Source organism: Thalassiella azotivora, from assembly GCF_054781695.1.
On sequence record NZ_BAAGTX010000001.1, the window covers coordinates 114,713 to 228,383 of the forward strand.

Annotated in this window: 106 protein-coding genes and 1 tRNA gene (2 of these 107 cut by a window edge); 38 read left to right on the plus strand and 69 right to left on the minus strand. The window is 75.0% G+C overall.

Annotation, left to right across the window (positions count from 1 at the left end):
- Nucleotides 1–231, plus strand: the 3' portion of a protein-coding gene (gene gcvP, locus ACYVQV_RS00495; RefSeq protein WP_461021293.1) for an aminomethyl-transferring glycine dehydrogenase. It extends 2,661 nt beyond the left edge of the window; 231 of the gene's 2,892 nt are visible here — the last part of the coding sequence; the start codon falls outside the window, past its left edge; its stop codon occupies nt 229–231.
- Nucleotides 232–279: 48 nt separating this feature from the next.
- On the opposite strand, the gene ACYVQV_RS00500 is transcribed toward gcvP, so the two are convergent.
- On the minus strand, nt 280–1,056 hold the full coding sequence (locus ACYVQV_RS00500) for an anti-sigma factor (RefSeq protein ID WP_461021294.1): 777 nt from the start codon (nt 1,054–1,056) through the stop codon (nt 280–282).
- Complete coding sequence (sigK, locus tag ACYVQV_RS00505; protein ID WP_461021496.1) at nt 1,053–1,589, minus strand: ECF RNA polymerase sigma factor SigK; 537 nt, start codon at nt 1,587–1,589, stop codon at nt 1,053–1,055. The genes ACYVQV_RS00500 and sigK overlap by 4 nt, the downstream gene beginning before the upstream one ends.
- Nucleotides 1,590–1,836: 247 nt before the next feature.
- Between sigK and ACYVQV_RS00510 the strand changes: the two genes are divergently transcribed.
- On the plus strand, nt 1,837–2,811 hold the full coding sequence (locus tag ACYVQV_RS00510) for a siderophore-interacting protein (protein WP_461021295.1): 975 nt from the start codon (nt 1,837–1,839) through the stop codon (nt 2,809–2,811).
- Nucleotides 2,812–2,839: 28 nt separating this feature from the next.
- Here ACYVQV_RS00510 and ACYVQV_RS00515 read toward each other — a convergent pair whose 3' ends face one another.
- The 5 genes from ACYVQV_RS00515 to ACYVQV_RS00535 all read right to left on the minus strand — a co-directional run bounded on the left by ACYVQV_RS00515 (nt 2,840) and on the right by ACYVQV_RS00535 (nt 9,394).
- Nucleotides 2,840–3,832: a cold-shock protein gene (locus ACYVQV_RS00515; RefSeq protein ID WP_461021296.1), complete on the minus strand. Its 993-nt coding sequence runs from the start codon at nt 3,830–3,832 to the stop codon at nt 2,840–2,842.
- A 133-nt stretch (nt 3,833–3,965) separates the two neighbouring features.
- A complete protein-coding gene (locus ACYVQV_RS00520; protein WP_461021297.1) occupies nt 3,966–4,253 on the minus strand; it encodes a hypothetical protein in 288 nt (95 codons plus the stop codon).
- Between the two features lie 82 nt (nt 4,254–4,335).
- The gene (locus tag ACYVQV_RS00525) at nt 4,336–4,815 is read right to left on the minus strand and encodes a phosphatase domain-containing protein (protein ID WP_461021497.1); all 480 of its coding nucleotides are present in this window, start codon (nt 4,813–4,815) and stop codon (nt 4,336–4,338) included.
- A gap of 74 nt (nt 4,816–4,889) precedes the next feature.
- The gene (locus ACYVQV_RS00530; RefSeq protein ID WP_461021298.1) at nt 4,890–8,153 is read right to left on the minus strand and encodes an AAA family ATPase; all 3,264 of its coding nucleotides are present in this window, start codon (nt 8,151–8,153) and stop codon (nt 4,890–4,892) included.
- A complete protein-coding gene (locus ACYVQV_RS00535) occupies nt 8,150–9,394 on the minus strand; it encodes an exonuclease SbcCD subunit D (RefSeq protein ID WP_461021299.1) in 1,245 nt (414 codons plus the stop codon). Before ACYVQV_RS00535 ends, ACYVQV_RS00530 begins: the two co-directional genes overlap by 4 nt.
- A 167-nt stretch (nt 9,395–9,561) precedes the next feature.
- Between ACYVQV_RS00535 and ACYVQV_RS00540 the strand changes: the two genes are divergently transcribed.
- The 3 genes from ACYVQV_RS00540 to ACYVQV_RS00550 all read left to right on the plus strand — a co-directional run bounded on the left by ACYVQV_RS00540 (nt 9,562) and on the right by ACYVQV_RS00550 (nt 15,407).
- Nucleotides 9,562–11,043 carry a glutamate--cysteine ligase gene (locus ACYVQV_RS00540; RefSeq protein WP_461021300.1) on the plus strand — a complete coding sequence of 494 codons (1,482 nt, stop codon included), beginning with the start codon at nt 9,562–9,564 and terminating at the stop codon, nt 11,041–11,043.
- Between the two features lie 90 nt (nt 11,044–11,133).
- Nucleotides 11,134–14,547 carry a pyruvate carboxylase gene (locus tag ACYVQV_RS00545; RefSeq protein WP_461021301.1) on the plus strand — a complete coding sequence of 1,138 codons (3,414 nt, stop codon included), beginning with the start codon at nt 11,134–11,136 and terminating at the stop codon, nt 14,545–14,547.
- 35 nt (nt 14,548–14,582) lie between these two features.
- On the plus strand, nt 14,583–15,407 hold the full coding sequence (locus tag ACYVQV_RS00550) for a carbon-nitrogen hydrolase family protein (RefSeq protein ID WP_461021302.1): 825 nt from the start codon (nt 14,583–14,585) through the stop codon (nt 15,405–15,407).
- A 106-nt stretch (nt 15,408–15,513) separates the two neighbouring features.
- Here ACYVQV_RS00550 and ACYVQV_RS00555 read toward each other — a convergent pair whose 3' ends face one another.
- The gene (locus tag ACYVQV_RS00555; protein ID WP_461021303.1) at nt 15,514–17,169 is read right to left on the minus strand and encodes a substrate-binding domain-containing protein; all 1,656 of its coding nucleotides are present in this window, start codon (nt 17,167–17,169) and stop codon (nt 15,514–15,516) included.
- Nucleotides 17,170–17,360: 191 nt separating this feature from the next.
- Nucleotides 17,361–17,999 (minus strand): histidine phosphatase family protein, encoded by a 639-nt coding sequence (locus ACYVQV_RS00560; RefSeq protein WP_461021304.1) that lies wholly within the window; start codon nt 17,997–17,999, stop codon nt 17,361–17,363.
- 76 nt (nt 18,000–18,075) lie between these two features.
- On the opposite strand from ACYVQV_RS00560, the gene ACYVQV_RS00565 reads away from it, so the two are divergent.
- Nucleotides 18,076–18,429 carry a hypothetical protein gene (locus ACYVQV_RS00565; RefSeq protein WP_461021305.1) on the plus strand — a complete coding sequence of 118 codons (354 nt, stop codon included), beginning with the start codon at nt 18,076–18,078 and terminating at the stop codon, nt 18,427–18,429.
- Nucleotides 18,426–18,869, plus strand: a complete 444-nt coding sequence (locus tag ACYVQV_RS00570; RefSeq protein ID WP_461021306.1) for a hypothetical protein — start codon at nt 18,426–18,428, stop codon at nt 18,867–18,869. The genes ACYVQV_RS00565 and ACYVQV_RS00570 overlap by 4 nt, the downstream gene beginning before the upstream one ends.
- Here the strand turns inward: ACYVQV_RS00570 and ACYVQV_RS00575 are convergent.
- Both ACYVQV_RS00575 and ACYVQV_RS00580 read right to left on the minus strand, forming a co-directional pair.
- Complete coding sequence (locus ACYVQV_RS00575) at nt 18,850–19,398, minus strand: hypothetical protein (RefSeq protein WP_461021307.1); 549 nt, start codon at nt 19,396–19,398, stop codon at nt 18,850–18,852. The genes ACYVQV_RS00570 and ACYVQV_RS00575 overlap by 20 nt on opposite strands.
- A gap of 108 nt (nt 19,399–19,506) precedes the next feature.
- Nucleotides 19,507–20,127 (minus strand): helix-turn-helix domain-containing protein, encoded by a 621-nt coding sequence (locus ACYVQV_RS00580; RefSeq protein ID WP_461021308.1) that lies wholly within the window; start codon nt 20,125–20,127, stop codon nt 19,507–19,509.
- Nucleotides 20,128–20,235: 108 nt separating this feature from the next.
- Here ACYVQV_RS00580 and ACYVQV_RS00585 point away from each other — a divergent pair, with 108 nt between their 5' ends.
- The 4 genes from ACYVQV_RS00585 to ACYVQV_RS00600 all read left to right on the plus strand — a co-directional run bounded on the left by ACYVQV_RS00585 (nt 20,236) and on the right by ACYVQV_RS00600 (nt 22,855).
- On the plus strand, nt 20,236–21,378 hold the full coding sequence (locus tag ACYVQV_RS00585) for a glutamate--cysteine ligase (RefSeq protein WP_461021309.1): 1,143 nt from the start codon (nt 20,236–20,238) through the stop codon (nt 21,376–21,378).
- Nucleotides 21,379–21,385: 7 nt separating this feature from the next.
- Nucleotides 21,386–21,715 (plus strand): hypothetical protein, encoded by a 330-nt coding sequence (locus ACYVQV_RS00590; RefSeq protein WP_461021310.1) that lies wholly within the window; start codon nt 21,386–21,388, stop codon nt 21,713–21,715.
- Nucleotides 21,716–21,749: 34 nt separating this feature from the next.
- Nucleotides 21,750–22,553, plus strand: a complete 804-nt coding sequence (locus tag ACYVQV_RS00595) for an alpha/beta fold hydrolase (protein ID WP_461021311.1) — start codon at nt 21,750–21,752, stop codon at nt 22,551–22,553.
- A gap of 173 nt (nt 22,554–22,726) precedes the next feature.
- A complete protein-coding gene (locus ACYVQV_RS00600; protein WP_461021312.1) occupies nt 22,727–22,855 on the plus strand; it encodes a hypothetical protein in 129 nt (42 codons plus the stop codon).
- A gap of 13 nt (nt 22,856–22,868) precedes the next feature.
- Here the strand turns inward: ACYVQV_RS00600 and ACYVQV_RS00605 are convergent, their stop codons facing one another.
- The gene (locus tag ACYVQV_RS00605; RefSeq protein ID WP_461021313.1) at nt 22,869–23,666 is read right to left on the minus strand and encodes an endonuclease/exonuclease/phosphatase family protein; all 798 of its coding nucleotides are present in this window, start codon (nt 23,664–23,666) and stop codon (nt 22,869–22,871) included.
- 53 nt (nt 23,667–23,719) lie between these two features.
- Nucleotides 23,720–24,286 (minus strand): hypothetical protein, encoded by a 567-nt coding sequence (locus ACYVQV_RS00610; RefSeq protein WP_461021314.1) that lies wholly within the window; start codon nt 24,284–24,286, stop codon nt 23,720–23,722.
- A gap of 580 nt (nt 24,287–24,866) precedes the next feature.
- On the opposite strand from ACYVQV_RS00610, the gene ACYVQV_RS00615 reads away from it, so the two are divergent.
- Nucleotides 24,867–25,955, plus strand: coding sequence for a tyrosine-type recombinase/integrase (locus ACYVQV_RS00615; RefSeq protein ID WP_461021315.1), 1,089 nt, complete (start codon nt 24,867–24,869; stop codon nt 25,953–25,955).
- A gap of 118 nt (nt 25,956–26,073) precedes the next feature.
- The gene (locus ACYVQV_RS00620) at nt 26,074–26,634 is read left to right on the plus strand and encodes a DinB family protein (protein ID WP_461021316.1); all 561 of its coding nucleotides are present in this window, start codon (nt 26,074–26,076) and stop codon (nt 26,632–26,634) included.
- Nucleotides 26,635–26,649: 15 nt separating this feature from the next.
- Here the strand turns inward: ACYVQV_RS00620 and ACYVQV_RS00625 are convergent, their stop codons facing one another.
- Entirely contained in the window at nt 26,650–27,672 is a 1,023-nt protein-coding gene (locus tag ACYVQV_RS00625; RefSeq protein WP_461021498.1) for a cation transporter, read from the minus strand.
- Between the two features lie 86 nt (nt 27,673–27,758).
- Nucleotides 27,759–28,268, minus strand: coding sequence for a transporter substrate-binding domain-containing protein (locus tag ACYVQV_RS00630; RefSeq protein ID WP_461021317.1), 510 nt, complete (start codon nt 28,266–28,268; stop codon nt 27,759–27,761).
- Between the two features lie 113 nt (nt 28,269–28,381).
- On the opposite strand from ACYVQV_RS00630, the gene ACYVQV_RS00635 reads away from it, so the two are divergent.
- Nucleotides 28,382–30,211, plus strand: coding sequence for an AMP-dependent synthetase/ligase (locus ACYVQV_RS00635; RefSeq protein ID WP_461021318.1), 1,830 nt, complete (start codon nt 28,382–28,384; stop codon nt 30,209–30,211).
- A 22-nt stretch (nt 30,212–30,233) separates the two neighbouring features.
- Here ACYVQV_RS00635 and ACYVQV_RS00640 read toward each other — a convergent pair whose 3' ends face one another.
- Nucleotides 30,234–31,205: an aldo/keto reductase gene (locus ACYVQV_RS00640; protein ID WP_461021319.1), complete on the minus strand. Its 972-nt coding sequence runs from the start codon at nt 31,203–31,205 to the stop codon at nt 30,234–30,236.
- A 171-nt stretch (nt 31,206–31,376) separates the two neighbouring features.
- Between ACYVQV_RS00640 and ACYVQV_RS00645 the strand changes: the two genes are divergently transcribed.
- From ACYVQV_RS00645 to ACYVQV_RS00660, 4 genes are all read left to right on the plus strand, one after another.
- A complete protein-coding gene (locus tag ACYVQV_RS00645; RefSeq protein ID WP_461021320.1) occupies nt 31,377–32,687 on the plus strand; it encodes a D-alanyl-D-alanine carboxypeptidase family protein in 1,311 nt (436 codons plus the stop codon).
- Complete coding sequence (locus ACYVQV_RS00650) at nt 32,684–33,538, plus strand: glycerophosphodiester phosphodiesterase (RefSeq protein WP_461021321.1); 855 nt, start codon at nt 32,684–32,686, stop codon at nt 33,536–33,538. Before ACYVQV_RS00645 ends, ACYVQV_RS00650 begins: the two co-directional genes overlap by 4 nt.
- 7 nt (nt 33,539–33,545) lie before the next feature.
- On the plus strand, nt 33,546–34,931 hold the full coding sequence (locus ACYVQV_RS00655; RefSeq protein ID WP_461021322.1) for an MFS transporter: 1,386 nt from the start codon (nt 33,546–33,548) through the stop codon (nt 34,929–34,931).
- Nucleotides 34,932–35,155: 224 nt separating this feature from the next.
- Entirely contained in the window at nt 35,156–35,509 is a 354-nt protein-coding gene (locus tag ACYVQV_RS00660; RefSeq protein ID WP_461021323.1) for an RNA polymerase-binding protein RbpA, read from the plus strand.
- Between the two features lie 96 nt (nt 35,510–35,605).
- Here ACYVQV_RS00660 and ACYVQV_RS00665 read toward each other — a convergent pair whose 3' ends face one another.
- The 6 genes from ACYVQV_RS00665 to kamD form a co-directional block, all read right to left on the minus strand.
- Nucleotides 35,606–36,151 (minus strand): FxsA family protein, encoded by a 546-nt coding sequence (locus ACYVQV_RS00665; RefSeq protein ID WP_461021324.1) that lies wholly within the window; start codon nt 36,149–36,151, stop codon nt 35,606–35,608.
- Complete coding sequence (locus tag ACYVQV_RS00670) at nt 36,148–36,960, minus strand: polyprenol monophosphomannose synthase (RefSeq protein ID WP_461021325.1); 813 nt, start codon at nt 36,958–36,960, stop codon at nt 36,148–36,150. The genes ACYVQV_RS00665 and ACYVQV_RS00670 overlap by 4 nt, the downstream gene beginning before the upstream one ends.
- The gene (lnt, locus tag ACYVQV_RS00675) at nt 36,957–38,528 is read right to left on the minus strand and encodes an apolipoprotein N-acyltransferase (protein WP_461021326.1); all 1,572 of its coding nucleotides are present in this window, start codon (nt 38,526–38,528) and stop codon (nt 36,957–36,959) included. Before lnt ends, ACYVQV_RS00670 begins: the two co-directional genes overlap by 4 nt.
- 440 nt (nt 38,529–38,968) lie before the next feature.
- Nucleotides 38,969–39,379, minus strand: a complete 411-nt coding sequence (gene kal, locus ACYVQV_RS00680) for a 3-aminobutyryl-CoA ammonia lyase (protein ID WP_461021327.1) — start codon at nt 39,377–39,379, stop codon at nt 38,969–38,971.
- Nucleotides 39,376–40,215 carry a lysine 5,6-aminomutase subunit beta gene (gene kamE, locus ACYVQV_RS00685; protein WP_461021328.1) on the minus strand — a complete coding sequence of 280 codons (840 nt, stop codon included), beginning with the start codon at nt 40,213–40,215 and terminating at the stop codon, nt 39,376–39,378. Before kamE ends, kal begins: the two co-directional genes overlap by 4 nt.
- A complete protein-coding gene (kamD, locus tag ACYVQV_RS00690) occupies nt 40,212–41,810 on the minus strand; it encodes a lysine 5,6-aminomutase subunit alpha (protein WP_461021329.1) in 1,599 nt (532 codons plus the stop codon). Before kamD ends, kamE begins: the two co-directional genes overlap by 4 nt.
- Nucleotides 41,811–42,087: 277 nt before the next feature.
- Here kamD and ACYVQV_RS00695 point away from each other — a divergent pair, with 277 nt between their 5' ends.
- Nucleotides 42,088–42,756, plus strand: a complete 669-nt coding sequence (locus ACYVQV_RS00695; RefSeq protein WP_461021330.1) for a lysophospholipid acyltransferase family protein — start codon at nt 42,088–42,090, stop codon at nt 42,754–42,756.
- Between the two features lie 78 nt (nt 42,757–42,834).
- Here ACYVQV_RS00695 and ACYVQV_RS00700 read toward each other — a convergent pair whose 3' ends face one another.
- Nucleotides 42,835–44,490: an amidohydrolase gene (locus tag ACYVQV_RS00700; protein ID WP_461021331.1), complete on the minus strand. Its 1,656-nt coding sequence runs from the start codon at nt 44,488–44,490 to the stop codon at nt 42,835–42,837.
- A gap of 183 nt (nt 44,491–44,673) precedes the next feature.
- On the opposite strand from ACYVQV_RS00700, the gene ACYVQV_RS00705 reads away from it, so the two are divergent.
- Nucleotides 44,674–45,756 (plus strand): GGDEF domain-containing protein, encoded by a 1,083-nt coding sequence (locus tag ACYVQV_RS00705; RefSeq protein ID WP_461021332.1) that lies wholly within the window; start codon nt 44,674–44,676, stop codon nt 45,754–45,756.
- An 84-nt stretch (nt 45,757–45,840) separates the two neighbouring features.
- Here ACYVQV_RS00705 and kdd read toward each other — a convergent pair whose 3' ends face one another.
- Nucleotides 45,841–46,905, minus strand: a complete 1,065-nt coding sequence (gene kdd / locus ACYVQV_RS00710) for an L-erythro-3,5-diaminohexanoate dehydrogenase (protein WP_461021333.1) — start codon at nt 46,903–46,905, stop codon at nt 45,841–45,843.
- A 74-nt stretch (nt 46,906–46,979) separates the two neighbouring features.
- Here kdd and ACYVQV_RS00715 point away from each other — a divergent pair, with 74 nt between their 5' ends.
- Complete coding sequence (locus ACYVQV_RS00715) at nt 46,980–48,479, plus strand: KamA family radical SAM protein (RefSeq protein ID WP_461021334.1); 1,500 nt, start codon at nt 46,980–46,982, stop codon at nt 48,477–48,479.
- Nucleotides 48,480–48,585: 106 nt separating this feature from the next.
- Here the strand turns inward: ACYVQV_RS00715 and ACYVQV_RS00720 are convergent, their stop codons facing one another.
- Complete coding sequence (locus ACYVQV_RS00720; protein WP_461021335.1) at nt 48,586–49,026, minus strand: Lrp/AsnC family transcriptional regulator; 441 nt, start codon at nt 49,024–49,026, stop codon at nt 48,586–48,588.
- A gap of 33 nt (nt 49,027–49,059) precedes the next feature.
- Here ACYVQV_RS00720 and ACYVQV_RS00725 point away from each other — a divergent pair, with 33 nt between their 5' ends.
- Complete coding sequence (locus ACYVQV_RS00725; RefSeq protein ID WP_461021336.1) at nt 49,060–50,064, plus strand: 5'-3' exonuclease; 1,005 nt, start codon at nt 49,060–49,062, stop codon at nt 50,062–50,064.
- Between the two features lie 9 nt (nt 50,065–50,073).
- Here the strand turns inward: ACYVQV_RS00725 and ACYVQV_RS00730 are convergent, their stop codons facing one another.
- The 7 genes from ACYVQV_RS00730 to ACYVQV_RS00760 form a co-directional block, all read right to left on the minus strand.
- Nucleotides 50,074–50,523 (minus strand): VOC family protein, encoded by a 450-nt coding sequence (locus ACYVQV_RS00730; protein ID WP_461021337.1) that lies wholly within the window; start codon nt 50,521–50,523, stop codon nt 50,074–50,076.
- Nucleotides 50,524–50,661: 138 nt separating this feature from the next.
- A complete protein-coding gene (locus tag ACYVQV_RS00735; protein WP_461021338.1) occupies nt 50,662–51,498 on the minus strand; it encodes a helix-turn-helix domain-containing protein in 837 nt (278 codons plus the stop codon).
- A 73-nt stretch (nt 51,499–51,571) separates the two neighbouring features.
- Entirely contained in the window at nt 51,572–53,794 is a 2,223-nt protein-coding gene (locus tag ACYVQV_RS00740; protein WP_461021339.1) for a molybdopterin cofactor-binding domain-containing protein, read from the minus strand.
- Entirely contained in the window at nt 53,791–54,288 is a 498-nt protein-coding gene (locus ACYVQV_RS00745) for a (2Fe-2S)-binding protein (protein ID WP_461021340.1), read from the minus strand. The genes ACYVQV_RS00740 and ACYVQV_RS00745 overlap by 4 nt, the downstream gene beginning before the upstream one ends.
- Complete coding sequence (locus tag ACYVQV_RS00750) at nt 54,279–55,160, minus strand: FAD binding domain-containing protein (RefSeq protein WP_461021341.1); 882 nt, start codon at nt 55,158–55,160, stop codon at nt 54,279–54,281. The genes ACYVQV_RS00745 and ACYVQV_RS00750 overlap by 10 nt, the downstream gene beginning before the upstream one ends.
- A gap of 82 nt (nt 55,161–55,242) precedes the next feature.
- A complete protein-coding gene (locus ACYVQV_RS00755) occupies nt 55,243–58,152 on the minus strand; it encodes a DEAD/DEAH box helicase (RefSeq protein ID WP_461021342.1) in 2,910 nt (969 codons plus the stop codon).
- Nucleotides 58,153–58,222: 70 nt separating this feature from the next.
- Nucleotides 58,223–58,516, minus strand: a complete 294-nt coding sequence (locus ACYVQV_RS00760; protein WP_461021343.1) for a hypothetical protein — start codon at nt 58,514–58,516, stop codon at nt 58,223–58,225.
- A gap of 279 nt (nt 58,517–58,795) precedes the next feature.
- On the opposite strand from ACYVQV_RS00760, the gene ACYVQV_RS00765 reads away from it, so the two are divergent.
- Nucleotides 58,796–60,001: an ATP-binding protein gene (locus tag ACYVQV_RS00765; protein WP_461021344.1), complete on the plus strand. Its 1,206-nt coding sequence runs from the start codon at nt 58,796–58,798 to the stop codon at nt 59,999–60,001.
- On the opposite strand, the gene ACYVQV_RS00770 is transcribed toward ACYVQV_RS00765, so the two are convergent.
- The 7 genes from ACYVQV_RS00770 to ACYVQV_RS00800 all read right to left on the minus strand — a co-directional run bounded on the left by ACYVQV_RS00770 (nt 59,911) and on the right by ACYVQV_RS00800 (nt 65,077).
- A complete protein-coding gene (locus tag ACYVQV_RS00770; RefSeq protein WP_461021345.1) occupies nt 59,911–60,906 on the minus strand; it encodes a diacylglycerol kinase family protein in 996 nt (331 codons plus the stop codon). The genes ACYVQV_RS00765 and ACYVQV_RS00770 overlap by 91 nt on opposite strands.
- Nucleotides 60,907–61,009: 103 nt before the next feature.
- The gene (gene tatC, locus ACYVQV_RS00775; RefSeq protein ID WP_461021346.1) at nt 61,010–61,822 is read right to left on the minus strand and encodes a twin-arginine translocase subunit TatC; all 813 of its coding nucleotides are present in this window, start codon (nt 61,820–61,822) and stop codon (nt 61,010–61,012) included.
- A 29-nt stretch (nt 61,823–61,851) separates the two neighbouring features.
- Entirely contained in the window at nt 61,852–62,154 is a 303-nt protein-coding gene (gene tatA, locus ACYVQV_RS00780) for a Sec-independent protein translocase subunit TatA (protein WP_461021347.1), read from the minus strand.
- Between the two features lie 2 nt (nt 62,155–62,156).
- Nucleotides 62,157–62,444: a hypothetical protein gene (locus ACYVQV_RS00785; RefSeq protein ID WP_461021348.1), complete on the minus strand. Its 288-nt coding sequence runs from the start codon at nt 62,442–62,444 to the stop codon at nt 62,157–62,159.
- A gap of 122 nt (nt 62,445–62,566) precedes the next feature.
- Entirely contained in the window at nt 62,567–62,914 is a 348-nt protein-coding gene (locus ACYVQV_RS00790) for a hypothetical protein (protein ID WP_461021349.1), read from the minus strand.
- A gap of 166 nt (nt 62,915–63,080) precedes the next feature.
- The gene (locus ACYVQV_RS00795) at nt 63,081–64,097 is read right to left on the minus strand and encodes a helix-turn-helix transcriptional regulator (RefSeq protein WP_461021350.1); all 1,017 of its coding nucleotides are present in this window, start codon (nt 64,095–64,097) and stop codon (nt 63,081–63,083) included.
- The gene (locus ACYVQV_RS00800) at nt 64,094–65,077 is read right to left on the minus strand and encodes a helix-turn-helix transcriptional regulator (protein WP_461021351.1); all 984 of its coding nucleotides are present in this window, start codon (nt 65,075–65,077) and stop codon (nt 64,094–64,096) included. The genes ACYVQV_RS00795 and ACYVQV_RS00800 overlap by 4 nt, the downstream gene beginning before the upstream one ends.
- 151 nt (nt 65,078–65,228) lie before the next feature.
- Between ACYVQV_RS00800 and ACYVQV_RS00805 the strand changes: the two genes are divergently transcribed.
- Nucleotides 65,229–66,383 carry a DUF3866 family protein gene (locus tag ACYVQV_RS00805; protein ID WP_461021499.1) on the plus strand — a complete coding sequence of 385 codons (1,155 nt, stop codon included), beginning with the start codon at nt 65,229–65,231 and terminating at the stop codon, nt 66,381–66,383.
- Nucleotides 66,384–66,437: 54 nt separating this feature from the next.
- Here the strand turns inward: ACYVQV_RS00805 and ACYVQV_RS00810 are convergent, their stop codons facing one another.
- From ACYVQV_RS00810 to ACYVQV_RS00855, 10 genes are all read right to left on the minus strand, one after another.
- On the minus strand, nt 66,438–66,827 hold the full coding sequence (locus ACYVQV_RS00810; RefSeq protein WP_461021352.1) for an FKBP-type peptidyl-prolyl cis-trans isomerase: 390 nt from the start codon (nt 66,825–66,827) through the stop codon (nt 66,438–66,440).
- A gap of 79 nt (nt 66,828–66,906) precedes the next feature.
- Entirely contained in the window at nt 66,907–67,854 is a 948-nt protein-coding gene (locus ACYVQV_RS00815; RefSeq protein WP_461021353.1) for an FKBP-type peptidyl-prolyl cis-trans isomerase, read from the minus strand.
- A gap of 162 nt (nt 67,855–68,016) precedes the next feature.
- A complete protein-coding gene (gene pafA / locus ACYVQV_RS00820; RefSeq protein WP_461021354.1) occupies nt 68,017–69,378 on the minus strand; it encodes a Pup--protein ligase in 1,362 nt (453 codons plus the stop codon).
- A gap of 108 nt (nt 69,379–69,486) precedes the next feature.
- The gene (prcA, locus tag ACYVQV_RS00825; protein WP_461021355.1) at nt 69,487–70,356 is read right to left on the minus strand and encodes a proteasome subunit alpha; all 870 of its coding nucleotides are present in this window, start codon (nt 70,354–70,356) and stop codon (nt 69,487–69,489) included.
- Nucleotides 70,353–71,240, minus strand: coding sequence for a proteasome subunit beta (prcB, locus tag ACYVQV_RS00830; protein WP_461021356.1), 888 nt, complete (start codon nt 71,238–71,240; stop codon nt 70,353–70,355). The genes prcA and prcB overlap by 4 nt, the downstream gene beginning before the upstream one ends.
- A 30-nt stretch (nt 71,241–71,270) precedes the next feature.
- A complete protein-coding gene (locus ACYVQV_RS00835) occupies nt 71,271–71,468 on the minus strand; it encodes a ubiquitin-like protein Pup (RefSeq protein ID WP_461021357.1) in 198 nt (65 codons plus the stop codon).
- Nucleotides 71,469–71,554: 86 nt separating this feature from the next.
- Nucleotides 71,555–73,099 carry a depupylase/deamidase Dop gene (gene dop, locus ACYVQV_RS00840; RefSeq protein WP_461021358.1) on the minus strand — a complete coding sequence of 515 codons (1,545 nt, stop codon included), beginning with the start codon at nt 73,097–73,099 and terminating at the stop codon, nt 71,555–71,557.
- A gap of 143 nt (nt 73,100–73,242) precedes the next feature.
- Nucleotides 73,243–74,964 carry a proteasome ATPase gene (gene arc, locus ACYVQV_RS00845; protein ID WP_461021359.1) on the minus strand — a complete coding sequence of 574 codons (1,722 nt, stop codon included), beginning with the start codon at nt 74,962–74,964 and terminating at the stop codon, nt 73,243–73,245.
- Nucleotides 74,965–75,178: 214 nt separating this feature from the next.
- Nucleotides 75,179–76,339 (minus strand): tRNA (adenine-N1)-methyltransferase, encoded by a 1,161-nt coding sequence (locus tag ACYVQV_RS00850; RefSeq protein WP_461021500.1) that lies wholly within the window; start codon nt 76,337–76,339, stop codon nt 75,179–75,181.
- Between the two features lie 78 nt (nt 76,340–76,417).
- On the minus strand, nt 76,418–77,569 hold the full coding sequence (locus ACYVQV_RS00855) for a site-2 protease family protein (RefSeq protein ID WP_461021360.1): 1,152 nt from the start codon (nt 77,567–77,569) through the stop codon (nt 76,418–76,420).
- A 108-nt stretch (nt 77,570–77,677) separates the two neighbouring features.
- On the opposite strand from ACYVQV_RS00855, the gene ACYVQV_RS00860 reads away from it, so the two are divergent.
- The 3 genes from ACYVQV_RS00860 to ACYVQV_RS00870 all read left to right on the plus strand — a co-directional run bounded on the left by ACYVQV_RS00860 (nt 77,678) and on the right by ACYVQV_RS00870 (nt 82,218).
- Nucleotides 77,678–78,601, plus strand: coding sequence for a RecB family exonuclease (locus ACYVQV_RS00860; protein WP_461021361.1), 924 nt, complete (start codon nt 77,678–77,680; stop codon nt 78,599–78,601).
- Between the two features lie 204 nt (nt 78,602–78,805).
- A complete protein-coding gene (locus tag ACYVQV_RS00865) occupies nt 78,806–79,690 on the plus strand; it encodes an ABC transporter ATP-binding protein (protein WP_461021362.1) in 885 nt (294 codons plus the stop codon).
- Complete coding sequence (locus ACYVQV_RS00870) at nt 79,690–82,218, plus strand: ABC transporter permease (RefSeq protein WP_461021363.1); 2,529 nt, start codon at nt 79,690–79,692, stop codon at nt 82,216–82,218. The genes ACYVQV_RS00865 and ACYVQV_RS00870 overlap by 1 nt, the downstream gene beginning before the upstream one ends.
- A gap of 69 nt (nt 82,219–82,287) precedes the next feature.
- Here the strand turns inward: ACYVQV_RS00870 and ACYVQV_RS00875 are convergent, their stop codons facing one another.
- The 7 genes from ACYVQV_RS00875 to metH all read right to left on the minus strand — a co-directional run bounded on the left by ACYVQV_RS00875 (nt 82,288) and on the right by metH (nt 92,826).
- Nucleotides 82,288–83,442 carry an ABC transporter ATP-binding protein gene (locus tag ACYVQV_RS00875; protein ID WP_461021364.1) on the minus strand — a complete coding sequence of 385 codons (1,155 nt, stop codon included), beginning with the start codon at nt 83,440–83,442 and terminating at the stop codon, nt 82,288–82,290.
- On the minus strand, nt 83,439–84,512 hold the full coding sequence (locus ACYVQV_RS00880) for an ABC transporter ATP-binding protein (protein WP_461021365.1): 1,074 nt from the start codon (nt 84,510–84,512) through the stop codon (nt 83,439–83,441). Before ACYVQV_RS00880 ends, ACYVQV_RS00875 begins: the two co-directional genes overlap by 4 nt.
- Before the next feature lie 4 nt (nt 84,513–84,516).
- Entirely contained in the window at nt 84,517–85,407 is an 891-nt protein-coding gene (locus ACYVQV_RS00885; RefSeq protein WP_461021501.1) for an ABC transporter permease, read from the minus strand.
- 80 nt (nt 85,408–85,487) lie between these two features.
- On the minus strand, nt 85,488–86,510 hold the full coding sequence (locus tag ACYVQV_RS00890; protein WP_461021366.1) for an ABC transporter permease: 1,023 nt from the start codon (nt 86,508–86,510) through the stop codon (nt 85,488–85,490).
- Between the two features lie 223 nt (nt 86,511–86,733).
- Nucleotides 86,734–88,413 (minus strand): ABC transporter substrate-binding protein, encoded by a 1,680-nt coding sequence (locus tag ACYVQV_RS00895; protein WP_461021367.1) that lies wholly within the window; start codon nt 88,411–88,413, stop codon nt 86,734–86,736.
- A gap of 175 nt (nt 88,414–88,588) precedes the next feature.
- A complete protein-coding gene (locus ACYVQV_RS00900) occupies nt 88,589–89,269 on the minus strand; it encodes an HAD family hydrolase (RefSeq protein ID WP_461021368.1) in 681 nt (226 codons plus the stop codon).
- Nucleotides 89,266–92,826 carry a methionine synthase gene (gene metH, locus ACYVQV_RS00905; protein ID WP_461021369.1) on the minus strand — a complete coding sequence of 1,187 codons (3,561 nt, stop codon included), beginning with the start codon at nt 92,824–92,826 and terminating at the stop codon, nt 89,266–89,268. The genes ACYVQV_RS00900 and metH overlap by 4 nt, the downstream gene beginning before the upstream one ends.
- Nucleotides 92,827–93,012: 186 nt before the next feature.
- Between metH and ACYVQV_RS00910 the strand changes: the two genes are divergently transcribed.
- The gene (locus ACYVQV_RS00910; protein ID WP_461021370.1) at nt 93,013–93,924 is read left to right on the plus strand and encodes a PAC2 family protein; all 912 of its coding nucleotides are present in this window, start codon (nt 93,013–93,015) and stop codon (nt 93,922–93,924) included.
- A 42-nt stretch (nt 93,925–93,966) separates the two neighbouring features.
- On the opposite strand, the gene mshC is transcribed toward ACYVQV_RS00910, so the two are convergent.
- The 6 genes from mshC to ACYVQV_RS00940 form a co-directional block, all read right to left on the minus strand.
- Entirely contained in the window at nt 93,967–95,217 is a 1,251-nt protein-coding gene (mshC, locus tag ACYVQV_RS00915; RefSeq protein ID WP_461021371.1) for a cysteine--1-D-myo-inosityl 2-amino-2-deoxy-alpha-D-glucopyranoside ligase, read from the minus strand.
- 46 nt (nt 95,218–95,263) lie between these two features.
- Entirely contained in the window at nt 95,264–96,124 is an 861-nt protein-coding gene (locus ACYVQV_RS00920; protein WP_461021372.1) for an SCO1664 family protein, read from the minus strand.
- A 155-nt stretch (nt 96,125–96,279) separates the two neighbouring features.
- On the minus strand, nt 96,280–96,861 hold the full coding sequence (locus tag ACYVQV_RS00925; protein WP_461021373.1) for a DUF3090 domain-containing protein: 582 nt from the start codon (nt 96,859–96,861) through the stop codon (nt 96,280–96,282).
- A gap of 9 nt (nt 96,862–96,870) precedes the next feature.
- Nucleotides 96,871–97,581, minus strand: a complete 711-nt coding sequence (locus tag ACYVQV_RS00930) for a histidine phosphatase family protein (protein ID WP_461021374.1) — start codon at nt 97,579–97,581, stop codon at nt 96,871–96,873.
- 46 nt (nt 97,582–97,627) lie between these two features.
- Nucleotides 97,628–98,461: an undecaprenyl-diphosphate phosphatase gene (locus ACYVQV_RS00935; RefSeq protein ID WP_461021375.1), complete on the minus strand. Its 834-nt coding sequence runs from the start codon at nt 98,459–98,461 to the stop codon at nt 97,628–97,630.
- Nucleotides 98,461–99,537, minus strand: a complete 1,077-nt coding sequence (locus tag ACYVQV_RS00940) for an LLM class F420-dependent oxidoreductase (RefSeq protein WP_461021376.1) — start codon at nt 99,535–99,537, stop codon at nt 98,461–98,463. The genes ACYVQV_RS00935 and ACYVQV_RS00940 overlap by 1 nt, the downstream gene beginning before the upstream one ends.
- A 220-nt stretch (nt 99,538–99,757) precedes the next feature.
- On the opposite strand from ACYVQV_RS00940, the gene ACYVQV_RS00945 reads away from it, so the two are divergent.
- A complete protein-coding gene (locus ACYVQV_RS00945; RefSeq protein WP_461021377.1) occupies nt 99,758–100,717 on the plus strand; it encodes an aldo/keto reductase in 960 nt (319 codons plus the stop codon).
- On the opposite strand, the gene ACYVQV_RS00950 is transcribed toward ACYVQV_RS00945, so the two are convergent.
- Entirely contained in the window at nt 100,669–101,160 is a 492-nt protein-coding gene (locus ACYVQV_RS00950; protein ID WP_461021378.1) for a DNA primase, read from the minus strand. The two genes, ACYVQV_RS00945 and ACYVQV_RS00950, sit on opposite strands and share 49 nt — an antisense overlap.
- A 52-nt stretch (nt 101,161–101,212) precedes the next feature.
- Between ACYVQV_RS00950 and ACYVQV_RS00955 the strand changes: the two genes are divergently transcribed.
- Nucleotides 101,213–101,407: a DUF5703 family protein gene (locus ACYVQV_RS00955; protein ID WP_461021379.1), complete on the plus strand. Its 195-nt coding sequence runs from the start codon at nt 101,213–101,215 to the stop codon at nt 101,405–101,407.
- A gap of 57 nt (nt 101,408–101,464) precedes the next feature.
- On the opposite strand, the gene ACYVQV_RS00960 is transcribed toward ACYVQV_RS00955, so the two are convergent.
- A complete protein-coding gene (locus tag ACYVQV_RS00960) occupies nt 101,465–102,799 on the minus strand; it encodes a M20/M25/M40 family metallo-hydrolase (RefSeq protein WP_461021380.1) in 1,335 nt (444 codons plus the stop codon).
- A 100-nt stretch (nt 102,800–102,899) separates the two neighbouring features.
- On the opposite strand from ACYVQV_RS00960, the gene ACYVQV_RS00965 reads away from it, so the two are divergent.
- Nucleotides 102,900–102,987 (plus strand) — tRNA-Leu (locus ACYVQV_RS00965).
- A gap of 139 nt (nt 102,988–103,126) precedes the next feature.
- On the opposite strand, the gene ACYVQV_RS00970 is transcribed toward ACYVQV_RS00965, so the two are convergent.
- Nucleotides 103,127–103,501: a hypothetical protein gene (locus tag ACYVQV_RS00970; protein WP_461021381.1), complete on the minus strand. Its 375-nt coding sequence runs from the start codon at nt 103,499–103,501 to the stop codon at nt 103,127–103,129.
- A gap of 325 nt (nt 103,502–103,826) precedes the next feature.
- On the opposite strand from ACYVQV_RS00970, the gene ACYVQV_RS00975 reads away from it, so the two are divergent.
- The 6 genes from ACYVQV_RS00975 (at nt 103,827) to ACYVQV_RS01000 (ending at nt 109,000) form a co-directional block, all read left to right on the plus strand.
- Nucleotides 103,827–104,765 carry a carbohydrate ABC transporter permease gene (locus ACYVQV_RS00975; protein ID WP_461021382.1) on the plus strand — a complete coding sequence of 313 codons (939 nt, stop codon included), beginning with the start codon at nt 103,827–103,829 and terminating at the stop codon, nt 104,763–104,765.
- Nucleotides 104,762–105,667 (plus strand): carbohydrate ABC transporter permease, encoded by a 906-nt coding sequence (locus ACYVQV_RS00980; RefSeq protein ID WP_461021383.1) that lies wholly within the window; start codon nt 104,762–104,764, stop codon nt 105,665–105,667. The genes ACYVQV_RS00975 and ACYVQV_RS00980 overlap by 4 nt, the downstream gene beginning before the upstream one ends.
- An 81-nt stretch (nt 105,668–105,748) precedes the next feature.
- The gene (locus ACYVQV_RS00985) at nt 105,749–107,122 is read left to right on the plus strand and encodes an ABC transporter substrate-binding protein (protein ID WP_461021384.1); all 1,374 of its coding nucleotides are present in this window, start codon (nt 105,749–105,751) and stop codon (nt 107,120–107,122) included.
- A 200-nt stretch (nt 107,123–107,322) separates the two neighbouring features.
- The gene (locus ACYVQV_RS00990; protein ID WP_461021385.1) at nt 107,323–107,862 is read left to right on the plus strand and encodes a YbhB/YbcL family Raf kinase inhibitor-like protein; all 540 of its coding nucleotides are present in this window, start codon (nt 107,323–107,325) and stop codon (nt 107,860–107,862) included.
- The gene (locus ACYVQV_RS00995) at nt 107,859–108,443 is read left to right on the plus strand and encodes a YbaK/EbsC family protein (protein WP_461021386.1); all 585 of its coding nucleotides are present in this window, start codon (nt 107,859–107,861) and stop codon (nt 108,441–108,443) included. The genes ACYVQV_RS00990 and ACYVQV_RS00995 overlap by 4 nt, the downstream gene beginning before the upstream one ends.
- 182 nt (nt 108,444–108,625) lie before the next feature.
- Entirely contained in the window at nt 108,626–109,000 is a 375-nt protein-coding gene (locus ACYVQV_RS01000) for a hypothetical protein (protein ID WP_461021387.1), read from the plus strand.
- Nucleotides 109,001–109,040: 40 nt separating this feature from the next.
- Here ACYVQV_RS01000 and ACYVQV_RS01005 read toward each other — a convergent pair whose 3' ends face one another.
- The 3 genes from ACYVQV_RS01005 to ACYVQV_RS01015 form a co-directional block, all read right to left on the minus strand.
- A complete protein-coding gene (locus tag ACYVQV_RS01005) occupies nt 109,041–109,895 on the minus strand; it encodes a TrmH family RNA methyltransferase (RefSeq protein WP_461021388.1) in 855 nt (284 codons plus the stop codon).
- Nucleotides 109,892–110,668: a sulfite exporter TauE/SafE family protein gene (locus ACYVQV_RS01010; RefSeq protein ID WP_461021389.1), complete on the minus strand. Its 777-nt coding sequence runs from the start codon at nt 110,666–110,668 to the stop codon at nt 109,892–109,894. The genes ACYVQV_RS01005 and ACYVQV_RS01010 overlap by 4 nt, the downstream gene beginning before the upstream one ends.
- 65 nt (nt 110,669–110,733) lie before the next feature.
- The gene (locus ACYVQV_RS01015; protein ID WP_461021390.1) at nt 110,734–111,519 is read right to left on the minus strand and encodes an ABC transporter ATP-binding protein; all 786 of its coding nucleotides are present in this window, start codon (nt 111,517–111,519) and stop codon (nt 110,734–110,736) included.
- Nucleotides 111,520–111,553: 34 nt separating this feature from the next.
- Here ACYVQV_RS01015 and ACYVQV_RS01020 point away from each other — a divergent pair, with 34 nt between their 5' ends.
- A complete protein-coding gene (locus ACYVQV_RS01020; RefSeq protein ID WP_461021391.1) occupies nt 111,554–112,495 on the plus strand; it encodes a hypothetical protein in 942 nt (313 codons plus the stop codon).
- Between the two features lie 72 nt (nt 112,496–112,567).
- Here the strand turns inward: ACYVQV_RS01020 and glgA are convergent, their stop codons facing one another.
- On the minus strand, nt 112,568–113,671 hold the 3' portion of the coding sequence (glgA, locus tag ACYVQV_RS01025) for a glycogen synthase (protein ID WP_461021392.1). Its footprint extends 117 nt past the window's final position; the window shows 1,104 of its 1,221 coding nt (coding positions 118–1,221); its start codon lies off the right edge, out of view; the stop codon is at nt 112,568–112,570.

Genomic DNA, 113,671 nt, shown 5'->3' on the forward strand with positions numbered 1-113,671 from the left:
GCCGCGGGGGAGTGGCCGGCGGACGACAACCCGCTCGTCAACGCCCCGCACACCGCCCGCTGCCTGACCGGCGACTGGGACCACCCGTACTCGCGCGAGGTCGCGGTCTACCCGGACGGCGTCGACACGGTCGGCAAGTACTGGCCGCCCGTCCGGCGGATCGACGGGGCGTACGGCGACCGGAACCTGATGTGCTCCTGCCCGCCGGTGGAGGACCTCGCCGAGGGGTGAGGGACGCCCCCGTCCGGGACCCATGGGCCCGGACGGGGGACCCGCGCGTCAGACCTGCGCCTGCATCACGGTCTGGCCACGGGGCACGACCGTGTCCGGGTCGGTCTCCACCGTGACGGCGACGTCGTCGCCGGGGCGGAACCCGTCCGCCTCCGCGACGTAGCGGCCACCGCCCGCGGGCGTCAGCGCCACCGAGGGCCGCGGACCGTCCTCGTCGACGAACCACAGCTTGTACACCGTCCCCGACGGCAGGTCCGGCAGGTCGGTGGCGACCAGCAGGAACCGTTGCCCGGCCACCACCATCGTCCCCTGCCCGGCGGTGGAGAACCGGGCCTGCGCCACCGCGTCCGGGCTGGCCATCGGCGCCGGCTCCTGCTCGACGAGGGCCTGAGCCTCCCGTGCGTCCTGCCGGTACCCCCACGCGGCGACGGACGTGGCGATGCAGGCGAGGAGCAGCACCGACGCCGCGAGCGCCAGCCACCGCACCGCCGGGTCGGTGGTGCGGGGGGTCGCCGGCGGGGCGAGCGGGGCCTGCCCGTCGGCGCCGTCGCGGTCGCCGCCGTCGCCGTCGCCGGACAAGCCGACAGCCGGGGGCAGCTGCCGCGTCCGGGACACCTCGGCGAGGACGGCGCGCCGCACGCGCGCCGGTGGGGTCCGGGGCGCTGCGGACCCGAGCCGGGCGGTCGTCTCGCGGAAGGACGCCACCTCCTCCCGGCAGGAGGGGCACGTCCCCAGGTGCGCCTCCACGCGCTCGCGTTCCGGCGCGTTGAGCGCGTCGAGCGCGTAGGCCGCCAGCAGTGACTGGGCGTCGTGGTCGCTGGTCACGCGCTGACTCCCATCTCGTCGCGCAGCCTGATCAGGCCGTCCCGCATCCTCGTCTTGACCGTCCCGAGCGGGACGCCGAGCAGCTCGGCGACCTCCCGGTGGGTGTAGCCGCCGTAGTAGGCCAGTGTGACCGCCTCGCGCTGGAGGTCGGTGAGCGAGGTCAGGGCCCGGCGGACCCGCTCGGCCTCCAACCGGTCCTCGACCGTCTCGGACACCTCGTCGTACTCGCGGCCGTGGTCACGTCGCCCGACCCGCTCCTCGCGCTGGCTGCGACTGGCGGCCGAGCGGACCCGGTCCACCGCCCGGCGGTGGGCGATGGTGAGGACCCACGCGCGCGCCGATCCGCGGTCCGGGTCGTACCTGGCGGCCGTGCGCCACACCTCGACGAGCACCTCCTGGGTGACCTCCTCGGACTGCGCGGCGTCCCGCAGCACCCGCAGGACCGTTCCGTGGACCGCTGCCGCGAGGTGGTCGTACAGGCCGGCGAACGCGTCCTCGTCTCCCCGGGCCGTGCGCCGCAGCAGGACGGCCAGGTCGTCGACGCCGTCGGCAGGGACGGTGCCCCGGGTGTCGTGGGCTCCGGTGTCGTGGGCTCCGGCGGCGGGCCGCTCCGGCGACGCGGGTCGGCGCCGTGGGCGCAGGAAGCTCACGTCCCCCACCCTGTCACCTCCCGGTCGACCCGTCCGCGCGGGCGCTGCGCGTCGGACGGTGTTCGGAGCGGGAGTCCGAGCGGATGGGTCCGGCCGACCGCCGGTTCAGGTAAGGGTAGGCTCACCTGCCATGAGCATCGCGCCCCAGGCCCTGGCCGCGGACACCGGCCCGTACGTGCAGGCCCGGGTCACGGTGCGCTCCGTGCGGCGGGTCAGTCCGTCGTTCGTCCGCGTGACGTTCGCCGGCGAGGACGTCGGCGGCCTGTGCTGCCCCGGGCCGGACCAGCGCATCAAGGTCGCCTTCCCGCTGGAGGGTCGCGACGACGTCGCCCTGCCGCCCGGCGGGGACTGGTACCGGTCCTACCGGCTGATGCGCGAGGACGAGCGCCCGCCGATCCGCACGTACACGATCCGCCACCTGCGGGCCGACGCGGGCGAGCTGGACGTCGACATGGTCCTGCACGGGGACAGCGGCCCCGCGTCGGCGTGGGCCGGCCGCGCCGCCGTCGGGGACCGCGTCGTCCTCGTGGCGCCGTCCGCCGCGTGGCGGGGGCCTACGGGCGGCTACGAGTGGCAGCTGCCGGCGGGCACCGCCCGCGTCCTCGTCGCCGGCGACGAGACCGCCCTGCCGGCGGTCTGCGCGATCCTCGAGCGGCTGCCCGGGGACGTCGAGGCGGACGTCGTGCTCGACGTCCCGCACGGCGCGGACCTCGACCTCGTCCCGCGCCGCCCCGGGGTGCGGGTGCACGGCACCGCGCGCAGCGAGGTGGCGCCGGGCCTCGGCACCGGGCCGGGCGCCGGCCTGGTCGACGTGGTGCGGGACCTCGCGCTGCCCGGCACCGCACCTGCTCCTGCCCCCTTCGCCGGCTCCGGAGGTGCCGCAGCCACCGGGGACGTGGCCGAACTCGAGGCGCAGCAGGCCGACGAGGAGACCGTCCTGTGGGATGCCGCCCACCCGGCCACCGGGGCCCCGCTGTACGCCTGGGTCGCCGGCGAGGCCTCCGCGGTGCGTGCCCTGCGCCGCCACCTCGTGGCCGAGCGCGGTGTGGACCGCAGCCTGGTCTCGTTCATGGGCTACTGGCGGCTCGGCCGCGCCGAGTGCTGACGGGTCGCCGCACGCTCCCGCTACCCGTTCACAGCCGCTCGACGCGGTCGGCCTGCGGTCCTCGATCGCTCTGCCGGACCTGGTACCGGACGCGGTCGCCCTGGTGCAGCGCGTCCGCTCCCCGCAGCACCGACACGTGCACGAACAGGTCGTCGCCACCCGCGTCCGGGCTGATGAAGCCGAAACCCCGCTCGGCGTCGTAGCGCGCGACGACGCCCTCTCCACCGCGCGCCGTACGACCGGCGACCCTCTGGCGCCCTGACCGGGCGCGGGTCGGGGGTGCCGCGGGCGCACCCCGGGGGGCCGATCCGCCCACGAGGCGCGCGTCGCGCGCCTGCGGCCCCTTCTCGCTCATCACGACGTCGTACGCCACCCGATCCCCCTCGCGCAGCGAATCGAGTCCACCGGCCAGCGCCCGCACGTGCACGAAGACGTCGGCCCCGCCGGACGTGGGGGTGATGAAGCCGAAGCCCTTGTCCTCGTCGTACCAGGACACCGTCCCGTCGGCACCGTCGGCACCGTCGGCACCGTCGGCGGCGCCTGCGCGCTGGGAGCACCCGCCAGGGCGGGCGGTGGCGGGGCCGGCCTCGACCCGCAGGGGCAGCAGGTGGTCTGCCTGCGGACCCTTCTCGCCGTCGACGACGAGGAAGGCGACCCGCTGCCCCTGCGAGACCACGCCGCCTCCGACGATGGCGGAGCTGTGCAGGAAGATCTCCGCCCCACCACCGTCCGGGCTGACGAAGCCGTACCCCTTGGCGGGCTCATACCACGCGACGGTGCCGAGCAGGCCCGCGAGGGCGTCGGCGGGCTGGTCACCGATGACCCGGACGCGGCGCGCCTGCGGGCCGCGGTCGTTCTCGCCGACGTCGAACGTGACCACCTGCCCCTCCCGCAAGAGCGTGGTGGGCTCGTCGCCGACGACCTCGGACGCGTGGACGAACAGGTCCTCGTCGTCCTGGTCGGGTGCGATGAAACCGAACCCCCGCTCGGCGTCGAACCAGCGGACAGTTCCCTGGGGCACGATGACTCCTCGTCGACAAGCAGCAGACAGGCCCAGTGTCCACCACCGGTGCGCTGACCAGCGGGGGGTGCCAGCGTGACCGCCGGTCGGTGCGCGAGTGCGGGACTCGTCGTCAGCCAGCCACTGCGTGCCGTCAGCGTCGCAGGGCCGTGCCGTGGTCGTCGGCCGCCACGGCGCGGCGGGGGAGCGCCACCCCCGCCAGGCACGCGACGGCGACGACCAGCGAGGCGAGACTCGTCGTCGCCCACCACTGCCACCGCTCCTGCGCACTGATGGCGTCCCTGCTGGCCGCGAGGTCCATGTCGACCGCGAACGCCGTCCAGATGCCGTACCAGTTGCCGGCTGCCAGCGCGCTGCCCGCCGCGAGGGCCAGGGCGCCGACGGCGACGACCGACAGCAGACGCTCCAGGCCCGGGTGCACGGCGCAGACCCTAGAGGGGCACCCCGCGTTCGCGACAGGGGGCTTTGCCCATGTCACACGGGGCGTCACGCGATCTGGTCGCTCAGGTCCGGCCGTCGCGCTCCTGGGCGCGGTGCAGTCGGGAGTCCCTCGGCTGCCACGTCGCCAGCACGACCTCGGCCACGACCGGCGGCCGGGCGGTGCGCACCGTCGCCACCACCTCGGGGTCGTCGTCCACGAGCACGTCGAGGACGTACCGGCGGCGCAACCTGCGCAGCTCCGCCAGCTTGACCACCCGGGCCGGACGGCGGTCGCCGTCGGGGCGCAGCAGCACCTCGCCGGCGGGCAGGTCGTGGCGCCGCAGCCAGTCGAGCGTGTCGGCCCGGGTCCGCTCCGGACGACCGGACAGGTAGACGACGACGCGACCCTCCTGCACCGCGGCCCGGGCCACCGCCACGCCCTCGGGGTGCGGTGGGTCGGCCGGCGCGGCCGCGAAGAACCCGTCCCAGTCCCGTGGTCTGCGGTCGAGGTGGTGCATCCGGTGCCGGGTGTCGGCGACGACGCCGTCCAGGTCCAGCACCACCGCCCGAGGGGCTCCCGGCGCTCCCCTCGGCTCGCCGTCGCCCGCACGGGCGTCGCGGGCGCCGGGACCACCGCTCACGCGACCTTCGCCCGCAGCCGCGAACCGGTCCGGGTGCGTACGACCTCCAGCCGGGCGGGGATCCGCTGCTGCAGCTCGTGGACGTGGCTGACGACGCCGACGGCCCGGCCCCCGTCCCGCAGCCCGTCCAGGACCGCCATGACCTCGTCGAGCGTCTCGGGGTCCAGGGACCCGAAGCCCTCGTCGACGAACAGCGTCTCGATCGCCGCCCCACCCGCTTCGGCCTGCACCACGTCGGCCAGACCCAGCGCCAGGGCCAGCGAGGCGAGGAAGGACTCGCCACCGGAGAGCGTGACCGTCTCGCGGGTGCGCCCGGTCCACCCGTCGACCACGGCCAGGCCGAGCCCGCCGCGCCGACCGCCCCGCTCGGCGGCGTCGGTGTGCACGAGCGCGTACCGACCACCCGACATCACCGCCAACCGCACCGTCGCCGCCCGGGCCACCTGCTCCAACCTGGCCGCCAGCACGTACGAGGACAGCCTCATCCGTCGCCCGTTGCCTCCGCCCGTCCCCGCAGCGCACCAGGCGAGGTCGGCGACCACCGCGTGCTCGTCGCGCAGCGGCCGGGCGCCCGCCTCGGCCGCCGCGAGCTGCTCGGCGAGGAGGTGGACTGAGGCCACCGCCTGGTCGGCCAGCGCCAACCGCCCGGCGGCGACCCGCGACCTGCGTGCGGCGGCGGCGCAGCGCTCGCCGGCGGCATCCAGGGCCTCGCGTACCGGGGCGCCGACGAGCCAGGCGTCGAGGTCGACGCACGACGCACCCACCCCCGCGTCGCCGTGCGAGACGTCGTCGGCGGGGCGGCTCGTCGCTCTCCGTCGACGCTCCGTCTCGGCCCGCGCGAGGTCGGGCTCCTGCAACCTGGCGCGGACGGCGGCGAGGTCCGCGGTCACCTCGTCGACCTCACGCTGCATCCGGTCCCGCACGTGCTCCTCGAGACTCGCCCCGGCGGCGTGGGCGGCGTCCCGGAACCCGGCGGCCCGGGCGGCCTCGTCCGCGCGGACCCGGCACCCCTCGGCACCCTGCACGGCCGCTGCCATCTCACGGCAGGCGGCACCCAGCCGGTCCAGGGCGGTGGCGAGCCCGGCGAGGTGCTCGCGGCGGTCCACCACGCGGGGCCACCCCCCTCGGGCAGCGGCGACGAGCACCTCGTCCCCCTCGAGGGCGGCCACCGCTCCGTCCCGCGCGGCACGCAGCCCGGTGACCCGCACCCGCAGGTCACCGAGCCGGCGCTCGAGGTCCGCCCGCCGGCGGGCGCACCCCTCCAGGTCGGCCCGCGCCGCGTCCATCCCGGCGACGGCGGCCTCCGACTCCGCAGCGGCGGCCTCTGCGCCGGCCACCCGATGCCCGGCCTCCGGGGCGGCCAGGCCCTCGCTGCGCGTGACCTGCACGGCCAGGTCCCGCTGCGCCGAGGCGAGCGCCTCCTCGGCACGTCGTCGCGCCGTCTCGGCGGACTCCGCCGCCGCCTGGGCCCGTCGCTCGGTCGTCTGGTCGACCCCGCCGCCGGCCGGGGACGCGGGCCGGGGGTGCTCCGCGGACCCGCACACCGGGCACGGCGCGCCGTCGACGAGCGCGGCGGCCAGCTCCGCCGACATCCCGGCGAGCCGGCGCTCGCGCAGGTCCAGCCACTCCTGGCGTCGGTCCTGCGCCTCGTCCACCGCGGCCCCCAGCCGAGTGCGGGCCTCCTCGACCCGCCCCGTCAGGTCGTGCGCCGCCACCGCCGCCTCGTGGACGGCACGGGCGCGCCGCAGGAGCTCCGCGTCGGACGCCGCCCTGGCAGCCACCGGCTCCAGCGCGAGCACGGCGCGACGTGCACGCTCCTGCTCGGCCTCGACGGCCGACAGTGCGGCTTCGACCTCGGCGAGCTCCGCGGCGGCGGCGTGGCAGCGTTCCTCGAGGTCGCGCACCGCAGCACGAGACGCCGGCAGCGTCTGCTCGCGCTCCTGCGCGGCGGCCGAGGCGCCACGGGCCTCACGCGCCGCCGTCGCCCCGCGCACCGCCTCCGCGGCGAGGCGGCGGGCGTCGGAAGCGGCACCGGCACCGGCACCGGCCGGACCCTCCGCGGCCGACACCAGCAGAGCCGCCACCTCATCGGCCACCTCATCGGCCACCTCATCGGCCAACGCATCGGCCACCGAGGCGACCGACCCATCGACCGGCCCGTCCACCGACTGCGCCTCGGGCGAGCAGCGGCGCACCGCCACGAGGGCCTCGCGGGTCGAACGCAGAGCGTTCTCGACCTCGGTGGCCGCCGCGTCCGCCGCACGCAGGTCGCCCGCGACGCCCGCCGCGCGGGCGGCGGCACGCAACCGGGCCAGCACGTCACCGCTCGAGGCGGCCCGGTGCTCGAGCTCCCGCCGGCGGTGGACGGTGTCGCCCAGCAGCCGAGCGAGGTCCCAGGACCCCTGCAGGCGCGCCAGCTCGTCCCGGGCGGCCTGCTCCTCGTCGCCGGCGGCGGCGTGCTCGTGCTGCGCCGCCCGGCGTGCGGCGTCCGCGGTCGCGAGGGCGCGGGCGGCGACCACCTCCGCGTCCTGAGCGCCGTCCGGGCCGCCGGGCGGTCCTCCGCCCGGGGCTCCGAGGCCACCGGCGTCCACGGCTCGCAGCGCCTCGTCGAGGCGGCTGAGCAGGCGGTCGCGTTCGGCGTCGTGCCGCTCGACGGCGGCCGCGAGGTCGCGACGGCGCCGCCCGAGCCAGTCCTCGAGGTCGCCGAACCGGTCGGTGCCGAACAGCCGCTCGAGCAGCGGCAGGCGCTCCTCCGCGGGAGCCCGCAGGAAGGCGGCGAAGTCGCCCTGCGGCAGCAGGACCACCTTGGTGAACTGCTCCAGACCCATCCCCAGCAGGTCGGTGAGCAGCTGAGCCGCCTCGTCGTTGCGGTGGGTGACGGGGCGCCACCCCCCGTCCACGTGCTCGCGGACGAGCGTGCGCGCCGGCTGCGTCGTCGTCCCCGCACCGCGCCTCTTCGGCCGCTCCCACGCGGGGGAGCGCGTCACCTCCAGGCGTCGCCCGCCGACCGTCAGGTCCACCACGACCTCCGGCGCCAGACCCTCTGGAGCGTGGTCGCTGCGCAGCCGGGTCGAGCCGGCGCGCGCCCCCGGGACCCGGCCGTACAGGGCGAAGCACACCGCGTCCAGGACGCTGGTCTTGCCGGCACCGGTCGGCCCGTGCAGCAGGAACAGCCCGTGGCCGCCCAGCGCGGCCAGGTCCACCTGCTGGCGGTCGGCGAACGGCCCGAACGCCTGCACCTGCAGGCCGTGAAGCCTCACGCCGCCCCCACCGCACGGTCCGCCGCGTCCCCGCGCCCCGACGCACCGGCTCGCCCGCCCGCGCGCCTGCCCGCGGCCACCTCCGGCCCGGCCGTCGGCGACTCCGCGTCCGCGGCCACCCGGACCGCCTCCAGCCCCTGGCGCAGCAGCGCCGCCTCGCGCTCGTCCGGTCCCTCACCGCGCACGTGCTCCAGGAACGAGCAGCACAGGCCGACGTCGTCCAGACCCCGCACCCGCTCGGCGTACCCGCCTGCGGCGTCGGCACCGCCCTGCGGCTCGAGCACCAGGGACAGCACGTGCGGGAACCTCGCACGCAGCCGCTCCATCGGCTCGGCCGGCCGCCGCGCGTCCGTCAGCGTCACCTGGCACCAGGAGCCCTCGTGCACCGCCAGGGCGGGGTCGCCCAACACCTCCTCGAGCGTGCCGCGCAACGCAGCGAGCGGGCGCGGGACCGGCGCCGGCACATGGTCGACGCGGGTGACCCCGCCCGCCTCCAGCTCCACGAGCCAGGAGCCCTTGCGGTGGTCGCGCTCCGAGAACGAGTACGCCAGCGGCGAGCCGCTGTAGCGCACGTGCTCCGCCAGCCGCTGCGGCCCGTGCAGGTGCCCCAGCGCGACGTAGTCGACGCCGTCGAACACCTCCGACGGCACCGACGACACGCCACCCACGCTGATGTCGCGCTCGCTGTCGCTGCCCTGGCCGCCGACGACGAAGGCGTGCGCGGCCACCACGGCCCGCGCCCCCGGGCGTCCGGCGAGGTCCGCGCGGACCCGGTCCAGCGCCGCGCCCAGCACGGCCGGGTGCGAGCGGGCGCAACCGAGCTCGTCGGCGACCAGGGACGGCTCGAGGTAGGGCAGGCCGTAGAGGGCCACGGGCCCGTGCCCGTCCTCCAGGACGAGCGGCCGGTCGGCCTGGGCGAGGGCCGTGCGCAGGTGCAGACCGGCCCTGGCGCTGCGGTTCGCGCCGAAGCCGAGGCGCGTCGCCGAGTCGTGGTTGCCGCTCGTGACCAGGACCCGGGCGCCGGTGTCCAGCAGCGCGTCCAACCCGTCGTCGAGCACCTGCACGGCGTCGACGGAGGGCAGCGCCCGGTCGTAGACGTCGCCGGCGACCACGACGACGTCGACGGCCTCGCGGCGGACGACGTCGGCCAGGTGATCCAGGAAGCGGGCCTGCTCGTCCAGCAGGCCCACGCGGTGGAAGGACCGGCCGAGGTGCCAGTCGGACGTGTGCAGGATCCTCACGTGCCGAAGGCTAGGAGCGCCCACCGACCGCGCGGCGGTGACGCGCCGCGGCGCGACCACCGTCCGCTCAGCCCTGGCCGCCTCACGCCGCGTGTGGTGGACTCACCCCACGCCGGTCGGCACCGCGGGCGACGCGCCGGCGGTCCGACCGAGGACAGGGGTGGCGGATGGGTGACGAGGTCGCTGGCAGCCAGTTCTCCCGCGAGCAGCGCCAGCAGTACCGCGAGAAGGTCCAGCTGTGCCTCGACGTGTTCGAGCGGATGCTGCGCTCCGGGGGGTTCGAGAGCGACCGGCCCCTGACCGGACTGGAGATCGAGCTCAACCTGGTCGACGAGGACTACCAGCCGACCATGGTCAACAAGGCGGTGCTCGAGCGGATCGCCGACCCCGGCTACCAGACCGAGCTCGGCGCCTACAACATCGAGCTCAACGTCGAGCCGCGCCCCCTCCCCGGTCGCTCGGCGCTCGAGCTCGAGGAGGACCTCCGCCAGAGCCTCAACACCGCCGAGGCCAAGGCGAACGAGTCGGGCGCCCACATCGTGATGATCGGCATCCTGCCGACCGTCATGCCGGACACCTTCGCCGGCGCCTGGATGAGCGAGTCGGCCCGGTACGCGGCGCTGAACGACTCCATCTTCTCCTCCCGGGGCGAGGACCTGTTCATCGACATCCAGGGCGTGGAGCGGCTGGCGACCTACTCGACCACCATCGCGCCCGAGTCGGCCTGCACCAGCGTCCAGCTGCACCTGCAGGTGTCGCCCTCGCGCTTCGCCCCGTACTGGAACGCCGCCCAGCTCCTGGCCGGCCCGCAGCTCGCGATCGGCGCCAACTCGCCGTACTTCTTCGGCCGGGAGCTGTGGGCGGAGACGCGCGTCGAGCTCTTCGCCCAGGCGACCGACACCCGCCCCCAGGAGCTGAAGAACCAGGGGGTGCGACCGCGCGTCTTCTTCGGGGAGCGCTGGATCACCTCGATCTTCGACCTCTTCGAGGAGAACGTCCGGTACTTCCCGTCCCTGCTGCCCGAGGTGACCGACGAGGACCCCGTCGCGGTCCTCGAGGACGGCGGCACCCCGCGGCTGCAGGAGCTGCGGCTGCACAACGGCACCGTCTACCGGTGGAACCGTCCCGTCTACGACGTCGTGCACGGACGGCCGCACCTGCGCGTGGAGAACCGCGTGCTGCCCGCCGGGCCCACCGTCGTGGACGTGATGGCCAACGCCGCCTTCTACTACGGCGCCGTCCGCGTCCTCGCCGAGGAGGACCGGCCCGCGTGGTCCAAGCTCGCCTTCGCGACGGCCGAGGAGAACTTCCGCGAGTGCGCCCGCCGCGGCGTCGACGCCCGCGTCTACTGGCCCGGCCTGGGCGAGGTCACCCCGGACGAGCTCGTGCTGCGCCGGCTCCTGCCGATGGCCCACGAGGGCCTCGAGCGCTGGGGCGTCGCCGCGGAGGTCCGCGAGCGCTACCTGGGGGTCATCGAGGCCCGCGCCAAGAGCGGCCGCACCGGCGCGTCCTGGCAGGTCGACACCGTCCGCGCGCTGCAGCAGCGCGGCGCCGACCGCGCCAGCGCCCTGGCGGGCATGCTGGAGCGCTACTGCGAGGGCATGCACGGCAACGAGCCCGTGCACACCTGGCAGGTCCCGGGGGAGTGACCGCCGTCCCGCCCTACGGGACCACGGTCCCACCACTCGGGACGGCCCACTAGGCTGCGCGCCGTCGTCCGACGCCCCCAGGAGGTCCCGGTGTTCCGCAAGGTCCTGGTCGCCAACCGCGGCGAGATCGCCGTCCGCGCCTTCCGCGCCGCCTACGAGCTCGGCGCCCGCACCGTCGCCGTCTTCCCCCACGAGGACCGCAACGCCGTCCACCGGATCAAGGCCGACGAGTCCTACCTCATCGGCGAGAAGGGCCACCCGGTCCGGGCCTACCTCGACGTCGCCGAGATCGTCCGGGTCGCCGTCGAGTGCGGCGCCGACGCCGTCTACCCCGGGTACGGCTTCCTGTCCGAGAACCCCGACCTCGCGCAGGCGTGCGCCGACGCCGGCATCACCTTCGTCGGCCCCGACGCCCGGGTCCTGACCCTGGCCGGCAACAAGGTCCGCGCCCTGGAGGCCGCCCGCGCCGCGGGCATCCCCACCCTGCGCTCCAGCGCCCCCTCCGCGGACGTCGACACCCTGCTCGCCGCCGCCGATGACGTCGGCTTCCCCGTCTTCGTCAAGGCCGTCGCCGGTGGCGGTGGCCGCGGGATGCGCCGCGTCGACACCCCCGCCGAGCTCCCCGACGCCCTGGCCACCGCCATGCGCGAGGCGGAGGGCGCCTTCGGCGACGCGACCGTCTTCCTCGAGCAGGCCGTCCAGCGCCCCCGGCACGTCGAGGTTCAGGTCCTCGCCGACGCCACCGGCGAGACCGTGCACCTCTTCGAGAGGGACTGCTCGGTGCAGCGCCGCCACCAGAAGGTCGTCGAGATCGCGCCCGCCCCGAACCTCGACCCGGCGCTGCGCGACGCGCTGTGCGCCGACGCCGTCCGGTTCGCCCGCGAGCTCGGCTACGTCAACGCCGGCACCGTCGAGTTCCTCGTCGAGACCACCGGCCCGCGGGCGGGCCAGCACGTGTTCATCGAGATGAACCCCCGCATCCAGGTCGAGCACACGGTGACCGAGGAGGTCACCGACGTCGACCTCGTCCAGTCCCAGCTGCGGATCGCGTCGGGGGAGACCCTGGCCGACCTCGGGCTCAGCCAGGACACCATCCGCGTCAACGGCGCCGCCCTGCAGTGCCGCATCACCACCGAGGACCCTTCCAACGGCTTCCGCCCCGACACCGGCAGGATCACCGCCTACCGGTCGGCGGGCGGCGCCGGCGTGCGGCTGGACGGCGGCACCGCCGCGACCGGCGCCGAGATCAGCGCGCACTTCGACTCGATGCTGGTCAAGCTCTCCTGCCGGGGCCGGGACTTCCCGACCGCCGTCCGGCGCGCCCGGCGGGCCCTGGCCGAGTTCCGCATCCGCGGCGTCCACACGAACATCCCCTTCCTGCAGGCGGTGCTCGACGAGGCGGCGTTCATCGACGGCGACCTCGCGACGTCCTTCATCGACGAGCGCCCGCACCTGCTGTCGGCACGCACGTCCGCCGACCGGGGCACCAAGCTGCTCACGTGGCTCGCCGACGTGACGGTCAACAAGCCCCACGGCGACGCCCCGGTCGACCTCGACCCCGCCACCAAGCTGCCCGCGGCGGACCTGGAGACCGCGCCACCGGACGGCTCACGCCAGCGCCTGCTCGAGCTGGGCCCTGAGGGGTTCGCCGCTGCGCTGCGCGCCCAGCAGGCCGTGGCCGTCACCGACACCACGTTCCGCGACGCCCACCAGTCGCTGCTGGCCACCCGGGTGCGCACCCGCGACCTGCTGGCCGTGGCCCCGCACGTGGCCCGCACCACCCCGGAGCTCCTCAGCGTGGAGTGCTGGGGCGGCGCGACGTACGACGTCACCCTGCGCTTCCTCGGCGAGGACCCCTGGGACCGCCTCGCCCGGCTCCGCGAGGCGATGCCCAACCTCTGCCTGCAGATGCTCCTGCGCGGGCGCAACACCGTCGGCTACACGCCGTACCCCACCGAGGTCACCCGGGCGTTCGTGCAGGAGGCGACCGCGACCGGCGTCGACGTGTTCCGCGTCTTCGACGCCCTCAACGACGTCGACCAGATGCGCCCGGCGATCGAGGCCGTCCGCGAGACCGGTACCGCCGTCGCCGAGGTCGCCGTCTGCTACACCGGCGACCTCACGGACCCCGACGAGTCCCTGTACACGCTGGACTACTACCTGCGGCTCGCCGAGCGGGTCGTCGACGCCGGCGCGCACGTCCTCGCCGTCAAGGACATGGCCGGCCTGCTGCGACCGCCCGCCGCCCGCACGCTCGTGACCGCGCTGCGCGAGCGGTTCGACCTGCCCGTGCACCTGCACACCCACGACACCGCCGGCGGCCAGCTCGCCACCCTGCTGGCCGCCGTCGACGCCGGCGTCGACGCCGTGGACGTCGCCACCGCCTCGATGGCCGGCACCACCAGCCAGCCCCCGGCGTCCGCGCTCGTCGCGGCGCTCGCGCACACCCCGCGCGACACGGGGCTGGACCTGCGCGCCGTGATGGACCTCGAGCCGTACTGGGAGGCGGTCCGCCGCGTGTACGCCCCGTTCGAGTCCGGGCTGCCCAGCCCGACCGGCCGGGTCTACGACCACGAGATCCCCGGCGGCCAGCTGTCCAACCTGCGCCAGCAGGCGATCGCCCTGGGCCTGGGTGAGAAGTTCGAGCAGATCGAGGCGATGTACGCCGCCGCCGACCGCATCCTCGGCCGGCTCGTCAAGGTCACGCCGTCCTCGAAGGTGGTCGGTGACCTGGCCCTGCACCTCGTGGCCGCCGGCGCCGACCCGGTCGCGTTCGCCGACGACCCGCAGTCCTTCGACATCCCCGACAGCGTCATCGGCTTCCTGTCCGGCGAGCTCGGCGACCCGCCCGGCGGCTGGCCCGAGCCGTTCCGGACCAAGGCGCTGCAGGGACGCAACGTCCCCGTCCGCCAGGCCGAGGTGCCACCGGAGGAGCGCCCCGCCCTGCAGGAGCAGGGCCCGGTGCGCCGGGACGCCCTGAACCGGTTGCTCTTCCCCGGTCCGGCGGCCGAGCTCGCGACGGTGCGCGAGACGTACGGCGACGTCTCCGTCCTCGACACGATCGACTACCTGTACGGCCTGCGGCCCGGCGACGAGCACGTCGTGACCCTGGAGCGCGGGGTCAAGCTCATCACCGGGCTCGAGGCCGTCGGCGACGCCGACGAGCGCGGCATGCGCACGGTGATGTGCACGCTCAACGGGCAGCTGCGCCCGGTGCAGGTCCGCGACCGCGGCGTCACGGTGGACGTGAAGGCCGCGGAGAAGGCGGACCCGAGCCGGCCGGGGCACGTGCCGGCACCGTTCGCCGGCGTGGTCAGCCTCAAGGTGTCCGAGGGCGACCGGGTCGAGGCCGGTGCGACGGTGGCGACCATCGAGGCGATGAAGATGGAGGCGTCGATCACCAGCCCCGTGGCGGGCCGCGTCGCCCGTGTCGCGCTCGGGCCCGTGCAGCAGGTCGAGGGAGGTGACCTCGTCCTCGTCGTCGAGACGCAGGACGGGAGGTGACCGCGGGGGCGCCGGTTCCGTCCACACCGCTGAGGGTGGCGGCGGCGCAGGCCGTCGCCGTCCCCGGGGACGTCGCCCGGAACGTCGCGACGGCGGCGCGGCTCGTGGCCCGGGCCGGTGCGGGCGGCGCCCGCCTCGTCGTCCTGCCGGAGCTCTTCCTGCCCGGGTACCACCCACCGACCCTGGCGGCGCACCCCGACGCGGACGTGGACGCCGACGCCGACGGGGAGGTCACCGACACCCGCCTCGAGGCCCTGCGCGGCGCGGCGCGGACCGCCGGCAGCGTGGTGCTCGTCGGGGCCGCCGTCCGCGCACCGGACGGCGCGCGGCACCTGTCCACGCTCGTAGTCGCCGCCGACGGTGGCGTCCGCGAGGCCTACCGCAAGCAGAACCTGTGCCCGCCCGAGGAGACGGCGCTGTTCACCGCCGGGTGCCGCGGGACCGTGCTGGACCTCGACGGCTGGCTGGTCGGTCTGGCGGTCTGCTACGACGGCTGCTTCCCCGAGCACGCCCGCGGGTACGCGCAGCACGGGGCCCACGTCTACGCGTGCTCGTCGGCCTACCGCGTCGGCGCCGAGCACCGACGGGACGTGTACTACCGCGCCCGGGCGGTGGAGAACGGGCTCTTCGTCGTCCTGGCCGACGCCGTGGGCGGGCCCGAGCCCTACTGCTTCGGCGGCGGCAGCGCCGTCCTCGACCCCGAGTCCCGCGCTCTGGGCCGCGCCCGCGCGGGGCAGGAGGACGTCGTCGTGGCCGACCTCGACCCCGCGCTGCTCGTGGCCACCCGCGACCGGCACACGATGCTCGCGGACCTGTCGGCGACCACCGGCCCGGGCACCCCTCGCCGCTTGACCGGCTGACTCACCGACCGGCTGGCTCACCCACCGGCTGACGCGCCGACGGCGCCCACCCCTGGTGCAGGGGAGGGCGCCGTCGGCGTCGGGCGCAGGGCCGGCACCCGGGTGCTCAGCTCCTGCGCCGCAGCATCTCGAACAGCACGTTCTGCAGGTCGTTCGGGTCGTCCGCCTGGAAGTGCTGCGCGCCGTTCTGCGTCGCGATCTGCGACAGCGCCTGGTCGTCGGCGTCCGGACCCAGTCCGATCGTCACGATGATGATCGGGCGGTCCGGGTCCTGCTCGGCGGCGAGCGTGGACAGCAGCTGCTCGAGCTGGATCCCGGTGCTGTCCTCGTTCTTGCCGTCGGTGATGACCGTCAGCGTGTTGACGGCCTCCTCGTCGTAGGTCTGCTGCATGTGCCGGAAGGCGGCCAGGGTCGTGTCGTACAGCGAGGTCCCGCCGGGCGTCAGGCGGTCCGGCAACGTGTCGAGCACACCGGCGAGGTACTCGCGCTGGGTGACGCCGTTGACCTCCTCGGTGAGCTCGCGGGTCGGGCTGAGCTCCGCCCAGTCCTGGTCGCCCTGCATCCGGGAGGCGAACACCCAGGCGCCGAGGCGGCTGTTGTCGGGGAACACCGCCAGTGCGGACTTCGCGGCGTCCCGGGCGAGCTCGATCCGGGTCTGGCGGCCGCCGTCGGTGGCGGCCATGGACGTCGACACGTCGTAGACGGTCAGGACCCGCGAGGGCGCGGAGAGGCTGGAGAGGCGCGAGAGCATCGCGGCGACGTCCTGCGGGTCCGTCGCCAGCGCCTGCGGCGCCGGAGCCTGGGTGCCCTCGGTCGAGGTCCCGGTCGCCGACGTCCCGGCGACGTCACGGAAGCCCGCGAGGCGCGCGGCCTCCTTCGCCTTGTCGCTGGCCAGCGCCTGGACGACGGCGGCCACGGCCTCGGGGGGCGTCTTGTCCTGGGCGCCGACCTTGATGACCGGGTAGTCCAGGTACGGCGACCCATCGGAGGGGTACACGGCCATCAGCCGCGACTCCTGCCGGGAGCGGTTCATCAGGTGCACGTCGCGCTCGGACAGCGGCACGAGCGGTGCGCTGGCGCCGCCGTCCGCGGCCAGGGTCAGCGCCTGCGCGGCGGTGGGGACCTCACCGCGCCGGGCGGCCACGACCGCCTGGACGACGGCGTTGTCGGCGTCCTCGTCACCGCCGAGGGAGGCGCGGATGGCGGCGAGGGCGGCGATGCCCTCGGCGGAGCTGATGAGGTCCGGCACCGCCAGCTGGCGCCCGGACCGCGCGGCCTCGGCCCAGCTCGGGGAGGCGGTGACCCAGCCGAGCTCGTCCGCCGCCTCACGGCTGGTGCCGATGACGACGGGGGAGGTGGCGAACGAGCCCACCGGCTCCACCGGCACCTCGCCGGCACGGCCGAGCCACAGGCTCGAGTCCGGGATCCACAGGTGGGGCAGCGCGCTCGCGTCGAGCGTCGTCAGGCTGGACGCCGCCTGCACCGGCTCGACGGTGCGCAGCGCGGCGCGGGTGCACTGGTCCTCACCGAACGGAACGGGCTCGGCGAGGAGCTCGCCGACGACCTGGGCGATGTCCGGCGAGACCACGAGGCGCACGGCCGAGGTCGGGCGACAGCCCTCCGCCGCACCGGCACGGTCCCCGCCCCGCAGCGCGGGGACGCCGAGGACGGCGACCAGGGCGAGGACCGTGGCGCCGGCGAGCGTGGCCGCCCACCAGGGCAGCTTCGGCCGGGCTCTGCGAGCAGTCGAGTGTCGTCCCACGAGGCGCGAGCCTAAGCGGTGGAGTGCGCTGTGTGTCACCAACGACGCGATGAATCACGTCCGGTAGTGCGGGTTTCGACCGACAGTGACCGGCGGTGCCGAGTTTGATCACCTGAAGTCGAGGGTCGAGCACTGTCGGTGACCGCAGAGGTGGACGGGTGACAGGCGGCGACCGATGCGCGCCCGGCGCCTCAGGCCGTCGCGGGCACGTGGTTCCAGCTGCGGATCGTCGCCACCCCGTGGTGCGACGACAGCACGCTGACCGACCCCGGGGACAGCTCGAGCATCGCCCCGGCGTCGGGCGGCAGCCCGAGCCAGGCGGTGGTGAGCACACGCAGCGCGTGACCGTGCCCGACCAGCGCGACCGGTCCGCGCTCCAGCGGCTCGCGTACCCGCCCCAGGACGCTGCGGGCGCGGTCGGCGACGGAGTGCACGTTCTCACCCGGGGACTGCCCAGGACCGCCCGGACGCACCCCGGCAGCGAACACCTGCCACGCCGGGTCCTCCTCCTGGCGCCGGATCTCCGGTGTCGTCAGGCCCTCGAAGGCGCCGTAGTCCCACTCGGCCAGGTCGTCGTCGACGGCGACCTCGCCACCGCGTGCGTCGCCGGGCGCGACCAACCCGGCCAGCTCGGCCGTGCGGCGTGCGCGCTGCAGCGGGCTGACGCGCACGTGGACGATGCCCAGCCCCGCCAGCAGGGGCTCGAGCCGGGCCGCCTGCGCCTCCCCGTCGGCGTCCAGCGGCACGTCGGTCCGCCCGGTGTGGCGCCCGGCCGCGGACCACTCCGTCCTGCCGTGGCGGACCAGGACCAGCGTCGGTGCGGTGCTCACCCGGCGACCCTACGCACGCTCCCGCGGGCACGACCCTGACGACCGCAGAGCGGGACGGCGCACCTATCCTCCCGACGTGGTCTCGGCGTTGGCGTGGGTGACGGTGACCGCCTGCCTGGTGCTGGCGGGGTGGGCGCTGGTCGGCGCCGTGCGGGGGAGCAGGCCGTCCGGCCCGCAGCTCGCCGCGCTCGTCGGCACGGAGGCCGTGCTGGTGGTGCAGGCGCTCGTCGGGGCGGTGCAGCTCGCGCGCACGGACCAGGACGTGGGGGCGGTGACGTTCGCCGGGTACCTCGTCGCCTCGGTGGTGCTGCTCCCCGCAGGCGTGCTGTGGGGCATCGCCGACCGCAGCCGGTGGGGCAACGGCGTCATCGCGGTCGCCTGCGTCGCCTGCGTCGTGGTGGTGCTGCGGATGCTGCAGGTCTGGTCGTGAGCACCGCGCCGGGCGAACCCGCCGACGGTCGCGCGAGCGGACCCGGGCGCCTGCTGGTCGCCGTGTACGCGGTCTTCGCGCTGTCCGCGTCGGCACGGGCCGGCGTCCAGCTCGCCACCGACCTGGACAGCGCGCCGCTGGCCTACTCGCTGTCGGCGTTCGCGGCCGGTGTGTACGTGGTGGCGACGGTGGCGATCGCGGGTCGCGGCCCGGTGTCGCGCCGGGTCGCCTGGGCCGCCGTCCTCGTGGAGCTCGTGGGGGTCGTGGGCGTGGGGACCTTCAGCCTGCTCGCTCCCGAGCTCTTTCCGCAGGCCACGGTCTGGTCGCGGTTCGGTCGGGGCTACGGCTTCGTGCCGCTGGTGCTGCCCCTGGTCGGGGTCTGGTGGCTGCGTCGGAGCGCACCGCGTCGCGGCGCGGGACTCACGCCAGCGCCAGGCTGATGACCCCGGCGCACGCCGCCGCCCACAGGACGCTGGTGAAGGTGCCGATGATGAACCGCTCGGCGGCACCGGGCTGACGGAGCTCGGGGTAGCGCCCGAGGCCCTTGACCGCGAGGACGACGGCCAGCCCCTCCGGCCACCCCGTCGCCAGGGTCGCGACGATCGCCGCGCGCTCCAGCGCCCCGATCCAGGCTCCTCCGCGCAGGACCTCACCGGCCGCCTCGATGTCCCCGCCCGCGGACGACGGGGCCTCGTGGCGGCCCGGTTCGTTGAGGTCGGTGCGCCCGGAGACGGTTCGGAGCACCGCCACGGTGACGGGACCACCACCCACGACGGCGACGACGACCCCGACCACGGCCGTGAGCGCACCGGGGGCGGTTGGCAGGTCGGCGGGGACCACCTGGGCGAGCGCGGCTCCGGCCAGCGCGACCGCGGCGAGCAGGGGGAGCACCCACGCGCTCGTGCGCCGACCGACCCACCAGGCGGGCGCGGCGAGCAGCGTGGAGATCGTCATCAGCACGGCGGTCACGGCGACGAGGATGCCCTACGCCCTGCGGACCGGCGGGGGCTCCTGCCTGGGCAAGCCAGAGGGCTTGACGTGGTCAGCGTCAAGCCACGCCAGGACGGGCCTGTGGCGTCAGTCGGTGGAGCCGGCGGCCGCGCGCAGGAGCGCTGCGGCACCTGGGTGCGCGGCGTGCTCGTGCTGCACGAGTCCCGCGAGCACCCGCTGGCTGACCGCTTGCTTGGAGATGCCCAGGCGCTCGGCGACCTCGGTCTGCGTCAGGCCGGCGGCGAGCAGCTGCGCGACCTCCCGGCCGGCGTCCGAGCGTCGCTGCACGACCGCCGCCAAGAGGCGCAGGACCGCCTCCGCGTCGGCCGCGGCCCTCGGGTCGGGACCCTCGACCGCCAACCCCTCCCGCACGTCCTTCGCCCGGTCGACGGCCGCACGCGCGAGCTCGAAGGCCTGGCCGTGCGCGGCGCGGGTGCTCCGCGGCAGAGGGGTGCGCACGCCGCCCAGACCCAGACCGGTGCTCCAGGTGCCGTCGGCGGCCAGGTCGAGGCAGATCCGGACGGCGGCCAGCGGATCGCGCAGGACCCCTTGCGCCTCGTCACCGGCGGTGCGCTCGAAGTCGAGGACGCGTGCCGTCGCGAGCGCGGGGGAGTTGAGTGCGGTCAGGAGGGAGTCGACCTGGTCGGTGCTCGTGCGGGAGGCGCGTTGGTCGATCGTCAGGACCACCAGCCACTCACCTGTACGCATTCGACAAGCGTAGAACCTTGACCTCTGGGCGAGCAAGCCCTTGACCTTGTCCCCGGGCGGCTCGGTTCCCGACGAGCGGCGACGCCACGCGTACTCCAGACTGCCTCGGTGCGAAGCATCGGAGTCGAGGAAGAGCTGCTGCTGGTCGACGTCGCGACGGGCCGTCCGCGGGCCCTGGCCGGCGCGGTCCTGCGTCGCGCGGAGGAGGCCGCCGCGCACGACGAGACGGTCCGGGAGGACGGTGAGCAACCACCGGACGGCGACCCGGGCGGTGCGCTGGAGGGCGAGCTGCAGCAGCAGCAGGTGGAGACCGACACCAAGCCGCACACCGACCTCGGCGCGCTGGAGCACGAGGTCGTCGAGTGGCGGGCCCGCGCCCTGGCGGCCGCGCAGCGGGCCGGCGCCAAGATCGCTGCGGTGGGTACGGCGCCGACGCAGGTCTCGCCCCGGCTGGCCGACGTCGAGCGCTACCAGGAGATGGCGGAGCGCTTCGGGGTCACCACGGACGAGCAGCTCACCTGCGGCCTGCACGTGCACGTCTCGATCGACTCCGAGGAGGAGGCGGTCGCCGTCATCGACCGCATCCGCGTCTGGCTGCCGTCCCTGCTGGCCCTCAGCGCCAACTCCCCGTTCTGGCAGGGCCGGGACACCGGCTACGAGAGCTTCCGGTCCCAGGTGTGGACCCGGTGGCCGTCCGCAGGGCCGACGGACGTCTTCGGTTCGGCCGAGGCGTACCGCAGCGCCGTCCAGCGGATGCTCGCCACCGGCGTCCTGCTCGACGAGGGGATGGTCTACTTCACCGCCCGCGCCTCGCACCGCTACCCGACGGTCGAGCTGCGCGCGGCCGACGTCTGCATGAACCCGCGCGACACGGTGCTGATCGCCGCCCTCGCCCGCGGCCTGGTCGAGACGGCGGCGCGCGAGTGGGCGGCGGGGGAGCCGGTCCCCGACGTCCCGACGTCGCTGCTGCGCCTGGCGGACTGGCGGGCCGGGCGCAGCGGCGTCGACGGCGAGCTGCTGCACCCGGAGCACTGCGGTCCGCGACCCGCGCGCGAGGTGCTGGAGGCTCTGGTCGACCACGTGCGGCCCGCCCTGCAGGAGAGCGGGGACGACAAGCTCGTCGACGAGCGGCTCGAGGAGGTGCTGCGGCGGGGGACCGGGGCGAGGTTCCAGCGGCAGACGTTCGAGCGGACGGGCAACCTCGTGGACGTCGTCGCCGCCGCCGCCAGGGTCACCGCCGGCCAGGAGTGAGCCGGCGGTGTCGTCCGACGAACGCGTCGCCGTGGCCGCCGACGCCTGGTTGAGCGACCCCACCGACGCGCGGCGTTACGCCCGGCTCGTCGCCGCGGTCACGGCGTGGCGGACCGACCGCGCCGCGTCGCCCGTCGGCGACCCGCCGGGCGACGACACGCCAGGAGAAAGCCCGTCGGGCGACACGGACGGCCCGGCGCCGTTCGAGGATCAGCTCGAGGCCGGGGACGACGGCGAGGACGCCGTCGACGACTCGCGGACGGTGGTGACCGCAGTGGGGGAGGACCTGGTCGGCGACCCGCGCGCCGTCCTCGACCGGCTGCGCCGCGGCCTGTGACCGTCGCGCGCACGGCCCTGCTTAGGGTGCTGCCGTGAGCACCGCCGAGCAGACCATCCACTCCCGGACGATCGGCGAGGACGGCGAGCCGGTCGTCTTCCTCCACGGCCTGTTCGGCCAGGGCCGCAACTTCACCCAGGTCGCCAAGGCGCTGCAGCCAGAGCTGCGCTCCCTGCTGGTCGACCTGCCGAACCACGGCCGGTCCGCCTGGACGGACGCCGTCGACTACGCGGACATGGCCGACGCCGTCGCCGACCACCTGCGCTCCGGCTTCGCCGCCGACGGCCGGGTGCACGTCGTCGGGCACTCGATGGGCGGGAAGGTCGCGATGGTCCTCGCCCTGCGCCACCCCGACCTCGTGGACCGCCTCGTCGTCGCCGACATCGCCCCCGTCGCCGGCGGGTCGACGGGGGAGTTCGAGCACCTGCTCGGCAGCCTCGCCGCGCTCGACCTGTCGTCCCTGGAGCGTCGCGGGGACGCCGACGAGCAGCTGCGCGGCCCGATCGACGACGAGCGCGTCCGCGGCTTCCTGCTGCAGAACCTGCGCTCGCACGACGGCGGCTTCCGCTGGCAGGCCAACCTCGAGCTGCTGCGCCGGGACCTGCCCACGATCGCGGGGTTCCCCGACGTCGACGACCTCGTCTTCGACCGGCCCGTGCTGTGGGTGGCGGGGGACCGGTCCGACTACATCAAGGACGAGCACGCACCGCGGATGCGCGAGCTGTTCCCGCGCACGATGCAGGTGACGATCCGCGGGGCGGGCCACTGGGTGCACTCCGAGCAGCCGGAGGCGTTCGTCTCGGCGCTGCGCACGTTCCTCACCGCCCCCGACCGGTGAGCACGGGTGCCGTAGGACTCGCGCTGGTCGCCTGGGGCGCGGTGCTGAGCCTGCGCGCCGGGCGCAGACTGACGCGAGCCAACCCCGGGGAGCGCCTCGCCATGTGGTCCGGTCGACCGACCGTGCTGCCCGGTGGTGCGCACTGGGCCCGAGCCGTCGGCGCGGGGTCGGCCGTGGCAGGCGCTGCACTGGTGCCCTCGTCCTGGTGGGTCAAGGGAGCGCTCCTCCTCGTGGCGCTCGCGCCCGAGGGGGTGCTCCTGCTCCAGCCCAACCGCCGGCTCCGCGGGTTCACGAGCGCGTGACGTCCGGTCCCGCTCACAGGTCCAGCAGGAGCGGCCGGTGGTCGGAGACCTCGGGGGAGCGGACCACCTCGAAGCGGCGGACGGCGTCGGGGTCGGAGACGAGCACGTAGCCGGCGTGACGGACCGGCTTGGCGTACCGAGAGGTGCGGGTGTCCGCGTCACCGACCAGGTCGGTGAGCCCGAGCCGACCGAGGACAGCGAAGGTCTCACTGGTCGGGAGCACGTTCAGGTCGCCGCAGACGACCGTCCGGTCACCGGGTTCCCGGACGTCGACCACGAGACCTGCCAGCCGTTCCGCTTGAGCACGGCGGGCGGGGGAGTCGGCCTTGCCGTCCTCGTCCCGCAGGCCGTGCAGGTGCCCGATGGTCGTGGCCTCGCCCGTCGTCGGGTCGACGAGGCGAAGGACCTGGGCGGCGCGTGGCCGACCGCTGTGCGGCCACGTCGCGCCGTGGTCCCGGTAGGAGCCGTGCACGTGAGTGCTCCTGGTCGCCACCACGGCCAGGTTCTCGTGGGTGTACACGGCGAGGCCGAACTGCTGGCGGTGCACCCGACCCGCGTCGTCGCGCACGGGACCGCTGTCGCTCACCGTGAACCACGGGACGTGCCGGGGGAGCGCCGCGCCGACGTCTGCCACCAGGTCGGCCCGCTGCGGGAGCGTGCGCGCCGCGTCCTCGAACCGCGTCCACCCGCGCAGGCCCGGCGTCCGGGTCATCTCCTGCAGGCACACCACGTCCGCGTCGACGGTGGGTAGCCAGGCCGTCAGCTCGTCGAGCATCACCCCGCCCCAGGCATTCACGGACAGGATGCGCACGGCGCGAACGTAGCGCCCTGGGCTGCGGTGGTTACGTGCGGCAGTGCGTTGCGTCAGTGGCTTGGTGGGGGACCAGCGACCAGGAGCAGGTCGTTCTCATAGTCGCTGTCGAAGTCGACTCGAGTGAGCTCGGAGAAGCGCCATTGCGACACGGTGCCGTCCCAGACCGCTTGCGGGGTCACCTCCTGCAGCCACACGTTGCGGTCGGAGTAGCGAGTGGGGACTCCGATGAAGCCGACCTCCGGGTCCTGGTCCTCGATGTGCAGAGTGACCAGGGTGGCGTCGACGTGGGCCGTCTCGATCAGTCCGCGGGTCCGGTCGAGGTCGATCGCGGTGGCCGGCGCACTCGGCGGCCATGTCCCCGCTGCCTCGGCCACCTTCTGGGGGAAGGACCCCGCGGGCATCGGCTGGATCCGTGCGACGTCTCGGACGCGGACCGCGGCGAAGCCGTCGAGACGTGCGCCGGAGAGACCTGCCAAGAGCACCCACTTACGGCCGACGCCGACGACGTACCCCTGGAGGACGTCGGCACCAGGGATGCTCCGGAGCAGCCGGATTCCGGACTGGGAGGACTGGGCGTGCTGCAGCCGGAGCCCCCAGGCCGAGTTGACGGTGACCACCTACGCATTGTCGGGCGTAGGGGGACCCGCGACGTCGTCGTCGAGCGCTGATCACCCGTCCGACGAAGGGGGAGCGCCCAGGACGGAGCAGACGAGGTTCCCGGAACCATTGCTTGACATAATGTCCATTATCGGCGGTAACGGCAGGCCGGTTCCTGGCGCCACCAATCCACCGATAGTGCCGACTATCGCGGGAATTCGCCGCAACCAACGGTCGATCGGGGCCAGCGCCACCGATCCGTTCGTCCCCACATCCGGACCGTCCCGGGCGCGACGGCGTACGCGCCGCGACGCGTGAGTCGCGTCGCGCGCCTCCAGGGCGTCGACACCCCGACGTCCTCGTCGCGCGGCGGTGGACGACGACCACACACCCGGCACCGAGCGCTCCCAGACCGCACACGAGGGCACCGACGGGTCCGACGGCCCAGGACGCCGGGGCGCTCACCGGCGGATCCCTGCCCCGACCGATCACGCCGTCTTCCGCCCTATTTCTGCGATAGTTCTCAGGTCTACCCGACGTGTCCCGCAGCCTCCTCCGGGACGCGGGCCGGTTGTCTGCGACCCGGTCTACGGTGCCCCCGTGATCATCGCCGACGAGAGCCCTGGGCCGCCGGAGGACGCAGCCCGCTCCCGGCACGTCCCGCTCAGCAGCCTCGTCGAGTCCTTCCTCACCGACAGGGCGACGCTGACGCGCCGTGGCCTGACCGAGCGCTCACGTGCCGCGTACCGGCTCGACCTGCGCGCGTGGGCCGCTCAGCTCGTCCCCGGGCAGACCGCGGGTGACGACGCCGGCGACGACGCCCTCACCGTCGTGACCGTGGGCGACCTGACCGCCGACGCGCTCAAGGCCGCGTACCGCCGCATCCGGACCACCTCGGCCGCCTCCACCTGCCAGCGCCGCGTCGGCACCCTCAAGCTCTTCACGCACTGGCTCCAGGTCGAGGGCCACCTGGACAGCGACCCGACGCTGCGCATCGAGGCACCGGTGCGACCCGGCCGGCTCCCGGCCGGATGGGACGACGACGAGCTGCTGCGGCTCGGCCGCGCCGTCTCCACGCCCGCGCCCGGACGCGACGCCCGGCGGTGGCCGGCACGCGACCGCGCCGTGTTCGCCGTCCTGGTCACCACCGGCCTGCGCGCCAGCGAGCTCTGCTCGCTCACCGACCGGTCCCTGCGCCTCGAGGGCGGCGGCGACGCGGTCCTCACCGTGATCGGCAAGGGCAACAAGCAGCGCAACCTGCCGGTACCGCCCGAGGCCGTCGACGCCCTCCAGGAGTACCTCGCCGACCGGGAGCACCGGCTGGGACGGCAGGAGCTCACCACTCCCCTGTTCCGGCTGACCAACGGTCGCCCGATGACACCGGGCGCGCTGAACCACCTGGTCGACTCGTGGGTCCGGCGGTCTGGGGTGACCAAGCAGGACGGCGAGGCGGCGCACGGCTTCCGGCACACCTTCGCCAAGGGGCTCGTTCGCTCGGGCGTCCCGGCTCCGTCGGTGCAGGCCCTGCTCGGGCACGAGGACCTCAAGACGACGGGCATCTACGTCAAGGCGACCGCCTCCGACGTGCGGGACGCCGTCCTGCTCGGCCCGGCCCGCTCTGTGCTGCGCGAGACCGCCCCCGGTGCGGGTGCGCACGGGCCGGACGACGCGACGGCTGACCAGGCCTGACGGGGCCTGACGAGAGCCGACGAGCGAGCACGACGATCGAGCTCCGTCCCGGCACACCGGGACGCCGGGCTGTCGGACCCCGCTGGTTGGCTGCTGCCACCGACAAGAGGAGCACCCCGTGCCAGGCAACGTCCCCCCGGTCCGCGACGAGCGCGAGGGCCTGCTGGCCTTCCTGGCCCAGCAACGCGACGCCCTGCGCTTCGCCGTCCACGGGCTGACCGACGAGCAGGCGTCCGCCACACCGACCCGCAGCGCGCTCAGCGTCGTCGGGCTGCTCAAGCACTGCCTGCACATGGAGCAGCAGTGGATCACCGAGACCGTGCTGCGCCAGCCCCTGGAGGCGCCGGTCCGCTACGACGAGCAGTTCCGCCTCGCGCCGGGCGAGACGGTCGCCGACGTGCTGTCCGCCTACGCCCAGGTGGCGCGACGGACTGAGGAGGTCGCCTACGACCTGCCGATGGACCACCCGGTTCCCGTCCCGCGGGACGTCCCGTGGTTCCCGCAGGACGTCGAGGCGTGGTCGCTGCGCTGGGTCCTGCTGCACCTGATCGAGGAGACGGCCCGCCACGCCGGTCACGCCGACATCGTGCGCGAGCACGTCGACGGGTCGACGGCCTTCCAGCTGATGGCCCGGGCCGAGGGCTGGGAGGACCAGCTCCGGCAGTGGACGTCCGCCTGACCCCTCACGGGCTCCTCACCGCGTCCGGGTACCGGCCTCTCCCCCACCCTCCGGTCCCTGCGTGCGGCTCTCGTCCTGCTCCACCGCCTCGCGGTGCACGCTGGGCAGCATCTCGGCGGGCAGCTCCTCGACGGCCACCACGACCATGTCCTGCACCTTCCAGTCGAGGTCGAGGGCCTTCTCGCGCAAGGCGTCCAGCTCCGCGAGCGTCGGACGGTAACCCCGCACCGGCACGACGAACGACTCGACGTGGAAGACGTGCCCCTCGTCGCGCACCCGCGACCTCGCCCGCTCCACCCACGACTCACGGCACAGCACCTCGTCCACCGCGTCGACGAGCGGGTGCGGCCGGCCCCCGTCGACGGTGCGCGCACTCGCGTCCATCAACGCGGTCACCGCGGTCCGCAGGTTGCGCACCCCGTCCCGCAGGATGCTGACGGAGATGAACAGGGCCGCGACGGCGTCCGCCCACCACAGGCCCAGCCCGATCCCGACCACACCGGCGATACCGCCGACCGCCGTCATCCAGTCCGCCTTGTTCATGTCCGCGTCCGCGTACAGGACCCGGTCGTGCAGCTGCTCCGCCAGGGGCAGCTTCGCCCGGCCGAGAAGGACGGGCGGCACCGCGGTGTAGGCCAGGACGGCGATCATCAACCAGCCGGACCACACCGGCTGGCCGAGCACCACCATCACCCCGACGGGTGGGTGCTCCGCCGACAGCAGCCCGGTCGCCGAGTCGTAGACCAGGAACGTGCCCATCCCGAGCAGCGCCGTCGCCGCGACGAGGTGACCGACGCCCACGGACCGGTGGTACCCGTACGGGTGCCCCTCGCTCGGCCGGCGGCGGGCGACCCGGATCGCGACCAGGAACGCCAGCGGCGGGATGAAGGACAGCAGGTCCTCGGCCCACGCCGCCTTCATCGCCTGCGACGACCCCATCACCGCGTACATCAGCGCCACGGCGGTCACGAGGAAGCCGATGGTCCACCACTCCAGGTGCACCGCACGCCGCAGGGCGCCCTGCACCTCGTCCGGCAGCTCGGTGTGCCCGAAGCGTCCCGTGCGGGTGAGCCGGGTACCCGTCGACCTGCCCGTCGACCTGCCCGTCGACTCAGTCCGCCGGGTCACGGCCGGACCTCCTGTTCCAGCAGGTATCGCTCCAGCCTCACCAGGAACGCGTTCTCCCCCATCCGCACGGCCACCACGTGCCCCTGCGGCTTCCCGTCCCGACCCGGCACCTCGACGTACGGCACCGTCAGCGCCGCGTGCGAGGACCAGGGCGAACGGCTCGTCAGGCCGCCCACGACGACGTCCAGGTGCCCGCGCTCCAGCTGGTCGAACAGGTCCTCCTCACCGCCGGCCGTCCACCGGACCTCGGCGTCGAGCTCCTCGGCGAACCCTTCGACCAGCTCGACCTCCCGACCCAGCGGCCGGGGGTCGTCGGCACCCGTGGGCAGCTCGGTCCACGGTGGGTTCGGCGAAACGCCCACCCGTAGGACGCCGCCACGGACGCGGTCCAAGGTGCCCTCCGGGTCCGTCGGCACGGTCAGCGAGCACCCCGACGCCAGCAGGACGCACAGCACCAGCGACAGCGCCCTGCCCGCCGCCCCTCCCGTACCCGCCCGCCCCACCATGGCCGTCAGTCAACACCGTTCCGGCGGAAGCGCACCGCGACGCGCGGCGCACCGCTGCGCGGCGCTGGCCTCGCCCCACCGGCGCCGCCGCACCCCGCACTAAGGTTGCCCGGGTGACCCCCTCGACACCCCCAGCCGCCCGACCGCAGACGTGGTGGAAGGGTGCGGACGCGCCCGCGAGCCTGGCGGTCATCACGGCGGAGAACGCCCGCCGTCAGCCGGACAGGGTCGTCGTCCAGCGGCGCGACGGCAAGGAGTGGCTGGACGTCACCGCCGCGGCGCTCGAGGAGCACGTCCGTCGGCTCGCCCGCGGCTTCCTCGCCGCGGGCGTGCAGCCCGGCGACCGGGTCGTGCTGATGTCACGGACCCGCTACGAGTGGACGGTCGTCGACTTCGCCCTGTGGTCCGTGGGTGCGGTCGTGGTGCCCGTGTACGAGACCTCCTCGGCGTCCCAGCTCGAGTGGATCCTGCGGGACTCCGAGGCCGTCGCCGCGGTGGTCGAGAGCCGTGGCCACGCCCGCACGCTCCAGCAGGCCCGCGCCGAGGCACCCGCCCTGCGTCACCACTGGGTCATCGAGGGCGGTGACGGCGAGCCCTCGCTGAGCGACCTCGAGGGCTCCGGGACGGACGCGGCCGACCCGGAGGTCGACGCCCGCCGCCGGGCCCTGGGCCGCGACGACCTGGCCACCCTCATCTACACCTCCGGCACGACCGGACGCCCCAAGGGCTGCGAGCTGACGCACGGCAACTTCCTCGCCGAGGTCACCTCCGCGATCGACGCGCTGCCGGAGCTGTTCGAGGACCCCGAGGCGGCCACGCTGCTGTTCCTGCCCCTGGCCCACGTGTTCGGCCGGATGATCCAGGTCGCCGTCGTCCTGCACGCCGTCCGGACCGGTCACACGGACGTCGGGCGCATCACGGTCGACCTGCCCACGTTCCGACCCACGTTCGTGCTCGCGGTCCCCCGCGTCTTCGAGCGCGTCTTCGACACCGCCCAGCGCAAGGCCGTCGCCAACGGCAAGGGGCGCGTCTTCGAGGCGGCTGCGGCGACCGCGGTGGCGTGGAGCGAGGCCCTGGACGCGGGCCGCCGCCCGGGCGTCCTGCTGTCGGTGCGGCGCGCCCTGTTCGACCGCCTGGTCTACGGCAGGATCCGCGCGGCGTTCGGCGGGCGGACGCAGTGGGCCGTGTCCGGCGGCGCAGCCCTCGGGGCGCGGCTCGGCCACTTCTTCCGCGGCATCGGCGTCACCGTGCTGGAGGGCTACGGCCTGACGGAGACCACGGCGGCGTGCACCGTCAACACCCGCGCCGCGACCAGGATCGGCACCGTGGGGCGTCCGCTGCCCGGCTTCGAGGTCCGGATCGCCGAGGACGGCGAGATCCGCGTGCGGGGCGGCCACGTCTTCCGTGGCTACTTCAACAACCCCGAGGCCACCGCGGCCGCGTTCGACGAGGACGGCTGGTTCCGCACCGGCGACCTGGGGGCCGTCGACGCCGACGGCTTCCTCACGATCACGGGCCGCTCCAAGGAGATCCTCGTGACCGCCGCGGGCAAGAACGTCTCCCCCGCACCGCTCGAGGACGTCGTGCGCGGGCACGTGCTGGTCAGCCAGGCGATGGTCGTCGGTGACGGCCGCAACCACGTCGCCGCGCTGGTGACACTCGACGCGGAGTCCGTGGCCGCCTGGCTGGAGCAGAACGGCCGCCCACCGACCGCCGTGGCCGACCTCGTGGACGACCCGCAGGTGCGCGCGGAGGTCCAGCATGCCGTGGACTCCGCGAACGCGACGGTCTCCGCCGCCGAGCGCATCCGCAGGTTCCGCATCCTGCCGGTGGACTTCACCGAGGACGCCGGCTACCTGACCCCGACCCTGAAGCTCAAGCGGGCGGTCGTCATGCGTGACTTCGCCGCCGACGTCGAGTCGCTGTACACCGCCGGCTCCTGAGGCCTCACCGTCGGTCGGACCGTCAGGCGGCCGCCGGGCCGGGGGCCACCGCGTCCAGCTCGGCCAGGTCCTGCGCCGTGGGCACCCAGGCCCCGGCCCGGGCGTTGGCCCGCACCTGCTCGGCGCTGGTCGCCCCGGCGATCACGGAGGCGACCGCCGGCTGCGCGGCCAGGCCGCCGATCGCGACGTCCAGGATCGTCAGGTCGCGGTCGGCGGCGTAGCGCTCGAGCGCCTCGATCCGGTCGAAGTCCGCGGCAGCGAGCCGCTCGGGCCGCTTCACCAGGCGCGTCCCGTCGGGCGCGGGCTGGTCACGGCGGTACTTGCCGGTCAGCAGGCCGGAGGCCAGCGGGAAGTACGGCAGCAGCCCGACGCCCACGTGCTCGCACGCCGGCACGAGGTCCGCCTCGACCCCGCGGTCCAGCAGCGAGTACTCGTTCTGCGCCGAGACGAACGGGGTCATGCCGCTCGTGCGGGCCAGCCAGTCGGCGTCGACGACCTGCCAGGCGCTGAGGTTCGAGTGCCCGACGTACCGGACCTTGCCCTCCTGCACCAGCTCGTGCAGGGCGGCGACGGTCTCCTCGACCGGGGTCAGCGGGTCCGGGCGGTGCAGCTGGTACAGGTCGATCCAGTCGGTCCCGAGCCGGCGCAGGCTCGCCTCGACGGCGGCGCGCACGTACCGCCGCGACCCACGGGCGCCGCGGGCGGGACCGTTCGCGTCCCCGACGTCCAGCCCGAACTTCGTCGCCACCACGGCCTCGTCCCGCCGCGAGCCCAGCGCCCGTCCGAGGAGCTCCTCGCTCTGCCCCGGGGTGCCGCCGTACGCGTCGGCCGTGTCGAACAGGGTGATCCCCGCGTCGAGCGCCGCGGCGACGACCTCCTCGGTCCGCTCCGCGTCGATCCGGCCACCGAAGTTGTTGCACCCGAGCCCCACGGCCGAGACGGTGAGCCCGCTCGCGCCGAGCTGCCGGTAGGTCATCGTGTCGGTGTCGTCCACCCCGCCACCCTAAGGACCTCGCGCTGCCTCCGCAGCGGGCCGCGTCACCGGCCCGTCACCGGACGACCGCCGAATGGCCGCGACCTGCCCGCCGGTTCGACTCCCGCGGGCGGCCCTCGTGACGCACACTGGGACCCGACCGTGACCGGCCGGCGCAGGAGGGGAGTCCACGTGGTGCACCGGACCCTGGGTGGTCTGCTGACCGCGTGCGCGCTGACGGGTGCGCTGGCAGCCGGCGGGCCGGTCGCGCACGCCACCGCGGACGCCGGCGCGCCGCGGACCGGAGCGGAGACCGGTGCGGAGGCCAGTACCCGCGCGGCCGGGGCCGGGCTCGACGCGCCGCCCGCACCCGACCCGGACCACGAGCGGACGCCGGAGGAGCTGGCCGAGCAGCAGGCCGAGGCCGAACGGCTGCTGGAGACCATCGGGACGCAGGCCGCCGCCGTCGACGCCGCGCGCGAGCGGCTGCTGGAGCTGTCCGAGGCGGCGGGCGCCGCCCTCGAGGCCGCGGAGGAGGCGCTGCGGGCCAGGGACGCGGCGCTGGCCGAGGAGCAGCACCAGCTGGGGCGTCTGGAGGCGGCGCGCGAGCTGGTCGGGGCGAAGCGCGGCGAGATGGGCCGGTGGGCCTCGCGCACCTACCGCGAGGGCGGGACGCTCGCCGACTACGAGCGGCTGATGGGTGCCCTGACCCGGGGCAGCACCGACGACCTGGCGCAGCGGCTGACGATGCTCGACCGGGTCGGGCGGATGCGTGGCGGCGTCGTCGTCGACGTCACGGAGGCGGAGGCGGTCCAGGCCGACGCGACCCGCCGTGCGCGGGACGCGGCCGCCGCGGCGGTGACCGCGGCCGAGGAGGCCGAGCGGGCGCGCCAGGAGGCCGACCGGCTGGTCACCGAGCAGGCCACGGCGGTCGGCGTCCTGGAGTCGCTGCTGTCCCAGACGCTGGAGTCCGCCGGCCTGGGTGCCGAGCAGCTCGAGGCGGCCCGTGCGGTCGCGGAGCAGCGGCGCCTCGAGGCGGCTGCCCGCCCCGGCGGGGTGAACGCGGTCACCGGTGAGGTCGGCACCTGCCTGGGCGGCGACGTCGGGCGCTACCCCAACGGGATGATCCCCGTGGACGCGCTGTGCCCGGTCTGGGGCGCACCCGGCCACTACCTCCGCGCGGACGCGGCGCACGCCTTCGACCAGCTGAGCCTGGCCTACGCGACCCGGTTCGGTGAGCCGCTGTGCGTCACCGACTCCTACCGCAGCCACGCCGCCCAGGTCAGCGTCCGGCAGCGCAAGCCCCACCTCGCCGCCGTGCCGGGCACCAGCCACCACGGGTGGGGCACGGCGGTGGACCTGTGCGGCGGGGTGGAGTCGTTCGGCTCGCCGCAGCACGAGTGGCTGCGCCTGCACGCCCCGCTGCACGGGTGGTACCACCCCCGCTGGGCGCAGGCGGGCGGGACCAAGCCCGAGCCGTGGCACTGGGAGTACGGCGGGTGACCGCCTTCCTCGACGCACCCCGACCGCTGGCGTTCGCCCACCGAGGGTTCTCCCGGGACGGGCTCGAGAACACCATGGTCGCGTTCCAGGCCGCCGTCGACCTCGGCTTCACGCACCTGGAGACCGACGTCCACGCCACGCGCGACGGTCGGCTGGTCGCCTTCCACGACGACCACCTCGACCGGGTCACGGACGGCGCCGGCGCCGTGCGCGACCTGGCGTGGGACGTCGTCCGGCGCGCGCGGGTGGGTGGGGTGCAGGCGATCCCCCTGCTGGAGGACGTGCTCGGGGCCTGGCCGGACGTCCGGGTCAACGTCGACGTCAAGCGCCCCGCCGCCGTGGCCCCCCTGGTGGACGTGATCGAGCGCACGGCCGCGCACGACCGGGTGTGCGTCGCGTCGTTCTCCGACCGCCGGCGCCAGGCGGTGCTGCGCAGGCTGTCGCGGCCGGTGGCGACCTCGGCGGGTGGGGGGACGGTCGGTCGGCTGCTGGCCGCGCTGCGGTCGGGGGCTCCCGGCGCGGTAGTCGACCGGGTGCTGCGCGGCGTCGACTGCGTGCAGGTGCCGGAGCGGGTGGCCGTCCCCGTACCCGGCGGTCGTCGCGTCCTGACCGTGGTGACCCCGCGGCTCCTGGGCGCAGCGCACCGCGCCGGGGTGCAGGTGCACGTCTGGACCGTCGACCAGGCGGACGACATGCACCGGCTGCTGGACGCCGGTGTCGACGGTCTGATGACGGACCGGGCGGACAGGCTGCGCGTCGTCCTGGACGACCGCGCTGACCGACAGACTGACCGACGGACTGACCGACAGGCTGGGCGGCGGGCTGACCGGCGCGGTGGGCGCACGGCATGATCGCCCGGTGACGACGAGCGGAACCGCCGCCCCCGCCGGGGCGGCCACCGGTGACCGGCGCGAGCAGCGCGCCTGGTACTTCTACGACTGGGCCAACAGCGCCTACGTGACCACGACCGCCACGGTGCTGTTCAGCCCGTACCTGACGACCGTCGCGCAGGCCGCCGCGTGCCCGGACCTGGCGGACGGCGAGGTGTGCCGCACCGACCTGTCGGTGCTGGGCCTGCCCGTGGCGCCCGGCTCCCTGGCGCTGTACGTCATCACGGTCTCGACGGTCCTGTCGGCCGTCCTGCTCCCGCTCGTCGGGGCGCTGGCCGACCGCACCGCCCGCAAGCGGCACCTGATGGCCGGCTTCGCCTGGGTCGGCGCCGCGGCCGCCGCGTCCATGTTCTTCGTCACCGGCTCGAGCTGGCAGCTCGGTGCGGTGCTGCAGTTCGTCGCCAACATCTGCCTCGGCGCCTCGCTGGTGGCCTACGAGGCCGTCCTGCCGGCCATCGCCGGGCCGGACGAGCGGGACCGGGTCTCCTCCCGCGGGTGGGCACTGGGCTACCTCGGCGGCGGCCTGCTCCTCGCGGCCAACCTGGCGCTGGTCACCGCCCACGAGGCACTCGGCCTGACCCAGGGCGAGGCCGTGCGCTGGAGCCTGCTGACCGCCGGCCTGTGGTGGGGCGGGTTCACCGTCATCCCCTTCCTCGGGCTGCGCGACCGCCCCCCTGCCCGGGTCGTCCCGGTCCGCTCCGGGGGACTCGTCGCGGAGGCGTTCGGACAGCTCGCCGCGACGCTGCGCCACGCCCGCGGCTACCCCCAGACCCTGCTGTTCCTGCTCGCCTACCTGTTCTTCAACGACGGCATCCAGACGGTGATCGGCTCGTCCAGCCTGTACGGGCAGGAGCAGCTCGGTTTCGAGACCCAGCAGCTGATCACGACGATCCTGCTGGTGCAGTTCGTGGCCTTCGGCGGCGCCCTGCTCTTCGGCCGGATCGCCGAGTCCGTGGGCGCCAAGCGGACGGTGCTCGGCGGGCTGGTGATGTGGACGCTGGTCGTGGCCGCCGGCTTCCTGCTGCCCGCGGGCCGGTTCGGGCTGTTCCTCGCGTTGGCGGTGGGCATCGGGATCGTCCTGGGCGGGACACAGGCGCTCACCCGGTCGCTGTACAGCCAGATGCTCCCCCGCGGCCGCGAGGCGGAGTACTTCAGCCTGTACCAGGCGGCCGAGCGCGGGACGAGCTGGTTCGGCACGTTCACCTTCGGCGTGGTCTTCCAGCTCACGGACTCCTACCGGCCCGCGATCCTGTCGCTCCTCGTCTTCTTCGTCGTCGGCGGCGTGCTCCTGCTCAGGGTTGACGTCCGCAAGGGCATCGAGGACGCCGGCAACCCGCAACCGCGCGTCATCTGAGCCGCGCTCTCCCGTCGGCCAGCACGGACCGGGAGGATCTTCACCATCCACGCACCTCTCGGCCACACGACCTGCGCGATCGCTCCGGACCCTTCACGCTGGGCATCGGAACACGGACGCCCCGTGAGGCGTTCTGCAGGATGTGGACGCCGCTGACGTCCGCACCCCCGCCGACGGGACCGTCCGCGGGGGTTCAACCCGAGTACCTCGAGGGGGTCGACAGCATGAGTGACCGGAGCCTACGAGGGTCGAACCTGGGTTCGCGGAGCATGGAGTCGGATGCCGGCGTGACGCTGGCACCGCGGCAGACCGTCGAGTACGTGTGCCCGGAGGGGCACATCACGTCGCTGCCGTTCTCCACGGAGGCGGAGGTGCCCGCGCTGTGGGAGTGCCGTTGCGGTGCCGAGGCGCTGATGCGGGACGCGAGCCGTCCCGAGGAGAAGCCGGGCAAGCCGGCCCGCACCCACTGGGACATGCTGCTGGAGCGCCGGACCGTCGCCGAGCTGGAGGACCTGCTCGCCGAGCGCCTGGAGCTGCTCCGCAGCGGCCAGCTGCACGTCAAGAAGCGCAGCGCCTGACCCCCGTCCGCGCCGGTGAGCAGTCGGTGCGCGGCGAACGGCCCCACCCGTCGGGTGGGGCCGTTCGCCGTTCAGCTCCGAGGTTCAGCGCCAGCTTCAGTGGCGGGGCCCGTCAGGGTCCCGTGGGGGCAGCACCCGGCCCTGGACCGGACGCGCCGCCGGGCCGGAGCCGGTGTCCTCGCGCGGCTCGGCGTCCAGCACGACCTGCCCCGTGACGACGTCCCCGAAGGCGCCCCCGCTGACGCGCACCACAGCCCTGGCCGCCCACCTGCCGACGACGAGCACCACCAGGGCCCGCACCCCCCACCGCAACGGCGGGAGCAGGCAGCACACGGCGAGCACGTCGGTGACGAACCCGGGGACGAGTAACAGCACGCCGCCGACCACGGTGAGGGCGCCGTCCACCGCCTCACGCTGCGGGGCGCGTCCCTGCCGGGCGCTCTCCCGGGCCCGGCGCCACGCCGCGCGGCTGCCCCGGGACAGGACGAGGACCCCGGCGACGGTCGACGCCGCCAGCAGCACCAGCGCCCAGCCGCCGATCCGGTCGGCGACGGCGAGCACGACGAGCAGCTCGACCACGGGGGTGAGCAGCAGGACCGCCAGCACCCACAGCAGCCACGCGGGTCTGCGCCGAGCGGTCACGGCGGAGGACCCCCACCCCGCCGGCCGCGCAGGATCCCGCGGGCACGCTGCACCCGCCGCTCGACACCCCAGCGGGTCAGCCGCCAGAGCGCCTCCAGGACGATCTGCTGGCTCATCTTGCTGCGCCCCGCCACGCGCTCCACGAAGGTGATCGGCACCTCGGCCACCTCGAACCCGGCCTGCAGGGTCCGCCACGCGAGGTCGACCTGGAAGCAGTAGCCCTGCGAGGCGACGGTGTCCAGGGCGATCTTCTCGAGAACCTCGCGCCGGTAGGCGCGGAACCCGCCGGTGGCGTCGCGCAGCGGGATGCCGAGGCTCCACCGCGCGTAGGTGTTGCCACCGCGGCTGAGCAGCAGCCGGTGCCGCGGCCAGTTCACGACGGACCCACCGGGGACCCACCGCGAGCCGAGCACCAGGTCCGCGCCCTCGGCGAGACGGTCGAGGAGCAGCCGCAGCTGCTCGGGCTGGTGGGAGCCGTCGGCGTCCATCTCCACCAGCACGTCGTACCCGCGCTCGATCCCCCAGGCGAACCCGGCGACGTACGCCTGGCCCAGACCGGCCTTCTCGGTCCGGTGCAGGACGTGGACGCGGTCGTCCTGCGCGGCCATCGCGTCGGCGAGGTCGCCGGTGCCGTCGGGACTGGAGTCGTCGACGACCAGCAGGTCGACGTCCGGCTCGGCGGCCCGCAGCCGGCCGGCGGTGCCGGGCAGCGACTCGCGCTCGTTGTAGGTGGGGGTGATCACCAGCACCCGGAAGCCGTGCGGTCCGGTCGCTCCGGCGGGCTCGAGCGGCCCGCTCCCCTGCGTCATGCCTGCGTGGCGCCGTCGCGGCGCGCTCGTCGTGTGCCCGTCACGGCGGCAAGGATGCCAGCCAGGACGAGAACCGTCTCGGGTCCGTCCCGCAGCCTGGACGCGATCGTCAGGTCGCTGCGCAGCGGCAGGTCGGCCTCCAGGACCTCCTGGGTGAAGTGCCCGCTGCGCTCGACGACCCGGCCGTCGGGCGCGACCAGCGCGCTGATCCCGACCGTGGAGACGTGGGCGACGGAGCGGCCGTGCTCGACGGCGCGCAGCCGTGACATGGCGAGCTGCTGGACGCTCTCGTCGGTGTACCCGAACGTGGCGTTGTTGGTCTGGACGACGAGCAGGCGCGCCCCGGCGGCCACGACGTCGCCGGTCAGGTCGTCGTCCACCACCTCGAAGCAGATCAGGTCCCCGACCACCGTCCCGGCGACGTCCAGCGTGCCGACCCGGTCACCGGGGACCATGTCTGCGCGGACGAGGTCCACGAGGTCGGTGATGGACCGGAAGAAGTTCCGGTAGGGCACGTACTCGGCGAACGGCACGGGGTGGCGCTTGGCGTAGCGCTGGCCGGGGCCGTCCTGCGGGTCCCAGACGATGGTGACGTTCTGCAGCCGGTCCCGGTCGTCGCGGACCAGGGTGCCGACGAGGACGGGCGCGTCGACCGCGCGGGCGGCACGGTCGATGACCCTGCGGGCGTCGTCGTTGACCAGCGGGTTGATGTCGCTGGCGTTCTCGGGCCACACCACCAGGTCGGGCCGCGGGCTCCCGCCGGAGCCGACCCGGTCGGCGAGGTCCTCCGTGGCCCGGGCGTGGTTGTCCAGGACGGCGCGGCGCTCGGCGTTGAAGTCCAGCCCCGGACGCGGCACGTTGCCCTGCACGCCGGCCACGCGCACGGTGCCGTCCTGGGCGTCGACCGGCGTGGGCACGAGGAGCCCGACGAGCAGGGCCGTGACGCCGGTCGCCGTGGCGAGCGCGGCGGCCCCGAGCCGCCGGTCGGCGGTGCGGCGGACCGCGAGGGCCAGGACGGCGCCGGCCAGGGCGACGGCGAAGGTGACCAGCGGCGCCCCGCCGAGGGCGGCCAGGCCGAGCGTCGGCGCGTCGGCCTGCGAGAAGGCCAGCCGTCCCCACCCGAACCCGCCGAACGGCACCCGGGCGCGTGCGGCCTCGATCGCGACCCAGGCCCCTGCGGTGCCGACGAGGGCCAGGGCGGGCGGGTTGCGCTGGACGAGGCGCAGCAGCACCCCGCCCGCGGTCATGAACAGCGTCTGGACGGCGACCAGCGCGGTCAGGGGCAGCCAGCCGACGTAGATCCCGGCCCAGGAGAGGTGGGGCAGGAGGAAGGCGACACCGGCGACGGTGCCGACGACGGCGGAGCCGCGCAGCGAGCGACCTCGCAGGGCGGTGTCGACGACGGCGACACCGAGCGGGGCGGTCCACCACCAGCCCGCTCCCGGGAAGGCCCACCACAGCAGCAGGCCCCCGCCGGTGGCGAGGGCGACGGCGCGGGCCCGGTCCGCGGCCACGGAGGAGGTGACCGTGACGGCGCGCGGCGTCGGGGCCGGTGGCGCGGTCGTCACGTGGCGAACTCTAGGTCAGCGGCCGCGCGCGGGTGGAGCCGGCCGGGTGGAGCCGGTCGGCCCGTGCGCCCTTCGGACCGGACCGTGCCGCGATGGGTTCGCGACAGCGCCCCGTTGTCTACTGAGCGCACGGGCCCGACCGTGGTCCACCCCGTGGTGGGCGACCCGCTCCGTCCACCGCACGGACCGCGGACCTGGCAGGCTCGGGTGCTGTGACCCTCGGGCCCGCCCCGCGCTGTCTCGGGGGCGATCGCCGGCCACTGCTGCATGGCCGCCGCGTACGTTACCCAGAGGTCACCGGCTGTCAAGGCGCGGTTACCCGCTCCAGGTGACGTCGTCGCAGGTCAGCGGGTTGCGGCTGCCCGCGGCCTCACCCAGGTCGCCGCGTGTCGTCGCGGCGTGTCGCGGGGTCGGGCACGTGGAGGGCACGGTGTCCGGCGTCAGAGCGCCCCGGCGGTCGGGGGGACGACGACCGTCCCGCGGGCGGTGGTCACGACCAGCGGTTCGTCCAGGACGTCCGCGGCGGACGCACCGCGGGCGGGGTTGCCCCGGCAGACGACCCGGGCGGTCAGGTCGAGCTCGCGGCTGCGGGTGCCGACGCGGACGACGACGGCCTCCACCTCCAGGACGTCACCGGCGCGGACGGGGGCCAGGAAGCGCACGTCGGCGTAGCCGGCGAACAGGCCCTCGTCACCGTCGGTGCGGATGCACACCTCGGTGGCGACGTCCCCGAAGCACGCGAGCGAGTACGCGCCGTCGACGAGGTCGCCGGCGTAGTGGGCGTGGGAGTAGGGGACGTAGCGCCGGTGCACGACCGTCAGTCCGACGCGCGGGTCCTCGGGGGTGGTCATGCTGTCCTCCGGTCGGTGGGGGCCCCGGCCGGCGCGCCGCGGCGGCGTCCGGTCGTCGGGGGCAGCAGGGCGTGCACGAGGTAGGACGCCACCTCGCCGGGGGTGGTGCCTCGGCCGAACACCCGGTCGACGCCGAGCCGCTCGGCGGCGGACTCGTCGAAGCGCGGGCCGCCGACGACGAGCAGCGGGACGGCTCCGGCGGGGTAGGCCTCGCGGAAGGCCGCCGACATCTCCGCGGTGTTGTGCAGGTGCGCGTCCCGCTGGGTGACGACCTGGGAGACCAGGACGGCGTCGGCCCGGCGGGCGCGCGCCTGCTCGACGAGCTCGGGCACGAGGACCTGGGCGCCGAGGTTCACGACCTCGATCTCCCGGTAGTACTCCAGGCCCTTCTCCCCGGCGAAGCCCTTGATGTTGAGGATCGCGTCGATCCCCACCGTGTGGGCGTCGGTGCCGATGCACGCGCCGACGACGACCAGCTTGCGGCGCAGCCGCTTCTTGATCGCCGCGTTGACCTCCTTGGCGCTCAGCAGGGGGTACTCCCGCTCGACGACCTGCACCTGCGACAGGTCGACGAGGTGGCGGACCGGCCCGTACACGACGAAGAAGGTGAAGTGCGGGCCCATCGGCTTGGCGTGCACGACCAGGGCCGGGTCGATCCCCATCTTCTCGGCCAGCTGCTGCGCGGCGCCCTCGGCGCGCTTGTCGTGGGCGACCGGGAGGGTGAAGGACACCTGGACCATGCCGTCGCCGGTCGTGTCGCCGTAGGGGCGGACGACGGTCCGCTCCCCCGGGTCCCTGGCGTCGCCATGGAAGGCGCTGAGCTCCTCGCTGCTCATCGGGTCGCTCCCTCCTCGAGCAGGTCGACGGCGGGGTTGACGTACCCGTCGGCGCGGGCGACGACGCCGTCCAGGCCCTTGCCCTTGTCGGCGGGGCGCTTCATCAGGCCGAACGTGCCGTCCGCGATGGCGCTGAGCAGCGGCGCGTCGCCCTCCTCGGCGACGATCCGCTCCAGCAGGTCGACGGCCTCCGACAGCACCTGCCGGGCGCGGGTGGCGATGAAGCCGTCCGCTGGCGGGTGGAAGTCCTCGGTCAAGCCGCCGGCTGCGTTCATGACGTACCGGACGTTCTGCAGGGCGAGGTCGCGGTCGGACAGCCAGGGCGTGACGACGGCCTCGGTCATCATGCCCACGAGCAGGATCCCCTGGCCGGTCATGGCGCCGACGAGGTTGAAGAAGCCGTCGAGCAGGTACCCGCGGAAGACGTCGCCGGTCATGTGCTTGGTGGGCGGCATCCACTTCAGCGGCGCCTTGGGGAACAGCTGGCGGGCGAGCAGGGCGTGCGCGAGCTCCATCCGGAACGAGTCCGGCAGGTCGGGGTTGATCTCGAAGGCGTGCCCGAGACCGAGCAGGTCGTCGGTGAGCCCGGCCTCCTTCGCGAACGCCTCGTTGACGAGCTGGCTGACCGTGACGGTGTGGGCTGCCTCGACGGCGTCGGCGGTGGTGAGGTAGTTGTCCTCGCCCGTGTTGATGATGATCCCGGCTCGGGCGTGGACCTGCCGGGAGAAGCGCTGGTCGACGAACGTCCGCACCGGGTTGATGTCGCGGAACAGGATCCCGTACATCGAGTCGTTGAGCATCATGTCGAGCCGCTCGAGCCCGGCCAGGGTCGCGATCTCCGGCATGCACAGGCCCGACGCGTAGTTGGTCAGCCGCACGTAGCGGCCGAGCTCGGCGCTGACGTCGTCCAGCGCCGCGCGCATCAGCCGGAAGTTCTCCTGCGTGGCGTAGGTGCCGGCGTAACCCTCCCGGGTGGCGCCCTCCGGCACGTAGTCCAGCAGGCTCTGGCCGGTCGAGCGGATCACCGCGATCACGTCGGCGCCCTCACGTGCCGCCGCCTGCGCCTGCGGGATGTCCTCGTAGATGTCGCCGGTGGCCACGATGAGGTAGATCCACGGGCGCTGCGCCGGGTCCCCGTGCCGGCGCACGAGGCGCTCGCGCTGGGCCCTGGCGCGGTCGATGCGCCGGACGCCGGTCGCGACGGAAGCGCGGGCGCGGCGGGCGGCGCGGTCGGCGTCGCGTCGCTCCGGCAGCCGGAAGGTGACGGAGCCGCTGGCCGCCTTCTGCGCCAGCGTGGTCAGGTCGGGCGCCTCGTCGCGCAGCAGCGCGTCCCAGACCGGGAGCGCGACCCCGTGCTCCAACCCGACCTGCTCGCGCACCTGGTCGACGAGGTGGTTCACCCACGGCACGCGCTCGGCGTCCGCCCCGGCCAGGCCGGCCATCCGCAGCGTGGCGCGCTCGACCGAGACGGTCGTGTGGGTCCTGGCGAGGCGGACCACGGGCCGGGTGGCCCGGCGGGCGAGGGCGCGGGCGCGCCTCACGACCGCGGGGTCGAGGTCGAGCAGCGGCGCGCGGCGCGCGGCGGAGCGGGACACGGACTCTCCTGTCGTGGGGCTTGCCGGGCTGGCCTGGCGGGTGGGTCTGCCTGGCGGGGGGGACGGGGACCACGGGACGATCCCGCATCGATCCGGAACGTCCTGCGTGGATCTTACGGTGAGCAGCCTGTCAGACCGGACGTTCTCCGGGCAACGACACCTGGTCGGGGGTGTCGGCCGGGCAGCGCGCCAGGGCCGGTACCGTCGACGCACCGCGCGGTGCCCCACGCCGGGGCGACGGAACGGTGCGGCACCACCGGCACCCCGGGAGACCCCCATGCTCTACTCGCTGACCCGCGGCACCCTCCGCACGCTGCTGCGGTTGTTCTGGCGCACGGAGGTCGACGGCCTGGAGCACGTGCCGAGCACCGGCCCGTTCCTCCTCGCGAGCAACCACCTGTCCTTCATCGACAGCGTCGTCATCCCCCTCGTCGTCCCCCGTCGGGTCGCCTTCCTCGCCAAGGCCGAGTACTTCACGGGCACCGGCGTGCGCGGTGCGCTCAGCCGCGCGCTGTTCGAGGCGGTCGGGGCCCTGCCGGTCGACCGCGACACCGGCAGCGCGGCGCAGGCCTCCCTGGACGCCGCGCTCGGCGTCCTGCGCCAGGGCGACGGCTTCGGCATCTACCCCGAGGGCACCCGGTCCAGGGACGGCAGGCTGTACCGCGGCCGGACCGGGGTCGGCTGGCTCGCGGTGGCGTCGGGAGCGCCCGTCGTGCCCGTGGGGCTCGTCGGCACCGACCGGGTGCAGCCGGTGGGCGCCCGGATGGTCCGCCCGTTCCGGCGCATCCGCGTCACCTTCGCCGAGCCCGTGCGGCCCCAGGACCACGCCGGCGGTCCCGCCGCCGCAGCACGTCGCGCGATCACCGACGAGGTGATGGAGCGCATCCACGCGATCACCGGCCAGGAGCGCGCGCCCGGGTACAACGACCGCACCGGACCCGGCTGAGCCGACTCCGGCCCATCGCGCCCGGACCAGCCGCGCACTGACCAGCCGCGCCCTGACCAGCGCGCTGCGTGGACGACGTCAGCCCAGCGCCCCTGCGTCGTGCAGGACCACGCCGTCCCGGACGGTCCGCAGGCAGACCGGTGTCGGCGCACCGGGCGACAGGTCGGGCAGCACCGGGGTCCCCGACCGCGGGTCGGTGCTCCACGCGGCGACCGACGGGTCCGCGGACTGCACGACGAGCTCGTCGACCTGCCAGACGGCGAAGGTCGCCGGCGCACCGGGCGCCACGACACCGCCGCCGTCACGGCGCGCCGCCCGCCACCCGCCGCGGGTGTGCGCCAGGAAGGCGGCACGCGCGGACAGCCGCTCGTCGGGGGTGCGGTGGTACACCGCCGCCCGGACCGCCCCCCAGGGGTCGAACGGGGTGACGGGGCTGTCCGACCCCAGCGCCAGCGGGACACCCGCCGCGGCGAGGGAGCCGAACCTGTTCAGCGCCGCGCCGCGCTGCGGTCCCAGCCGCTGCGCGTACATGCCCCGCTCACCGCCCCAGGCCGCGTCGAACGCGGGCTGCACGCTGGCCGTCAGGCCCAGCCGCGCGAGCTCGGCGACACCGGCGTCGTCCACCGCCTCGGCGTGCTCCACGCGGTGCCTGGCCGCGGTCAGGGCCGCGAGCCCGACGCGCTCCGCGGCAGCGGCGGCCCCGGCGAGGACGGCGTCCACGGCGGCGTCGCCGATCGCGTGGAAGCCGGCCTGGACCCCGGCGCCGCTGCACGCGACGAGGTGGTCGCGCACCTGGTCGGCGTCCAGGTACGCCAGACCCCGGTGGTCGGCGGGCAGACCGGCCTCGGTCGCGTCGGCGTAGGCGTGGTGGAAGCAGGCGGTGCGCGACCCGACGGACCCGTCGGCGTTGAGGTCGCCGGCGAGCCCGAGGAAGCGGTCGGCGTGCACCCCGAGCGCACCGCGGACCTCGGCGAGGACCCGCGCGGCCTCCTCGTCGGACCCGACCAGCTCCCCCCAGTACAGGAGCACCTCGGGCAGGTCCGGCGCGGCGGACAGCGCGAGCAGCGTGGCCGCGTCCTCGAGCGAGGAGACGTTCGGGCCGGCGCACTCGTGGACGACGGCGACGCCGGCCCGGGACGCGGCGCGCAGGGTGTCCTCGGCCAGCCGGCGCCGGTGACCGACGTCCAGGCGCCGGGTGACGGTGCGGGCGGCGTGGTGGGCGTCGCGCTCGACCCGGCCGTCACCGTGCCACCCGGGTAGGTCGTGCAGGCCGGCCCGCACGGCCAGCTCGCCGGACACGACGGCGGAGTGCACGTCGACCCGGGACAGGTACACGGGCACCCCGGGCGCGGCCCGGTCCAGCTCCTCGGCGGTGGGCGGCCGGCGGTCGGCCCAGTGCCGCTCGTCCCACCCGTGGCCGAGGACGGTCTCCCCCGGCCGGTGACGCGCCGCCCGGGCCACCGCGTCGAGCACCTCCTGCAGGCTCGTGGCCCCGAACAGGTCGAGACCGTCCCGCAGCAGCCCGGTCTCCGTCACGTGGACGTGGGCGTCGACGAAGGCGGGCGCCAGGAGCGCCCCGTCGAGGTCGACGACCCGGTCGACGCCGTCGCGGTGCGCGTCGGCCGCCTGCTCCGAGCCGACCCAGGCGACGGTGCCACCGTCGACCAGGGCGGCGGTCGCGAAGGGGTCCGCGGGGCTGTAGACGGAGCCGTTGCGGTACAGGGTCGTCGTCACGGGGCACAGTGTGCCGCCTCGCTGCCGCGGTGCCGCGCGGGGTGGGCCCGGCGGACCGCTGCGACGCGCTCGCCCCGTTGCCTTCCTCGTGTCCCCGATCGGCGGTGGGCCGATCGGGCGCCCGCCCAGGTCGGGCCGCCCCGTGGCTTCACCCGGCCCCCGGACGTGCCGACACAGGAAGTCATGGAGGCGGAGGTCCCGGTGGCGCGCGGTGCCGTGTCGCGGTGGCTGTGCCCCACCGAGATGCAGCGCCAGCGCTTCCTGGACATGAACGACCGGGTCCGGACCGCGCGGATGATCCAGGGCGCGGCGATGTCGCTGGCCTGCCTCGTCGCGAGCTACTGGTACGGCTGGCCGGTGGCGGCGACCGTGGCCGCGGCGGTGACGACCCTGGTGGGCCTCGACGTCGCCTACCGGCTCGTGCGCCGACCGGAGATCGCCTCGTTCGCGTCGATCACGGTGCTCGAGGTGATCCTGCTCGTCACCGCCACGTTCTCCGGCGGGGCGCACAGCCCGCTGCTGCCGTTCACCGCCATCCCCACCATCATGCTCGCCGCCCGGTTCCGGCCGGCCGTCGTGGCGTGGGGCGTGGGCGGCTCCCTCGTCGGTACGGCGGGTGCGCTCGTCACCGCCGCCCGGTGGCTGCCCGCGGCGCCCGAGGTGCCGTGGGTCGTCCCGGTGGTCGCCTACCTGGCGGTGCTCGCCAGCGTGGTGGCCGCCTCCACGATCCTCCTGCAGGCCGAGCTGCAGTCACGGGGTGACGCGGTCGTCGACCAGCTCACCGGGTTGTTCAACCGCAAGGCGCTGCACGGCCGCTACGTCGAGGCGATGGCGCAGGCCCGCGCCATCGGCGCGTCGGTGTCGCTGGTGATCTGCGACCTCGACCACTTCAAGCGGGTCAACGACGAGCACGGTCACGACCGCGGCGACGTGGTGCTGCGGGAGGCCGCGTACCGGATGCGCCGCACGCTGCGGGTCTTCGACCTGGTCTACCGGCTCGGCGGCGAGGAGTTCCTCGTGCTGCTGCCCGGTCAGGACGAGCACGCCGCCGCCCTGGTGGCCGAGCGCCTCGTGCAGGACCTCGGCGCGGAGCCGCTGGCCGGGCTCGCCGTCACGATGTCCGCCGGTGTCGCGTGCACGCACGGCGAGGACCTGTCCTTCGAGGACCTGCTGCGCAGGGCGGACCTGGCGCTGTACGCCGCCAAGCGCGGCGGGCGCAACCGGGTCGAGCGGGCCTCCGACGTCCCCGTCCACCTCCCCGTCTGACACCGCCCCCGCCCCCGCCCCGGCCGCCGTCGGCGGCCCGGCAGAGCCACGCGTCCGGAGTCACGCGTCGGCGGCCCGACGCAGTCAGGCGTGCTCGGCCGCGAGCCGGCGCTCGAACAGCATCCGGACGCCCGGCGTGGTGCGCAGCAGGTCCAGCGCGAGGTCCGCGTGCCCGGGCACGTACCCGTTGCCCACGAGCATCGTGACGTCGGCGGCCAGGCCCTCGGCGCCGAGAGCCGCCGCGCTGAACGACGTCGCCATCGAGAAGAAGACGACGGTCCCGCCGTCCGCGGTCGCGAGCACCGCGCCGTGCTCGCAGCCGGGGACGTCGACGCAGACCACGGTCACGTCCGCGGGGCGGCCGAGCGCCCCCTGGACGGCGTCGGCGAGCGCGAGCGGGTCGCGGGCGTCGGCGACCACGACGTGGTCGGCGAGTCCGGCCTCCGTCAGCAGCTCGGCCTCGTGGGAGGTCGGCACGACGCCGACGGTGGCGCCGGCTCCCGCGGCACGCGCGGCGGCGAGGGACAGGGAGCCGGACTTGCCGGCGCCGCCGACGACCGCGACGAGGGGGCCGTCGGCGCGGGCCGCGACGACGCGGCGGACGAGGGCCGGTGCCCCGCAGACGTCCATGACCATGAGGGACATCGCCGGGTCGAGGTCGTCGGGCAGGACGGCGGCGATGCTGCGGCCGAAGAGGATCGCGTGCCCCTCGGCGGGCACCTGCTCCCCCAGCCCGTCCCACCCGGCGAGGTCGTCGGTGAGGGACAGCGGGGTCAGGGACAGGGAGACGAGGGTCGCCACGCGCTGGCCGGGCCGCAGGCCGAGCGGGGACGCCGGGCCGACCTCGTCGACGACGCCGATGAGCATCCCGCCCGAGCCGGTGACCGGGTTCTGCATCTTGCCGCGCTCGGCGACGATGCCGAGGACGGCGCGGCGGACCGCGTCGCCGTCGACGACGCCGTCCACGGTGTGCGTCTGGGCGAGCTGCCGGTAGCTGGCGGCGTCGAGGTTGAGCCGCTCGACGCGCACCCGCACCTCGTCCTCGGCGAGCTGCGGGCTGGCGTCCAGGCGCCAGGCCGCCTGCGGGAGCACGCCGGCGGGCTCCAGGACGCGATGCACCCCGATGGGCGACGCGGGACGCTCGGACACGAAGACCTCCATCGGGCGGAAGAATTGCGGCGACACGGTTTGTCGGCCGCAAGGTTTCCCGTATCCTGCCACGTGTGAGCCAGGAGATCAGCACCCCGCGCCTCGGTCAGCCGTATGCCTACAGCCGTCGTGAGCTCGTCGAGCCCGACTGGCGGCGCCTGCCCGGGTGGCGCGACGTCACGCCGCAGGAGTGGGCCAGCGCGCAGTGGCAGCGCGTGCACTGCGTGAAGAACGTCAAGCAGCTGCGCGAGCTGATGGGTGACCTGCTCACCGAGGAGTTCTACGCCGACCTCGAGCGCGACCAGGCGGAGCGGGCGACGATGTCGATGCTCGTCCCGCCGCAGATGCTCAACACGATGGTCGGTGCCACGGGCGTGTTCGACGACGGCCGGATGCCCGCTGCCGGCGAGGAGTTCACCCGCGCGTTCTACGCCGACCCGGTCCGCCGCTACATGCTGCCGGTGTTCTCGGACCGCCGCACCGACTGGCCGAGCCACCCGTTCGCCACGCGCGACTCCCTGCACGAGCACGACATGTGGGTGGCCGAGGGGCTGACCCACCGCTACCCGACCAAGGTGCTCGCCGAGCTGCTGCCGACCTGCCCGCAGTACTGCGGGCACTGCACCCGGATGGACCTGGTCGGCAACTCCACCCCGGTGGTGCCGAAGCTGAAGTTCGACCTGAAGCCGGTCGACCGGCACGCGGCGATGGTCGACTACCTGCGCCGCACGCCGTCGGTGCGGGACGTCGTCGTGTCCGGCGGGGACGTGGCGAACATGCCGTGGAAGAACCTCGAGGCGTTCGTGATGCGCCTGCTCGAGATCGACAACATCCGCGACATCCGCCTGGCGACGAAGGCGCTGATGGGCCTGCCGCAGCACTGGTCCCAGCCGGACGTCGTCGAGGGCATGGCCCGGGTGGCGGCGACGGCGCGCTCGCGCGGGGTGAGCCTGGCGATCCACACGCACGTCAACAACGCCCAGTCGGTGACGCCGGCGGTGGCCGAGGCGTCGCGCGCGATGCTCGAGGCGGGGGTGCGCGACGTCCGCAACCAGGGCGTGCTGATGCGGGGGGTCAACGACAGCGCCGAGCAGCTGCTCGACCTGTGCTTCGCGCTGCAGGACGAGGCGTCGATCACGCCGTACTACTTCTACATGTGCGACATGATCCCGTTCAGCGAGCACTGGCGGATGTCGCTCGCCGAGGCGCAGCACCTGCAGCACGCGATCATGGGCTACCTGCCGGGCTTCGCGACCCCGCGGATCGTGTGCGACGTCCCGTTCGTCGGCAAGCGGTGGGTGCACCAGGTGCACACGTACGACACCGAGCGCGGCATCTCCTACTGGACGAAGAACTACCGCACGTCCATCGAGAGCGACGACGCGGACGCCCTGAACCGCGAGTACGTCTACTACGACCCGATCTACACCCTCCCCGAGCCGGGTCAGGACTGGTGGCGCGAGCACGGCGGCGCGGCCGAGGCGCACGCGGCAGCGCTGGAGCAGGCCGCAGGCAGCCGCGCGGCGGCCGCGCGGCAGGCCGAGGGCCTGGCCAGCCACGCCGTCCACGCCTGAGGGGTCCACGCCCGAGGAGTCCACGGGACGGCCCGGACGAGCGGCCCGGTGACGCGCGGTGGGGGCGCGTCACCGGGCCGTCGCCGTGGTGGCCTCCCCGTCCCGCTCACAGCTCCGGGGGGCGCGACTCCCACGGGGTGGACAGCACGACGGTGGTGCGGGTGGCCACGTTCGCCGCGGAGCGCACCCGGCTGAGCAGGTCCTCGAGGTGGCCGGGGGTGGGGACGCGCACCTTGAGGATGTACGCCTCGTCGCCGGCGACGGAGTGGCAGGCCTCGATCTCGGTGATGTGCTCGAGCCGCTCGGGGACGTCGTCGGGTGCGGAGGGGTCGAACGGGGTGACGGAGATGAACGCCGTCAGGGACAGCCCGACCGCCTCGGGGTCCAGCACCGCGGTGTACCCGGTGACGACACCGCGTTCCTCGAGCCGACGGACCCGCTGGTGCACCGCGGAGGTGGACAGGCCCGTGGCGCGGGCGAGGTCGGTGTAGCTCATCCGCCCGTCCCGGGCGAGCAGCCGGACGATCTGGCGGTCGGTGTCCTCCACGTCTGGAGGGTACCGACTGGCAGGATCGCTCCCGTGACGAACGCGGACGCGCCGGCCCCCACCCCCGACCCCTGCAGCGGACGCAGGGTCCTGCTCCTGGACTCGGCGTCCCTGTACTTCAGGGCCTACTTCGGGATGCCGGACTCGCTGAAGGCCCCCGACGGCACCCCGGTCAACGCGGTCCGCGGGTTCCTGGACATGATCGCCCACCTGGTGACGCGGTACCGGCCCACCGACCTGGTGGCGTGCTGGGACGACGACTGGCGGCCGCAGTGGCGGGTCGACGCGATCCCCTCGTACAAGGCGCACCGGGTCGTCGAGGAGGTCGCCGGCGGCGCGGACGTCGAGGAGGTCCCCGACACCCTGTCACCGCAGGTGCCCGTCATCGCCGAGCTGCTCGAGGTGCTGGGGATCGCCCGGGTCGGCGCACCCGGCTGCGAGGCGGACGACGTCATCGGGACGCTCGCGACCCGGGCCGTGGCCGACGGTGCCGACTGGGTGGGCGTCGTCACCGGCGACCGGGACCTGTTCCAGCTCGTGGACGACGCCCGTGGCGTCCAGGTCCTCTACACCGCCAAGGGCGTGCGCGACCTCACCGTCGTCGACGGCGCGTGGCTGGCCGAGCGGTACGGCGTCGCGGGCGGTCCGGCGTACGCCGACCTCGCCGTGCTGCGCGGCGACCCCTCCGACGGGCTGCCGGGTGTCCCGGGCGTCGGTGAGAAGACGGCCGCCAAGCTCCTGCGCGGCTACGGCGACCTGGCCGGGGTCCTCGCCGCGGTGGAGTCCGGCGACCGGGGGCTGACGGCGACCCAACGCGGCCGCCTGCAGGACGCGGCCGCCTACCTGGCCGTGGCCCCGGCCGTGGTGAACGTGCTGCGCGACGCGGACCTGCCCGACGTCGGCTCCGGGCTGCCGCCTGTCCCCCGCGACGGCGAGGTGCTGGACCGGCTGGCGGCTCTGGCCGAGCGCTGGGGCGTCCGGGCGTCGGTCAACCGCGTGCTGGAGGCGCTGTCCGCCTGCGAGGCGCGCACCGGCTGAACCGCGTCCTCAGGGCCGGTAGGTGCCGAGGCTCCAGACGACGCCCTGAGGGTCGCGGCAGGTCAGGGTCGGGCCCTGCTCGGCGTCGGCGAGCGGACGCACCACCTGCCACCCGGCCGCGCGGACGCGCCGGTCGACCGCGGCGAGCTCGCCCGGGTCGACCGCCACGTACACGCACGCGGCCGTCGGCTGGCCGGGCCGCGACGCGGCCAGGCCGATGTCGCCACCGCCGGAGCTGACCATCACCATGCCGCCGGAGAGCTGGACCTCCGCGTGGGCGACCTGGCCGTCCTCGGTGTCGTAGCGGGCGACGACCTCGAAGCCGAGGACGTCGGCGAGGTCGGCGAGCGCACGCGGGGCGTCGTCGTAGCGCAGGCACGGGTACACGGTGCGCCGGGTCCCCTCGGGGGTGGCCGACCGGTCCTGCTGGCGCTGGTCGGTGCTGGTCGCGTCGGGCACGGGAACCTCCTGGGTCCGGGTCATCGACCGGTGGCCGCGGTGGCCACCGGCGGCCACGGCGATGTGGCCTCTCCCCCGAGCGTGCCCGCCGCGGGTCCTCGCGTCTTGGACGCAGGGGACCTGGCGGGAGGGCGGCGCTCAGGGGCGACGCAGCTCGGTGGGTGCCCGCCCCGCGAGCGCCCGGCACTCGCGGACCAGGTGGGAGTGGTCGGCGTACCCGCAGCGCGCGGCGACGGTGGCCACGGGCAGGTCGGTGCCCGCGAGCAGGGCGCGGGCGCGGGTGAGCCGGTGCAGGCGGTGGACGTCGTGGGGGGCCAGTCCCAGCTCGGGTGAGAGCCGGCGGGACAGGTGCCGGCGGCTCACCCCGACCGCCTGCGCGGCGTCCGCGACGGGGGTCCCGGTGGCGAGGGCCGACCAGGCCGCGGCCAGCCACCGCGGTGGGTCGTCGCCGCGCTGGTGGGCGCGGGTGGCCAACCCACGCAGGGCTCGCTCGACGACGTCCAGCCTCGCGGGCCAGTCGTTGGCGTCGTGCACCTGCTCGGTGAGGTCCTGCAGCACGCCGGAGCCGAGGGCGTCGAGGGGGACCACGCGGTCGACGAGCTCGTGCAGCGGCATGCCGAGCAGCCGCCGGGCGGCAGGGGCGGTGAGCTCGACGTGGACCCCTGCCGAGGGTCCGGCGGCGCGGGTGTCGGTCCAGCGGGTCCCCGGTCCGGCGACGAACGACCCGACGGTCAGCGCCCCGTCCGCCGTCCGCACGTCGAGCGGTGCGGCGGTCTGGACCATGAGCAGCACGTGCGGTGAGGCGGCCTCGCGTCGCCGGCGCTCGTGCTCGTGGTCCTCGGACCAGCCGGTCCAGCGCCGGACGGCGCGTCGCAGGTCGGACGGGGGCTCGCGGGTGGCGGCCGTCCAGGTGGCGGCGCCGTCACCGTCGACGGTGACGCGCACGGGTGCGCTGGCCCCGGCTGCGGTACCCACACCCCCAGGATGGCGCCGTGGGGTTCGTGGGCGCCAGGCTCGCGCGCCGGCTGCGCTCCCGGTCGCCGTGCCCTCAGGTCCCGGTGAGGTGCTCGGGGCGGACCGGGACGCGGGTCAGCGCCAGGCCGGTGGCGTCCCGGATCGCCGCGACGACGGCGGGCGTCGACGACAGCGTGGGCGGCTCCCCCACGCCGCGCAGGCCGTAGGGGGCGTGCGGGTCGGGGTGCTCGAGCAGCTCGACCCGCATCGGCGGGACGTCCAGGACGGTGGGCAGCAGGTAGTCGGTGAAGGAGGCGTTGAGGACGGCGCCGTCGTGGACCTGGAGCTCCTCCATCACGGCCAGCCCGAGGCCCTGGACGCTGCCGCCGTGCACCTGCCCGAGGACGGCCTGCGGGTTCACGGCGAAGCCGACGTCCTGGGCGCAGTCGAGTGCGACGACCTTGACCAGGCCGAGCTCGGTGTCGACGTCCACGACGGCGCGGTGGGCGGCGAACGCGAGCTGCACGTGCGGACGTCCCTGCCCGGTGGCGGGGTCGAGCGGGGTGGTGGGCCGGTGCCGCCAGGTGACGGTCTCGTCGACGGGGCCCGCGGCGAGGGCCTGGAGGGGGTCGGGGCAGCGGGCGGCGAGGACGGCGCGGACCCGTTCGCAGGCGGCCCGGGTCGCACCGCCGGTCACGTACGTCTGCCGGGACGCCGAGGTCGAGCCCGCGCTGGCGACCGTGGTGTCGGCGGGGGCGAGGACCACCCGTTCGACGCCGAGGCCGCCGAGCTCGGTGCGCACGACCTGGGCGAGCACGGTGACCAGGCCCTGGCCGACCTCGGCCGCGGCGGTGCGGACCTCGGCGACGGGTTCGCCGCCGAGGAGCTCGAGTCGCAGCCGGACGGTGGCGGAGTCGTCGAACCCCTCGGAGAAGCAGACGTTCTTGATGCCGACGCCGTAGCCGACGCCTCGCACGACGCCCTCGCCGCGGGTGGTGCCGGCGACGCCTCCGGGCAGGGTCCTGGGGTCGGCTGCGGGCGGGGGTGGCAGGGGCAGGTCGCGGACGCGTCGCAGCAGCTCGGCGACGGGGGCCGGGGAGTCGAGTGCCTGCCCGGCGGCGGTGGTGTCGCCCTCGGTCAGGGCGTTGCGGATGCGGACCTCGACGGGGTCGAGCCCGACGGCGGCGGCGAGCCGGTCCATCTGGGACTCGTAGGCGAACGCGGCCTGAACGGCGCCGAAGCCGCGCATCGCCCCGCACGGCGGGTTGTTCGTGCGGACGCCCCAGCAGTCGATCTGCACGTGGTCGACCCGGTACGGGCCGGCGCCGAGGGTGGCGGCGTTGGCGACGACGGCTGGGGTGGAGGAGGCGTAGGCGCCGCCGTCCAGCACGATGGTGGCGGCGACGGACAGCAGGCGGCCGTCGGCGGTGGCGGTGTGGCGATAGCGCAGTCGCGCAGGGTGCCGGTGGACGTGCCCGACGAAGGACTCCTGACGTCCGTAGACCATCCTGACGGGGCGGCCGGTGCGCAGGGCGAGCATCGCGGCGTGCACCTGGACGGAGAGGTCCTCGCGGGCTCCGAAGGCGCCGCCGACACCGGCGAGGGTGATCCGGACCAGGTCGGGTGCCAGGCCCAGGGCGTGGGCGACCTGGTCGCGGTCGGCGTGCAGCCACTGGGTGGCGACGTGCAGGTCGACGCCTCCGTCCTCGGCGGGGACGGCCAGCCCGGACTCGGGCCCGAGCGGCGCCTGGTCCTGCATCCCGACGTCGTACTCCCCCTCGACGACGACCGTGCCGGCCGCGGGCACGGGGTCGCCCTTGCGGATGCGCACGTGCCGGACCACGTCGCCGTCGGGGTGCAGTGGTTCGCCGGTGTGCTGGAGCGCGGCCTGCGGGTCCGTCCGTGGGGTGAGGACCTCGTAGTCGACGTCGACGAGGTCGAGGGCGCGCCGGGCGGTCTCCGGTTGGTCGGCGGCGACGACGGCCACCGGCTCCCCCTGGTACCGGACGAGGTCCTCGGCGAGCACCGGTTGGTCGCGCCGTTCGAGCCCGTAGCGGTTCTGTCCCGGGACGTCCTGGTGGGTCAGGGCGGCCAGGACACCGGGGGCGGCCAGCGCCCGGGAGGTGTCCAGGCGCCGGATCCGGGCGTGCGGGTGGGGGCTGCGCAGCGTCGCGCCCCACAGCATCCCCTCGACCCAGGCGTCGGAGGCGAAGGCGAACGCGCCGGTGACCTTCAGGCGCCCGTCCGGGCGGGTGGCGCTGGCCCCCACTCCCCCGGTGACCGTGGCCGCGGGCAGCCTGGTCCGGTGCGGCCTCACGGCGGGGCCGCCTCGCCGGTGGGGCCGTCGTCGCGCAGCCGCTGCGCGGCGACCCGGACGGCGAGCAGGACCGCCTCGTAGCCGGTGCAGCGGCACAGGTTGCCGGCGAGCGCCTCCCGGACGTCGGCGTCGGGTGGGTCGGGGTCGCGGGCCAGGAGGTCGTGGACGGCGACGACGAGCCCCGGGGTGCAGAAGCCGCACTGCACGGCGCCGGTGTCCAGGAACGCCTGCTGCACGGGGTGCAGGGCCCCGGGTGGGGCCAGTCCCTCGACGGTGACCACGTCGCGGCCCTCGGCCTGACCGGCCGCCACGAGGCAGGCGCACACCGTCCGGCCGTCGAGGTAGACGGTGCAGGAGCCGCACTCGCCCTGCTCGCAGGCGTTCTTCGCACCGGGTAGGCCGAGCCGCTCCCGCAGGACGTGCAGGAGGCTCTCGCCGGGCCAGACGTCGTCGGCGACGCGGTCCTGGCCGTTGACCGTCAGCGTCACGCGCACGGTCGGCCGTCCCCCGAGGCGGGTGCCCGGTCGTGCCAGGCCCAGGTCAGGCAGCGTCGGGCGAGCACGCGCAGGGCGTGACGCCGGTACGCGGCGGTGCCGCGCAGGTCGTCCCTGGGGGCGGCGGCGGCCACGACGAGGTCGGCGAAGCGGTCCACGAGGTCGCTGGGCAGCGGACGCGCGTCGTGCCAGTACGTGACGGTGGTGGCGAGGTGGTCCTCCGCTGCGCGCGCCCGCAGGGGGGTGGGGCCGGCCGACCCGATGCCGGTGCGCGCCCGGCCGGCGGCGACGTCGACGGCGAGGGCGAAGGAGACGACGGCGATGACCATCGCGTTGCGGGTCCCGACCTTGGCGAAAGGCTGGGGGCCGCGGGCGGTGGGGACCCGCACGCCGGCGACCAGCTCGTCCGGGGCGAGGACGGTGCGCTTGGGTCCGGTGAAGAGCTCGTCGACCGGCACGTCGCGACGGCCGCGCACGGACTCGCACTCGACCACGGCGCCGGCTGCCAGCAGCGGCGGGTGGCAGTCGCCGGCGGGCGAGGCGGAGGCCAGGTTCCCGGCGACGGTGCCGCGGTTGCGGATCTGCGGGGACCCGACGGTCCGGGCGGCGGCGGCGAGCCCGGGCAGCAGGTCGCCCAGCTCCTCGACGACCGCCCGGTAGGTCAGGGCGGGGCCGATCCGCACCCACCCTCCGTCCACCGACCAGGACGCCAGGCCGGGGACCGCGGTCAGGTCGAGCAGCCCTGACGGGCGGGACCGGTCGAGGTTGATCTCCACCATGACGTCGGTGCCGCCGCAGACGGGGACCAGCCCCGGCTCGTCCGCCCGCGCGGCGAGTGCCTGGGACCACGTCCTGGGGCGGACCAGGTCCATCCCACGGTTGTACCACCGGCCGGTGCGCCGGGCTGTGGTTTCGACCTGTCGCGGTCGGCGTCCCGGCGGCGTCGACGCCCGGTCAGCGGCGCGCTGCGCCGGCGCCCGCGGAGTAGGAGATGACCCCGCGGTCGACCGCTCCCACGGCCTGGCGGGCGGTGCGCCGCAGCGCCGGGTCCTCGCTGGCCTGCGCGACCTGGTCGAGCAGGTCGATGACCTGCCGGCACCAGCGGACGAAGTCGCCCGCGGCGAGCTCGGCCTCCTCCAGCACCTCCTCCAGCCGGGCGCCGCGCGCCCACCGCTGCATCGGCAGCGCCAGGGCCAGGTCGGGTTCGCCGGTCGTGTCCAGCCGGTGGTCCACCTCGCGGTCCTGCAGGCCGGACCAGATCCGCACCGTCTCGGTGAGCGCGGCCCGCACCGCACCGGTGGGCACGCGGGGGGCGATCGCGTGCTCCTCGCGGCGGGACTGGTGGACGATCGCGCTGACCACGGCAGCCAGCCCGGCGGCGTCCAGACCCTCCCACGCGCCGTGGCGCAGGCACTCGGCGACGAGCAGGTCCTTCTCGGTGTAGACCCGGCGCAGCCGCTGGCCGTGGTCGGTGACGACGACGCCCGCAGGGGCCGCCGGGACGTCGTCCGGGCCGTACGGCGGACGGTCCGCCGGGCTGTCCGCCTGGTCGGCGGCGACCGGGGCGACGGCCAGGTACCCGAGCTCGGCGAGCAGATCGCAGACCCGGTCGAACGTACGGGCGATGGTGTTGGTGCGTCCCTCGATCCGGCGCACGAGCCCCTGGTGCTCGCGATGCAGGCGCCACCACCGCTCGGCCCAGCGGGCGTGCTCCTCGCGGTCGGAGCAGCCGTGGCACGGGTGCTGGCGCATCCGCCGGCGCAGGTCGTCGACGCGCTCCCCCGCCGCCTGGGTCCGAGGACCCCGCCCCGGGCGGGCGGCCGGCTCGGACTGGCGCCGCCCCTCGCTCAGGGCGTTGCGCAGGGACGACGCGAGGTCGCGGCGGGAGGCGGCGTCCCGGGGGTTGAAGTCCCGGGGGATGCGCACCCGCCCGTACGGCTCGACCGCCTCGGGCAGCTCGGGCACGGACAGCCGGCGGACCTGCCGCTCGGCGGTCAGCACCGTGGGGCGCGGACCCTCCAGCCCGCCGGCGGTGCCCGGGTCCAGGACGACCGCGAAACCGGCGCGCCGGCCGGCGGGGACCCGGATGACGTCACCGCGGGACAGGCCCTCCAGCGACGCGACGGTTCGGCTGCGCCGGTCGCGCGAGGCGGCGCGGGCGACGTCCTTCTCCAGGTCGTTGAGCCGCCGGCGCAGCGCCGCGTACTCGGTGAAGTCCCCGAGGTGGCAGGTCATCGCCTCCGCGTACCCGGCGAGCGCCTCCTCCTGCTTGCGCGCCTGGCGGGCCAGGCCCACCACGGCCCGGTCGGCCTGGAACTGGGCGAACGAGGTCTCGAGGATCTCGCGGGCGGTGGCCCGCCCGACCTGGGCGACGAGGTTGACCGCCATGTTGTACGTGGGGCGGAAGCTGGAGCGCAGCGGGTAGGTGCGGGTGGACGCCAGACCGGCGACGGCCTCGGCGTCCAGGCCGGGCTGCCACAGGACGACGGCGTGGCCCTCGACGTCGATGCCGCGGCGGCCGGCACGGCCGGTGAGCTGGGTGTACTCCCCCGGGGTGACGTCGACGTGGGACTCGCCGTTGAACTTGACGAGCTTCTCCAGGACGACGGTGCGGGCGGGCATGTTGATGCCCAGGGCGAGGGTCTCGGTCGCGAACACGGCCTTCACCAGCCCCCGGGAGAACAGCTCCTCGACGACCTCCTTGAACGCCGGCAGCATGCCGGCGTGGTGCGCCGCCAGGCCGCGCTCGAGGCCGTCGAGCCACTCCCAGTAGCCCAGGACCGCCAGGTCGGCGTCGGGGATCCCCGCGGTGCGGCGCTCGACGACCTCGCGGATGCGCACCTGCTCGTCGGGGGTGGTCAGCCGCAGCCCCCAGGCGTGGCACTGCCGGACGGCGGCGTCGCACCCGGCCCGGCTGAACACGAACGTGATGGCCGGCAGGAGGCCCTCCGCGTCCAGCCGCTCGAGGACCTGGGCCCGGCCGGGGTTGGAGCGCCGCTCGTCGCGTCGCTGCGGGTACCCGCGGCGCCCGCGCCCGCGGTCCTCACGCAGCCGGCGCGGGTCCGAGCGGGTCGCCCGGACCAGCTCGGGGTTGACCCGCAGCCCCGTCGTGGGGGCCGGCGCGGTCCCCTCGGTGCCCTCCACGGCGCGCCCGCCGTCGTCGACGAACAGGTCGACGAGCTGGTTGCCCACCATGACGTGCTGCCACAGCGGCACCGGCCGGTGCTCGGAGACGACGACCTCGGTGTCCCCGCGCACCGTGTCCAGCCAGGCACCGAACTCCTCGGCGTTGCTGACCGTGGCGGACAAGGAGGCGATGAGCACGTCGTCGGGCAGGTGGATGATCACCTCCTCCCACACGGCACCGCGGAACCGGTCCGCGAGGTAGTGCACCTCGTCCATGACGACGTAGCCGAGCCCGGCGAGAGTCGGCGAGTCGGCGTAGAGCATGTTGCGCAGCACCTCGGTGGTCATCACCACCACCGGCGCCTCCCCGTTCAGGGTGGTGTCGCCGGTCAGCAGACCCACGTTCGCCTCACCGTGGCGGGCGACGAGGTCCGCGTGCTTCTGGTTGCTCAGCGCCTTGATCGGGGTGGTGTAGAACGCCTTGCGACCGGAGGCGAGGGCCAGGTGGACCGCGAACTCCCCGACCACGGTCTTGCCCGCGCCGGTGGGGGCCGCGACCAGGACCCCGCGGCCGGACTCCAGCGCCTGGCAGGCCTGCACCTGGAACGGGTCGAGGTCGAAGCCGAGACCGGCGGTGAAGGTGCCGAGCTCGCTGCGGGCGACGGCCTGGCGGCGACGGGCGGCGGCGAAGCGCTCCGCCGGGGACTGCTGGGGCTGCTGCTCCCCCGGGGACACCATGCGGTCAGGCTAGGTCACCGCCGGGACGTCGTCGCGCCGCGGCGCGCGTGGCCGGCGAGGCGCCCTCCGCTCACGGGCGCGGGTCGCGGCGCTGCCACCGGCGCCCGCCGCGGCCCCGTCCCGCGGCGGCCAGGCAGCGGGGGCAGACGCGCCGTACGGCGTCCGCCGCCCCGCCGCTGGCGGGGTCGGTGTCGTCGAGCACGACGTGCGGGAAGCGGGTGAGCCGGGAGCGGTGCAGCGACAGGCCGCACAGGGTCTGGTTCGTCCCGGGTCTCCACCCGTGGACCTCGCCGGACGGCAGCCGCACGCCGTCCGGGTCGGTCCAGGTGCCCGTCGCGGCGACGGATGCGGGGGCGGTGCGCACCGGGTTCACCCGGTGCCGGGGCCGGTCTGGTCCCGCGGGTCGGTGGCCCCCGGGTCGCTGGCCCCCGGGCCGTTGGCCCCCGGGCCGGCGTCCGCGTCGCCATCGAGGGCCACGGGCCGGTCGTGTCGTCGGTCGTCCACCCCGGCGGTGTTCCCCGTCGCCGGGCGGCCATGCGCGGCACGGCGCGCCCGTTCGCCCACGGTCGCCGGCCGACGGGGACTCGCGGTCCGTTGCGCCGGACCCGCGCGGATCCGACCGGGTCTGTCCTACCGTGTCCTGGTGCCCCGGACCCGGCGCAGGTCCCCCGGGGGCGTCGCAAAGCACGACGCCACCCCGGACGGTCCCGCCGCGCCGCCCGCCGCCGGGGAGGCCGCCGTGCTGCACCGGTTGGAGGAGGCACTCGGCGCGGCGCGGGACCTCGACGAGGTCGCCCGCGCGGCGCTGACCGCTGCGCTGTCCCTGCCGGGTGCCACCCGCGCCGGGCTCGCGGCCCTGGTGGAGGGCGGGCGGCTGGTGCGCTTCACCGTCGCCGGCGCCGCGGGTCCGCGACGACCCGTGCGGTGGTGCGAGCTCGACGGCCTGGCCGACGTCCCGGTGGTGCGCTCCTGCCTGACCGGGCGCCCGGTGCTGCTCCCCGACCGCGACGCCATCGAGCGCCGGTACCCGCACCTGCTCGGCCGGCGCACCGCGCCGGACGCCGGGGCGCTGGCCGCCGTCCCGATGGACCCCGGCGGCGTGGTCGTCGGCGCCCTGCTCGTGGGCTGGGCCCACGCCCGCGACCTCGACGCGGACCTGCCGGTGCTGCGTCGGGTGGCCCGGGCGGTCGGTGACGCGCTCGGCCGGCGCGACCACGCCCCGGACGACGCGCGACCGCCCGCCGGCGACCTGCGCCCGCACCGGGCCGTCGACGCGCGGGAGCCGCGGTTGGAGCACGCCTTCCACCTGGCCGCGCGGGTGTCGGCACCCCGGGCCGCGCGCCGCATCGCCCACGCGCAGATGTCCCGCTGGGGCGTGGACGCCGCCACCCAGGAGGACGTGGCGCTGTGCCTGTCCGAGGTCGTCACCAACGCCGTCATCCACGCCGCGTCCGCCACCGACGTCACCCTGACGCTGGCGACCGACCGGGTGCGGGTGGAGGTCACGGACGAGGGGCTGTCCGCGCGCCCCCGCCACCGGGAGCCGGCGGCGCGCACGAGCACCCGGGCAGGGGGGCGCCACGTCGCCGGCGGACGCGCCGACGGGACGGGCAGCCCTCGCGCCGCCCTGCACCGGCAGGGGGGCCTCGCGGTCGGCGGACGCGGGTTCCTGCTGCTGGAGCACCTGGCCGCGCGGGTCACCCAGGACGACGGCCCGCGCGGGACCACGGTGGCCTTCGAGGTGCTGCGTCCCCCCGGTCAGCCCGCGGCCGGCGCCAGCACCGTCAGCGCCCCCGGGACCACCTCGCACACCACGGGCAGCGGGCCGACGGACTCACCGTCCGCGTAGCCCACGACCCGGCGGTCGACCGGCTCCAGGCGCACCGTCCGCGCCCGCCGGATGCTCACCTGCGGGTGGTCGACGTGGCTTCCGGCGAACACCCGTGGGAAGACCCGGACGAACTCGGCCTTCCCCACCGGTCGCAGCACCAGGACGTCGAGCAGCCCGTCGTCGTACCGGGCGTCGGGGGCCACCCGCATCCCGCCACCGTACGAAGGGCCGTTGGCGACGGCCACGAGCATCGCCGAGACCTCCTCGGTGTGCCCGTCCAGCGTCAACCGGTACCGGATCGGCCGGAAGACGGGCAGCTCACGCAGCACGGCCAGGTTGTAGCGCATCCGACCGCGAGGCCACCGCCAGTCGTTCGCCCGCTCGTTGACGACGGCGTCGAACCCGGCCGCGAGGACCCCCACGAACCACGTCGACGCGCCCTCCCTGCCCGCCTGCCCGCCCGCCAGACCGTCCGGCGGCGGCGGCGCGACGGTCACCGGTTCGACCCGCACCGCGTCGACCTGCCGGCGGTGCGCAGCCCGACCGCCGGCCCCCTCACCCGTCGCGCCCAGTCCCGCCAGCACCTGCCGGACCCCGGCGGCGACGTCACCGACCGGCAGGCCGAGCCCCCGCGCGACGTCGTTGCCCGTGCCCGCGGCGACCACGCCCAGCGCCACCTGCGTCCCGGCGCACACCTGGGTCCCCAGGTGCACGGCGCCGTCCCCACCCACGACGACGAGCGCGGCGGCGCCTGCCGCCACCGCCGCGTCGGCAGCGGCGCGCGCCTGCCGCGCGGTCGCGGAGGTGACGTCGACGACGTCCAGCCCCTCGGCACGCAAGGCGGCGAGGACCTGCTCGCCGGCGTGGCAGCCGCGGCCGGTGCCGGCGGTCGGGTTGGTCAGGACGGCGACGGTGTCGGGCACGGCGGACACCGTAGGGGGCGCGGCGCCCCGTCGTGGCCTGATCCCCCCACACGACGCCCGTTCACACGGCATCCCACAGGACATCCGTTCACAGGACACCCGTTCACAGGACGCTGGCGGTGTCGTCGTCCAGGTCGGAGAAGTCCTCGGTGCGCCGGGCGCGCCGCCGGTCGTTCAGGGCCGCGACGCCGATGGCGAGGGCGAACAGGCCGAGCAGCGGCAGCGCGAGGACGAACATCGACAGGACGTCCGGGGTGGGGGTGGCCATCGCGGCGAAGGTGAACGCCACGACCACCACCCACCGCCACGCCCTGACCATCGACCGGGCGGTGACGAGACCGACGAAGTTCAGCGCCACCAGCACCACCGGCACGAGGAACGACAGGCCGAACGCCAGGATGATGCGCATCACGAAGCCCAGGTACACCTGGGCGTCGATGACGTTGGAGAACCCCTCCGGGGTGAAGCCGACGAGGAAGCGCACGGCGTTCGGCAGGAACTGGAAGGCCAGCCACGACCCGGCCAGGAACAGCGGGACCGCGCTCGCCACGAACGCCAACGCGTACCGGCGCTCCCTGCGCGTCAGCCCGGGGGTGATGAACGCCCACAGCTGGTAGATCCAGACCGGCGCCGAGACGAGTACCCCGATGAAGACGGCGATCTTGACCTTCAGATCGAACGCCTGGGCGACGGAGGAGAAGTTCGGGCTGACCTGCCGCTCGGACTCCCGGGCCAGCTGCTCCAGCGGGGCGGTGAGCGCCTCGAGGACCGGGTCGTACAGGAACCACCCCGCGACCGCCCCGGCGAGCAGCCCGAGAGCGGCCTTGAAGGACCGGTTCCGCAGCTCGCGCAGGTGCTCGCGCAGCGGCATCCGGCCGTCGGGGTTCGCGCGACGGCGCGGGGTCGTCAGCGCCATCGCGGCAGCCCCATCCGGTGCGGGACTGCTCAGGCGTCGCGGCGGGGCTCGGACTCGGCCGAGCGGGTGGGCTCACCCGGCCGCGCCTCCCGGTCGGTGTCGTGCCGCCGGTCCGCCGGGTGGACGCGGCCCTCGAGGGGCGCGGAGGAGTCCGAGGAGGCCTTCGCGCCGCCGTCGTCGTCCTTCATCTCCTTGACCTCGGACTTGAAGATGCGCATCGAGCGGCCGAGGCTGCGGGCCGCACCGGGCAGCCGGTTCGCGCCGAACACGAGGACGATGATCAGCACGAGCAGGATGAGCAGCAGCGGGTTGTCCGCCAGGTTTCGGAACATCGTCAGCCTCCGGCTCGGGTAGCCCTCATCGTACGCCGGGGACGCGCACCCCGACGGCGGCGGTCGCGTTCACGACGCAGCTCGTGCGGGTCGGCGAACACGGCCGGCTCGGGCGCCTGCTCGGCGCGTTGCAGGCGCTCCACCTGCGCAGCGGCGCGGTCCAGCAGCTCGGCCGCCTCGCCGACCTGCGTGACCAGCACGAGGCCCTTGCGGACGAGCCGGTAGGCGAGCAGACCGAGGACTACCAGCGCCCCGAGGACGAGGACCGTCCAGATCGCGAACCACAGCACCCGGCGACCCTACACAGCAGCGGGGTCCGCCGGTGGTCGACCCGCGGACGGGCCGGTGGCCGGTGCGTGGCGGGCCGGTGGCCTGCGGGTGGTCTGCGGGTGGTCCGCCTGCGGGGAGCGGCTCAGGCGACCGGACGGCGGTGCCGGGCCGCGCCCGCGGCGACGGCCGCGACGTGGTCGAGCCGCTCCAGGGCCAGGGCGAAGTCCAGGACGTCGTCGTAGGCGATCGCGGGACCGGCGTGCTCCTCGAGGGCCTCGGCCGGGACGGTCCACGGCTCGGCGTGCACGCCCCCGGAGGTCAGCAGCGCCACGACCTGCGGGGCGGCGGGCTTGCGGACCTCGTCACGGCAGGTGCTGCACGTGAAGGTGTAGTAGGACCAGTCCTCCACCGAGCACACCACGAGCCGCACCTGCGGCGGGGTCAGCTCGACGTCCCCGCAGCTGGGGCACGACGCCTTGATCGTGGTCATGACCGGTTCTCCTCCGGGCCGAGCACCCCCGCGGGGTGACCTGCTCATGTCCTCGGCCCGGCGGCGCGGGGACTTGAGGGGGCAGGGCGTGTGAGCACCGTCGCCCCCGCCGGGGATCACCCGACTGCCGCAGCCCCCCGGGCGGGCGGGTGCCGGCGCCCCCGCGTCAGGGCCCGGCGGGACCCTCCCGGGGACCGGCGACGGGGTCGTCGGGGTCGTCGGCGTACGCGGCCAGGGCCTGCAGCGCCACCTCCCGGGTGCGCGTCGCGAGCTCCGGCGGGTGCACCACCCGCGCCGCGCCCCCCAGCCGCAGCAGCAGCCGGCGCAGCCACCCCGGGTCCGCGGTGCGCAGGCGCACCCGCAGCACGTCACCGGGCGCCTCCTCGGTGGACTCCACCGGGTAGTACTCGGCCACCCACCGGGCCGCCGGACCGAGCTCCAGGGTGACCGTGGTGTCGTCCGGCCCGGGCCGGAACAGGGCGTCGTCCAGGTCCCGGCCCACCGCGCCGGCCGGCGGGGTGCCGTCGACGTCCAGGACGTCGGCGCTCAGCACCCGGTCCAGGCGGAAGAGCCGCACGTCCTCGACGCGGTGGCACCACGCCTCCAGGTACCAGCGCCCGTCGGCGGACACCAGCCGCATGGGGTCGACGTCCCGCTCGGTTGCCTCGTCGCGGGCCGTGACCAGGTAGCGCAGGTGCACGCGGCGCCGACGGCGCAGCGCGTCGCGGCAGGTGGTCAGGACGTCGGCCGCCGCCCCGGTGGACAGGTCGACCCGCACCGCGTCGGCGGCCCGGGCGGCGTCCCCGGCGGCGGCGGACAGCTTGGCCCGGGCGCTGTCGAGCGCCTCGGAGTCCCCCACTCCCCTGGCCTCGGCCAGGGTGCGCAGCCCGGCGAGCAGCGCGACGGCCTCGTCCAGCCCGAGCCGCAGCGGCCGGGCGATCGCGTCGGCGTTGGTCAGGTAGACGCGCCCGGACTCCCACTCCGCGTCGATCAGGTCGTCCGGCATGTGACCGGGGGTCCCGCAGACGAACAGCAGCTGCAGGTCCGCGACCAGCTGGTCCTCGGTGATGTCGAAGTGCCGGGCCGCCTCGGCCAGCGGCACCCCCTGGCGGGCGGTCAGGTACGGCACGAGGGCCAGCAGCCGCGACAGCCGGTCGGCGGCACCGGCGGGGGCCGGGCTCACGCGCCCACCCGCGCCCCGGCCGCGCCCGTCCCGGCGTGCGCGTCCGCCGCGCCGCGCAGCAGGCCGACCACCGCCCGGCGCAGCTGCGGGGGGTCGAGCACCACGACGTCGGGACCGTGCCACGCGACGGTCTCGGCGACCTCCGCGAGGTCGGCGTACGGCACCTCGACGACGTCGGCGTCGCGGTCGGCGCCGGCGCGCAGCCGCAGCGACTGGCAGGTCCCCGGTCGCAGCCGCAGCCTGGCGGTCCCGCGGTGGGACTCACCGGCGCTGCCGGAGACCAGCCGGCGCGCGTCGACGTCGTCCGGGACGGTGAACGACCCCGCCGGCCCGACCCGGCGCACCCGGCCCTCCACGCGCGAGAGGCGGAAGACGCGCTCGGCCCGCCGGTCCCGGTCCAGGCCCACGAGGTACCAGCGGCCGTGCCAGGAGGTGATGACCCACGGCTCGACCGTGCGGACGGCGGACGCGCCGTCCGGCTTGCGGTAGGTGAACGACACCGGCGCCCCGTCCCGCGCCGCCGCGTACAGCGGGTCGAACGCCGGCTCGGTGGTGCGCACCCGCGGCTCCACGCCCACCAGGGAGTCGGCGTCCGGCTCGACCCCGAGCGCCTTGAGCTTGACCAGGGCGCGCGCGGCGGGACCGGCCAGGCTCGCCTGCTGCCACACCCGGGACGCCAGGCCCAGGACCGCGAGCTCCCCGGGGGTGAAGTCGATCGCGGGCAGCGCGTAGGCGTCACGGTCGATCCGGTAGCCGACCTCGTCCTCGAACCACGCCGAGTCCGACCCGGTGACCAGGGGGACCCCCAGCTCGCGCAGCTCCTCCTTGTCCCGCTCGAACATGCGGTCGAACGCCTCGACGGAGTCGCTGTCGGCGTACTGGGGGACGGCGGCGCGGATCTGCTCCTTGGTCAGCCACCGCCGGGTCGACAGCAGGGCGATGACGAGGTTGAGCAGGCGCTCGGTGCGGCGGGGAGACATCGGTTCGCACGCTACCCGAGTAGCGTGCGCTGGCGTGACGGACAGCAGCGAACCGGTGGCACCGCGGTCGGGACCGGGGACGGAGCCGGCGGGCGGTGAGGTGACCGCCGGCACGTGGGCGGACGGTCCGGAGTGGACGGAGCCCGCGCCGGTGGTGCGCTGGCGGCGCGGCACGGTGGCCGCCGTCCGCCGGTCGTGGCGGGGAGCCCGCGAGCTCGACGTCCTGGTCGAGGAGCCCGGCACAGACGGGCCGGGCGCTGAGGGCTCGGGCGGTGAGGGCCGGGGCGGTGAGGAGCCGGGCACCCGGACCGTGCCCGCCCGCGCGCTGGCGTACACCGCCCTGGTCGGCGAGCCCCGTGAGGGCGACCTGGTGCTCCTGAGCACTTCCGCGCTGGCCCGCGGGCTGGGGACGGGTGGCTACGCGCTGGTCGTGGCCGTCCCCGACCGGCTGCCCCCGGACCCGCCGGCGGGCCCCGGTCACCTGGTCAAGGCGCGCTACACGCCCTCGCAGGCGATGGTGCTCGGTGCGGACGAGCAGGAGTCGCCGCACCACGCGACGCTGGCCGCCGCGGACTCGCTGCACGGCGCGCCGGTGGTGGTCGCCGACCTTCACTCGGCCCTGCCGGCGGTGGTGGCCGGGGTCCTGGACGCGCTGCCCGGTGCGCGCGTCGCCTACGTGATGACCGACGGCGGCGCCCTGCCCGCGTGGTTCTCCCGGGCCGTGGACGGGCTGCGGCGCGCCGGGTGGCTGGCGGGGTGCGTGACCGTGGGGCAGGCGGTCGGCGGTGACCTGGAGGCGGTGACCACGCACACCGGCCTGCTCGCCGCGCGGGACGTCCTGGGGGCGGACGTCGTGGTCGTCGCGCAGGGGCCGGGCAACCTGGGCACCGGCACGCGCTGGGGCTTCTCGGGCGTCGCCGCCGGCGAGGCGGTCAACGCCGTCGCGGCGCTCGACGGCCGCGCGGTCGCGTCGCTGCGGGTGTCCGGCGCGGACCCCCGCGAACGGCACCGCGGTGTCTCGCACCACAGCCTGACCGCGTACGGGCGGGTGGCCCTGGCCGCGGCCGACGTCGTCGTCCCCGAGCTGGAGGGGCCGCTCGGCGCGAGGGTGGCCGCGGAGGCGGCACCGCTCGGGCCGCCCGCCGGCCGGCACCGACTGGTGCGGGTGCCGACCGACGGGCTGCTGGAGGCGCTGCGCACCTGCCCGGTCGGGTTGTCGACGATGGGGCGCGGCCTGGACGAGGACCCCGCGGCGTTCCTGTCCGCCGCGGCGGCGGGACGGCACGCCGCGGCGGTCCTGGGCTGACCGCGCCGCAGCTCGGGCCGCGCGGCTCGGGCCACTCGGCTCAGGCCACTCGGGTCAGCGGACGGCGACCAGGTCGACGACGAAGATCAGCGTCTCCCCGCCCTTGATCACGCCGCCGGCGCCGCGGTCCCCGTACCCGAGGTGCGGCGGGATGGTGATCGTCCGGCGCCCGCCGACCCGCATCCCCTGGATGCCCTGGTCCCAGCCCGAGATCACCTGACCGGCGCCGAGCCGGAACTCCAGCGGCTGCCCGCGGTTCCAGGACGAGTCGAACTCCTCACCGGTCGAGAACGCGACGCCCACGTAGTGCGCGCTGACGGTGCTCCCTGCGGTCGCCTCCGGGCCGTCGCCGACGACCTGGTCGTCGAGGACGAGGTCGGTCGGAGGCTCGCCCTCGGGGAAGTCCACCTCGGGCTTGCCGCGCTCGCTGATCGGGTCGTTCATGGGTGTGCGCCTCTCGGGTCGGTGGTGCCGCTCGGGTGGGTGGTCGTCCGCGGGTCGGGGCGTGCCGGCCGACGTCCGGTCAGCTCGCGTCCAGGATGTCGACCACGAAGACCAGGGTGTCGGTGCCGGAGATCCCCGAGTCCGGGCGGCCCTCCGCACCGTAGCCGTGCTCCGGGGGCGCCACGATCAGGACCTGGCTCCCGACGGGCTGGCCGACCAGGGCGATGTCCCACGCGGAGATGACGTTCCCGGTGCCGATCGGGAACTGCGCCGCGGCCCCGCGGTCCCAGGACGAGTCGAACTGGGAGCCGTCGGCCCACTTCACGCCGGTGTAGTGCACGCTGACGGTCTGGCCCGCGGCGACCGGCGGTCCCGTCCCCGTGATGAGGGGCTGCACGAGCAGCTCCGTGGGCGCCTCGCGGTCCGGGATCGTGATCGTCGGCTTGCCGTTCTCGTCCAGCGCCACCTGGGGCAGGTTGGGCATCTGCTCGACGGCCGTGCCGGTGGCGCGCTGGGGGACGACGCCGTGGACGTCGATGACGAACAGCAGCGAGTCGTCCGCCTCGATGCCGGCGCCCTCCACCCCGCCCTGCGGGCCGTAGCCGTCGTCGGGCGCGACGCCGACGAGGACCCGGCTGCCCACGGTGGTGCCGACGAGGCCGTCGAGGAACCCGTCGATGATCTGCCCGCGGGCCAGCGTGAAGGTCGCCCGGCCCTCACCGAAGGAGGTGTCGAACTCGGCGCCGTCGCGGCCGTTGACCCCCAGGTAGTCGATCTTGAGGGTCTGGCCCTCCTCCACGACGGGTCCCTCGCCCTCGGTCAGGACCCTGCGGTCGCTCTCGGTGACCGAGTACTCGCCGTCGACCGTGATGGTCGGCTTCTCGCCGGGCTCGCCGGTGACCTCGACCTCCGCGAGGTCGGTGACGGGTGGCGGCCCCTCCTCCTCGGCGGACGCGGCGGGCTCGTCCGAGCCGCAGGCGGTCAGCAGGAGGGCGGGCAGGACGAGCAGGGCCCACAGTCGACGCACGGTGCTCCTCGCGGGGTGTGACGGGTGCTGCCAGCCGCCGGCGGCTGGCTGCCGGGGGCTGCGGGGGGCGGGCGGCGCGGGTGCGCCGGCGCCCGGTGCGCACCCTAACCGGCGACCCTGGGAGCGGGCTGACAGGCCGCCGGCCGGCGACCGTCGCGGAGGTCACATCCCCGCGATGAGGCGCTCCACGCGCTCGTCGACGGACCGGAACGGGTCCTTGCACAGGACGGTCCGCTGCGCCTGGTCGTTCAGCTTGAGGTGGACCCAGTCCACGGTGAAGTCGCGGCGACGCTCCTGCGCCCGCCGGACGAAGTCCCCGCGCAGTCGCGCCCGTGTCGTCTGCGGCGGCGTCGACGTCGCCGCGAACACCTCGATGTCGCTGGTGACCCGCTCCACCAGCCCCTTCGCCGCGAGCAGGTAGTACAGGCCGCGGCGGCGGCTGATGTCGTGGTAGGCGAGGTCGAGCCGGGCGATCCGAGCGCTGGACAGGGGCAGGTCGTGCCGGGCCTGGTACCGCTCGACGAGCTTGTGCTTGATCACCCAGTCGAGCTCGCGGTCGACCAGGCCGAGGTCCCCGTCACGCACGGCGCGCAGGCCGCGCTCCCACAGGTCGAGGACCCGCTTGGTCGTCGGGGTGATGCGACCGGAGGAGTCCACGAACGTCTTGGCGCGGTCGAGGTACTCCTCCTGGATGTCCAGGGCGCTGGCCTCTCGTCCGTTGGCCAGCCGCACCGGCCGGCGTCCGGTCAGGTCGTGGCTGATCTCGCGGATGGCGCGGATCGGGTTCTCCAGGGACAGGTCCCGCATCGGCGTGCCGGCCTCGACCATCTGGAGCACCAGCTCCGCGGCACCGACCTTGAGCATCGTGGTCGTCTCCGACATGTTGGAGTCGCCGACGATGACGTGCAGGCGCCGGTACCGCTCGGCGTCGGCGTGGGGCTCGTCCCGGGTGTTGATGATGGGGCGGCTGCGGGTGGTGGCGCTGGACACGCCCTCCCAGATGTGGTCGGCGCGCTGGGACAGGCAGAACACCGCGCCGCGCGGCGTCTGCAGCACCTTGCCGGCGCCGACGAGCACCTGCCGGGTCACCAGGAAGGGGATCAGGACGTCCGACAGGCGGGCGAACTCGCCCTGACGGCTGACCAGGTAGTTCTCGTGGCAGCCGTAGGAGTTGCCGGCCGAGTCCGTGTTGTTCTTGAACAGGAAGACCTCGCCGTCGATGCCCTCCTCACGCAGCCGGCGCTCGGCGTCCACCATGAGCCCCTCGAGGACCCGCTCCCCCGCCCGGTCGTGCACGACCAGCTCCCGCACGTCGTCGCACTCCGGGGTCGCGTACTCGGGGTGGCTGCCGACGTCCAGGTACAGCCGCGCGCCGTTGCGCAGGAAGACGTTGGAGGACCGGCCCCAGGACACGACCTTGCGGAAGAGGTACCGCGCGACCTCGTCCGCGGACAGCTTGCGCTGCCCGTCCGCCGCGCACGTGACGCCGTACTCGGTCTCGAGCCCGAAGATCCGCCGCTCCATGTCGTCACACTACGACCGGCGCGGGGAGCCTGCGCGGGCCACGCCGTGACGCACGCCGGTCCAGCGGCCCGACGGCCTCCGCCCGGCCCGCAGGAGGGCCGGGCCGGGTCAGCTCGGGTCGTCCTCCGGCAGCCCGGAGTGCCCCTCGCCCGGCGCGGACCCCGACCCGCCACCGGGCGGCGGCGTGGCGGTCCCGCCGGCGCCGCGCCCGTCCTCACCGGAGAGCGTGTCGTGCGGTCCCGGACGACGGTCGTCGGCCTCCGGGACGTCGGACGTGGGGTCCTGCCGGGACAGCAGGCGCTCCAGCAGCGACCCGGTGAGCCGGCGGAACGCGCGGCGCGGCCGGTGCCGGTCCAGCACGGCGACCTCGAGGACGTCGGTGCCCAGGTCGCGGCGCTGGTCGCTGCCCGGCTCCACGGACAGCGCCTGCACCGCCACGGCCAGCGCCTCCGCGAGGCTCATCCCGGGCCGCCAGCCCTCCTGGAGCACGGCCATCACCTGGTCGGCGGCACCCCCCATCACGACGAACCCGTGCTCCTCGGCGACCGAGCCGTCGTAGGTGAGCCGGTAGAGCTGGTCGGTCTGCGGGGTGGCTCCCACCTCGGCGACGACCAGCTCGACCTCGAGCGGCTTGGGCTCGGTGGTGAACACGGTGCCCAGGGTCTGGGCGTAGGCGTTGGACAGCGCCCGCGCGGTCACGTCGGTGCGGTCGTAGGAGTAGCCGCGCAGGTCCGCGTAGCGGACGCCCGCGACCCGCAGGTTCTCGAACTCGTTGTACTTGCCCGCGGCGGCGAACGCGATCCGGTCGTAGATCTCGCTGATCTTGTGGAGGGCGCGGGACGGGTTCTCGGCAGCGAAGGCGATGCCGCCCTCGTAGGCGACGACGACGACGGAGCGTCCCCGGGCGATGCCCTTGCGCGCGAAGTCCGCCTTGTCCTTCATCAGCTGCTCGGGCGAGACGTAGAACGGCATGCTCATCGGGCGTCCTCCCGTCCCTCGCCGGCCGGGCGGTCCGGTGTCGTCGCGCCGTCGCCTCGCCGCGAGCCGCCGCCCGGGTCGCCGCGGCGGTCGGCGAGCACCTGCTCCACCACGCCGCCGACGTGCTCGTCGGTCCACCGGCTGTAGCCCTCGTCGGTGACCGTCGCCACGACCGGCCAGATCCGGCGGGTGACGTCAGGCCCACCGGTGGCGCTGTCGTCGTCCGCCGCGTCGTACAGCGCCTCGACCGCGACCCGCACCGCCTCACCGACCCCGTGCGTCGGCCGGTACAGCTTCTTCAGTGCCCCGCGGGCGAACAGCGAGCCGGACCCCACCGAGTGGTGGCCGTGCTCCTCGTACCGGCCGCCGGTGACGTCGTAGGAGAAGATCCGCCCCTCGGCGCGGTCGAGGTCGTACCCGGCGAACAGCGGCACCACCGCCAGACCCTGCATGGCCAGGCCGAGGTTGCCGCGGATCATCGTCGCCAGCCGGTTGGCCTTGCCGTCGAGGCTGAGGAGCGTGCCCTCGATCTTCTCGTAGTGCTCGAGCTCGACCTGGAACAGGCGGACCATCTCGACCGCGACGCCCGCCGTCCCGGCGATCCCCACGCACGAGTACTCGTCCGCCGGGAAGACCTTCTCGATCTCCCGGTTGGCGATGTAGCTGCCCATCGTGGCGCGACGGTCACCGGCCATCACGACGCCGCCGGGGAACGTCAGCGCGACGATCGTCGTCCCGTGCGGGGCCTCGGGCACGGTGCCCGGCGGCAGCGGGCGACGTCCGGGCAGCAGCTCGGGGCTGTGGGCGGAGAGGAACTCGGTGAAGGACGACGAGCCCGCGGCCAGGTAGGCCGCGGGCAGGCGCCCGGGCAGGTCGGTGCTCACCCGGTGGACCCTACTGCCGCCACCGGCGGCTCACTCGCCGCCCTTCTGCTGGAACTGGCGGACGAACGTCTCGGCGTTGGCCTCCAGGGCCTCGTCGATGTCGTCGAGGATCGCGTCGATGTCCTCGTCCTTGGCCTGCGTCGCCGGCGCCGCGGGGGCGGGCGGCGGGGCCTCGTCCGGCTCGTCACCGTCCCGGCGCGTCGGTCGGGTCTGTTCCTGTCCGGCCATCGTCGGCTCCTCACTGGCGTCGTCCCTGACGTCCTGGTCACCGATCCTAGGCTGGCCCGTCCCCGACGGGCGCGCCGGCCCGCCGGTCAGCGCCCGGTGAGCGTGCGCACCAGGTCGCGGGCGGTCGGGCTCCCCTCCAGCAGCGCGCCGACGTGCTCGCGCGTGCCGCGCAGCGGCTCCAGGGTCGGCACCCGCTGCAGCGACGGCAGCCCCGGGACGTCGAAGACCACCGAGTCCCAGCTGGCCGCCACCACGTTCTCGCCGTAGCGGGCCAGGCACTCGCCGCGGAAGAACGCCCGGGTGTCCTGCGGCGGCTCGGTGACCGCGCGCTCGACGTCCTGCTCGTCCAGCAGCCGCTCGACGGCGCCCCGGGCGGCCAGCCGCTGGTAGAGGCCCTTCTCCGGACGCACGTCGCTGTACTGCAGGTCGATCAGCTCGAGCCGGGGGTGCCCCCAGTCCAGGCCCTCGCGCTGGCGGAACCCCTCGAGCAGCCGGAGCTTGCAGACCCAGTCGAGCTCACGGTGCAGCTGCATCGGGTCCTGCTCCAGCCGGGTCAGCACGCTCTCCCAGCGGGCGAGCACCTGGGCGGTCTGCCCGTCCGGGTCGTCCTGCCCGCGGGAGGCGACGAACGCCTCCGCGGCCTCGTAGAAGCGCCACTGGAGCTGCACCGCCGTCATCCGGGTGCCGTCGCGCAGGGTGACCAGCTGCTGCAGCGACGGGTCGTGGCTGACCGCGTGCAGGGTCGCGACCGGGCGCTCGAGCGTCAGGTCGGGCAGGGCGTGCGCCTCGATCATGTCGAGGACCAGGGCCGTCGTCCCCAGCTTGAGGAAGGTGGCCACCTCGCAGAGGTTCGCGTCACCGATGATGACGTGCAGGCGCCGGTACTTGTCCGCGCTGGCGTGCGGCTCGTCGCGCGTGTTGACGATCGGCCGCTTGAGGGTGGTCTCCAGGCCCACCTCCACCTCGAAGAAGTCGGCGCGCTGGCTGAGCTGGAAGCCGGGCCGCTCCCCTGCCTGACCGATGCCGACCTTGCCGCTGCCGGCGAACACCTGCCGGGTGACGAAGAAGGGGACCAGGCCCCGCACGATCTCCTGGAACGGCGTCTCACGCCGCATCAGGTAGTTCTCGTGGGTGCCGTACGACGCCCCCTTGTTGTCGGTGTTGTTCTTGTACAGGTTGACCGGCGCCAGACCCGGCGAGGCGGCGATCCGGCGCGCGGCGGTGGCCATCACCCGCTCCCCCGCCTTGTCCCACCGGACGGCGTCCAGCGGCGTGCGCACCTCGGGGCTGGAGTACTCGGGGTGCGCGTGGTCGACGTACAGGCGGGCGCCGTTGGTCAGCACGACGTTGGCCAGGCCGGGGTCCTCGGCGTCCGAGCCGGGGTCGGCGTGGCCGGGGGCGTCGGTGAGCTGGCTGGGGTCGGCGGCCTCGCGCGAGACGTCCCAGCCGCGCGCGTCCCGCAGGGGCTGCTCGTCCTCGTAGTCCCACCGCGCCCGGGCCACGGCGCGGCCCAGGGGGGCGGCGTAGGCGTTGACGACCTGGCCCGACAGCAGCATGGCGCTGGCCCCCGGGTCGCCGGGGGCGCTGACGCCGTACTCCGTCTCGATCCCCATCACGCGGTGGACGCTCATGAGGCGGAGCCTACGTGCGGCCCGCGACGCGGCCGCGGCCGCCGTGCCGCCCACCGGGAGCCGGTGGGCGGGTCGACGACGTGCGTGGGGGCCGGGTCAGGCGGCGCCGGGGCTGACGAGCCCGGGCCCCGTCGCGGCGGGGCTCACAGGTACTGCCCGGTGTTCGCGACCGTGTCGATCGAGCGCCCGGGCTCCTTGCCGGTCTTGCCCTGGATGATCGTGCGGATGTAGACGATCCGCTCACCCTTCTTGCCGGAGATGCGGGCCCAGTCGTCGGGGTTCGTGGTGTTGGGCAGGTCCTCGTTCTCCTTGAACTCGTCGACGCAGGCCGCGAGCAGGTGGTCGACCCGAAGACCCCGCTGCCCGGTGGCGAGCAGGTCCTTGATCGCCATCTTCTTGGCGCGGTCGACGATGTTCTGGATCATCGCCCCGGAGTTGAAGTCCTTGAAGTACAGGATCTCCTTGTCGCCGTTGGCGTACGTGACCTCGAGGAACTGGTTCTCCTCGGACTCGGCGTACATCCGCTCGACGGTCGCCTGGATCATCGCCTCCACGCAGGCCTGCTCCGACCCACCGTGCTCGGCGAGGTCGTGCGGGTGCAGCGGCAGGTCCTTGGTGAGGTACTTGGCGAAGATGTCCTTCGCCCCCTCGGCGTCGGGCCGCTGGATCTTGATCTTCACGTCCAGCCGGCCCGGGCGCAGGATGGCCGGGTCGATCATGTCCTCGCGGTTCGACGCCCCGATGACGATGACGTTCTCGAGCCGCTCGACGCCGTCGATCTCCGCCAGCAGCTGCGGGACGATCGTCGTCTCCACGTCCGAGGAGACCCCGGAGCCGCGGGTGCGGAACAGGGACTCCATCTCGTCGAAGAACACCACGACCGGGGTGCCCTCGGAGGCCTTCTCCCGGGCCCGGGCGAAGATCAGCCGGATGTGCCGCTCGGTCTCGCCCACGTACTTGTTCAGCAGCTCGGGGCCCTTGACGTTGAGGAAGTAGCTCTTCGCCTCCTTCAGGCCGCGCTGCTCCGCGGTCTTCTGCGCCAGGGAGTTGGCCACCGCCTTGGCGATGAGGGTCTTGCCGCACCCGGGCGGCCCGTACAGCAGCACGCCCTTGGGCGCCTTGAGCCCGTGCTCGCGGAAGAGGTCGGGGTGCAGGAACGGCAGCTCGACGGCGTCGCGGATCTGGTCGATCTGGGACCCCAGGCCGCCGATGTCCGTGTACTGGATGTCGGGAACCTCCTCGAGGACCAGCTCCTCGACCTCCGCCTTCGGCACCTTCTCGTACACGTAGCCGGAGCGGGCGTCCAGCGTCAGCGCGTCACCGACGCGCAGCCGCTGCCCCACCAGGGACCCGGCGAGGCGGACGACGCGCTCCTCGTCGGCGTGCGCGACGACCAGCACCCGCTCGTCGTCCAGCAGCTCCTTCAGGACGACGATCTCACCCGTCCGCTCGTACTCGGTGGCGGCGACGACGTTCAGCGCCTCGTTGAGCATCACCTCCTGGCCCGGGCCGAGGGACGGGACGTCGACCGTCGGGCTCACGGCCACCCGCAGCTTGCGACCCGACTGGGTGATGTCGACCGTGCCGTCGTCGTGGGCCTTGAGGAAGACCCCGTACCCGCTGGGCGGCTGCGCCAGCCGGTCCACCTCGGTCTTGAGGGTGAGGATCTGCTCGCGCGCGTCGGTGAGGGTGCGCACGAGCCGCTCGTTGCGCTCGCTGAGGTCACCGACCTGCCGCTGCAGGTGCACGACCCTGTCCTCCAGGGCCTGGTAGCGCCGCGGTGACTCCGCGAGGCGCAGCCGCAGGGCGGCCAGCTCGGCCTGCAGCGCCTCGACCTCGTGTCGCGAAGGGTCCTGGGCGTCCATCTCGCACCTCCCCGGTAGGGCTCGTGCACTCGACCCTAACCCGCGGCACCGACCGACGCGCCACGACCCGCCGTGCCCCACCCGGACGGGGCCGGCGCCGGGCGGGTGCCCGGTGCGTCGGTGGGACCCGCTGTGCCGCAGCGCATCGGCCCGCCCGCGTCACCGTCGCCGACGCGGTGCGCGACGCCCCGCCGCGCCGGCACGGACGGGCGTCTCACGTACCGGGACGGTTCCCGGGGTCCCCGGCCGCCCCGGGGTCCTCCGGTCGCTCCGGCGGGCCGGCGGGGTCGCCGTCCCCGCCGTCGCGCCGTCCGTGCACCGCGAGGTCGCGGGTCGCGGTGACGTCGCGCCGCACCCGGCGCAGCTTCTTGGCCGACACCGCGCGCTCACCGAGGGCCTCGGGCGTCCACGCCTCCTCGACGGAGGCCGCCAGGACGTCGGTGGACGGCGCCTCCTGGGCCGCCTTGGCCGGCCTCCGGCGCCGGGGCGGCGCGGTGACCAGCGGCGCCATCCTCCGCGTGGTGAGCAGGAACCCCGTGTGACCGACCATCCGGTGCTGCGGACGCACGGCCAGGCCCTCGAGGTGCCAGCCGCGGACCATCGACTCCCACGCGGCCGGCTCGGTGAAGCGCCCGTCGGCGCGCACCTCCTCGGCGAGCCGGGAGAGCTGCGTCGCCGTGGCGACGTACCCGATCAGCACCCCTCCCGGCGCCAGGGCCGTCGCGACCGCGTCCAGGCACTCCCACGGGGCGAGCATGTCGAGCACCACGCGGTCGACCGACCCGGCCTCCTCGTGGCGCGGGAGCTCCTCGGCGAGGTCGCCCACGGTCACCGTCCACGCCGGGTGCGGCCCCCCGAAGAAGGTCTCCACGTTGGCGCGCGCGATGTCGGCGAAGTCCTCCCGCCGCTCGAAGGAGTGCAGGTGCCCGGCGTCGCCGACCGCCCGCAGCAGGGACATGCTCAGCGCGCCGGAGCCCACGCCGGCCTCGACGACCCGGGCGCCGGGGAACACGTCGGCCATCGCCACGACCTGCCCCGCGTCCTTGGGGTAGACGACGGCGGCGCCGCGGGGCATGGACAGCACGTAGTCCGACAGCAGCGGCCGCAGCGCCAGGTAGGCGATGCCGGCGGTGCTCTCGACGACCGAGCCCTCCGGCCGGCCGATCAGCGCGTCGTGCGGGAAGGACCCCCGGTGGGTGTGGAACTCCTTGCCGCTCGCCAGGGTGATGGTGTGCATCCGGCCCTTCGGGTCGGTCAGCTGCACGCGCTCACCCTCGCGCAGGGGGCCGCGCCGCCGGTCCGCACCGGTCGGAGGGGCGGGGGGCGGGTCGGGGACGTGCCCGGCGGTCTGCTCGGGGCTGTGCCCGGGGGTCAGCGGCGTCACGGCGAGCGAGTCTAGGTGCCGGCCGCGGTCCCCCGACCGCCGTACCGCCGTCCCCGGCAGGACGCGGGCTCAGCGCCCGGACCGCGGGAGCAGCACGGCGACGAGCGCGGCCGCGCGCAGCACGCCGGTGACCTCGCCGGTGGCGCCGACCACGACCCACTCCTCGCCCGCGGACCGGGACACCGCGTCGAGCAGGGCCGCCCCGGACAGGTCGGCGGGCAGCAGCGGCCCGGGAGGCAGGGCCCGGGCGGTGGAGGCGACCGGTACCTCCTCGCGGCGCTGCGGGGGGACGGCGCCGGCGGCCTCGGCGTCCACGACGGCGACCGGACGGCCCTGCGGGTCCAGCAGGACGACGTCGCGTGCGCCGGCGGCGACGGCCCGCCGGCCCGCCTCGGCGAGGGTGACCTGCGACGGGACGCCGACCGCGGGGTCGGCGAGGTGAGCCAGGTCGGCGCGTCCCAGCCGCCGACGGACACCGGCGGCGCGCACCGCCTCACCGGCGCCCTGCCACAGCAACCCGCCGATCATGGCGGTCCAGACCACCGTGAGCAGGCCCGGCGCACCACCGCGCGCCAGCGGCACGACGACGAGCCCGATGACGAGCCCGACGGCGACCACCCGGCCCGCCCACCCGGCGACGACCATCCCGGTGGCCCGGTCGCCGGTGGCCTTCCAGACCAGCGCCTCGAGCACGCGACCGCCGTCCAGGGGCAGGCCCGGGACGAGGTTGAACACCGCGACGAAGCCGTTGGTCAGCGCCAGCGCCCCGAGCAGGAGCCCCGGCACGCCGCCGTCGACCAGGCCCAGGGCGAGGTAGGCGACCACCGCGATCACCCCGTTGGCCGCGGGACCGACGGCGGCGACGGCCATGCTGCGTCCCGGGGTCGTGGCCTCGGTCTCGAACTGGGTGTGACCGCCCCACAGGTTGAGCACGATCCGCGTGGCCGGGGTGCCGGTGGCCCGGGCGACGGCGGCGTGGCCGAGCTCGTGCAGCAGGACGGACAGGAGCAGCAGCACCGCGTAGCCGAGGGCCACGAACCAGGCGGCGGCGCCGAGACCGGGCTCCTGGTCCCGGACGAGAGGGCCGAACAGGACGGTCACCACGGCGGCGATGACCAGCCACGACCGGGCCAGGACGACGGGGACGCCGAGGAGCGTCGCGACCTGCCAGCCCTCGGGGTGCCGCAGCGACGGCGGGGACCGGTCGGGCGCTGCGCTCACCGCACCAGCGTACGGCGCTCACGCCGGGCCGGTCGGCGCCGGTGCCGCCCCCGACGCGCGGGGCGCTCCCGGCCCGCGTCGTCGGACCGGCCGCGTACGGTCGGGACCATGACGACGACGGACCTGCGGCCCGCGGCCGGTCCCGGGCCGGACCCGCAGGCGGGCACCCCGTCCGCCGCACCGGCCGCCCTGTCACCGTCGCGCGCCGCCGACTTCCGGCAGTGCCCGCTGCTGTACCGGTTCCGGGTGGTGGACCGGCTGCCCGAGCCACCGAGCCCGGCGGCTGCCCGGGGCACCCTGGTGCACGCGGTGCTCGAGCGCCTGTTCGACGTCCCGGCGCCCGAGCGGACGCTCGAGCACGCCCGGGGGCTGCTGGGCCCGCAGTGGGAGCGGCTGCTGGCCGAGGAGCCGGGCCTGGACGCGCTGTTCGGCGACGACGCGCAGGCCCTGGAGTCCTGGTTCGCCGGGGCGGGGCAGCTCGTGGAGCGGTGGTTCACCCTCGAGGACCCCACCCGGCTCGAACCGGCCGAGCGCGAGCTGTACGTCGAGACCGACCTGCCCAGCGGGCTGCGGCTACGGGGGTACGTGGACCGTCTCGACGTGGCGCCGAACGGCGCGATCAGGGTCGTCGACTACAAGACCGGCCGGGCGCCCTCCGCCCTGTTCGAGGCCAAGGCGCTGTTCCAGATGCGGTTCTACGGGCTGGTGCTGTGGCGCACCCGGGGCGTGGTCCCCGCGCTGCTGCAGCTGGTCTACCTCGGCGACGGGCAGGTGCTGCGGTACGCACCGACCGAGCACGAGCTGCTCGCCACCGAGCGCACCGTCGAGGCGCTGTGGGCGGCGATCCGCCGGGCGTCCGAGACGGGCGACTGGCGGCCCTCCCCCGGTCGCCTGTGCGACTGGTGCCACCACCGGTCCCTGTGCCCGTCCTTCGGGGGCACCCCGCCACCGGTCCCCGTCGACGCAGCGGCGCGCGCCGCGGGTGGTCAGTCCGGCCGGCTGCCCGCACCGGGTCAGGACGAGGACGGCTGAGCCGCGCGGTCCTGGCCCGAGCACGGCACCGGCACGGTCGCCTCGTCCACCGTCCGGTGGACTCCCGGGGGCGCCGGAAAGCGGGTGCCGTCACAGCCCGCGACGCACGAGGATGGACCCGTGCGGGCACTCGGGTTGTCCCCACCTGCCGTCCGGGTGCCCACCGGCCGGTCCGAGCACCACGCTGGAGACGAGGATGGCCCCATGACCGACGACACCGCCGCCACGCGCGGCCCGGGTGGCTCGCCCACGACGACGGAGCCGACCCCACAGGCGCAGGAGACCGACCGGCCGAGCCCGCGCCGCTCCCGCAGCCGGGGCCAGGTCCCGCAGGCCCGCACCGACGCGGGGGCTCCCGTGGCGCAGGCCCGGGACCTGGTCAAGGTGTACGGCACCGGCGACGCGCAGGTGCGTGCTCTCGACGGGGTGAGCGTGGCGTTCCGGCCCGGCGAGCTGACGGCGATCATGGGGCCGTCGGGGTCGGGCAAGTCCACCCTCATGCACTGCCTGGCGGCGTTGGACACGCCGACCTCCGGCAGCGTCGTCGTCGACGGGGTCGAGGTCGCGGGGCTGCGCGACAAGGCCCTCACCCGGCTCAGGCGGGACCGGATCGGGTTCGTGTTCCAGTCGTTCAACCTCGTGCCCACCCTGACCGCGGCGGAGAACATCACCCTCCCGCTGGACATCGCCGGACGGCGGGTCGACCGCGAGTGGTACGACACCGTCGTCGACACCGTGGGGCTGCGCTCGCGACTCGGGCACAAGCCGAGCGAGCTGTCCGGCGGGCAGCAGCAGCGGGTGGCCTGCGCGCGCGCTCTGGTGAGCCGGCCGGCCATCGTCTTCGCGGACGAGCCCACCGGCAACCTGGACTCCAACGCCAGCGCGGAGATCCTCGGGTTCCTGCGCCGGTCCGTGGACGAGTTCGGCCAGACCGTGGTGATGGTGACCCACGAGCCGTCCGCCGCCGCCTACGCGGACCGGGTGCTGTTCATCGCCGACGGGCGCCTGGTGGGCGAGCTCCTCGACCCGACCGCCGCCACCGTGCTCGAGCAGATGGCCCGGCACGACCCTGCGCAGCGGGTCAGCTGATGCTGCGGGTGACGCTGGCCGGGGTCCGCGGCCACCGGGTGCGCTTCCTGCTGACGACCCTGTCCGTGCTGCTCGGGGTCGCCTTCGTCTCCGGCACCCTCGTGCTGACCGAGAGCCTGGACCGCACCTTCACCGGCATCTTCGACCAGGCCAACGAGGGCACCACCGTCTACGTCCGGGGCGAGCAGGGGGCCCAGGCGTTCGACGGGACGTCCCTGCGCGCCGGTCTGCCGCTCGAGCTCGCCGAGGAGATCGAGTCGGTCCCGGGCGTGCGGCGGGCCGTTCCCGAGCTCGCCGGCAGCGCGGTGCTCGTCGGGGCCGACGGCACCGCCGTCCGACGAGGTGGCGCTCCCACGCTCGCGTTCCAGTTCCTCGAGGACGACCCGGTCGTCGACCTCGTCGAGGGCCGCGAGCCCCGCGGCGGCGACGAGGTCGTGGTGGAGACGGGGACGCTGGAGGCGGCGGGCCTGGACGTCGGCGACCGCACCCGCGTCGTGGTCGCAGGGGGCGACGTCCGGGACGTCGAGGTCGTGGGCAGGGTCGAGTTCGGCGCCCTGGCGGGCAGCACGCTGGTCCTGTTCGACGCCGGCACCGCCCAGGAGCTCTTCGCGCCCGACGGGACGGTCCCCGCGTTCTCCGTCGAGGCGACGGACCTCTCGACCGACCAGGGGGCCCTGGCCACGGCGGTCGCCGACGTGCTGCCCGAGGGTGCGGAGGCGATCACCGGGCAGGCCAAGTCCGAGGAGGACACCGCGGCGATCCGCGACGCCCTGGGCTTCATCAACACGTTCCTGCTGGTCTTCGCCGGGATCAGCCTGGTGGTGGGGACGTTCATCATCTGGAACACGTTCTCGATGCTCGTGGCCCAGCGCACCCGCGAGCTGGCTCTGCTGCGGGCCGTCGGCGCCGGCGCCCGGCAGGTCGAGCTGATGGTGCTGGCCGAGGCCGCGGTCGTCGGCCTCGTCGGTGGCGCCATCGGCCTGGTCGCGGGGATCGGCCTGGCCGCGCTGCTGCAGGTCGCCGTGGGCCAGTTCGGGCTGGAGATCTCCGGTGGTCTGCCGGTGACGGCCACGACCGTCGTGGTCAGCCTCCTCATCGGGCTGGTCGTCACCGTGGTCGCGGCGGCCCTGCCCGCGCGCCGGGCGTCACGCATCGCCCCGGTCGCCGCCATGCGGGACGAGGTGGCGCTGCCCGAGGGGAGCCTGCGCCGGCGCGCCGGGTTGGCCGTGGTGCTGCTCGTGCTCGGCCTGGAGACGGTGCCGCTCGCGCTGTGGCGGGACTCCGGCTGGAGCGGGTGGGCGCTGGCGGCCTGCGCGCTGCTGCTGCTCGGCGCCTTCCTCGTCGGGGCGGCCCCGGTGGCCCGGCCGGTGCTGCGCCTGCTGGGCAAGCCGTTCGCGGCCGCGTCGCGCACGGTCGGCCGGATGGCCCGCGGCAACGCGGTCCGCAACCCCCGCCGGACGGCGGTCACGGCCAGCGCCCTGATGATCGGCCTCGCGCTGGTGACGGCGGTCTCGGTGCTCTCCTCGTCCGCCACGCAGTCGACGCGGGCGATCGTCGACGAGGTGGTCACGGCCGACCTCGTCCTCAACGGCGGGTTCACGGGTTTCAGTCCGAAGATCTCCGAGCAGGTGCGCGAGGTCGACGGGGTCCGCTCGGTGGCCTCCTTCGGGGCGGTGCCGATGCTGCTGGGCGGCGAGCAGACCTTCGGGCTGTCGTCGACCGCCTCGGACCTCGACGACTCGATCGACGTGACCATGCGGCAGGGCGAGCTGGCCGCGTTGGACGACGGCGAGGTCCTCGTCAGCCGCAGCGAGGCCGAGGACCGCGGCGTCGCGGTGGGCAGCGTGCTGCGCGGGGTCGTCGGGACGGACACCGACGCCGAGCTGACGGTGGGCGGCGTCTTCGAGGACAACCCCGCCCTCGGCTCGCCGTACGTCGTCCCGGCCGACCTGGCCCGCCGGTCCGTCCCGACCGCGCAGCAGGTCGACCTCACCGCACTGGTGACCCTGGAGCGCGGCGCGGACGCCGAGGCCGTGCGCGCCGAGGTCGTGGAGACGGTCCGGCCCTACGTCGTGGTGGCCGTCCAGGACCGCGGCGAGTACGTGGACGCCCAGGCGGACCAGATCCAGCAGCTGCTCCTGACCATCTACGTCCTGCTGGCGCTGTCGGTCGTCATCGCGGTCCTGGGGATCGTGAACACCCTCGCCCTGTCCGTGTTCGAGCGGACCCGCGAGATCGGGCTGCTGCGGGCGGTCGGGCTGACCCGCACCCAGCTGCGGCGGATGATCACCGCGGAGTCGGTGATGACGGCGCTGTACGGGGCGGTGCTCGGCGTGGTGCTCGGTGCCGGTCTCGGCGTCCTGCTCCAGCGCTACCTCGTGGACGACGGGCTCACGGAGCTGGTGGTCCCGTGGTCGGCGTTGGCCTGGGTGCTGCTGCTCGCCGGTGTGGTCGGCGTGGTGGCTGCGGTGGCCCCCGCGGTGCGCGCTGCACGGCTCAACGTGCTGCAGGCGATCGCCACCGACTGACCGCCCCCTGGAAACGGACGTGGCGCCGGCCGGCCGAACGGCCGACCGACGCCACGTCCGGGGACGGGCTCAGCGCGTCGTGGGCTCCGGGCCGTCGCCGTCGTGCACCCCGTGCTCGGGGTCCTCGCCCGCCTCCGCGGTCGGGTCGAACGCGCTGGCACCCGGTCGGACGCGGCCGTCACGGATCTCCTCCGCCCAGTGGCACGCCACCCGGTGGCCGGGCGCCAGCTCACGCAGCGCCGGGACCTCGTCGTGGCAGCGGGTGCGCTGCACGAACGGGCAGCGGGTGTGGAACCGGCAGCCGGACGGCGGGTTCGCCGGGCTGGGCAGGTCGCCGGCGAGCAGGATCCGCTCGCGCCGGTCCTCCACGTCCGGGTCCGGCACCGGGATCGCCGACATCAGCGACAGCGTGTACGGGTGCAGGGGCTGGTCGTAGAGGTCGTCGCTGTCCGCCTCCTCCACGATCGTCCCCAGGTACATCACCCCGACCCGGTCGGAGATGTGCCGCACGACCGCGAGGTCGTGGGCGATCACCAGGTAGGTCAACCCGAGGGCGTCCTGGAGCTCCTCCAGCAGGTTGATGACCTGCGCCTGAACCGAGACGTCCAGGGCGCTGACGGGCTCGTCCGCGATGACCAGCTCGGGGTTCAGCGCGATCGCGCGGGCGATGCCGATCCGCTGGCGCTGGCCGCCGGAGAACTCGTGCGGGTACTTGGCCGCGGCGGAGGCCGGCAGCCCGACGACCTCGAGCAGCTCGAGCACCCGCCGGTCCCACTCGCGCCGGCCGCCCTCGGCCCCGTGGGCGCGCATCGGCTCGGTGAGGATCGACTGCACGCTCTGCCGCGGGTCCAGGCTGGACATCGGGTCCTGGAAGACCATCTGCATGCGCCGGCGCATGCGGCGCAACGGGTCGGCCCCCAGCTCCCGCAGGTCGGTGCCGTCGAAGAGCACCTGCCCTCCGGTCGGCTCCTCCAACCGCAGGACGGCGCGGCCCAGGGTCGACTTGCCGCAGCCGGACTCCCCCACCAGGCCGTAGGTCTGCCCCCGGCGGACGTCGAGGTCGACGCCGTCGACGGCCCGCACGTGCCCCACCGTGCGGTCGAACAGGACGCCCTTGCGGATGGGGAAGTGGACCTGCAGACCGCGCACGGACAGCAGGACGTCCGGCCGGTCCGTGGTCGGCGCCGTCGGCGTGGACACCGTCGGGCTCGTGGACGTCGTCATCGCGGGTCCTCCTGCGGGCGTGCGGCCCCGGTGGCGTCGTCGCCGGGCACGGGTGCCGGGTGCACGCACCGGTGCTGGTGACGGGGGCGCACGGCGTCCGGCGCCAACGGGATGTCAGGTCGCACGCAGTCCTCCTGGCGCGCCTCGCACCGCGGCGCGAAGGCGCACGCCCGCGACCAGGGGACGACGTCGCGCGGGGTACCCGGGATCGGCCGCAGGGGCTCACCGCGGGCGGCGTCCAGGCGAGGCACGGACGCGAGCAGACCCTGCGTGTAGCGGTGCCGGGGCGCGCCGAACAGCTCCTGCCGGCCGGCGTTCTCGACGATCCGGCCGCTGTACATGACGTTCACCTCGTCGCACAGGCCGGCGACGACGCCGAGGTCGTGGGTGATCATCACCATCGCGGTGCCGGACTCGGTGACGAGCCGGCGCAGCAGCTCCAGCACCTGCGCCTGGATGGTGACGTCCAGCGCGGTCGTCGGCTCGTCGGCGATCAGCAGCCGCGGCTTGCACGCCAGGGCGATGGCGATGAGCGCGCGCTGGCGCATCCCGCCGGACAGCTGGTGGGGGTACTCCCCCAGCCTGCGCCGCGGGTCGGGGATGCCGACCTGGTGCAGCAGGTGCTCGGCCTCCTGCTCGGCACCGTTGCGGTCGGCACCGGTGTGGCGCCGCAGCACCTCGGTCACCTGCCGGCCGATCGGCACCACCGGGTTGAGGCTGGACATGGGGTCCTGGAACACCATGGCGACGTCCTTGCCGCGCAGGTCGCTCAGCACCGCGGAGGACGCCCCCACGAGCTCGCGTCCGTCGAACCGCACGGACCCCTCGACCCGGACGCCGCGCGGGGGCAGCAGCCCCATCACGGCCAGCGAGGTGACGGACTTGCCGCTGCCGGACTCCCCGACCAGCCCCACGACCTCGCCGGGTCGCACGGAGAAGGACACGCCGTCGACCGCCCGCACGGGCTTGCGGCCACGGGCGCCGAAGGTGACCGAGAGGTCCTCGACCTCGAGCAGCGCCCGGGCCGCGGTCGCGGTCCCCGGGGACGTCTGGGGTGTCGTGGTGGTCATCGGGTCACCGCCGGAACTTGGGGTCGAGGGCCTCGCGCAGCGCCTCACCGAAGAGGGTGAAGCCGAGCGCGGTGACGGCGATGCACAGGCCGGGCAGCAGCGCCAGGTGCGGGTCGGTCTCCAGCCGCGGCTGGGCGTTGACCAGCATCCGCCCCCACTCGGGCGCGCTCGGGTTGGGGTCGCCGAGGCCGAGGTAGGACAGGGCAGCCACCTCGATGATGGCCGTCGCCAGGGTCAGGGTCGCCTGCACGATCACCGGGCCCAGGGAGTTCGGCAGCATGTGGCTCATCACCACGTTGCGGCGTCGCAGCCCGAGCGAGAACGACGCCAGCACGTAGTCGGCCGACCGCTGCTGCAGCAGGGACCCGCGCAGCAGCCGCGCGAAGATCGGGACCTGCGCGCCGCCGATGGCGATCATCAGGGAGGTCGTGCTCTGGCCGAGGACGGCAGCGATGCTGACGGCGAGCAGGAGGCTCGGGATGGACAGCAGGATGTCGACGAACCGCATCACGACCGTGTCGACGACGCCGCCGAACGCCCCGGCCAGCAGGCCGATCGCCGCTCCGACGCTGAGGCCGAAGGCGGTCGACACGACGCCGATGAGCAGCGACTGCCGGGCGCCGAACACGAGCTGGGTCAGCAGGTCGGTGCCGGTCGAGTCGAGTCCGAGGGGGTGGGCGTCCGACGGGCCGGGCACGGACGACGGCGTGACGCCGCTGTTGACCAGGGGCCGGCCCGGTTCGTACCCCGCGATGAGCGGTGCGAGGAGGGCCACGAGCAGGAACGCGGCCATCAGCACCAGGCCGACGATCGCGCTGGGGTTGCGACGCATCCGGCGCCAGGCGCCCACCCAGAGGCTGACACCGCGCTCGTCGTCGGTGCGCAGCTCCGCCATCACCGACTCGAGGGTGGTGGGCGCCGCGTCGTCCGTGCCGCCGGAGGGCGGGTTGGGGGTGCCGGGGCTGTGGGAGAGGCTCACGATGCACGCACCCTCGGGTCGATGAGGCCGTAGCTGATGTCGACCAGCAGGTTGATCACGGCGTAGGTCAGGGCGATGAACAGGATGTACCCCTGCAGCACGGAGTAGTCGAGCTGGCCGATGGCCTGGAAGAGGTAGGAGCCGATGCCGTTGAAGGCGAACACCGTCTCGGTGAGGACGGCACCGGCGAACAGGGCCCCGGTCTGCAGGCCGATGGTGGTCGCGACCGGCAGCATCGCGTTGCGGAGCACGTGCCGGCGCCGGATGAGCCCGCGCGTCAGGCCCTTCGCCTGGGCGGTGCGCACGTAGTCCTCGCCGAGCACCTCGAGGACGGAGGCCCGGGTGATGCGGACGATGATCGCGAGCGGGATGGTGCCCAGGGCGATACCGGGCAGGATCAGGTGCTGCAGCGCGTCCAGGGCCGCGTCCCACTCCCGGGTGAGCAGCCCGTCGAGGACGTAGAGGTTGGTGATGTGGGTGGCGTCCATCCGCACGGACTGCCTGCCGCTGGTCGGGAGCACGCCGAGGAAGGCGAACGGCCCGACGCCGACGGCGAACACCATCTTCAGCAGGTACGCGAGGAAGAAGACCGGGATGCAGACCCCGAGCAGCGACCCTCCGACGGCGAACGTGTCCAGGATGCCGCCGGCGTGGCGCGCGGCGTAGTAGCCCAGCGGGATCCCGACGAGGATCGCGAAGGTCAGGCCCGCCAGGGCGAGCTCCACCGTCGCCGGGAAGCGGGTGAGGAAGCTGGAGACCACCGGTTCGCCGGTGAACGTCGACGAGCCGAAGTTGCCCTGCAGGAGCTGGCCGATGTAGGTGACGAACTGCTGCAGGAGCGGCTGGTCGAAGCCGTACTGCTCGTTCACCCGCTCGATGGCGTCGGGCGTGGCGCGCTGGCCCAGCATGGCCCGGGCGGGGTCACCGGGCAGCGCCCTCAGCCACAGGAACAGCAGGACGGACAGCCCGAAGAGCACGGGCACCATGAGTGCCAGGCGGCGGACGACGAATCTGAGCACAGGACCTCACTCGGGACGGTCGTGGCGGTGGGACGGACCGGTCGCGGGCCGCGCTGGCGGGCCCGGCGACGCGGCGGCACGGACGGGCCCGCGCGACGGGCGGGCGGGACGGGCAGGCACCGCACGGCGGCGACCCGGCGACGTCCCGCGGACGTCGACCGGGTCACCGGCGGGTCCCGTCGGGCCGGCGACCCGCCCGGAGGCGGGCCGCCGGCCGGGGACGTCAGTCCTCGCCGAGGGTGACGGTGTTCCAGACCTCGTCGTTGACGGGGCTGGGCTGGTAGCCCTCGACGCCGGGCGCGAACGCCAGCGACGGAGCCGGGTGCGCGATCGGGACGCCCGGCAGGAAGTCCATGATCTGCGCGTTGATGTCCTGGTACAGCGGAGCCTGCTCGTCGCGCGTGGGCAGCTGCCGGGCCTCGGTCAGCGCGGAGAACAGCTCGGGGTTGTCGAAGCCCCACTCGTTGCTGGGTCCACCGAAGAAGACCCCGAGGAAGTTGTCGGTGTCGTTGTAGTCACCGGTCCACCCGAGCAGGTGCAGGCCGTGGTCCGCCGTGCCCTGGATCTTGTCGAGGTAGTCGGGGCTCCACCGGTTCGCGACGGGCTGGACGGTGATGCCGACGGCCTCGAGCTGGGCGCTGATCGCCGTGAACGTGGCCTCGGGCGTCGGCATGTAGGGCCGCGAGACGTCCGTCGGGTAGTTGAACTGGACGGTCAGGTTCGGGACGCCGGCCTGGGCGAGCAGCTCCTTGGCCCGCTCCGGGTCGTACTCGTAGGTGGTGACGTCCGCGTTCCAGCCCTCGACCGTCGGGGGGATGAACTGCGTCGCCGCCTCCGTGCCCTCCGGCAGCGACTGGGAGATCACGGCCTCCTTGTCGATCGCGTGCGCGATCGCCTGACGGACGCGCGGGTCCGCCAGCTCCGGGACGGCCTGGTTCATGCCCATGTAGAGGATGGTGAAGGGCGGGCGCTGCTCGACCGTGAAGCCGTCCTCCTCCAGGCTCGCGACGTCGCCGGGGGACACGTTGTCGTAGCCGTCGATGTCGCCGTTGCGCAGCGCCTGCAGGCGGGCGTTGCCGTCGGCGATGGTGCGGATGATCGCGGTGTCGATCTTCGCGGTCTCGCCCCAGTAGTCGTCGTAGCGCTGGAGGGTGACCTGCTCGCCGCGGTCCCAGCTGTCGAACGTGAACGGGCCGGTGCCGGTCGGGTGCGCCGTGGCGTACTCGGAGAACCGGGGGTCGTCCTCGGTGCCCTCGATGTTGTCAGCGTCGTACTCCTCCAGCGCCGTCGGGCTCTGCATGGAGAACGCGGGCAGCGACAGGGCCTGGATGAACCCGGCGAACGGCTGGGTCAGGGTCACCGTGACCTCGGTGTCGGAGTCCGCCGTGCACCCCCCGTAGATCCCGCCCTGCAGGTCGGGGTCCTCGGACTGGGCGAAGCCCTTGAAGATGTTCTGGTAGTAGTACGTCAGGTTCTCCGACTGCAGCAGCCCGGTCCAGTTGTGCCAGCGGTCGAAGTTGGCGCAGACGGCCTCGGCGTCGAAGTCCGTCCCGTCGTGGAAGGTCACGCCCTCCTCGAGGGTGAACGTGTAGCTGAGCCCGTCCTCGCTCTGCTCCCAGCTCTTGGCCAGCAGCGGGGCGGGGTCGGCGGTGCCCGGCTCGGTGCCCACCAGGCCCTCGAAGATGTTGCGCGCGACGCGGAAGGTCTCGCCGTCGCTGGCGAAGGCCGGGTCGAGCATCACGGGGTCGGAGGACGCGGCGAAGACGAACGTGCCGCCGCTGGCCTCCCCGCCGCCTTCACCGGAGTCGCGCTCGCTCTCGGCGCACGCGGCAGTGGTCAGAGCCAGCGCGGCAACGCCGGCGACCACGGCAGCGCGTCGAGTCCGTGCGGAAGTCAGACGCATCTGTCACCTCATCGTGCTGGGGGCGGACTCGCACCCGCCGCCTCGGCTGTGCAGCCGCCCGGACCGGGCGACGCGATCAGCGACCCTAGCCCGCGCCCCCGGTGTCACGGATCACCGTCATGACGGTTTGAGGTAACGGTTCGGAAACGCCGTCACATGACCGGTGGGCCGGGGGTCACTGTCCCGTCGCGCTCAGCAGCTGCTCGAGGTCCTCGACGGACAGGTCCGCCAGCGTGGGGACCACGGTCCGGCGAGGGCCCGGCGGCAGCTCGAGCAGGTGCGGCACCCCCACGGTCGCGACGCCGGCGGCCTCCGCGGACCCCAGCCCGGTCGGCGAGTCCTCGATGGCCAGGCAGGCCTGCGCGGGGACGCCGAGCCGCCGCACGGCCGTCGCGTAGGGCTCCGGGTGGGGCTTGCCGTGCGTGACGACGTCACCGGTCACGACGACCCGGAACGTCCCCGGCGGCAGCTGGTCGACGACGGCGCGGGCCAGCGGCTGCCACGACATGGTCACCAGCGCGCAGGCGACGCCGTGCTCACCGAGCGCGGCCAGCAGCTCGCGCGCGCCGGGCTGCCAGTGCACCTGCCGGTTCACCTGCTCGACGACGTGTGCCTGCAGCCGGTCGACGATCTCCCGGGCGGGCAGCCGGACGCCGCCGCGCTCCTGCAGCACGGCGGCCGACACCAGCAGCGGGTTGCCGATGAGCGAGCGCGCGTCCTCGTCGGTCCACCGGCCGCCGTGCTCGCGGACCAGGGCGAGCTCGGCCTCGATCCAGTGCGGCTCGGTGTCGACGATGGTGCCGTCCATGTCCCACAGGACGGCGCGCAGCGCCCGACCGGGCGCCGACCGGCTCACGTGGCGTTGAAGTACTTGGCCTCGGGGTGGTGCACCACGAGCGCGTCGGTGGACTGCTCCGGGTGCAGCTGGAGCTCCTCGGACAGCTGCACGCCGATGCGCTCCGGCCTCAGCAGGTCGACCAGCAGGGCGCGGTGCTCCAGGTCGGGGCAGGCCGGGTACCCGAACGAGTAGCGCGAGCCCCGGTACGCCTGCTTGAGGATGCCGGTGAGGTCGTCGTCGTCCTCGCCGCCGAAGCCGAGCTCCTCGCGGATCCGTGCGTGCCACAGCTCGGCGAGCGCCTCCGTCAGCTGCACGGACAGGCCGTGCAGCTCGAGGTAGTCGCGGTAGGCGTTCTCCTCGAACAGCCGGCCCGTCACCTCCGCGACGCGCGAGCCCATGGTGACCAGGTGGAACGCCACGACGTCGGGACGCCCCTGCTGCGCCACCTCCTCCTTGGAGCGGAAGAAGTCGGCCAGGCACAGCCGCCGGTCGCGCCGCTGGCGGGGGAACGTGAAGCGGTGCCGCTCGGTCCCCGGCTGCCCGCCGGTGCCGTCCCCCTCGTGGTGCAGCACGACGAGGTCGTCGCCCTCCGACCAGCACGGGAAGTAGCCGTAGACGACGGCGGCCTCCAGGACGTTCTCCGTCTTCAGCCGGTCCAGCCACATCCGCAGGCGGGGCCGGCCCTCGGTCTCGACGAGCTCCTCGTAACCCGGGCCGTCCCCGCCGCGGGTCGGCTTGAGCCCCCACTGGCCGAGGAAGGTGGCCCGCTCGTCGAGGTAGTCGACGTAGTCGGCGAGCTGCACGCCCTTGACGACCCGTTCACCCCAGAACGGCGGGGTGGGGACCGTCACGTCGCGAGCGACGTCGGAACGCGCCGGCCCGGTGTCCGCGGGCTGCTCCTCGGCGCGCTCGACCGGCCGGACCCGGCGACGGCGCAGCTCGGGCAGGTGCTCCGCGACGTCCTCGCCACGGGCCTTGGCCGCGGCGACGGCGTCCATGAGCCGGAGCCCCTCGAAGGCGTCCCGGGCGTAGCGGACCTCGCCCTGGTAGATCTCCGCGAGGTCGTTCTCCACGTAGGCGCGGGTCAGCGCCGCGCCGCCGAGGAGGATGGGCCAGCGGGTCGCCATGCCGCGCGAGTTGATCTCCTCGAGGTTCTCGCGCATCACGACCGTGGACTTCACGAGCAGGCCGCTCATCCCGACCGCGTCGGCGTCGTGCTCCTCCGCGGCGCGGATGATCTCGCTCACCGGCTGCTTGATGCCGAGGTTGACCACGTCGTAGCCGTTGTTGCTCAGGATGATGTCGACGAGGTTCTTGCCGATGTCGTGGACGTCGCCCTTGACCGTCGCGAGCACGACCTTGGCCTTGGCCCGCGAGGACGTCCCGCCCTCCGCGGCCACCTGCGCCTCGATGGCGGGCTCGAGGTGCGCCACGGCGGTCTTCATCACCTCGGCGGACTGCAGCACGAAGGGCAGCTGCATCTCGCCGCGGCCGAACCGCTCGCCGACGACCTTCATGCCCTCCAGGAGGGTGTCGTTGATGACGTCGAGCGGCTTGCGTCCCTCGGCGAGGGCCTGGTCGAGGTCGGCCTCCAGGCCGTTGCGCTCGCCGTCGACGATCCGGCGCTGCAGCCGCTCGCCGAGCGGGAGCCCGGCCAGCTCGGCGGCGCGGCCGGCGCGCACGGACGCGGCGTCCACGCCCTCGAAGAGCTCGAGGACCGCCTGCAGCGGGTCGTGGACGAGCCGGCCCTCGTCGTCGTACCTGCGGCGGTCGTACACGAGGTCCAGCACGGCCTGCAGCTGCTCGTCGGGGATCTTGGCCACCGGGACGATCTTCGCGGCGTGCACGATCGCGGAGTCCAGTCCCGCCTTGACGGCCTCGTGCAGGAAGACCGAGTTGAGCACGACCCGCGCGGCGGGGTTGAGGCCGAACGAGATGTTCGACAGGCCGAGGGTGGTGCTGACGCCCGGGTGGCGGCGCTTGATCTCGCGGATCGCCTCGAGGGTCTCCAGGCCGTCGCGGCGGGTCTCCTCCTGGCCGGTGGCGATCGGGAACGTCAGGGCGTCGACGACGATGTCGTGGACGCTCATCCCCCAGTTCGTGGTCAGGTCCTCGATGAGCCGGTCGGCGATGCGCACCTTGTGCTCGGCGGTGCGCGCCTGCCCCTGCTCGTCGATGGTCAGGGCGACCACCGCGGCGCCGTGCTCGCGCACCGAGTGCATGATCCGGGTGAACCGGCTGTCCGGGCCGTCGCCGTCCTCGTAGTTCACCGAGTTGACCACCGCCCGGCCGCCGACGAGCTCGAGACCCGCCTCGATCACGGCCGGCTCGGTCGAGTCGATCACCAGGGGCAGGGTGGAGCTGGTCGCCAGCCGGCCGACGACCTCCCGCACGTCGGCGACCCCGTCGCGGCCCACGTAGTCGACGCAGACGTCCAGCAGGTGCGCGCCGTCGCGGGTCTGGTCCCGGGCGATCTCGACGCACCGCTCCCAGTCCCCGGCGAGCATGGCCTCCCGGAAGGCCTTCGAGCCGTTGGCGTTGGTGCGCTCGCCGATCGACAGGTAGCTGGCGTCCTGCTGGAACGGGACGTGCTGGTACAGGCTGGCCACACCCGGCTCAGGGCGCGGACGGCGCCGGACCGGCTCGAGCGCGTGCACCCGCTCGACGACGGCGCGCAGGTGCTCGGGCGTGGTGCCGCAGCACCCCCCGACCAGCGTCAGGCCGAACTCGGTGACGAACTGGGCGTGGGCGTCCGCGAGCTGCTCGGGCGACAGCGGGTAGACCGCCCCGTCGCGACCGAGCTGGGGCAGGCCCGCGTTCGGCATGCAGGTCACGGGCACCGTCGCGTGCCGCGACAGGTGCCGCAGGTGCTCGCTCATCTCCCCCGGGCCGGTGGCGCAGTTCAGGCCGATGGCGTCGACGCCCACCGCCGTCAGGGCCGTCAGGGCCGCCCCGATCTCGCTGCCGAGCAGCATGGTCCCGGTCGTCTCGACGGTCACCTGGGCCAGCACCGGGACCCGCGTGCCGGTGTCGTCCATCGCCCGCTGCGCACCGACGACCGCGGCCTTCGCCTGCAGCAGGTCCTGCGAGGTCTCGACGAGCACCGCGTCCGCGCCGCCGTCGAGCATGCCGCGCACCTGGCGCCGGTAGGCGTCGCGCAGCGTCGCGTAGGGCGCGTGCCCGAGGCTGGGCAGCTTGGTGCCCGGGCCGACCGAGCCGAGGACGTAGCGCTCCCGCTCCGGGGTGGAGGCGGCGTCCGCCGCCTCCCGGGCGATCTGCGCCCCCGCCCGGGCGAGCTCCTCGATCCGGTCCTCGATGCCGTACTCGCCGAGGTTGGACAGGTTCGCGCCGAAGGTGTTCGTCTCGACGCAGTCGACGCCGACCTCGAGGTAGCGCTCGTGCACCGAGCGCACGACGTCGGGCCGGGTGACGTTGAGGACCTCGTTGCAGCCCTCGTGCCCCTGGAAGTCCTCCATCGAGGGCTCCGCCGCCTGCAGCATGGTGCCCATCGCGCCGTCGGCGACGAGGACGCGCTCGGACAGCGCGGAGCGGAAACGGTCGGAGCGGCTGCTCATCGAGGACCTGTGCCTTCTGCGTCGGGTGCGTCGGGTGCCCGCACGACCGGCGGGCTCAACGCGCCGAGTGTAGGTGCAGGCCGACGGGGGTCGGACCGGCGACCGTACCCTGGACGCCGGCGGCGCGGTGCCGCCGCGTCGTCCGGTCGACCGGCGGTCCGTCGGAGAGGAGCCCGAGAGCCCGTGGTGAGCCACCCGCCAGGCGAGGTGCCCAGGCTGCACGACCCCGTCGTGCTGGCCGCGTTCGAGGGCTGGAACGACGCAGGCGAGGCCGCCAGCGGGGCCGTCGGCCACCTGCACGAGGTGTGGGACGCCCGGCCCGTCGTCGCGATGGACCCCGAGCCGTACCACGACTTCCAGGTCAACCGGCCGGTCGTGTCCATCGGCGAGGACGGGCGGCGGCGGATCACGTGGCCGACCACGCGGGTCAGCTGGGCCCGGCCCCCGGGGTCCTCGCGCGACGTCGTGATCGTGCGGGGGGTCGAGCCGTCCACGCGGTGGCGCACGTTCACCGAGGAGCTGCTCGGGCACCTGCGCGACCTCGGTGCGACGACGCTGGTGACCCTGGGGGCGATGCTCGCCGACGTCCCGCACACCCGGCCCATCCCCGTGACCACGACCAGCGACGACGCGGAGGTGATGGCCCGCCTCGCCGTCGAGCCGTCCCGTTACGAGGGGCCCACCGGGATCGTCGGGGTGCTGCAGGACGCCGCGACGCGCAGCAGCCTGCCGGCGCTGTCGCTGTGGGCCGCCGTCCCGCACTACGTCGGCCAGTCCCCCTCTCCCAAGGCCGTCCTGGCCCTGCTGTCGCGGGTCGAGGAGCTGCTGGAGGTCCCAGTCCCCCTCGGCGACCTCACGGAGGAGGCCCAGGCCTGGGAGCACGGGGTGGACGAGCTCGCCGGCGAGGACGACGAGATCGGCGAGTACGTGCGCCAGCTCGAGCAGGCCAAGGACACCGCGGACCTGCCCGAGGCCACCGGCGAGGCGATCGCCCGCGACTTCGAGCGCTACCTGCGACGCCGCGGGGGTGAACCGGGCGGCGGGTCCACCGGTCACGGGCCGGGCGCAGGACCGCCGAAGGGGCCCCCTACGCCCTGACCGCCGGGCGCCCTGACCCCGCCGGGCGTCGGCCCCCGGGCGTCAGAGCCGGACGCCGAGCAGCGCGTCGACCGTCCGGGCGACCAGGCCGGGGGCCGAGCCGTCCGAGCCTCCCCGGGTCAGCGCGTCGGCCGCCCACCGGTCGACCGCGGCGAGGGCGGCCGGGGCGTCCAGGTCGTCGGCGAGCCGCTCGCGGACGCGCTCCAGGACCCCGTCCGCGGCGGGACCGCCGTCGCAGGAGACCGCCTCCCGCCACCGTCCGAGCCGGGCCACCGCCTGGTCGAGCCCCTGCTGGGTCCACGACCAGTCGTCGCGGTAGTGGTGGGCCAGCACGGCCAGGCGGATCGCCGCAGGGTCCACCCCGTCGGCGCGCAGCCGGGAGACGAGCACCAGGTTGCCCTTGGACTTGCTCATCTTCTCGCCGTCCAGACCGACCATCCCGGCGTGGGCGTACGTGCGCGCGTAGGGCCAGGTCCCCGTCAGGACGTGCGCGTGGGATGCGCCCAGCTCGTGGTGCGGGAAGACGAGGTCGGAGCCGCCACCCTGCACGTCGAAGGGCTGCGGGAGCTCCTCCAGGGCGATCGCGACGCACTCCAGGTGCCACCCGGGCCGCCCCGGGCCGAGGTCGCCGCCGTCCCAGTGCGGCTCCCCGTCCCGCATGACCCGCCAGAGCAGCGCGTCGAGAGGGTGCCGCTTGCCGGGACGGTCGGGGTCGCCGCCGCGCTCCGCGGACAGGGTGAGCATCTCGGCCTCGCCCAGCCCCGACACCCCACCGAACCGCGGGTCGCTGGTCACGTCGAAGTACACGTCCCCGTCGGGCTCGCCGTCCTGACCGGCCAGGCGGTACGCCGCGCCGCTCGCGAGCAGCCGCTCCACGGCGCGGACGACCCAGGGGACGGTCTCCACCGCGCCCAGGTACACGTCGGGGGGGATCACGCCGAGCGCGGTCATGTCCTCGGCGAACAGGGCGGTCTCCCTCGCGGCGAGCTCGCGCCAGTCCTGGCCGGTGGCGACGGCCCGCTCCAGCAGCGGGTCGTCGACGTCGGTGACGTTCTGCACGTACCGGACGTCGTGCCCGGCGTCACGCCAGGCGCGGCCCAACAGGTCGAAGGCGAGGTACGTCGCCGCGTGGCCCATGTGGGTGGCGTCGTACGGGGTGATGCCGCAGACGTACAGCCCGGCCACGGGACCGGGCGACGTCGGGCGCACCGTGCCGGTGGCGGTGTCGTGGAGGGACACCGGCCGGCCGCGACCGGGCAGCACGGGGACGCTGGGGGCGGGCCAGGAGATCACGCCCGGAGCCTAACGACGCCCTCGGGCGGCTCCGCCGGGGTGGGGCTCAGAACGGCGGCCACGGGATGGCCGGCCGGCCCGGCGGGGGCGCCGGCATCCGCCGGCGTCGCAGCAGCCCGTCGACCCGGCGCCTCAGCGCGTCGACCTCGTCGGCGGTCAGCAGCCCCTCGAGCCCGTCCGCTGCGCGCAGGGCGCGGGCGAGGCGCTCGAGCCGGACGACGTCCGGCGTCGCGGGCGGCTGCCCGGCGAACCCCCACAGGACCGTGCGCAGCTTGGGCTCGGCGTGGAAGGTCAGGCCGTGGTCCACCCCCACGACCCGTCCGCCCGGGCCGGTCAGCAGGTGGCCGGCCTTGCGGTCGGCGTTGTTGGCCACGACGTCCAGGACCGCCACGGTGGCCAGGCGCGCGTCCAGGGCGTGCGCGAGGACGAGCGGCTCCCCGTCGGGGCCGTACGCGTCCAGCACCCCGGCCCAGGCGTCGGGGACGGCGTCGGGCGGGACGACGTCGACCAGGCCGGCAGCGGGTTCGCCGGACGCGACCTCCTCCCGGCCGTCCGCGGGCCCGGCGTCCGCCTCGTCCGGCGGGTCGTCCTGCGGGCCGGCCTGCGAGTCGTCGTCCGGCTCGACCCACAGCTGGACGCTGCCGGCACCCAGCGGACCGTCCTGCCGCAGCACGGTGGGCGGGACGACGTCGAAGCCGCCGGCGGCGGACACCTGGTACGCGGCGACCTCCCGCGCGGCCAGCGTCCCCTCCGGGAAGTCCCACAGCGGCCGCTCCCCCAGCACCGGCTTGTAGACGCACCCGGCGCGGACCCCCTCGAGCTCCAGCCGGGCGTACAGCGTCGTGTTCGACGCCGTGACCAGCCGGCCCCGGACGTCGAGCTCGGCGCGCTGGAGCAGGTCGAGCACCTCCGCCTCCGTGAGCCGGTGCCCCGAGCGGGTCGACCAGCCGGCCGCGGCACCACCGCGCTCGCCGTCCCCCGGGCCGGTGGTGACGGTCCCGGTCGGGCGGTCGGTGGCCGCCGGGTCGACCGGGTCCGCAGGGGGGCGCCGGGAGCCCGTGGTCAGCGCCGGTACCCGTTCGCGCGCGGGCAGACGTGCCCGTCGGGGTCGAGCGGCCCCGCGCAGAACGGGCACGGCGGACGCCCCGCGGCGACCAGCGCGAGGGCGCGCTTGGCGAACGCCCGCGCGGAGGCACCGGTCAGCGTCACGCGCAGCACGGCCCGCTCGTCGTCGGCGTCCGGCTCGAGCTCGGGCAGCTCCTCCTCCGGTTCGGGGCCGACCTCGAAGCACTCGATGACGACGACCTCGCGGTCGCCGTCCCAGGTCAGGCTCATCGTCCCGACCCGGAACTCCTCCTCGATCGGACCCTTCATCGGGTCGAGGTCCTCCGCGTCGGCCGGCGCCACCGCGGGGACGGGGGCGGCGCCGCCGGTCCGGCGGACCACCTCGTCGAGCAGCTCCTCGACCCGCTCGGCCAGGGCGCGCACCTGCTGCTTCTCCAGGGCCACGCTCGTCAGCCGGGGCAGGGCCGCCCCGTGCGGGGTGCCCTGGGCCTGGAGGAAGAACGCCCGGGCGCCGGGGGGGCCGACCGTCCCGGCGACGAACCGGTCCGGCGGGTCGTAGTCGAGCACCTGCCGTGGCATGCCCCGACCCTAACCGGCCCCGCCGCCGACCACCGCGTCGGACGACGTGCGCCGGCGCCGGGCACGCCGGCGCGGCACGAGGGCGGCGAGCGCACCGTCGGAGTCGTTGGTCCGCAGCACGAAGGGCCGCAGCGCCGTGTACCGGACGACGCTCAGCGAGCAGGGGTCGACGACGATCCGCTGGAAGGCGTCCAGGTGCATCGCGAGGGCGTCGGCGAGCACCGCCTTGATGACGTCACCGTGGGAGACGGCGACCCACAGGGCGTCCGGCCCGTGCTCGGCGGCCACCTCAGCGTCGTGACGGCGGACCGCCTCCAGGGCCCGGGCCTGCATGGCGGCCATGGACTCGCCGGCGGGGAAGGCAGCGGCCGAGGGGTGCCCCTGGACGACCTTCCACAGGGGGTCGCGGGCGAGCTCCTTGAGGCTGCGGCCGCTCCACCGCCCGTAGTCGCACTCGTCGAGGCCCGCCTCGACGAGCGGCTCGGGCCGCGGGACGGCGCGGGTCCCGCCGGTCCCGACGACGGCCGCCGCGGTCTGCCGGCAGCGCTCCTGAGGGGAGGTGACGACCCGGACGACGGGCAGCGCGGCGAGCCGCTCCGCCAGGGCGTGCGCCTGACGCCGGCCGTCGTCGTCCAGCGCCACCCCCGGGGTCCGGCCGGCGAGCACGCCGGAGGCGTTCGCGGTGGTCCGCCCGTGGCGCAGGAGGAGGACGGTGGGCACGCCGGGAACCCTAACCCGAGCGCGCGCCGACGACCCGGGCGGCGGGTCAGGCCGGCGGCGCCGCCTCCAGCACCCCCGTGGCGAGGAGCGCGAACAGCACCAGCGCCAGCCCGATCCGGTAGAGCACGAACGGCCGGAAGTCGTGCGTGGAGACGTACCGCAGCAGCCAGGCGATGACCGCGTACCCCACGGCGAACGACACGGCGGTGGCCAGCGCGATCGGTCCCCAGGCCGGCTCGACCGGGTCGTCGGCGATCTTGAGCAGCTGGAAGAGACCCGAGCCGAGCACCGCGGGGATGGCCAGCAGGAAGGAGTACCGGGCCGCCGCCTCCCGCGTGTACCCCATCAGCAGCCCGGCGGCGATCGTGCCGCCGGAGCGCGACACGCCGGGCACGAGGGCGAGGGACTGGGCGAGGCCGAACAGGACGCCGTGCCTCCAGGTCAGGCGGTCGAGGGTGCGCTCGGCCCGGGCGCGGCTGTCGGCCCAGTGCAGGACGAGGGCGAACACGAGGAGCATCGACGCCGTCAGCCACAGGTTGCGCGCCGGTCCCTCGATGGCGTCCTGGAAGGCGAAGCCGAGGACGCCGATGGGCACCGACCCGAGCAGGACGAGCCAGCCCATCCGGGCGTCGGGGTCGCTGTGCGGGCGCCGTCCGGCGACGGCGAGGAACCAGGCCCGCAGGATGCGCACGATGTCGCGCCGGAAGTAGACGAGCACCGCGGTCTCGGTGCCGAGCTGGGTGATCGCGGTGAAGGCCGCGCCGGGGTCGTCCCCGCCGAACAGCTGCCCGACGACGGACAGGTGGGCGCTGGAGGAGATCGGCAGGAACTCCGTCAGCCCCTGGACCAGCCCGAGGACGAGCGCCTCGAACCAGCCCATCAGGTGGCCAGGCCGGCCGCGTCGAGCTGCTCGGCGACGGTGCGCAAGGTGGCGACGCGCGTCGCGAGGTCACCGGCGAAGGTGCTGACGGACAGGGTGGTGACCCCCGCCTCGGCGTAGGCGTGCAGCCGGTCGCGGATCCGCTCCGCCGGTCCGATGAGCGAGGTGGAGTCGATGAACTCGAACGGGACGGCCTCGGCCGCCTCGCGGTGGCGCCTGGCCAGGAAGTGCTCCTGGACCTGGGCGGCCTGCTCCTCGTACCCCATCCGGCAGGCCAGCTGGTTGTAGAAGTTCTTCTCCCGGCTGCCCATGCCACCGACGTACAGGGCGCTGTACGCGCGCAGCGGCGCGGCGGCGCGCTCGAGGTCGTCGTCGACGACGACGGGGACCGTGGGGACGACGTCGAAGCCGGCCAGGGGGTCCCCGGCGGGCGCGTCGGCGCCGGCGGCGCGCGCCGTCTCACGTCCCGCGCGGATCGGGTCGAGGGACTGCGCCGCGTGCTCGGGGCTGAAGAAGATCGCCAGCCAGCCGTCGGCGATCTCGCCGGTGAGCTCGAGGTTCCTCGGCCCGACCGCCGCGAGGTAGACGGGGATCCGCGGGCGGACCGGGTGCACGGTGAGCTTCAGGGCCTTGCCGGGGCCGTCGGGCAGCGGGAGCGTGATGTGCCGGCCGTCGTAGCGGACCGTCTCGCGGGCCAGCGCCATCCGCACGACGTCCACGTACTCGCGGGTGCGGCCCAGCGGCCTGTCGAAGCGCACCCCGTGCCAGCCCTCGGAGACCTGCGGTCCGGACACGCCGAGACCCAGCCGGAACCGCCCGCCGGACAGGGTGTCGAGGGTCGCCGCGGTCATCGCCGTCATCGCGGCCGAGCGGGCCGGGATCTGCATGACCGCGGCACCCAGGTCGATCCGCTCCGTCTGCGCGCCCACCCAGGCCAGCACGGTCGGCACGTCGGAGCCGTAGGCCTCCGCGGCCCAGCAGACGGCGTACCCGAGCCGGTCGGCCTCGCGAGCCAGCTCGAGGTTGTCCGCGTCGTTGCCCGCGCCCCAGTACCCGAGGTTCACACCCAGTCGCATGGGCGGGGAGCCTAGTGCGGGCGCCCGGCCCGTCGTGCCGGGACCCTGCGGACGCCGCGCGGAGGGCTCATGCCCGCGCGCCGTGCTCGCGTGCCGTGGCCGCGTGGCGCGTGGCCGCGTGTCACGGTGCGTGCCGGCCCTCCTCCGGGCGGGTCGACCTTCGCGGCCCGCCGGGTGCAGGTCCCCGGCGCCGTCACGGCCCGCGGCTAGCCTGCCGACCATGGAGCAGCGGTACGTCGGCAGGTCGGGTCTGCGGGTCTCCCGCACCGGCCTGGGCACCCTCACGTGGGGCCGCGACACCGACGAGCACGAGGCCAGCGAGCAGCTGGCCGCGTTCGTCGACGCCGGCGGCACCCTGGTCGACACCGCCGCCGCGTACGGCGACGGGGCCTCGGAGGAGCTGCTCGGCGCGCTGCTCGGTGAGCGGGTGGCCCGCCGCGACGTGGTGCTGTGCACGAAGGCCGGGCTGACCGGCCCGCCGGGCCTGGGCGCGGTGGACTGCTCGCGCCGTGCGCTGCTCGACACGCTGGACGCGTCGCTGGCCCGGTTGCGCACCGACCACGTCGACCTGTGGCTGGCCCAGGCCTGGGACCCCGACGTCCCCGTCGACGAGGTGCTGTCGGCGCTGGCGGAGGCCGCGCGCACCGGCCGGGCCCGGTACGTCGGGGTGGCCAACCACTCCGGCTGGCAGCTCGCCCGCGCGGCGACGGCGGCCGAGCGCGGGGAGGCGCCCCTGGTCGCCGACCAGGTGGAGTTCTCGCTGCTCGCGCGCGCCGTGGAGACCGACGTCCTGCCCGCCGCGGACGCCGTCGGCGCGGGCGTCCTCGCGTGGTCCCCGCTCGGCCGTGGGGTGCTGACGGGCAAGTACCGCACCGGGACGCCGGCGGACTCGCGGGCCGCGTCACCGCACTTCGTCGGCTACGTCCAGCCGTACCTCGGCCCCGCGAGCCGGCGCGTCGTCGAAGCGGTCGCGACCGCGGCCGACGGGCTGGGCTGCGCCCCGCTGGAGGTGGCCCTGGCCTGGGCGCGCGACAGCCCTGGCATCTCCTCGGTGCTGGTGGGAGCCCGGACCGCCGCCCAGCTGCGGGGCTCCCTGGCGGCCGAGGAGCTCGAGCTCCCCGAGGAGATCCGTCAGGCCCTGGACGACGTGTCGGACCCCCGCCGGGGCTCGAACTCGTAGTCGTCCTCGTCCTCGACCGTCTGGTCGTCGTGGTCGCCCTCGACGTCGGTCAGGTCGTCGACGTCGTCGACGTCGTCGAGCCCGTCCTCGTCCTCGTCGTCGTCCTCGTCGTCGTCCTCGTCGTCGTCCTCGTCGTCCTCGTCGTCCTCGTCGAGGTCTTCGTCGAGGTCGTCGTCTTCGTCGAGGTCGTCGTCCTCGTCGTCCTCGTCGTCGAGGTCGTCGTCGTCCCGCTCGTCCTCGACGTCGTCGTAGAGCACGAACGGGGTGATCTCGTCGTAGGCGCGGTACAGCGCCTCGTCGTAGGTCTCGAAGGCGTCGGCCAGCGCCCGGTAGGCCTGCTCGACCGCGGGGTCGCGCTCGCTGCTGCGCTGCTGCGCCGCACGCAGGTGCGCCTCCAGCGTGGCCACGAGGCGGTCGAGCGCGGCGCGCGGGTCGGTGCTCATGGCACGACCGTAGCGGCACACGGGCCGGGCGGGCGCGGCACAATGGCACGTGATGACCGAGGACGACCGCTACGAGTACCGGGTGCTCACCCTGCCGCGGGGCACCTCGCGTGGTGAGGCCCGCCAGCTGCTGACCGAGCACGCCGAGTACGGCCGGTGGGAGCTGGCCCGGGTCCTCGTCTACGTCGGAGGCGCCCGACGGGTCTGGCTGCGCCGTCGCATCCTGCGGGTGCGGCGCACCGCCTGACCACCGCACCGCGGGGGCCGCCGCGTGAGCCGGGCGGCGCCGGAGCGGTTCCCGGCGTCACCACGTGCGCAGCAGCCGGTCCAGCACGCGCGTGCCGAACTGCAGCGCGTCGACGGGGACGCGCTCGTCGACGCCGTGGAACATCCCGGAGAAGTCCAGGTCCGGGGGCAGCCGCAGCGGGGCGAACCCGAACCCGCGGATCCCGAGCCGGCTGAACGCCTTGTTGTCGGTGCCCCCGGACAGGCAGTACGGCAGCACGCGCGCTCCCGGGTCCTCGGCGAGCAGGGCGGCGACCATGGCCTGCTGCAGCGGGCCGTCGGTGTCGACCTCCAGCGCGACGTCCCGGTGCACCACCTCGACGTCGACGTGGCGACCGGCCAGCCGGCGCACCGTGTCGACGAGGTCCCGCTCCCGACCGGCGAGGAAGCGGCAGTCCAGCAGGGCCTCCGCCCGCCCCGGGACCACGTTGTGCTTGTACCCGGCGTCCAGGACCGTCGGGTTGACGGTGTTGCGCAGCGTCGCGCCGACCCACCGCGCCGTCGTCCCGAGGCGGTCCAGCAGCTCGGCCGGGTCGTCGGGGTCGAGCTCGACCCCGGTGATCTGCGTGACGCCGTCGAGGAAGGCCCGGACGGTCGGGGTGACCTCGAGCGGCCACTCGTGGGCGCCGACCCTGGCGACGGCCTCGCACAGCCGGGTGACCGCGTTGTCCTCGTTGACCTGGCTGCCGTGCCCGGCCCGGCCGGAGGCGACCAGCCGCAGCCAGGCGATGCCCTTCTCGGCGGTCTGCAGGAGGTAGCAGCGCTGCCCCTCGACGTCCACGGAGAAGCCGCCGACCTCGCTGACGGCGTCGGTCACGCCCTCGAACAGGTCCGGACGGTGGCTGACGAGGTGGTGGGCGCCCTTGGTGCCACCGGCCTCCTCGTCGGCCAGGAACGCCAGGACGACGTCCCGGCGCGGACGTCGTCCCTCGCGCAGCAGCTGGCGGGTGACGGCCAGGATCATGGCGTCCATGCCCTTCATGTCCACCGCGCCGCGTCCCCACAGGCAGCCGTCGCGCTCCTCCCCGGAGAAGGGGTCGACCTGCCAGTCGGCGGCCTGGGCGGGGACGACGTCGAGGTGGCCGTGCAGCAGCAGCGCGTCCAGGGACGGGTCGTGCCCGGCGAGGCGGACCACCACGCTGGTGCGTCCCGGGTCGCTCTCGAGCACCTCGGGCTCCAGGCCCACCTCGGTCAGCAGCGTCGCGACGTGCTCGGCCGCCGCGCGCTCCCCCGGGCCGCTGCCGTCGCCGTAGTTCGACGTGTCGAGGCGCAGCAGGTCGTGGCAGATCCCGGCCACCTCGTCGGCGGCGGTGACCTGCGGGGAGGGGGCGTCCGGGGCGGTGGCGGAGGTCATCCGCGCACGCTACCGGTGGCTTCGGTGAGGCGGACGGTGCGTGCTATCGTCGATGTCGCTTCCCGGCTCGCGGCAGGCCCGCTCGTCGGTGGTCATCCTTGTCCGGGTGGCGGAATGGCAGACGCGCTAGCTTGAGGTGCTAGTGCCCTTTATCGGGCGTGGGGGTTCAAGTCCCCCTCCGGACACCACGAACCCCGTCCAGGTGGACGGGGTTTCGTCGTCTGGCGGGACCGCGGGTCCGCAGACCCCGGGTGCCGGGGCCTGAGCACGCGCGAGGGTCCCCGTCCGGGTGGACGGGGACCCTCGCACGTGCGGCCTCGACGTCGGTCAGCCGCCGACGGTGGCGCTGACCACCTCGAGCTCCTCACCCGCCAGCACCTCGCAGGTGTAGCGGGTCTGCTCGCCGCTGACGTCCGCGGTGCCGATCACGGTGAACAGCTTGCCGTCCTCGCCGCCGCTGGTGGCGCGAAGCGTCCCGGCGGTCGGGAACGTGGCCCCGGGAGCCTGCTCGCCCACGGCGAGCTGGCAGGCCTCGCGCACCTGCGCGTTGACCTCGGCGCCGGAGGGCAGGGACGGCGACGCCTCGCTCGAGGCGGTGGAGCTGCTGGTGGCGCTGGACGACGAGCCGGCCGTGGTGTCCTCGCCACCGCAGGCGGTCAGCAGCAGTGCGGCTGCGACGACGGGCAGCAGGGCGCGCTTCATGAGGGGTTCCTCCGTGGTTGGTGGGTGGCGCCTGGTGGGCGCCTGAAACATCCTATGTCTCGCCCGGGGCCGGTCCGGGCCACCGACGCCCGTTCGGCACACCCGTGTGAGCACGCTCACCCGCCCCTGCACCGGCCGTTCCCCGGCCGGTCACCTCCCCCGCCCCGGTCGACGACCCGCCCGTCACCGGCGGTCAGCAGACTGCGCCGCCGTGCGCTGTGACACGCCGTGCGTGACCGTTGACCCGGATGGGGACGAACCGCCCGTAGTCTCCGCCTCGTCGTCGGGCGCCCCCCGGTCGCACCGCCCCGTGTCAGGAGACCGAATGAGCACCACCACCGACCGGCTGACGCCGGCGGTGCCGCAGGCCGCACCGACCCCGCCGCGGCGCCGAGCGGGCGCCGGCCAGGCCTTCCTGTACCTGGTCCCGGCGCTCGTGGTCTTCGGCGTCTTCATGGTCTACCCGCTCGGCCGGTCGCTCGCCCTGTCGGTGCAGGGCAGCGACATCTTCGGGCGGCCGTCCGGTTTCGTGGGCGCCGACAACTACGTCGCCCTGGTGGACGGCGGGTCGTTCGGTCAGGTGCTCGCGGTCACGGCGGGCTTCACCGTGCTCACCGTCGTGCCGAGCATCCTCCTGGCGCTCGTCCTCGCGCTCCTGCTCAACCAGCGCATCCGCGCGGTCCGGTTCTTCCGCACCGCGTTCGCGCTGCCCTTCGCGTTCTCGGTCGCCACCGCCTCCGTCGTCTTCGCCGTGCTCTACAACCCGGCGGTCGGCGTGCTCAACGGGCTGCTCACGAGCGCCGGGCTGGACCGCGTGCAGTGGCTCACCGACCCCTCGTGGGCGCTGCTGTCGGTGTCCCTGGCGACGGTGTGGATGCAGCTCGGCTACAACCTGCTCGTCCTGTCCGCCGGGCTCGGGGCCGTGCCGGAGGACGTCGTGGAGGCGGCACGCCTCGACGGGGCCCACGGGCTGCGGCTGCAGCGCTCGGTCATCATGCCGATGCTCACCCCGCAGCTGTTCTTCCTGCTCGTCACCGGCACGATCCACTCGCTGCAGAGCTTCGGGCAGATCCACATCCTGACCCGGGGCGGTCCGGACGGCGCCACCACGACGCTCGTCTACTCCATCTACGACCAGGCCTTCGCCAACAACAACAGCAACTTCGGCGCCGCCTCGGCGCAGGCGATCGTGCTGCTGGTCGTCGTCCTCGTCATCACGGCCGTGCAGTTCGGCGTCCTGGAGCGCAAGGTGTTCTACCGGTGACCGCCACCACGCCCGCCCCGCGGACCGGCGGGGCGGACCGGGCCGCGGACCCGGCGCCGCCTCGCGCGCGCCGCCGCCGGCACGCCTCCCGGGGCGGCGCCGTGCTCACCTACCTGGTGCTGGGCGCGCTCTTCGTGGTCGTCCTGTTCCCCGTGTACTACGCGGTGGCCGGCAGCCTCATGGGGCCGCGGGACATCAACGCCTTCCCCCCGGCGCTGGTGCCCGCGGACGGGCTCCACCCGGAGAACTACGGCCGGGCGCTCGACCTCATCCCCCTGGTCCGCCAGTACGGCAACAGCGTCGCGGTCGCGGCGATCGTCACGGTCGGCCAGGTCGTCACGAGCGTCCTCGCCGCCTACGCCTTCGTCTTCCTGCCGCTGCGCGCGCCGCGGTTCTGGTTCGGGCTGTTCCTGGCGACGATGATGGTGCCCTGGGAGGCCATCATCATCCCGAACTACCTGTTCATGAGCTCCGTCGGCCTGATCGACACGTGGGCGGCCCTGTCGCTGCCCTTCCTCGCCACCGGGTTCGGGGCGTTCCTGCTGCGCCAGGCGTTCCTGGCGTTCCCGACGGAGCTGCGCGACGCGGCCCGCGTGGACGGCGCCGGGCACCTGCGCTTCCTGTGGTCGGTGCTCGTCCCGCTGAGCCGACCCACCCTCGCCGCCCTGGGCATCTACGCCTTCCTGTCGACCTGGAACATGTACTTCTGGCCGCTGCTGGTGACCCGCCGGCCGGAGAGCCAGACGATCCAGATCGGCATCACCCAGCTGCAGAGCGTCGACTCCGGCGACCCCGGGATGGTCCTCGCCGGCGTCGTCCTCGCGCTGCTGCCGACCGTGCTCCTCGTGCTGTTCGGCCAGCGCTTCATCGTCCGCGGCCTCACCGCGGGAGCCGTCAAGTAGGACCACCACGGGGCCGCCGTGCGCGGCGCCGACCGCCCCCGGACCCGGTGGGCGACGACCGAAGGAGACGCAGTGACACGAATGACCATCAGGCGCCTGGCTCCCACCGCGGCGGCGGTGGCCGGCGTCCTGGCGCTCGGCGCGTGCGGAGGCGGCGGTAGCGAGGCGTCCGGCGAGGCGCCGGACGCCGGCGCGCTCGACGACGTCGAGGGCGTGACCGAGGTCGAGTTCTGGCACTCGATGGACGGCACGAACGGCGAGGCGCTCACGGCCCTCGTGGAGGAGTTCAACGCGGAGAACGAGGGCACCATCGCCGTCAACGCCGTGTTCCAGGGCAACTACGACGACACGATCACCAAGTACAAGGCGTCCGTGCAGAGCGAGTCGACGCCCGAGCTGGTGATGATCTACGACATCGGCACCCGCTTCATGATCGACTCCGGTCAGGTCGTGCCCATGCAGGAGTTCATCGACCGGGACGACCACGACGTGTCGGACCTGCAGGAGAACATCACCGGCTACTACAGCGTCGACGACCGGCTCTGGTCGATGCCGTTCAACACGTCCATGCCGGTGCTGTACTACAACAAGACCGCCTTCGCGGCCGCGGGTCTGGACCCCGAGTCGCCGCCGCGCACGCTCGCCGAGATCCGCACCGCGGCCGAGAGGCTGTCGGCGTCCGCCGGCGGCCCGGTCGAGTTCGGTTTCGGCGCCGCCATCTACGGCTGGCTGCTCGAGCAGCTCATCGCCACGAACGGCGACGACTACTGCGACCACGGGAACGGCCGGGACGACAAGGCCACCGAGGTCCTGTTCGACTCCCCCGCCGCCGTCGAGATGGTCGAGTGGTGGCAGCAGATGGTCGCGGACGGCCTGGCCGCCAACACCGGCCGCGACACCAAGGCCGCACAGAACGCCTTCAAGTCGGGTCAGGTCGCGATGACGCTGGAGTCGACCGGTCAGGTCCGCGGCTTCACCGAGGCGGCCGAGGGCGCCTTCGACCTGGGCGTGGGCTACTACCCGAAGATGGAGGAGAACGACTCCGGTCCCATCATCGGCGGCGCCTCGCTGTGGATCAACGGCCCGGGTCACAGCGAGGCCGAGCAGGAGGCCGCCTGGCGGTTCGTGCGCTTCCTGGCCGAGCCCGAGTCGCAGGCGACCTGGCACACCGGGACGGGGTACTTCCCGATCAGCCGCAGCGCCCTGGAGCTGCCGGAGGACGTCGCGTGGCGCGAGCAGTACCCGCAGTTCGACGTCGCCGTCCAGCAGCTCGAGGACACCGAGCTCACGACGGCCACGCAGGGGTGCCTGCTCGGTGTCATGCCGCAGGCGCGCAAGGCGGCCGAGGACGGTCTGGAGAAGGCGATCCTGGGGTCGGACGCGCAGGCGGCCATGACCGAGGCGGCCGAGGGGCTGACCGACCAGATCGAGCAGTACAACTCCTCGACGGACTGACCAGCGCGTCCGTGCCCACGCAGCGGCCGGGAGCGGCGCGGCGCGCCGGTCCCGGCCGCTCGTGCACGCGACGGCTGGCGCGCCCGTCCACAGCCGCACCGTCCCGACCGGTCCGCGCAGCCGCCCGGCGGTAACGTCGGCCGCACGTGACCGGTCGCCGTGCGCGCACCGGCCAGCGTCCCCCGAGCGAAGGAGACCCCGTGGACCTCGACCGCCCGCAGGCCCCCGAGCCCTACTCCCTGCTGCCGGCCGTCCGGTCGTTCGACCTGTCCAGCGACGACGTCGCCGACGGCGCCCCGATGGACGAGAGGCACACCTACGGCGGCGGCAACGAGTCGCCGCACCTGCGATGGAGCGGGGCCCCCGAGGGGACACGCAGCTTCGTGGTGACCTGCTTCGACCCGGACGCCCCCACCCCTGCCGGCTTCTGGCACTGGACGGTGGTGGACCTCCCGGCCTCGACCACCGAGCTGGTCCGGGGTGCGGGCTCACAGGGTGGCGACGCCCTGCCCGAGGGCGCGTTCATGGTGCGCAGCGACTTCGGGGACGCCCGCTACGACGGCGCCGCCCCTCCGCCCGGTGACCGGCCGCACCGGTACGTGTTCGCGGTCCACGCGCTGGACGTCGACACGCTGGGCGTCCACGCCGGCGCCACCCCCACCGTCGTCGCCTTCTCGCTCAACGGGCACACGCTCGGCCGCGCGCTGCTCACGCCGACGTTCCAGGCACCGGCCGAGTGAGCTGCCCGGCACCCCACGGACGGCCCGGGCCCCCGGCGGCGCTGGGCTGGGTCCCGGCGACCTCGGCCCCCGACCTCCTCGCCCCCTCCGTCCGCGAGGCGCTGGCCGGCTGGCAGCACGCCGCACGCGTCGAGGTCGCGGCGATCGACCCGGACCTGGCCGACACCCAGGCCCTCACCGACGCCTACGGGCTCGACCCCGCGGCGTCGGCGAACTGCGTCGTGGTCTCCGGCCGTCGCGGCGGGGAGGAGCGGGTGGCCGCCTGCGTCGTGCTGGCGACGACGCGGGCCGATGTCAACGGCCTGGTGCGACGGACGCTCGACGTGCGCAAGGCGTCGTTCGCGCCCACCGACGCGGCGGTCGCCGGCAGCGGGATGGAGTACGGCGGGATCACCCCCGTGGGGTTGCCGACCGGCTGGCGCGTCCTCGTCGACGCGCGGGTGGCGACCGCCCGGCCGGTGGTCGTGGGCAGCAGCGTCCGACGCTCGAAGCTGCGGCTGCCCGGGAGCCTGCTCGCCGACCTGCCCGGCGCCGAGGTGCTCACCGGCCTCGGGCTGTCGGTGTCGGAGCCGGCACCGTGAACGCGCCCGCAGGGCAGTCGGCTCGCCCGGCGACCTCGCCGCCGTCGCCGACGCCGCGGCCACCCGCACCACCGACGGCCTCAGGGGCGGTTCCCCCGACCTCCGCGGACCACGCGCGCCGTGACCGGCCGTACCCCGCCGCCGCGGCCTGGGCCACGCTGCTCACGGTCGTCACGACGGTCGTGGCCTGGGGCGCTGTCGTCGTCACCGGCTGGGCGTCCGTGGGGCTCTACGAGTCGGTCACCGAGGACCTCGCCGCCGCCCCCGGCTCCCCGGCCACCCCGAGCCGGGCGTTCGAGGACGGTGACCTCGACCAGGTGCTGGGCGTCGTGAACGTCGTCACCGCCCTCGTGGCGGCCCTGACGCTGGTGCTCTCGCTCGTGGCGCTGGCGGTGGCGCGTCGCGCCGGGTGGTTCCGTCCGCTGCCGGCGCTGGCACAGGGGACGCTGGCCTGGCTCTGCGTCCAGGTGCTGCTGTGGACGCTCCTCCAGCTGGTGGTGCTCGGTCTGTCGGTGGCCCCGTCGCCCGCCGGGTGGCTTCCCGGCCCGTACGGCTGAGACCTCGGCAGGACCTGGACCCGGCTGGGGCCCGGTCGGGTCAGCAGGACGCCGTGCCGCCGGGACGCTGCCGGGCGCCGTCCCGCAACGCCCAGAAGGCCACGGCGCCCGCCGCCGCGACGTTCAGGGAGTCCACCCCACCGGCCATCGGGATCCGGACGACAACGTCCGCCCCCTGCACCGCCGGTGCCGACAGCCCGTCACCCTCGGTCCCCAGCACCAGCGCCAGCCGTGGCGGCGGGTCCGCGGCCAGCCGGTCCAACGGCACGGAGTCCTCGCCGAGCGCGAGCGCCGCGACGGTGAACCCCAGCTCCCGCAGGCGGTCCAGCCCCTGCGGCCAGGGCTCGATCCGGGTCCAGGGCACCTGGAAGACGGTGCCCATCGAGACGCGCACCGACCGGCGGTAGAGCGGGTCGGCGCAGCGGGGGCTGACGAGCACCGCGTCGGCGCCCAGCCCGGCGGCCGAGCGGAACACGGCGCCCACGTTGGTGTGGTCGACCACGTCCTCGAGGACGGCGACCCGCGTCGCGCCGGCCAGCACCTCCTCGACCGGTCGCAGGGCGGGACGGTGCATGGCCGCCAGGGCGCCCCGGTGCAGGTGGAAGCCGGTCAGCTCGCGCAGCACGGGCTCGGGTGCGACGAGGACGGGGACCCCGGCGTCGGTCGCGGCGTCGAGCAGGTCCGGGCTGTCGTCCAGCCACCGCGGCGCCATCAGGAAGGACCGCGGCCGGTGTCCCGCGGCCAGCGCGCGACGGATCACGGTGCTGGACTCGGCGATGTAGAGACCCTCGGCCGGCTCCCGCACGCGGCGCAGCGCCACGTCGGTCAGGCCGGTGTACTCGTGCAGGCGCGGGTCGTCCGGGTCGTCGACACGGACGACGGGTCCGGCGCTCACTCGGCCAGGATCCGGACGATCGCCACGAGGCCCACCACGACGATGACGGCCCGCAGCGCGGGTGGCGGCAGGCGTCGTCCGACGTGCGCGCCGACCTGCCCCCCGACCACGGACCCGGCAGCGATGAGCGCCACGACCAGCCAGTCGATCCGGTCGAACGCCACGAGCGCGAAGGTCACGGCGGCGACGCCGTTGACGAGCAGCGACAGGAGGTTCTTCAGCGCGTTGACGCGCTGCAGCGGCTCGGGCAGCAGCGACCCGAGCAGGCCGACGAGCAGGACCCCCTGGGCGGCGCCGAAGTACCCGCCGTACACCCCGGCGCCGAGGACGCCGCCGGACAGGGCGACGGCGTGCCCCGGACCCTCCGGCGCGTCCCCGCGGCGCTCCCGCCGCAGCGCCATCGCCCGCTGCAGGCGGGGCTGGACGAGCACCAGCGCGATCGACAGGCCCAGGAGCACCGGGACGATCGTGGCGAACGCCTCGGCCGGCAGCCAGAGCAGGAGCAGCGCGCCGGCGAGCGCCCCGAGCAGGGACATCGGGGCGAGCCGGCGGATGGTGGCTCCCTGACCGGCGAGCTCGCGGCGGTAGCCCCACGTGCCGGACACCCCGCCGGGGACGAGCCCGATGTTGTTGGAGATGTTGGCCACCACGGGCGGGAAGCCGAAGGCCAGCAGGGTAGGGAACGTGATCAGCGTCCCCGAGCCGACGACGGTGTTGATGGTGCCGGCGGCGACGCCTGCGAGCAGGATCGCCACCGCCTCGAACCAGTCCACGGCCGCACCCTAGTCGTGGGACGACCCGGCCCCGCGGGCGCGTCCGACGGGCGGGACCCGCCGGGTCAGGTGAAGGCGCGCGCGGTCCACCGGTCGCCGTGCCGGTCGAGCTGCAGCGGCAGCCCGAACGTCGTGGACAGCGTCTCGGCGGTCAGCGCGCTCTCCAGCGGGCCGGCGGCGACCACCCGCCCGCCGCGCAGGAGCAGCGCGTGGGTGAACCCCGGCGGGATCTCCTCGACGTGGTGGGTGACGAGCACCAGGGCCGGCGACGACGGGTCGCCGGCCAGCTCGCCGAGCCGTCGCACGAGGTCCTCGCGGCCACCCAGGTCCAGGCCCGCGGCCGGCTCGTCGAGGAGCATGAGCTCGGGGTCGGTCATCAGGGCACGGGCGATCTGGACGCGCTTGCGCTCGCCCTCGCTGAGGGTCCCGAACCGGCGGTCGGCCAGCGCCGCGACGCCCATCGCCTCGAGCAGCTCGGCGGCGCGGGCGTGGTCCAGGTCGTCGTAGTGCTCGCGCCAGCGACCCACCACCCCGTAGGAGGCGGTGACGACGACGTCGGCGACCCTCTCCTCGCCGGGGACGCGCTCGGCGAGCGCGGCGCTGGCCAGGCCGATCCGCGGCCGCAGCTCGAAGACGTCGACGGCCCCGAGGACCTCGCCGAGGACGCCGGCGACGCCGCGGGTGGGGTGCATCCGGCCGGCGGCGACCTGCAGCAGGGTCGTCTTGCCGGCGCCGTTGGGGCCGAGGACCACCCAGCGGTCCCCCTCGGCGACCGACCAGTCCACGGCGTCCAGCAGCGGGGTCCCGTCGCGGACCACGCTCACGCCGGCCATCTCCAGGACGTCACCCATGGGGTGAACCCTAGAGGCACCTACCCTGGGCGACGTGCTCGACCTGCCGCGCTCGGTGCGCCTGGCGACGTGGGCCGCGGCGGTCCGTCGCGGTGAGGCCACGCTCGCCGACGCGGTGGTCGCCGTGCGCCGCGACGACGAGCCGCACGGCGTCGCCCCGGCGCCGGACGCGGTGGCGCCGGGCACGGTGGCGTCGGACGCCGTGACGCCGTCGGCGGCCACGTCGGCCGTGACGGGGCTGCGCCGGCCGCTCCCGGCAGCACCGGACCCCGCGCGGCCGGACGAGGCGCTGACCGCCCTGGTCCGGTGGGCGGCGTCCCCCGACCGGCTCGCGACGGTGGTGCTGCCGGTCCCGGGGCACGCGCTGGGCCTGCCGGGTCCCCCGTCGCTGAACGTCGCCGCGCTGGACGCCGGCGAGTGCGTCCTGGTGCACCCGCTCGACGCGCGCGGGGCGGCGCGCGGACCGGTCCCGGGACCCGCGTCGGGTGCGGGTGGCACAGCGGGTGGCGCAGCGGGTGGTGCGGGCCTGGTGCCGGAGGTGGAGGAGTTCGGGTCCTGGCTGGAGCCGGGGGCCTCGGTGACCTGGCGGGTGCACGCGGCGAACCCGCGGCGGGTGACGGACCTGGGCAGCCTCTCGGAGGCCGAGCGGGCGCTGCGGGAGGCGCTGGTGACCTCGACCGAGGTGATCGCGGGGCTGGACGTGGAGCGGTGGCGGCCGGACGCGGCGGACCGGATCGCGGCGATCCGCGACGGCGGCCTGGACCGTCGGGTGGTCCCGCCCGGCACCCCGGGCCGCGCGCTGCGCGTCCTGGCGACCGCGGCGCGGGTCCGGGCGGTCGTCGAGCTGGCGCGGGAGGACGACGGCGCGGCGGTCAGCGGCTGGCAGGCGGACCGGCGCTCCCACGCGCTGCGCGAGGTGGACCAGGTGGCGCGCCGGGCCCTGGTCGCCGCGGTCGAGGACGCGGCGCTCCACTGACCGGGGGGTCGGCGGGACGCGGTACCGCCCGGTCGCGGCGGCTCAGCGCGGCTCAGCGCGGCTCAGCGCGGCTCAGCGCGGTGCCGCGGGGCGGCCGGAGGTGACCGGGTCGTCCAGCGCGGCCTGGTACACCGCGACGGTGCGCTCGGCGACGGCGTCCCACGAGAAGTGCTCGACGGCTCGTCGTCGACCGGCCTCGCCGAGCCGCCGCGCGTGCTCGGGGTCGGCGACGGCGCGGGCCAGCGCCTCGCCGAGGTCGGCCTCGTACCGGTCGGGGTCGACGGGGGTACCGGTGCCGTCCTGGACCTGCTCGATGGGGACCAGCCACCCGGTCTCGCCGTCGACGACCACCTCGGGGATCCCGCCGGTGGCGGTCCCGACGACGGGTGCGCCGCAGGCCATCGCCTCGAGGTTGACGATGCCGAGCGGCTCGTAGACCGACGGGCAGACGAACGCCGTGGCGTGGGTGAGCACCTGGGCGAGCTCGTGGCGCGGGAGCATCCGGTCGATCCAGTGGACGCCCTGGCGGCGTCGGCGCAGCTCCTCGACCAGCCCGGTGACCTCGGCCATGATCTCGGGGGTGTCCGGCGCCCCGGCGCACAGCACGAGCTGGACGCCGTCCGGCAGGGCCTCGGCGGCGCGCAGCAGGTGCGGCAGGCCCTTCTGGCGGGTGATCCGGCCGACGAACACGACGCTGGGCCGGTCCGGGTCCAGGCCGAGGGCGCGCACGTGCTCGGTGCCGTCGTCGGGACGCCAGGCGCCGGTGTCGATGCCGTTGTGGACGACGTGGACCCGCCCGGGGTCGAGGTCGGGGTAGCTGCGCAGGATGTCGGTGCGCATGCCGGCGCTGACGGCGACCACGGCCGACGCCCCGTGGTAGGCGGTCGACTCGGCGAAGGACGACACGGCGTAGCCGCCGCCGAGCTGCTCGGCCTTCCACGGTCGCAGGGGCTCCAGGCTGTGCGCGGTCACCACGTGCGGGACGCCGTGCAGCAGGCCGGCGAGGTGGCCGGCCAGGTTCGCGTACCAGGTGTGGGAGTGCACGACGTCCGCGCCGGCGCAGTCGGAGGCCATCCGCAGGTCGACGCCGAGGGTGCGCAGTGCCGCGTTGGCGTCGGCGAGCTCCGTGGGCTCGGCGTACGCGGTGACGTCGTCCTCGTCGCGGGGGGCGCCGAA

Bases quoted from the DNA above. Each gene is read 5' to 3' on its own strand.
- ACYVQV_RS00670 (WP_461021325.1), bottom strand. From the start codon at position 36,960: ATGACGCAGGGGAGCGGGCCGCTCGAGCCCGCCGGAGCGACCGGACCG.
- ACYVQV_RS00865 (WP_461021362.1), top strand. From the start codon at position 78,806: ATGACCGACGACACCGCCGCCACGCGCGGCCCGGGTGGCTCGCCCACG.
- ACYVQV_RS00880 (WP_461021365.1), bottom strand. From the start codon at position 84,512: ATGACCACCACGACACCCCAGACGTCCCCGGGGACCGCGACCGCGGCC.
- ACYVQV_RS00970 (WP_461021381.1), bottom strand. From the start codon at position 103,501: ATGAAGCGCGCCCTGCTGCCCGTCGTCGCAGCCGCACTGCTGCTGACC.
- tatA (WP_461021347.1), bottom strand. From the start codon at position 62,154: ATGTTCCGAAACCTGGCGGACAACCCGCTGCTGCTCATCCTGCTCGTG.
- tatC (WP_461021346.1), bottom strand. From the start codon at position 61,822: ATGGCGCTGACGACCCCGCGCCGTCGCGCGAACCCCGACGGCCGGATG.
- ACYVQV_RS00955 (WP_461021379.1), top strand. From the start codon at position 101,213: ATGACCGAGGACGACCGCTACGAGTACCGGGTGCTCACCCTGCCGCGG.
- arc (WP_461021359.1), bottom strand. From the start codon at position 74,964: ATGGACGCCCAGGACCCTTCGCGACACGAGGTCGAGGCGCTGCAGGCC.
- ACYVQV_RS00870 (WP_461021363.1), top strand. From the start codon at position 79,690: ATGCTGCGGGTGACGCTGGCCGGGGTCCGCGGCCACCGGGTGCGCTTC.
- pafA (WP_461021354.1), bottom strand. From the start codon at position 69,378: ATGGAGCGGCGGATCTTCGGGCTCGAGACCGAGTACGGCGTCACGTGC.
- ACYVQV_RS00510 (WP_461021295.1), top strand. From the start codon at position 1,837: ATGAGCATCGCGCCCCAGGCCCTGGCCGCGGACACCGGCCCGTACGTG.
- ACYVQV_RS00580 (WP_461021308.1), bottom strand. From the start codon at position 20,127: ATGCGTACAGGTGAGTGGCTGGTGGTCCTGACGATCGACCAACGCGCC.
- ACYVQV_RS00950 (WP_461021378.1), bottom strand. From the start codon at position 101,160: ATGAGCACCGACCCGCGCGCCGCGCTCGACCGCCTCGTGGCCACGCTG.
- ACYVQV_RS00755 (WP_461021342.1), bottom strand. From the start codon at position 58,152: ATGGTGTCCCCGGGGGAGCAGCAGCCCCAGCAGTCCCCGGCGGAGCGC.
- ACYVQV_RS00925 (WP_461021373.1), bottom strand. From the start codon at position 96,861: ATGCCACGGCAGGTGCTCGACTACGACCCGCCGGACCGGTTCGTCGCC.
- kamE (WP_461021328.1), bottom strand. From the start codon at position 40,215: ATGAGCAGCGAGGAGCTCAGCGCCTTCCATGGCGACGCCAGGGACCCG.
- metH (WP_461021369.1), bottom strand. From the start codon at position 92,826: ATGAGCAGCCGCTCCGACCGTTTCCGCTCCGCGCTGTCCGAGCGCGTC.
- ACYVQV_RS00810 (WP_461021352.1), bottom strand. From the start codon at position 66,827: ATGAACGACCCGATCAGCGAGCGCGGCAAGCCCGAGGTGGACTTCCCC.
- ACYVQV_RS00935 (WP_461021375.1), bottom strand. From the start codon at position 98,461: ATGGGCTGGTTCGAGGCGCTCGTCCTCGGGCTGGTCCAGGGGCTGACG.
- ACYVQV_RS00790 (WP_461021349.1), bottom strand. From the start codon at position 62,914: ATGACCACGATCAAGGCGTCGTGCCCCAGCTGCGGGGACGTCGAGCTG.
- ACYVQV_RS00705 (WP_461021332.1), top strand. From the start codon at position 44,674: ATGGAGGCGGAGGTCCCGGTGGCGCGCGGTGCCGTGTCGCGGTGGCTG.
- ACYVQV_RS00960 (WP_461021380.1), bottom strand. From the start codon at position 102,799: ATGACCTCCGCCACCGCCCCGGACGCCCCCTCCCCGCAGGTCACCGCC.
- ACYVQV_RS00945 (WP_461021377.1), top strand. From the start codon at position 99,758: ATGGAGCAGCGGTACGTCGGCAGGTCGGGTCTGCGGGTCTCCCGCACC.
- ACYVQV_RS00895 (WP_461021367.1), bottom strand. From the start codon at position 88,413: ATGCGTCTGACTTCCGCACGGACTCGACGCGCTGCCGTGGTCGCCGGC.
- ACYVQV_RS00835 (WP_461021357.1), bottom strand. From the start codon at position 71,468: ATGGCCGGACAGGAACAGACCCGACCGACGCGCCGGGACGGTGACGAG.
- kal (WP_461021327.1), bottom strand. From the start codon at position 39,379: ATGACCACCCCCGAGGACCCGCGCGTCGGACTGACGGTCGTGCACCGG.
- ACYVQV_RS00750 (WP_461021341.1), bottom strand. From the start codon at position 55,160: ATGGACCTGGTCCGCCCCAGGACGTGGTCCCAGGCACTCGCCGCGCGG.
- ACYVQV_RS00800 (WP_461021351.1), bottom strand. From the start codon at position 65,077: ATGTCTCCCCGCCGCACCGAGCGCCTGCTCAACCTCGTCATCGCCCTG.
- ACYVQV_RS00885 (WP_461021501.1), bottom strand. From the start codon at position 85,407: ATGGCGGAGCTGCGCACCGACGACGAGCGCGGTGTCAGCCTCTGGGTG.
- dop (WP_461021358.1), bottom strand. From the start codon at position 73,099: ATGAGCGTCCACCGCGTGATGGGGATCGAGACGGAGTACGGCGTCAGC.
- ACYVQV_RS01015 (WP_461021390.1), bottom strand. From the start codon at position 111,519: ATGGGTGACGTCCTGGAGATGGCCGGCGTGAGCGTGGTCCGCGACGGG.
- ACYVQV_RS00860 (WP_461021361.1), top strand. From the start codon at position 77,678: ATGACGACGACGGACCTGCGGCCCGCGGCCGGTCCCGGGCCGGACCCG.
- ACYVQV_RS00630 (WP_461021317.1), bottom strand. From the start codon at position 28,268: ATGGTGGGGCGGGCGGGTACGGGAGGGGCGGCGGGCAGGGCGCTGTCG.
- ACYVQV_RS00975 (WP_461021382.1), top strand. From the start codon at position 103,827: ATGAGCACCACCACCGACCGGCTGACGCCGGCGGTGCCGCAGGCCGCA.
- ACYVQV_RS00540 (WP_461021300.1), top strand. From the start codon at position 9,562: ATGGGTGACGAGGTCGCTGGCAGCCAGTTCTCCCGCGAGCAGCGCCAG.
- ACYVQV_RS00660 (WP_461021323.1), top strand. From the start codon at position 35,156: ATGAGTGACCGGAGCCTACGAGGGTCGAACCTGGGTTCGCGGAGCATG.
- ACYVQV_RS00940 (WP_461021376.1), bottom strand. From the start codon at position 99,537: ATGCGACTGGGTGTGAACCTCGGGTACTGGGGCGCGGGCAACGACGCG.
- ACYVQV_RS00875 (WP_461021364.1), bottom strand. From the start codon at position 83,442: ATGACGACGTCCACGAGCCCGACGGTGTCCACGCCGACGGCGCCGACC.
- prcA (WP_461021355.1), bottom strand. From the start codon at position 70,356: ATGAGCATGCCGTTCTACGTCTCGCCCGAGCAGCTGATGAAGGACAAG.
- ACYVQV_RS00985 (WP_461021384.1), top strand. From the start codon at position 105,749: ATGACCATCAGGCGCCTGGCTCCCACCGCGGCGGCGGTGGCCGGCGTC.
- ACYVQV_RS00695 (WP_461021330.1), top strand. From the start codon at position 42,088: ATGCTCTACTCGCTGACCCGCGGCACCCTCCGCACGCTGCTGCGGTTG.